Origin of the sequence: Embleya sp. NPDC020886 (assembly GCF_044333915.1) — a bacterium.
Classification (GTDB): Bacteria; Actinomycetota; Actinomycetes; order Streptomycetales; family Streptomycetaceae; genus Embleya.
Window position 1 is genome coordinate 113,101 of the sequence record NZ_JBIRRX010000009.1, and the last position, 113,537, is coordinate 226,637.

The window sequence follows — 113,537 nt, forward strand, 5'->3', positions numbered from 1 at the left end:
GCCTTGGCGGCGAAGGTGTGCAGCACGGGCGTGTCGCCGAAGGCCGCGGTCAGCGCGGCGACCGAGGCCCGGATGCCGTCCACGTCCAGCAGGCCCACCAGGGGCTGCCCGGGGCCCAGCAGGCCCTGCTCGACGACTCGGGCCAGGGCCGCCTGTCGAGCCGATCGACGCCGTCGGGCCACTGCGGAAGTCACGTGCACCACACCTCGAAGTTCTCAAGTGTTCGCGACCCGTTCGAGTCGCATGCACAGCTTGGATCCGGGCGAGAGCGGGCGTCAGCGTCGTGGGCGACCAAAGGCCGAGACATCGATTGTGTGTCGTGACAAGAAAATGATCATGGAATGCGCCGGTCGGGCCCCGAGCCTCATTCGTGCGCACGGTGGGCCAGGCGCAGCCCGATGTCGGCGAGCAGGCGGCCCGTGGGGTCGTCCAGGTCCACCCCGAAGAGCTCCCGGGCCCGGCGCAGCCGGTAGCGCAGAGTGTTCGGGTGCACGCTCAGCCCGCGCGCGGCGGCCGGGGTGTCGCCGAAGGCGGCCAGGTAGGCGCCGACCGAGGCGGAGTACTCCGATCCGTGCAGCCGGTCGTGTTCGACCATCGCGTGCACCGGTCCGGCCATCGGCCACAGCGGCTCGACCCGGTCCAACAGGCGCACCAGGGCCGCCTCCGACACCACGTCGACCGACAGCGCCGACGCCGACACGGACACGGACACCCCGGCCGCCGCCGCCCGCTCGCGCAGCACCCGCACCACGATCTCGGCCTCCTCGCGCGCTCCGGGCAACTCCGCCGGCCGATGGGCGAGCGGGCCGACCCCGGCGAAGACCACCGTGCCCGGCACCGACCGGGCCGTGGCGACCAGGTCGCGCGCCGGGTCGGCGGGCGCCTCGCCCGCCGGCGTCAGCACGAACAACCGTCGACCGGCCCGCGCGGTCACACACCCCGGACGAAGCGCCGCCGCCTGCAACGCGAGCACGTCGAGCACCCGCTGCTCGGCGGGCGTGGGCGCATCGGCCGCGGCCCGCGTCGGGTGGCGCTCGTACGCCTCGACCACGATCACCGCGTACGGCCGATCCGGGTGCACCCCCAGCGTCCGGGCCGCCCGTTCCGCACCCGCGCCCCCGGTCAACAACGTGTGCACCGCCTCCTCCCGACGACGCGCCTCCTCGCGACCGCGGGTCTCGTGGTGGACCAGGTGCGGCCGGGCCGCCCGGGCGGCGGTACGCAACGCCGCCACCGCGTCCGGCGCGAGCGGGTGCCCGTCGGCCGCGGCCCAGATCGACCCGAGCACCTCGCCCCCGTCCCGGACCGCGATCGCCAGCCGTTCCGCGTAGCGGTCGTCGGCGGGCAGCCGGACCACGTCGTCGGTGGCCCACAGGGTGCGGAAGAAGCCGCTCTCGCGCAGTTCGGCGACGCGCCAGCGCGGCACCTCCTGGTTCAGGATGGTCGCCCGGCGCATCGGATCCGGCTCGTGGTCCATCCGGGAGTAGGCCAGCACCCGCGACTGCGGATCCTCGATCGTGATCGCCCCGCCGACCAGATCGGCGAGCGTGTTGGCCAGGCCGGACAGGTCGCCCGGGCGCAGGCTGTCGACCGCGGCGAGTTCGGACGGGCTGCTCTGCGCGCAGGCGTTGCGCAGCAGGCCCAGCACGTCGGTCCACCCGCGTCCGGGCCGCCGGGTGAGCACGGCGATTCCGCCGGCTGCGGCGGCCGCGGGCACGGCGGGGTCCACGGGCCCGGCGGGGTCCGGGCCGGCCGCGCCGCGTCGGAGCACCAGCGCGCTCGCCCCCGCGCGCCGGGCCGCCCGCACCGCCTCCACCGCGCCGGGCCCGTGCGGGTCCACGCCGACCGCGAGCAGGATCGCCCCGGCGAGCGCCGTGCCGTCGGCGGGCTCGTCGCCGAGGTCGTACAGGGCGACCCCGCTCACCGGCACCTCGGTTCCGCGCGGCGCGACCACGACGTCGAGGATGCCGGGCTCGATCAGGTCCAGGACCCCGGCCAACGTCGCCGCGGCGGGACGACGGGAGGACGCACGCTTGGTCATGACTCCATGATCGCGTGCACACCACCGCGTCGGGAGGCACCGCGCAGCCGCACCTCCCCGCGCCCCACCCCACTCCCGGAACCGGGCGAATCGGGCGGTAGGCTGCGCCGATGTCCATCGCAGGGTCGGATCGGGACCGGGACGGGACGGCCGCGCGCATCGCGGCGCGTGCCGTCGTGCTGCCGCCGTCGGTGGGTCGGACCCGGCTGGTCGCGGTGGACGGCATCGGCGGTTCGGGCAAGAGCACGCTGGCCGACGCCATCGCCGCGCGATCCGGTGGCGCGCCCGTGGTGCGGCTGGACGACTTCGCCCGACCCGGGGACTTCTTCGGCTGGCTGCCGCGCCTGCGCGCGCAACTGCTCGAACCGCTCGCCCGGGGTGCGGCGGCCCGCTGCGACACCTACGACTGGGCCGCCTATCGGGTCAGCGGCTACAGCGAGGTGCCGGCCGCGCCGGTGTTGATCCTGGAGGGGGTCGGCGCGGCTCGGCGCGAACTCGGCCCGGTGACGGCGCTGCGGATCCGGGTCGACACACCCGCCGCGCTCGCCGCCGCGCGCACCCTCGATCGGGACGGCCCCGAACTGGCCTGGTTCTGGCGGCTGTGGCGCGCGGCCGAGGCCGCACACCTGGCCGACGACCGTCCCTGGACCCGCCCACACCTGCGCGTCGACGGAACCGGCGGGCGTCGTGCGGCCGTTGCCGAGCGGCGGGTGCTCGCCGGCGGGGGCGCTCGGTAGCCGACGGCGCCCGGTCGACCGGGCGCCGTCGCCGCCGTACCCGTCCCGCGCGGGTGCACCCCACGCGGGACGGGCCCGTTCGGCCTACTTGCGCCCGAGCCGGCGCGGTGCGACGTCCATCGCGTTGGACCGACGGTCCTCGGCGAGGTCGGCGATCTCCTCCGGGCTGGCGTTGTTCGCCCGCGCGTACTCCTCCGCCATCGCCTTCGAACTCGACCAGCCGCTCCAGTAGTTCTCGGTGCGACTGAGCCCCGAACCGTGTTCGAGCCCGGCGGTGTCCGCGGCCAGCGCGTGCGCGGTGTACCAGTCCATCATCCGACCGGCGGGGATGCCGACGTGCGGGATGTAGCTGAGGATCTGCGCACTCGTGAGGTACTGGAACTTGCGGTTCCAGGTCGCCTCGGTGACCCCCGCCTCGCGCGCCGCGACGATCGACTCGTCGCGCAGCCCGTCCATGGTCCCCAGCGCGTTGAACGCCTGCCGGGCCTCGACGTCCATGGCCGGCAGCGCACCCGGCACCTTGACCACCGGGTGCTGGGCCAGCACGTCGGCGGCGTGGTTGACGGTCGCGCCGTGCATCACCGCGAACGCCTCGGGGTCGGTGCCGGCGGCGGTGATCACCCGCATCAGGTCCTGGTCGTGGAACATCGACCCGTTCTGGCCGTCCTTGGCCACGAGTTGGTCGTACACCCCGTCGCCCATGTACGACGCGACCATGTTGCCCACGCTGTCGCGCATGATCGCCGGGAACTTGCCCTGTTTCCCGTCCTCTCCGCCCAGCACCGAGACGGTGTCGCGCATGATCTGCTTCATCGTCTCGTCGTGCACGGGGTGGGCGCCGCCGGGCAGACCGTAACCGCCGGTGGGCACCTGGCCGGTGGCCGCGGCCTCCAACGCGCGCCCCAACTCGTCGTAGCCGGGCGGGTTGTAGCCCTTGGGAATCGGTCCGGCGCCGTCCCAGTCCATCAGCCAGTGCCGGTCCTTGAGCATGTAGGCGACCTCGCCCGGGTGCTTGGCCGGATCGAAGAACTCCTTCGCGGCCTCCGGGTTGTTGCCGAACGCGGCCATCAGGCCGGTCATCGGGTCGAGCCCCGCGCCGTGCCCGTCGGTGATGTCGAGCCGGAACCCGTTGTACATCGCACCCGACGGGGTGTTCTTGAGCCATACCGCAGGATCGTCCCGCTCCATGGCACGCATGTCCTGCCCGATCTGGCGCAGGAAATCGGTGTCCTGATGACCGGTGTCCAGCAGCGTGCCCAGGAGTTGGTATCCGTAGGGCTGAAACGAATACAGCCCGATGTCGGTCTTCTCCCGGCCGGCCCGCTTGAGTTCGTCGATCCAATTCTGATCGACGTGCGGCCCGGGCCCCTTGCCGGTCCCGGCGGCCAACACCCGGCCCAGATCGGCCTGGATGGCCTTGAGATCCTCCTGCTGATCCTTGGGCACGTCGCTGCCCGCGCCCAACTTGGCGATCATGCCCGCCAACCACAGGGTGCCGCGCGGGCCCTGCTGGTTCAGGAACGGTGTGCTGAACGCCGGGTCGTCGGCATTGGCGGCAAGCAGGTTGCGCAGTTCGCCACGCTCGGCCGGACTGAGCATCATCAGCCGGTTGGCCAGATCGGTCGCCCGGCGGGCGTCCTGGGCCGGACCCGCGCCGACCGCGTTGCCGTTGAACTTCTTCGGGTCCGCGCCCCGGGTGTCCGCGTTCAACGCGAACGCGGCCCGCTGGTCGGCGGCGGTGGCCTCGGTCAGCGCCTTGCCGATCCGGTCCGAGATGCCCTGCGCCGCCTCCTTGAGCGGTTTGACCGCCGCGTCGTAGTCGTCCGGCGGCAGGTTGCGGGCGTACGGCGGCGCCGTCCAGTGCACGCCGCCGCTGTCGTCCACGGTCAGCTTCTGGTCGACCGCGTCGGCGATCGCCTTGGTCAGGTGTTCCTTCGCGGTCTTGAGGTCGCTCGCGGCGTCCAGCAGCACCGTGCGCAGCGCCGCCGCCTCGGTGTGCGCGTCCTCGATCTGGCCGGACATGGTGCGCAGTTCACCGATCCCGGTGTTCGCCTCGGAGCCCTTCCAGGCGCCGCCCGCGAGCGGGGAGATCACCTCGCGGTCCACGTCGCCGTGCTGGGTGTGCATGCGGTCGGGCAGCGTCGCCCAGACCTCGGCGGCGGTGGTCAGCGTGCCCAGGTCGACATCGCGCAGATGGATGAAGTCGACCACGGGTCAGCCTCCGAACGTCGTGCAGACGGTTTTCTCGGTGGCGCGCCAGTTGCTCGCCGTGCTGTTCAGATTGCCCGCCCGGCCGGCGAGCGTGTCGGCCACCGCGATGGTGCGGTCGTGCCAGGCGGTGTGGGCACCGTCCAGCGCCTTGGCCAGATCGAAGCCGGCCAGTGCCTTGGACACCGGCTCCAGCGCGGTGACGCCCTTGAGGCCGGTCGTACGGAAGTCGCCCGCGATCTCCCGCAGTCGGCCGGCGGCGGAGTCGAGCGTGCCGGGCTCGACGTGCACGTCCGGCGCCTGCGGCGCGCAACCCGGGCGCGGGTTGGGCGTGTTCGTCGCGGCGTAGGGACTTCTGGTCAGCCGGGGCATCCCCGGGTTGATTATCGAGTCGAAGTCGGTCGTCATGGTGTAACCCCCGAGTCACCAGTGCGATACGCGTCATACACCTGTGTTACCCGGCCATCCAAGACCACCGGGCCGGCTTGATCAACCGGCGCGCGCAGATCCGGGCGGAAGATGCCGGATCGGGATCTCGGCCGGCGGCGACTCGGGGCGGATGTACCGGCGATCGCGGCGCGGCCGGGAGACGCTGTCCCGGTACCCATCGACGGACACCCCCGGGAGCCTCGGATGACCGACAACGGACCACCGCCCGCCCGCTACGACGACCTGCGGGCGCTGTTCGTCAACTGCACGCTCAAGCGCTCACCCGAGGTCAGCAACACCCAGGGACTCGTGGACCTCAGCCGCGGCATCATGACCCGACACGGCATCGTGGTCGATCAGATCCGCGCGGTCGACCACGAGATCGCCACCGGCGTGTGGCCGGACATGAGCGACCGGGGCTGGCCCGGCGACGAGTGGCCCGCGCTGTACGAGCGGGTGCTGGCCGCGGACATCCTGGTGCTGGCCGGGCCGATCTGGCTGGGCGACAACAGCTCGGTGCTCAAGCGGGTGGTGGAGCGGCTGTACGCGTGCTCCAGCCTGCTCAACGACGCCGGGCAGTACGCGTACTACGGGCGGGTCGGCGGTTGCCTGATCACCGGCAACGAGGACGGCGTCAAGCACTGTGCGATGAACGTGCTGTACAGCCTCCAGCACCTGGGCTACGTCGTCCCGCCGCAGGCGGACGCCGGCTGGATCGGCGAGGTCGGGCCGGGGGCGTCCTACCTGGACCCCGGCTCGGGCGGCCCGGAGAACGACTTCACCAACCGCAACACCACGTTCATGACCTGGAACCTGATGCACCTGGCCCGAATGCTCAAGGACGCGGGCGGGATGCCGGCCTACGGCAACCAGCGCGCGGGCTGGGACGCCGGGTGTCGCTACGACTTCGAGAACCCGGACTACCGCTGACCGGAGCCGACCCCGACCCCGCGCCCTGCGGGCCGCCGACGCTACGCCGTCGGCGGCCCCGGCAGCGCCGGCAGCGCGGCGATCGCCTCGGCGGTCCAGGTGCCGGCCGCACCCGGGCAGTTGGCCAGGTAGCGCGCCGCGCGCCGCCCGGACCAGCCGTGTGCCTCGGCGAGTCCGGCCCGCAGGTGTCGCAGGTAGGCGGCGGCCGGTGCGTTCCACGGCGCGTCGGCACTGCGCCACGGCGCGGTCAGGGCCAGGATCGGGTGCCCGTCGGAGCTGCCCACCCGGACCACCGTCTCGTAGCGACCCGGACCCAGCGTGGCCCGGCCGATGGTCGCCAGTGTGCTCAGGTCCGGGTCGACTCCGGGTGCGCGGTACATCTCCTGCGCGGCCAGGTCGGCGAACTGCGCCCGGGTCAACAGATAGGCCCGAGCGGGGGTGCGGCCCGGGTCCAGGGGGTCGTACAGGGCGAGTCCGCCGGTCCAGTTCTTCGATTCGAAGGCGAAGTACATCCGGCCCGGCAGCACCATCGGGCGCGTGGCCCGCGGCGGGGACGGGTCCCGGCAGCCCGGATAGGTGCGCAGACCGCCGGGCGGCCGGCCGCCGCGCAGGTAACAGTCCAGGCGGGAGGCGTGCATGTTGGACCCGTACGCGGCATACCAGACCAGTTCCGAACCCATCTGCGCCAGCCTAGGGCGTGGCCGGCCGAAGGGCGGCTCGCCCGTGCGTGGCCGGCGTGCGCCGAACGGGCGGCGTGGGGGAACGCACGGATGGGCGGCGGGTTTCGGGGCAACCATGAGTACGCGCCGAGTCCGGCCGGTCGCCGGGTCGACCCGAGGCCGGCCGAGGCCGTCGTCGAAATCCCGTGTGTGCGAGGGCCGTGGCCGATCGCCGGCGCGACCGCGCAGGTACCGCGAAGGAGTCCGGGATGCCCGATCCGCTGCCGCCGCCCACCGTCGACCACGCCGTCGCGGACGTCCTCGATGCCCGGCACGTCCCGCTGGAGGCGACCGTCCGGGTGGCCCCGTATCCCGACATGGCCGTGGGCGACCTGCTGACCCTGTCCTGGCACGGCCCGGACACCGCGGCCTTCACCGTGTCCGTGCCGATCACCGGGCACGCGCTCGGTCGACCGGTCGTGTTCAAGGTCCCGGCCGCCGAGATCCTGCCGCACGCGGGCGGCGACGTGACGTTGAGCTACCGGCTGGAGCGTCCCGGCGCGGAGCTCGCCGGCGACTCGGCCGAACGGGTGCTCAGGATCGAACTGGCCGAGGCGGCGACCGCCACCGAGGTCCGCTGACGCCCCGGCGGCACCGGTCGCCCACGCGTGCCATCGGTCCCACGGGCGACCGCGGTCCGGGCCTTCGGGCGACCTCTACCGCGCCGCCGCCCCGTCCACGTTTCGCACGTCCCACACCTGTACGTCCGCCACCTGCCGACCCGGGCCCAGCAGCGCGGTGAGCGTGTCCGCGAGTTCGGCCCGGTGCCGGTGCGCGGGCAACACCACCACGTCGGCCCGCCAGCGGGCCAGGTCCGCCCGGGCCTCGCGGCGCCGGTCCTCGGTGATCTCCGGGACCGTGCCCTCCGCGGCGACCCGGCCGAGCAGCGCCGAGGTCGGGCTGTAGTCCGCCCCGTAGACGCCGATGCGATCGGGCCCCCACGGGCCGACGAAGTAGCCCTCCGCGAGCGGAAAGCCCAGCTCGGCCACGCTCTGCCAGTGCAGCGCGGCGGCGTCGCCGACGCTGGGCAGCGGCACCACCACGACGGATCCGTCGTCCACGTAGGGCCGCCACCCGCCGTCGGCGAAGAACTTCGGCACCGGCGGCCGGTCCCGGACGTCCAGCGGCGTGGGCAGGATCGGCAGCAGCGCCATGGTCAGCGCCGCCGCCCAGACCAGCCGGACCGGGACCCCGCGTCCCGGGTGCCCCTCGGGCACGGCCCGCACCGACCGGGCCGAGTCGAGGACCCGGTCGGTGGCCAGCGCGAGCAGCACCGCGACGGCCGGCACACAGACCAGCGCGAAGCGCGATTCCAGGATCGACTCGAACAGCGGCAGTTCGTTCAGCACCCGCCACGGGCCCGGCAGGCCGGTGTCGTCGTGGTCGACCACGATGTCCAGGCCCAGCGACAGCAGCGCCGCCACCGCCGCGGTGACCGCGGCGGCGCGCACGACGGCGAGCCGGCGCAGCCAGGCGACCAGGAACACGGCGAGGATCACCAGGGGCCAGCCGAAGAACGCGTTCTCCTCGGTGGTCCCCTCGGACAGCACCGCCGCGCCCGCCCGGTCGCCGCCGAGCGAGTCGCTCGCGTACGCGGTGAACGCGGCCAGGTCGTTGCCCGACTCGTGGTCGAGCGTGGAGTAGTGCTGCGGCCCGAAGAACTGCACCCACAGCGGGTAGGCGACCAGCACCAGCGACACCGCCGCGCCGATCACCAGCCCGGTGCCCAGCGGCCGGGCCGCCGCCCGCGCCGCGCCCGGTGCGTTGAGCGCGTACACGATCCCGAACACCACCAGGCCCACCGCCGCGAACAACAGCGGCTCCTCGCCGATGAAGATCTGGAAGGCGATCGACAACCCGAGCAACACGCCGTTGCGGATCGGCCGCTCGCCCTGCCACAGCCGGATCAGCAGCTCGATGATCGGCGGGATCATGAACAACACCACGAAGTTCGGATGCGCGTTGGCATGCGAGACGATCGGCGGCGCGAAGCCGCACAGCGCGCCGCCCACCGCCGCGGCCGGCTTGGCGCGCACCAGTCGGCGGGCCAGCAACCGGTACCAGGCGAACGCGGTGCCGGCCAGGCCACCGGTGAGCACCAGGGCCCAGGTGGTGGTGGGGCCGAAGAGCAGGGTGACCGGGGTCAGTGGGATGCCGAGGCCGAGCATGGCCGTGTTGGCCATCATGTTCACGCCCAGCGGATGGTTCTGCAGATCCGAGACCAGCGGGTCGCGGAAGTTGCGGACCGCGTCGGCGGTGGCGTCGAAGAACCACTCCCACATGTTCTGGTCCTGGCCGCCGTTGACCAGATAGGCGCGGTCCAGGTCGGCCCACAGATCCTTGTACAACCAGAACGCCAGGCCCAGGAACAGGGCGCCGACCCACCAGTCCACCGCCCGGCCGCCGCGCAGTCCGCGAAGGGAGATCCCGCGCACGAGGGCTCGGGGATCGATGCGTTGCCGCTCGGCGACGGGCATGGGTGTCGGGTCCTTCCGGGGGTGCTGCCCGTCACGGGCGTGGGCGCGGTCCCGGCGCGGTGCCGGTCCCGGGCGAACGCGCTGCGGCACCCGGTCGGGAGAGGCGACGAGGCGCATCTCGACCGATGGGGGTGATCCCCGCGGCGCGTACCGGGACCGAAGCACCCGGCGGGGCGCGCTACGGCGGTCGATCGCCGGCCATGCTACGAGGACCGGCCGGTCGTCCGGACGGCGGGGTGCGGGCGGGGCGGGCCCGGGGGAAATTCGCCGGCTCGACCGGGCACGGTCGGTGAGGATGGCCGGATGTCGATTTTCCTGGAGACGCCGCGGCTGGAACTGCGCCCGTTCACCGCGGCCGACCTGCCGCACCTGATCGAGCTGGGCCGCGATCCGGAAGTGATGCGCTACCTCACCGGCGGCCGGCCGACCGCGCCCGAGACCGTTCGCGATCGGGTCCTGCCGCTGGTCATGCGGGACTACCCGGCCTGGGGCAATCGCGGCTTCTGGGCCGCGCGGGAACGGACCGGCGGGCGCTTCGTCGGTTGGTTCGAACTGCGGCCGGTCGCCGAGGACGGCGCGGACGTGGTCGAACTGGGCTACCGGCTGTGTCGCGCCGCGTGGGGGCTGGGCTACGCCACCGAGGGCGCGCGGGCGTTGGTCGACAAGGGCTTCGCCGAACTCGGCGTGCGGGTGGTGACCGCCAACACGATGACGGTGAACACGCGCTCCCGACGGGTGCTGGAAAAGACCGGGCTGACCTTCGTCCGCACCTGGTTCGGCGACTGGGCCGAGCCGATCGAGGGCGCCGAGCAGGGAGAGGTGGAGTACACCCTGACCCGGGCCGGGTGGAGCGCGGCCGCCCCCGGCCGGACCACCGACTGAGCCCCGAACCGCACCGCGTCGTTCGCCCCGACCCGGTTCGTTCGTGCAGGTGGGGCGCGTGGGAGGCTGGCGGGTGTGACTGTTTTTGGCGGGGTGCCGCTGTTCGTCGGACGCGAGCCCGAGATCGGGCGACTGGTCGAGGTGCTGCGTGAGGTCGATCGCGGTGAGCCCCGGGTGGTGCTGACCACCGGCGAGGCCGGGGTCGGCAAGACCCGGTTGCTGGAGGAGTTCCTGGCCCAGGCGACGGGGCGTCCCGAGCCGACCTCGGTCGCGGTCGGCGCGTGTCTCGAATTGGGCGCCGAGGGACTGCCCTTCGCGCCGTTCTCGGCGATCCTGCGCGCCCTCGCCGACGCGCTCGGCGCCGACTTCGAGGAGGCGATGGGCGACCGGCGCCGCGAACTGGCCTGGATCTCGCCGACCCTGGCCGCCGAACCCGGCCCCGGCCCGGCGCCCGAGCGGGCCCGGCTGTACGAGTCGGCGCTGCGTCTGCTGGAGCGGATCGGCGAGGACCGCACCCTGATCGTCGCCTTCGAGGACCTGCACTGGGCCGACTCGGCGACCCGCGAACTGCTCGCGTTCCTGGTCCGCTCGCTGCGCCGGGGCCGGATCCTGGTGGTCGGCACGCTGCGTGCGGACGCGATGGACCGCAGCCACCCGATGCGCCGCCTGGTCGCCGAACTGGAGCGCACCCGCACGGTGACCCGGCTCGAACTCGGCCGACTGACCATGCCCCAGGTCGAGGAGCACCTGAGCGGCCTGCTCGGCGGCACCCCCTCGCGGGCCCTGGTCCAGCAGGTGTTCGAGCGTTCCGAGGGCAACGCGTTCTTCGTCGAGGAACTCGCCGCCGGGGTCCGCGACGGCCGACTCGCCGGTCTCTCGGACACGCTGCGCGACCTGCTGCTGATCCGGATCGAGCAACTGCCCGAGACGGCCCGCCGGGTGGTGCGACTGGCCGCCGTGGGGGGTATCGGGGTCGAGCACCGACTGCTTGCCGAGGTGGCCGGTCTGGACCCGGACACCTTGGAGACGGCACTGCGCGCGGCGGTCTCCGGACACGTCCTGGTGGCCGAACCGGACGGCGAGGGCTACTCGTTCCGGCACGCGCTGGTGCGCGAGGCGGCCCTGGGCGATCTGCTCCCGGGCGAACGCACCCGGATGTACGCGGCGTTCGCCCAGGCCCTGGACACCCTGGTCGAGGGCGGCGAGCTGCCGTGGCGCCGCGACCACGTGGACCGGCGGGCCCGCTACTGGATCGCCGCCGCCCGCCCGGCCCGGGCACTGCCGGCGAGCGTGGTCGCCGCGGCGGCCGCCGCCGACCGATACGCGTTCGGCGAGGCGTGGGCGCTGTACGAGAGCGCGATCACCATGTGGGACCAGGTCCCCGATCCCGAGCAGTCCACCGGCAGCACGCTGGCCCGGGTGCTGGACGGCGCCATCGTCGCGGCCCGCTACGACAACTCCGGCGACCGCGAACTGGCCCTGCTGCGCCAGGCGTTGGACCTGGTCGACGAGGAGCGCGAGCCGGTTCGGGCGGCGGCGCTGTGGACCCAGCGGGCGAAGACGCTGAGCCGCCTGGGGCGCGGCCCCGGCATGGTGGAACTGGAGCACGCCGAGCGGCTGTTGCAGGATCGGCGGGAGTCGGTCGAGTACGCGAACGTGGTGATCCGGATCGCCCGCGCGCACTTCCTGGAGGGAGACGCGGCGGAGGCGGTACGGATGACCCGCCAGGTCCTGGAGATCGCCCGGCGGCTGGACGACCAGGATCTGATCGCCAACATCCTCCAGACCCTGTCCTGGCTTCTCACCGGCAGCGGCGAACTCGACGAGACACAGGCGCTCGCCCACGGCCGCGAGGCGGTCCGGGTCGCCGAGGCGGCGCGGGGCGGCAAGCCGGACACGCTCGTCTACGTGCTCGGCAACTGGGCCTCGGTCCTCGAAGGCGTCGGCCGACACGAGGAGTCGGTGCAGGCCGCCCGCCGCGCGCTCGACCTGTCCCGAGAGCGCGGCGTGATCCGCAACACCGGCGCGTTCGTCCTGGGCAACCTCGCGGAGAGCCTGTTCTCGCTCGGCCGCTGGGACGAGGTGGCCAAGACGATGGAGGAGATCCGGGAGCACGACGCGGACGGTTGCGCCACCGGCAACGCCGAACGGGTGCTGGCCATGGCCCACCTGGTCCGCGGCAAGGTGACCGAGGCCGCCGACCACCTGCGGAACGCCCGGGAGAGCGCCCGCGGCATGTACCAGGAGGCACAACATCGCATCCCGCAGTCCGGCGCCGAGATCGCGCTGGCCCGGGCCCGGGGCCGACGGGCCGAACTCGGCGAGATCCTGGACGCCGAACTGCGGGCCGGCTTCGGCGTCGGCAACCAGCGGTTCGCCTTCCCGCTGCTGATCGAGGCGGCGCGCGCATACGCCGGAGTCGAGCCCACCGAGTCGACCCGAGCCGAGTTGCACCGGATCCGGGCGGCCGGCGCCGCGCTGGACGTGCACTGCGAGCTGGACCGCACCCAGGCAAAGACGTTGGTCGCGCACCTGGACCTGGCCGAGGGCAGCGACACCCTCGCGCAGTGGCGGGAACTGGTCGCGGCCTGGGAGGCGACCGCCCAGCCGTATCCCACCGCCCGGGCGCACGCCGACCTGGGCGCCGCGCTGGTGGCCGCCGGCGATCGGGTCGCGGCCGGCGCCGCGTTGGCCCGGGCACACGCCGCAGCCGGGCGACTGGGCACGACGCCGCTGCGCGAACAGGTCGAACTGCTGGCCCGCCGGGCCCGGATCGACCTGCCGGGCCGGCCCGGGACCGGTGCGGCCCGCGCGGCGCACCAGGCCGGCGACCTGACGCCCCGCGAGCGGGAGGTGCTGCGCCTGCTGATCGAGGGACGCAGCAACCGGCAGATCGCCGAGACCCTGTTCATCAGCGTCAAGACGGCCAGCGTGCATGTGTCGAACATCCTGGCCAAGCTCGAAGTGGCCACCCGCGGCGAAGCCGCCGCCCTGGCCCACCGCATGCACCTGGTCGACGACCAACCCCCGGTCGGATAGCCCCGAGCGGGGTGCCCTTGCGCGTGCGAACGGGCTATACATGGTCCGTTCGGTATTTCGGGGGCATGCCGTCGGGGGTGGGCGTGGGGGAGCACGGAGTACGCGTGGCGGCCTGCGGGGTGAGCCGAACGCTCGGGGGACGCACCGTACTTCGGGATGTCTCGCTGGTCGCCGAGGCCGGTGAGGTCTCGGCCGTCGCCGGTGGCAGCGGATCGGGCAAGACCACGCTGTTGCACACGCTGGCCGGAATCCGACCACCCAGCGCGGGCCGGGTACGGCACGACGGCGGCCGACCGGACGCGCGCGGCCTGGGCTACGTCCCGCAGGACGACATCCTGCACCGGGCGTTGCCGCTGGCCCACAGCCTGCGCTACGCCGCGGCGCTGCGCGGGCCGATCGACGGGGGCGTGGAGGCCGCGGTGGCCCGCACGTTGGCCGCCCTGGGCCTGACCGGGTGCGCGGATCGGCGGGTGGGCGCGCTCAGCGGCGGCGAGCGCAAACGCGCGAGCATCGCGGTCGAACTGCTGACCCGGCCACGGGTGTTGTTCCTGGACGAACCGACGTCCGGCCTGGATCCGGCGGCTGCGGCGGAACTGATGGCGGTATTACGCGAGTTGGCCCGAGCCGGCACCACCGTCGTGCTGACCACGCACGCCCCCACCGATCTGCTCCGGTGCGACCGGGTGGTGTTCCTGGCCCCGGACGGGCGGCTCGCGTACGTGGGGGACCCCAGGGGGCTGCGCGCGCACTTCGGCGTCGAGACCGAGGCCGACGTATACGCCGCGGTGGCCGCACGCGGTGCGAGCGCGGACGCGGAACGCGAGCCGGAACTCGAACTGGAACCGGAACTGGCCGCCCTGGAAGCCGAGTCGGCACCGGCACCGAAGCCCGCCTCGGCGGTCGACCGCCCGGCGCCGCAGGTCGACCGGGCGTTGCGGCAGTGGTCCATCCTGGCCCGCCGCGACCTGGAGCTGATCGCCCGAGACCGGTTGGCCGCCGCGATGCTGGTCGGCTCGCCGCTGGTGATCGTGGCGATGTTCGCGATGCTCTTTCGGCCCGGCGCGTTCGACCCGGCCGACCCGAGTCCGTCCGGCGCCGCGATGATCCTGTTCTGGATCGCCTTCGGCGGCTTCTTCTTCGGGTTGACCTACGGCCTGTTGCAGATCTGCGTGGAGTTGCCGATCGTGCGCCGGGAACGGCTGACCGTGCTGCGGATCGGACCCTACGTCGCGGCCAAGTTCACCGTGCTGCTGCCGATCCTGGCGTTCGCCGACGTGCTGCTGCTCGCCGTGCTGCGCGCCCTGGACCGGCTGCCCGGCGCGTCGTGGGGGGTCTACGGGTCGCTGCTGACGACGCTGCTGCTGGCCTCCGCCGCGGCGCTGGCGCTCGGGCTGTTGACGTCCGCGGCGGTCACCGAAGTGGGCCAGGCCACGCTGATGTTGCCGCTGCTGTGCTTTCCCCAGGTGCTCTTCTCCGGCGCGTTCGTGCCGGTGCCCCGAATGCCGGTGATCGGACACACGCTCAGCTACGCGATGACCAACCGATGGGCGTTCGAGGCGCTGGGCAACGATCTGGACCTCCCGGGGCGCTGGGCGCACGGCCGGTCCGCGCTCGGCCCGCCGCTGCTGGCCTCCTACGGCGACAGCTTCGACCACCCGCCCGCGCTCGGCTGGGCCGTACTCACCGGCTGCGCCGTGCTGTTCGTCGCCGCCACCTGCGCGGTGCTGGCCCGCCGCTGCCCACGCGCCGGCGGCTGAGCACACCCGCGCGAGCGGGCGCCGTACGCGGTGGAAGTGCCGCCGGGCGCGCGCCCCGGCGGGTCAGCAGCGCAGCCGAGGGGCCAGTCCCCGGGCGTCGGCCGGCCGGTCGCGGTAGGTGCGTGCGACGAAGTCGAGGAACGCGTCCACGTCGGCGATCGTGGACGGCAGGCCCAGCGACACGCGCACCGCACCGCCGGAGGGCAGGCCCAGGCGGGTCAGGTAGTCGTCGAGCGTCCCGCCGGAGGCGGCCGTCCGCAACACCGCGCCGCGCAGGGCCCGGCGCCCGATCGCGAACGCCGCCTCGCCCGCGCCCGGATTGCAGAAACAGCCGGTGCGTACGCAGATCCCGGCGGCGGCGGTGTCCCGGGCCACGATCCGCTCGTCGATCACGGTGCCGGCGGCGTCCAGGATGTTCAGCGCGACCGTGCCACCCCGGGCATGCACCGTGTCCGGCCCGTACACCCGGATCAGCGGCGCGCCGTCGTGATGGCGCAACCCGGCCAACCCGGCGAGCAGGTGCGCGGTCAGGGCCGTGACCCGGTCGTGGATGGCGGGCATGCCCAGCGAGTCGACCCAGGCCAGGCCGTGCGCGACATCGGGGATGGCGAGGAAGTTGAGGGTGCCGTCCTCGTACGCGGACTCGTCGTCGGCCATCCGATGCCAATTGCCCTGCGCGCTGACCGCCTCGATCGTGCCGCCCGCGAACCACGGCCGGCGCAGCCGCGCGAGCGCGTCCCGGCGGGCGAGCAGGCAACCTACGCCGGTCGGATATCCGAATACCTTGTACCAGCTCACCGCGACGAACTCCGGTTGCACCACCCCCAGATCGAGCACGTTGGTGGGCGCGTACGCGGCCGCGTCGACCAGCACGTCGTAGCCGTGCCGCTGGGCGACGCCGATCCAGTCCAGGGGGTGCCGGACCCCGGTGAAGTTGCTCTGCGCGGGATAGGCGAACAAGCCGCGGCGGTGCGCGAGCGCGGCCCGCAACGCGTCGTCGTCCAGGCGCAGTTCGGTGCCGGACAGGCCGATGTAGTGGGTCCGGGCGCCGCCCGCGCGGGCGTATTCGCGGATCCCGTTCACCGAGTTGTGGTTGTCGATCGGCAACACCAGGCGGGTACCGCGACGGAACGGGTACGCCTCGCCGACCAGTCGACACGCGCCGGTGGCGTTCGCGGTGAACACGGCCGCGTACCGGTCCGGGTCGGCGTTGAAGTGGTCGAGGATCGCCCGACGGGTGTTCTGCACCCACGTCGTGGAGGCGACCGAGGCCGGGTGTTCGGAGTGCGGGTTGCCGTAGGTGGCCCCGGACAGCCGTTCCGCGTGCGCCCGCCGCTGGCCGCGCGCGGCCAACCCCGCTCCGGTGTGATCGAGGTAGACCAGACCCTCGTCGTCCAGGTAGCCGTACTCCTCCCGCCGGATCGCGTCGAAGTCCGGACCGCGCACGTCGGCGACCACCACCGGCACCACCTCCCCCGGTCTGCCGAGTCTCGCGCCGCACCCGCGACCGCGTCAACGGATCCGCCGGCGCCGCGCCCGCCCATCCGGGCCGGTCCGGACCGTCGGCGATGCCCGTTCTCACCCCTGAAGGCTGATCCGCGACAAGGATCCCCTAGGGTGAGGAAAGGTAAGGCTTGCCTCAGCGGATCGGCCTGCCTCACATCGTGTTGCCCAGAACCGCCCTGCCTGAAATCGCCCCGCCTCAGCAGTGCGGGCCGAGCGTCCCGGCGCCCGGCCCGTGTCCCCCCCCACGCGCCAAGGAACCAGGACCCATGCCGATATCCCGCCGCCGGATCGCCGCCGTCGCCGTGACCGTGTCCGCCGCCCTGCTCACCGGAGCCTGCGGCTCGGACTCGTCCGACGGGAACAAGGGCGGCGGCAAGCCCGCCGTCGCAGCCGGCGGCAAGGACTTCGGCAGCGCCGGCCAGGTGAGCACGGGCCTGGGCACCGACGCCGCGCCCGGTCAGTACCCGCGCACGATCCGCACCGCGATGGGCGACGTGACGCTCAAGGCGCAGCCCAAGCGGGTCGTCGTGCTGGACACCGGCGAGCTGGACAACGTCGCGGCACTGGGCGTACAGCCGGTCGGTGTCGCGTTCACCGACGGCTCCCAGGAACTCCCGGCCTACCTGGACGGCAAGGCGGGCAAGCCGGCCAAGGTCGGCACGATCAACAGCCTCAACCTGGAGGCGATCGAGAACCTCAAGCCGGACCTGATCCTGGGCAGCAAGCTGCGCGCGGAACAGCAGTACGCGGTGCTGAGCAAGATCGCGCCGACCGTGTTCTCGGTGCGCCCCGGCTACACCTGGAAGGAGAACTTCCTGCTCAACGCCGCGGCCTTGGACAAGTCCGCCGAGGCCAAGCAGCAGCTGGATGCCTACCAGGCACGGGCCAAGGCCCTGGGCGACAAGCTGGGCGCGAACAAGCCGACCATCTCGATGGTGCGCTTCATGCCGGGCAAGATCCGCCTGTACGCGAACAAGTCGCTGATCGGCACCGTGCTCCAGGACGTGGGCCTGCCGCGCCCGGCCAACCAGAACATCGACGACCTGGCGGTGGAACTGTCCGAGGAGCGGATCACCGAGGCCGACGCGGACAGGATCTTCGTCGGCACCTACGGCCCGACGGACAAGACCGCGCAGGCCCGGGTGACCGACAACCCGCTGTGGAAGAAGCTCGGCGCGGTGGAGAAGGGCAAGGCCGTCACGGTTCCCGACGAGACCTGGTACCTGGGCCTGGGCGTGGTCGCGGCGAACTCCATCCTGGGCGACCTGGAGAAGAACCTGATCGGCTGAGCCGAACCGATCCGGTCAGGCATCCGGCGCGGCCTCCGGGCCCCGCGCCGGGCTGCCGCCGGCGGCCGGTCCCAGGGGTTCCCGCGCCGCGTACGCGAGCAGCGCGGCGACCCCGGCGGCCGGCCCCTCGGCTCGGCGCCAGTGTTCGTCGCGCTCGGTCAGCGCGCCGAACAGGCGCTGCCAGGACCGGTCCTCGGTGCCGAGCAGCGCCGCGGTCAACGCGGCGACCTCGGTGTACGCGGCGTGCACCGCCACCCGTACCGGCTCGGACGGGTCGATCCGCGCCCGGGCGTCGGCCAGATAGCGCAGCACACGGTCGGCATGACCCACCTCGTGCACCAGGTCGTGGCCGGTGAGCAGGCCCGCCTCCAGCAACCGCTCGACCTCCAGGTGCCATTCGGCGGTGCCGCCGTCCGGCAACACCCACGCGGCGACGGTCCGAGCCGCCCGGGGACTGCGCCGGGCCGCCGCGAACGCCTCGGTGGGCCGCAGGTCGGTCGGCATCGCCAGGATGACCTCGTCGGGCGCGTCCGGTCGGTTCACCAGCGCCTGTCGCACCCCGGCGGGCCACGGTTCGCGGGCGTGCTCGCCCACCAGCAAGGCCCAGTCGCGTCGGTAGGGGCGATCCAGGACCCGTTCGGCATCGGCGAGCCGCTCGCACGCACGCAGTCTGGCGACCAGCCGGGTCGGCGCCAGTTCTCGGTCGATCCGCGCGGTCAGCACCGCGAGGCCGGCTTCGATCGGGTCGTCGACGCCGTCGGCCGTCGCCTTCGCGGCGACCCGGGCGGCGCCGCTGCCGAGCAGGCCGCGCTCGATCAGCGCGCGTAGTCGGTGCGGGCCGCCGAAGCGCAACACGTTGCGGGCGGCGAGCAGTTGGTCGAGCAGCGACAACTTCCCGGCCATGCCGGCCAGCGCGACCTCGACCACGTCGGGGCAGGCCGCCTCCACGCCCACCCGCAACGAGTCGGCCCAGTACTTCGAGAACACTCCGGGTTCGAGCAGGCGCCGGCGCAGCACGGGCGACAACGGTCGGGAGTCGTCGGCCGCGCGGGCCAGGATCCGACGCCGCTCGGCCACGTCGCCGCGCCGCTTCACGTCGCCGTACAGCCGGTCGTCCAGTACCGGATCACCCCGGTCCAGCAGCCGGTCCCGGACCCGTCGGGTGTGCGGCGAGCGCGGATCACCCTCGGCCAGGATCAGCGCGGGACCCGTGTCGGGCAGACCGAGCACGTACGCGACCAGGTCGTCGGTGACGCGCCGGGTCTGCTCGGCCTCGCGGGCCAGCGTGACCGCCGCGTCCGGGCCCAGCAGCGGGAGCACGGCGCGGAGCACGTGCACGTCGGCGTAGCCGAGCAGGACCGAGCCCGCGCCCGACAGCGGGCCGGGCGCGGGCCGGGGGTCGGCTCCGGCGGCCACCCGATCGAGCAGGGCGGGCAGCGGCAGTTCGCCCGCGTCCGTGTCCATCGCGGCCAACGCGGCCAGCCAGTGGTCGCGTTCGTGGCCGAGTCGGTCGGCGAGCAGCGCGCGCACGGCCCGGGTGAGCGGGCGCCGGGCCGCCCCGAACCAGTAGCGCTGATCGCGGGTCGCGCCGAGCGCGCGGGCCGGTGTCGTGGCGATCAACTCGGCCGGCCCGACCAGGCCCGCGCGGTAGCGCACGGAGGCGGGGGCGGTGTCCCGGAAGGCGGCCGGATCCCGCCGGGCCAGGCGCTCGCGCGGCAGTTCGCCCGGCGCGTTCGCACACGCGGTGAGCAGCCAGTCCGGGTGGCGCAGGCCGGGCAGGTCCGCTTCGAGGGTCTCCGCGAACACCGCGAGTACGGCCGGGTCGGCGGGTATCGGCGCGTCCGGCACGATCTCCCGCAACACCTGCACCGCCGCGAGCGCGCAGCCGCGATCCGGGGTGTTGCGCCGACCGCGTCGGGTCGGCAGGGTCGGTCCGGCCGGCTCGCGGGTGCGCACGGGTGGCGCGTGCCGGGCGAGGGTGTGCGCGTACGCGGCGATCTCCGCGTCGGCCAGGGCCCGTTGCCCGGCCCCTGGCGGTGGGCCGGCCGCCGTCGCGGCGACGCCGATCAGTTCGGCGACGGTGCCGGTGAACGAGCCGAGCAGGCCGAGCCCGATCACCGTGGCCTCGACGTGGCCGGCCAGGTGGGTGTGCACCAGTTCGGCGAGCCGCGCGTGGATGGGCGCGGCGACCGTCTCCGGCGTCAGCTTGGGCAACGCGCGCAACACCTCGGCGGCCGGCCACGCGGTGTCCACCAGGCGGATCGGATCCAGCAGGTCGTGATCGACGCAGTCGTTCACCCACTCGGCGTCGGCGCGGGCGAACGCGACGGCGCCCAGCCGGTCGACCGGTTCACGATTGAGTTCCTCGGCGCCGGAACCGCACGCGCGGTTGACCAGGGCGAGCCGGAGCAGCCGGCCGAGCTCGCCGTCGGCGTGCTCGTGGCGCAGCAGTTCCTCGATCGGCTCGGGTGGATACGGCGTTTCGCGATGTCGGGCGACCAGGCGCGGCAGGTCGTACACGTACGGCTCGTGCACGAGGGTGGCCAGCAGCCGGCGGGTCGCGTTGCGTCCCCTGGCGGTGGCGAATACGCGTGGCAGCGCGTCGGGATCCTCGTACGGCACGCGCAACGTGCCGGGTCGGGTCGGCCCGCCGGGGGCTTCGAGCGTCTCCAGGATGCCGGCGATCCGGCTCGAATGGCTCGGGCCGCCCAGCAGTTCCACCAGGCGTCGGACCGCGTCCGGGCCGCCGCGCTGCCACACCCGCAAAAACGCGAAGCATCGGGTGTCGGCGGACGGGAAGGTGTGCAGCGCGGCGTGCACGAGCTCCGGATCGCCGCTGACCGCCAGCGGGGTCAGCCGGCGCTGGTCCCGACAGTCGAGCAGGTCGACGCGCAACCTCGGGTCCAGCGGCACGGGTTCGGTGCGACCCGGGGTGCGCGGCACGCCGGAAGCGATGGTGCGGCGCAGGGTCAGCGGGGTGTGATGATTGCGGTACACGGCCGCATCGACGCTCGGTTCGTCCAGTGCGACCAGCCGGCCCAGTTCGCGCGGATCCAGCCCGGCGTTGCCCGCGACGGCGGCGCAGACCCGCGGATCGCGGGTGGCCAGCGCGATGTCGAGCGCGTGCGCCGGCAGCGGGCCCTTGCCGAGCAGGTCGCGCAACAACTCGTCGGGCGCCTGCGGCAACAGCGCGCGCAGGTCCTCGGGTTCGGCGGCGAAGAGCAGAAACCGACAGAACCGGGACAGGGCCGGCGGGGTGGTCGCACCGACGTCGGGCACGGATCCGTCGGCGATTCGGGCCAGCAACTCGGCCAGCGTGCCCCGGTGGCGCGAGAGGGTGACCCGCAGGGTGGCCCAACGGCTTGCCGAGCCGCCCAGATGACGGTGGATCAGGTCGGCGAGCGGGCGCGTGCGGGGGAGTTCGGCCAGCGTCGCGACCGCGATCCGGGCGGGCGCGATCGTGGTCAGGACGAGGGTGGTGTGTCGTTCGTCGGTGAGCCCGGCGGCGGCGGCCGAGGCGGCGATCCGGGCCGCTTCGGGGTGGCCCGGGCAGTGTGCGGCGGCTTCGAGCAGGGCGGCCGAGGGGCGGGCGGCCCGGGCCACGGACTCCGGGTGGGCCCGGTAGAGCTCGGCGAGCAGGGCATCGGGGCAGTCGGCCCGCCCGGCCAGTGCGGCGCCGGCCGCCTCGGGCAGCGGCTCGGCCCGGTGGGCGGCCAGGAGTTCGGCCCAGTCCAGGTCCCGACGCCAGTTCGGCTCCGGCTCGCCGGCGCGCAGCCCCGCGATCAGGCCGCCGGTGCCCTCGGCGGCCGATACCGCGGCCCGCAGCTCGTGTACTCGGCCGGTGGCCAGGGCGCGGGCGGCCGGCGCGGCGACCTCGGGCGCGACCGGCGGATCGGCACCGCCCCGGTCGGCCTCGATCGGCGGACCGACGCCGCCGCCGTCGGTCTCGAACGGTGATCCTGGTCCGGGGCTGCCCGGATCCGCTGCGACTTCCGCGAGTAACCCACCCAGTCGCGGTGGGTCGACGAACAGGCCCAACATGCCCCGGAGTTGCTCGGCCGTGGTCAGCCGCCGGCCACCGGTGCGCAGCGCGTGCTCGACCAGCGCCGGTACGTCCGAGACCACGGCTGCGCCGACGAAGTGCGGGTGGTCCGGCGGGTCTTCGGCGCACGCACGGATCTCCTCCAACAACACGGTCAGCGCGCCCGGATCCGGATGTCGGCCCGGGGCGAGCACCGTGCGCCGCATCCACGGCAACGCGGTGGCATGCCGGTACACCAGCCGATCCACCACCGGGTCCGGCCGGTCCAGCAGTGCGGCCAGGTCGGCGGCGGTGGCCCGGGGGTTGCGCGCCACGGCCCGTCGTACCAGCACGTCGGGATCACGAACCGCCTTGATTCGCGCGGTGATCGGCAACAACGCGTCGGCCAGGTAGCCGGGGTCGGTCTCGCCCAGTCGATGGCGCAACCGGCCCGCGTCCCCGGGTTCGCCGCTCGCCACCGCCAGCCCGAGCAGCACCTCGGCGGCCGGGTCGTACCGCCGCGCGGCTCCGTGCGTCACTGTTCGATGTCCCCTCGTCGGGCCGACCTGGCCACCGCCGTTCCCCCGTTTCGGGCGGGCTCACGACGACACCCCACCACAACTCACCGACGGTTGGGCTTCCGGGGCCGTCGGTAGGGGGCCGGATAGGGGTGTCCGAAGGGGATCGATCGCAACGTCGGGGGTGTTCCCTGCTCGGGCGGGACACACCCGAACACGCCGAGAAGGGGCGGGATTTCGCCGCCCCCGTGACGGTGAAACCCCACCCCTCGGACCACCCGACCGTCCGCCGCCCGCACCGCCGCCCCGTGTCGGCGGTTCCGTGCCACCCGGGCCCGCTGCCCGCACACCACATCCTGGCGGGCCGCACCGACGCCGAGCATCCGCCGGACTACTCGGCCGCGAACCTGAGTACCGAACGGCTGTCCTGAGTATCGACGGGTCCCCGGGTCGGTGCGGGGATCGGCGCGGAGCGCGTCCTCACGCGCCGGCGAGGGCCTCGCGCCACACCGGACTGTCGACGTAGTGGTTGTCGAATCGCTCGGAGGTGGCGCGCAGTTCGGCGACGTCCGCCTCGCCGCGGTGCACCCGCTCCAGGAGCCGGTAGTAGTCGAAGCGGTCCATCCCGGGGGTGAACACGACCAGCATCTTCGCCTCGGTGTCCGGCGCCGGCGCGAAGGCGTGCGGCATGTGCGGCGGCACCAGCAGGAAGTCGCCGGTTTCCAGGGTGACGATCTCCTCACCGAGCAGGATGCGCATCGTGCCCTCGGTGACGTGGAACATCTCACTGGCCCGGGTGTGGAAGTGGGCGGGCGCGCCGGGGGAGCCCTTGTCGAAGGTCGCCAGGTTGGCGGTCATCCCCGGGGTGTCGGCGAGGAGGGTGATCAGGCTGGTGGGACCGTCCTGGACGATCTCCGCCTCCTGGGTGCGGACCAGGATCGGGGCGGCGGTGGTGTTCGAGGCGGGCGTGGACATGGTGGCTCCCGTGGGGTGTGACGAGGTGGGTCGGACGGTGGGCGCCGCTTGTCGTTCGGCTCCGTTCCGCGTTCGTTGGTACCAATCTACGGTGGCTTTCGACCCATGAAGGGGTGCATTTCCCACACAAAATGATGGGTCAATTTCGAAGGCACCAAGCGCGGTGGTGCGGACACGCCGGCACGTGCCGAGACGCCGGACGGGAGGGGTTTCGCCGCCCCGTGACGGCGAAACCCCTCCCTCGCGCGCATCGGGGCCGCACCATGGCCCGACGGCGCTCCCCGCAGTCGGATCCCGGCGGCCCGGGTGGGTCGAACGGACCTCGGCGGTCGCCGCCGAGGCCGGGTCGGGTGGGTCGGTGGTTGCTCGGTGGTCGCTCGGTCGTCGTCCCTCGCCGGTGGCCGCGCGCCCTCGCTGACCAAGTGTCCGCTGTGGGCCGAAGGTCACGCGACCGGTTTCTGCCGGTTTCCGGCCCGGCCCGGACCTCGGCGCACGGTTCTTTCCGCGTCTTGTTCCGCGGCTCGTCGCGCCGGGACCGGGTCCGGCGGTCGATCACTTGCCGTCGATCCGCTCCGCGAGTGCGACGAGCAACTCCCCGACCAGGTTGATGGTCATCCCGTCGATCAGGTTGCCGGCGTCGTCGAAGCGCTCGTGCGACCGGAAGGCGATCACCTCGGGCTTGCCGATCACATCGGTGTGCGTCCAGACGAACACCTGGCGCAAGGCCAGTTGCGCCCGCACCGATCCGAAGTTGGTGGGGGCCGCCCCCATGATGGCGGTCGGCTTGCGCAGCAGCGGCAGGCCCTCGGTTTTGGTCCAGTCGGTGCTCACCCAGTCGATCGCGTTCTTCAGCACACCGGGGATCGAGTAGTTGAACTCCGGGGTGGCGATCAGCAGACCGTCCGCCTCGGTGATCCGCCGGCGCAGGTCGGCGACGACGGCGGGACGATCATCCGGATTGTCCTGATCCATGTCGTAGGGCGGTATCTCCCGCAATCCTTCGTATATCTCGATGTCCATGCCGCCCGGGGCGAACTTCTGCGCGGCGCGCAGCAGCAGGGTGTTGTGCGACTCGGCCCGCAGGCTGCCGGAAATGCCGAGGATCCTGACGTCACTCATCGCGGGTTCTCCTTCGCAGGGGTGGGTGTCCGGGCGGGCGCGCCTCGTCGAGGTCGCGGCGGAGCGACCGGCGACCCGATCGATCGGCGGCGTCGTGCCCGTTCCGGGTTACAGGAGAAACGTATGACCCGGATGGGGCCGACACCGATGTCCCGACATGCCACACAGGGGACCGATCGCGACACGCGTGCGTCGGTCCGTCGTTCCCGGTCGGCTCGGGTTCGACGCGGAGCGACCCGGCTCAGCGTGCCGCGGCGGCGGCCAGGTGCTCGAACTCGACGCCGAGGGCCCGGGCCGGCCGGTCGGCCAGTTCGCGATGGGCACGGTCGGTGGTGACGCCGGCCGTGAAGGTGTCGCCGTGGCCGGTGAAGCCGAAGACCACGTTCTGCGCGCCCATCAGCGGTGGTGCCGCGACCAGTTCGACCGCCGGGCGGCCGAGCAGGACCAACGGGGTGCGCGGGCCGGGGATGTTGGTGCAACTGGTGTTCGCATAACCCGCGGACATGGTGATCAGGCCGGCGAGCCGGCTCGCGGGCAGCGGTGATCGGGCGGCGACCTCGATGGCGGTTCGGGCGATGGCGGCCTGCCCGATCGACTTGGCCCGCACGGTCTCGGCGTGGACCCGGGCCAACCGGGCCGGCGGATCCGACTCGTCGAGCGGCAGCGGGATCCGGAAGAAGGACACCACGTTGCCGATCCGGGACGCCTCGTCCGCCGTGCGCATGTTCACCGGAACCAGCGCGGCGACGCGGGGACGGGAGGGGGTCGCCCGGCCCGCCGGGACGGTGCGCAGTGCCCCGGCAACCGCCGCCAGGTAGACGTCGTTGACGGTCGGGCGCACGCTGCCCGGAGCCGCGTGCCGGGCGGCTCGTACCGTTGCGGCGAGCACCGTCACCCAGGCCGCGTGCCGCCCGGCGCCCGGGCGCCCGTTGAACGGCAGGCGTGTGTTCCGCCGCAACACCCCGGCGGCCGTGGCCAATACACCGCGCACCGAGGCCGGGCGCGGCGGCACCCGGCGCACCGCACCGCCGGGCCACGCTGTCCCCGTTTCGGCGTCCCCGCCCATCAGTCGCTCCAGCAGCCGGATCACCGAGACTCCGTCGGCCACCGCGTGGTGCACCCGCAACAGCACGGCGAACCCGTCGACTTCGGGGCCGGACAGCAGGTACATCCGCCACGTGTCCACCGTCGACCGCAGTGGTTCGCCGAGCAGTTCGCCGACCCGCTCGCGCAGCGCGTCCGGGCCGGGCGCGAGCGGCGCGGCGACCACCTGCCGCTCCGGGTCGAGCTCGTCGGCTACGACCCAGTGCGGACGCCCGCGTCGGTGTCCGGTCGGTGTCGGGCCCGCCCGCAGCCGCAGCCGCGGCACCGACTCCCAGCGCGACCGCACCAGTTCGCGCAGGTCGGCCGACTCCGGCGCGTGGCCCCGAAAGCGCACCAGTACGAAGAACCAGGGATCGCCGGGATGCCCGAACCACTCGTGCGCGACGAACGGCAGATCGCCGGGTGCCGGCAGGTGCGGAATCGGCGCGTCGGGTGGCACGTTCCGAACCTCCGGGGTGGGTTCGCGGCGAATCGTGCAGGTCCGGCCGGCCGTCGGTGCGGCGGGCCACCGGGTCCTTCCTGCCTGTGACGCAGACCACATGCATCCTACCGGGTCGTCGGATGCGTATTGATCAGGGACGGAAGCGGCAGGAAGGGAGGACGGGATGGGCCCACAGGGCCGCGAGGGGTTCACCGAGTTCGCCCGGACCTCGGCGCACCGCCTCTGTCAGACGGCGTATCTGCTGTGCGGCGACTGGCATCTCGCCGAGGACCTCACCCAGATCGCGCTGGAGAAGCTGTACGTGGCCTGGCGTCGGATCGAACACACCGATCAACCACACGCGTACGCCAGGCGGGTGCTCCTGAACGCGTACCTGGACGGCAGACGCCGTCGCAGTTCCACCGAACTGCCCGGTATCGACGCGTCGGCGCTGGAGCGTCGACCCGACCCGTCGGCCGACCCGGATCTCCCGGACGTGCGGATGACGCTGATCGACGCACTGATGCGGCTGTCACCGCGCGATCGGGCGGTGGTGGTCCTGCGCTATTGGGAGGACCACAGCGTGGAGGCAGTCGCCGAGATGCTCGGCATGTCCGGCTCGGCGGTCAAGAGCGCCGGGCCGCGCGCACTGGCCCGACTGCGCGGCACGCTCGAGGTCAACCCGCTGGTGGGCTGAGTCGGCCGACGGGCGCGACCGCGCCCGGGGCATCCATAGGTATCGACATGCATTGATATGAACGAGAGAGGGGGTGACCATGGCACGTGACAAGGCAATCCCCGACCCCGATGTCGGCCCCGACGGCGACGTCGAAACCGACGCCGAGAGCGACCGCGACGTCGAACTCGAACAAGCCTTCCGACGTCGGCTCGACGACGAAATGGCCCACCACGGCAGCCGCCCGATGGCCGACGTGGTGGCCCGCGCGGCGTCCCGAGGGCGCCGGCGCGTCCTGATCCGGGCCGGGAGCATCGTGGCGTCGGTGGTCGCGGTGGTGGCCGTGGGCGGGGCGGCCACGCTCGCCCTGCAACCCGGCGACACGGATCCCGAGCGGGCGGCGATCCCGGTACCGACGGTGGCCCGACGCACCGTGCCGGCGGCGGACGGCGGGACCGAGGTCGCCCGGGCGGCGCTCGCCCGCGACCTCGGCACGGTGCTCTCCGGCCTGCTGCCGGCGGGCAACTGGTCGGCGGCGCGCACCGGATACGCCCCGGAGACGGGCATCTCGGCCGAGGTGACCCGGGACGACGGCCTCGGCCCGGTCGGGGTGGTGTCCGTGTCGTTGCGGCCCGGCGACCTGGCGGACTGTCGAGGCGCCCTGCGGACCGCGGGCGAGCGTACGGACGAATTCGGGCTCAAGCACAACATCAAGTGCCTGGCGCCGGAACGGGAGGGCCAGGCGGTGGCGATGGAGGGTGTACAGGGTCCGGACGGCATCTTCCGGGCCCAGGCGCTGTACATGTCGGTCGGTTCGGGCCTGCTGCGGGTGCTCTGGGCCAACGGACCGCTGGACGGGAAGTTCCCGCAGACCGGCAAGCCGAGACCGGCGCTGACCGACCAGCAGGGCGCGGAGATCGCCCGGAGCCCACGTTGGGAACCGGTCGCCCGGCGGCTCCCGGCGACCTTCGTGGGGACCGGGTGAGCGGGCGCGGCACGGGCCGTCGGGCCAAGCCGCGGGCCGGCGACACCCGAACCGGCGCCCACGCCCGCTCCGCCGGCCGTCCGCGCGCCGTGCGTCGCCTGCTGCTCGGGGTGGGCGTGGCGGCCGTCGCGTGCTGCCTCCTGGCGGTGGTGCCCAGGATCTCCGACGGCGGTGCCCCGACCGTCGACATCGGCGCGACGCCGCTGCCGAGTGCGCGACCGCCCGAGTCGATACCGCTGCCCGAGCAGCCGTCGGCCCAGCGGGACCTGCCGGTTCGGGCATCCGCGTCGCAGGACCCCGACACCCTGGCGGGTCTGCGCTTCCCGTTGGAGCCCACGCTCAAGCTCGGCGGGCGGTTCGTCACGGTGGCGGGCGGCGACACCGGGCCGGGGACCGGCAAGCACCTCGCCTATCGGGTGGAGATCGAGGAGGGCCTCGCGCTGGATGGCACGTTGTTCGCCGCGATGGTGCAGCAGACGCTCAACGATTCGCGCAGTTGGGCCCGGGACGGCCTGACCTTCGATCGCATCGACGACGCGGGCGCGTCCTTCGTGGTGCGGCTGTCCAGTCCCGGCACGCTGCACCGGATCTGCTCTCCCATCGTGGGCGACACCAGCGTGTCCAACGTGTCCTGCAACGCCAACGGAACGCCGTGGGTGATGATCAACGGCTGGCGCTGGGCCCAGGGTTCGACCGCGTACGGCGACGACATCCGCACCTATCGGCAGATGTTGATCAACCACGAGGTGGGCCATCGACTCGGCCGGCAGCACAGCACCCGATGCGGGCCGGGCGGCGTGGCGCCGGTGATGATGCAGCAGACCAAGAGCCGCCGGGCGGACAACGGCAAGGTGTGCGACGCGAATCCGTGGCCGTACCCGACCGGCTGACCGGCCGGCACGGGTCGGATTCCGGCCGGGTTCGATGCGTCGGACTCGGCCGGGTCCGGGGTCAGACGTGTTCGCTGACCAGGATCGCCGAGGTGTCCGGGGCCAGCGCCTCGAAGATGTGCGGGGCATCGCCGGGGTAGGTGATGTAGTCGCCGGGCGCGAGTTCGACCGGGTCCTCGATCGGGCCGACCAGGGCGCGGCCGGTGGCGAGCACCACGTGCTCGACGGTGCCGGGCGGGTGCGGCTCGGAGCTGCGTGGCTCGCCGGGCTGGGCGACGACGCGGTACAGGTCGCGGCGGGCGTGGGGCGGGCAGGTGGCGAGCAGCGTGGCGGCGTAGTCGGCCTGCTCCGAGTGGGCGACCGGACCGTCACCGGCGCGGATCACCCGGACGTTGGAGTGCGGCGGGTCCACCAGCCGGCTCAGCGGTACCCCGAGCGCGACGGCCAGGGCCCACAACGTCTCCACGCTGGGATTGCCGAGGCCGGCTTCGAGCTGGGACAGCGTGGACTTGGCGATTCGGGCGCGTTTGGCCAGTTCGGTCAGCGACAACCTCGCGCGCTCGCGTTCGCGCCGGGCCGACACCGCGATCAGCGCGATCGGGCCGGTGGGTGGTGCGGGGGAGTCGGGTGCGGGCGTGGGTTCGGGCAGGACGGGACCGGCCAAGTGTTCGCTCCAGAAGTTGTTTCGTTCGGCTTGACGAACGACTGCCACTTCGTTCACTGTACCGGACATGCGTTCGTCATACCGAACACTCGATCGCGGCACCCTCCGCGACATCCTCCTGGTCTGCGTGGCCGACGCCGTGGTCGGTGCGTCCTTCGGCGCCATCGCCGTCACCGGCGGCCTCGATCCGTGGGTACCGATCGTCATGTCGGTGTTCGTGTTCGCCGGCGGCGCCCAGTTCGCCGCCGTCGGGGTGGTCCTCGCCGGTGGCAGCCCGGTGGCGGCCGTCCTGGCCGCACTGGTCCTCAACGCCCGGCTGGTGCCGTTCGGGTTCACCGTCGCGGACGTGCTCGACGACCGGCGCCGGCGGTGGACCCGACTGGCGGGCGCCCACCTGATCACCGACGAGACGGTGGCGTTCGCACTGCGGCACACCGACCCGGCGCGGCGTCGGGCGGTCTTCCGGCTGTGCGGGACGGCCCTGTTCGTCACCTGGAACCTGGCCGTCGCGGGCGGCGCGCTGGCCGGCACCGGCCTCGGCGACCCGACCGCGCTGGGCCTGGACGCGGCCTTCCCCGCCGTACTCCTGGCCCTCGTGCTCCCCACGCTCCGCGACCGCGCGACCCGCAACGCGGCACTGCTCGGCGCCGCCGTCACGCTCGCCGCAACCCCCTACCTGCCGGCCGGAGTACCGGTACTCCTGGCCCTGCTCGGGCTGATCCCCCACCTGCTCCCACCCCGCCGACCCCCGCTCACCCCGCCCCGGGAGCCGTCCTGATGCCGCTGCTCGCCATCGCCTTCATCGCCGCAGGGACCTACGCCTTCCGCCTGGTCGGTCCCCTCTCCCGAGACCGCATCCACCTGCCCGAGCAGGCGCGGCGACTGCTCGGGATCGCCGCCGCCGTGCTCCTGGTCGCGCTGATCGGCGTCGGCACCCTCACCGAGGGCCACGACTTCGCCGGCTGGTCCAGGCCCGCGGGCGTACTCGCCGCCGCCGTCCTGGCGATTCGCCGCGCACCGTTCCCGGTGGTGGTGCTCACCGCGATCGCCACCACCGCGCTCCTGCGCCTGGCCGGCATGCCCTGACTACCGCCCCGCCGCCGGGAGTTCGGCCCGGCCTCGCGCCGCCGCGCCGCTGTGCGCGGGCGCGGCGGACCGGACCGGTGGCGGGAGCATGGTGGCCGGCGCCCGCCGCCGGTCCGGCCCGGCCCGGTCAGTGCGAGAGGCCGCTGACCAGCGAGTTCATCGTGCTTCCGAGGGCATCGGAGGTCTGGGAGCCCTGGCCCGCCGGGGCCTTGCGGTCCGAGGTGTTCAGCGCGATGTCCTGGCCGGTGCCGGCGTTGGCGACCGGTGCGGTGAGGGCGGCGGTGCCCGCGGTGAGCAGGAGGGCGGCCAGCATGCGTCGAGTGTGCGTCATGTCCCCTTCAACGGCGGGACCGCCACACCGGCTACGCCCTGTCACCCGGCCGGACCATTCACCCGGCCCCACCCGCTTCCCCGGCCGCCGGTGGCCGCGCCCGCCGCGCCTCGATCAGGAATCGGGTCGAGTGCGCGACGAACGGTCCGTCGCGCCGGATGAGTTCGTGCAGCTCGTGGAGCCGGTCCCGGTAGGCCGGCACGGTGAAGCCGGGCACCATCCAGATCACCTTGCGCAGGAAGTAGACGACCGCGCCGATGTCGAAGAACTCCATCCGCAATCGCTCCGGGCGCAGATCGACGATCTCCAGGCCGGCCGCCCGGGCGTCGGCGCTCTCGATGTCGGGGTGTCGGCTCTTGCGGGCCTCGGGCTGCGGTCCGAGGAAGTATTCGACCAGTTCGAACACCGAGGCGGGCCCGACGTGCTGCGCGAAGTAGGTGCCGCCGGGGCGCAGTACGCGGGCGATCTCGGCCCACCACACCGACGCCGGATGCCGGCTGGTGACCAGATCGAAGGCGGCGTCGGCGAACGGCAGCGGCGGCTCGTCCGGGTCGGCGACCACGACCGCGCCGAGCGGGTGCAGCAGCCGGGTCGCCTTGGCCACGTTCGGCGGCCAGGACTCGGTGGCGACCATCGTGGCCGGCAACTTCGGTGCGCCGGCCAGCACCTCGCCACCACCGGTCTGGATGTCCAGCGCGGCCGACACACCGGCCAGCCGTTCGCCCATCAGGCGCTGATAGCCCCACGAGGGGCGTGCCTCGGTGGCCCGCCCGGCCAGCCAGGAGAAGTCCCAGCCGTCCACGGAGGCCGCCTCGGCCTCGGCCAACAGATCTTCGAAGGTACGTGACATACCCGAATCGATACCGCGAAGCGGCAGCCGTGCCAAGCGCATATCCGACCGGCCCGTCGGCCCGGCCGAATGCGTCGCGACGCCGGGCGCACCCTTCCGGACGCCGGGCTCACCCCTCCAGCAGGGCCTGCCCGAGATACTCGCCCGGTAGACAACCGCTCGGCGCGACATACAGACCGGACGCCTCGTGGACGGTGTAGCGGGACAGCGCGTCGCCGCGCGCGAGCCGCTGTTGTACGGGTACGAACGCGCGGTGCGGGTCGCGTTGCCAGGCCAGGAAGAGCAGGCCCGCGTCCGGCGTGCCGTCGGCGCGCGGGCCGTCGTCGTAGGACCAGCCCCGGCGCAACATCGTGGCCCCCGCGTTGAATCGGGGCGCGCCGAGCCGCACATGCGCGTTGGCCGCGATCGCCGGTGCACCGCCGGGGCCCGCGGCGTCGAAGTCGGCGGGCGTGTGCTCGGTGCCGCCGGTCAGCGGCGCGCCGTCGGACAACCGGCGGCCGATCACCTGTTCGCGGTGCTCGCGCGGCAGCGTCTCCCAGTGATCCAGCAACATCCGGATCCGGCGCAGCACCAGGTACGACCCGCCCACCAGCCACGCGGGCGCGCCGGCCCCGGGCACGAGCACGTCCGCGACCGCGTCCGGGTTGGCCGTACCGTCGATCTGGCCCATCAGGTTGCGCCGGCTGTCCGGCGACGCGAAGCCGCGCATCCGCCACCGCTCGCGGGCCGCACCGGCGGCCGACCGGCGCAGCGCCCGCAGCGCCGCGGTGACCACGATCGGGTCGTCGGCGGCGAGTTGGAGCACGAGGTCGCCGTCGCCGTGCGCGGGGTCGAGCTCGTCGCCGGGAAAGGCTGGGATCGCGCGCAGTTCGGCCGGCGGGGGCGAGCCCACACCCGCGAACAGGCCCGCCCCGAAGGCGAAGGTGACGGTGAGCGCCGCCGGCCCCGCGCCGCGCAGGACGTCGGCGTCGATGCCCGCGCCGGTCGCCGCCCCGGCATCGAGCGGCGCGCCCCGGGTCAGCCGGGCCGTCGCATCGGTCCACCGACGCAGCAACTCCCGCACGCCCGCCCGGTCGACGGTGGGCCGCAGGTCGAACGAGGCCAGCACCGCGTAGGGCTGACGGCGGGTCAGGATGCCCGCCTGGGTCGGCCCGTGAAAGGGGATCACCGTGTCCGCGCCGGATGTTCGTGCCCGGCCCGGCACCGCCGCGCCGGCCGGCTCGCCGGCGACGAAGGCACCGGTGCCGGCCGCGAGCAGACCGCGCCGACTCAGCGGGTGCTCAACGGCCACTGTCGACCGGTTCGTCCACGCTGCCCACGTACAACCCGTTCAACTCGGAGACGTAGCGTCCGCCCCGGGTGTCCTGCGGCACCACCAGGTGCGGCCCGGCCGCGTCCTCGTACGGGACGCCGTCCTCGCCGACCGCGAGCAGGATTTGGCTCCGGGCGAAGCCGGGGTCGAGTTCGGCCCACGCGAACGCGGCCCGGTAGTTGCCGCCGCCGGTCGCCGCGACGAACAACCGCAGATTGCCGTTCTTGACGGCCGGGTCGACGGTCGGGCCGGTGGCGTTCAGCACGTCGTACAGCGGGACGCCCTCGTAGGTGTGCTTCTGGGCGCCCTTGGCACTGCCGTACTCCACGGTCGCGCTCACCTGAGGCAGCTTGCGCAGGTCGGCCAGGGTGAGCGTGCCGGGTCGGGCGACCTTGCCCCGGATCACCACCTCTCCGGGCTTGGCGGGCGCGAGGGGCGCGGCCGGGGCGGTGGCCGCGGGCGGCGGCGCGGTCGCGGATTTCCCCGCCGGGGCGGAATCGTCCTTCGAATCGCCGCACCCGGCGACGAGCACGGCCAGCACCGAGCCGGCGACGGCGATGCGGACGGATCGGTGTCTGGGCATGGCGAAGTCCCCCACGGCAGCGACTGGGTCGAGCTCGCAGGTGCGAGCGACAAGGCGCAACAATATGTTGAACTGCCAGGCAAAGGGAAGATATGCCTTGCAGATGCGACTACCGGAAGCCCGATCCGGGTCGCATCTGCGGCCCCTCGCATGTGGTGTCTCGGAGCGTGCCTAGCCGACGAACTCGCGGTCTCCGTAGTGGATCGTGGCCTTGGACCAGTCGCCGCCCAGGGTGCCGACGAAGCGCTGGACCAGGGCCAGGTCCGCCCGGTCGGCGACCAGGATCAGCTTGCCGCCCCGGACGGTGACCGAGCCGCCGAACAGCCGGTCGCGTGCCTCGGGATCGGCGACCAGGCCGTCGTGCAGCCGCCGTACGTCCACGCCCGGCACCTCGACCTCGATCGCGTCCGCGCGCGGCGAGTCGACGCGCAGGTATTCGAAGGTCAGTACCGACTCCTGGGCGAAGCGCTTGCGCAGAATCTCCGCCACGTGGGCGAGTTGCGCGGCGTCGATGTCGTCGACGTCGAACTCGCGCGAGCGTTCATACGTGGTGTTCTGCAACTCGCCGGACCAGAACACACCGTCGAGCAGTGAGGACTTCTCCGGATCGGCGCCGTGGGCGCGGATGATCGCGCGCACCTCGCAGGCGAACCCGTTCAATCGGGTGTTCAGTCGCGGGTCGTTCGGGTCGCTGATCACGGCGGTGTTGTTCGTCACGAAGATCTCCGCCTCCGGCAGGTGCCGGCGGGTGTGCCCGGGCGACGCGTCGGCCGCGCACGACGGACCGTGCGAGCCGGCGGCGACCGCGGTCTTGGCACCGCCGGCGCCGATGGTGATACCGAAGGCGAGAACGAGGGCGGCAGGCCAACGCTTCATCGAGGTTCCCCCTGAGGTCGGGTGCTGCGAACACCGGTGCTGCCGAACGGCAGTGGTGTGCGGGAAAACCTACAAAAAGGGACGGTGGCCGCACGAGCCGGGGCACCCGCCGGGACGTCGGTCCCGGGGGTGCCCCGGTCGTCATGCGAGCGGGTCGCGACGCGTCAGCCCGTGCTGACGGTGACGTTCTCCGCCTGCGGGCCCTTGGGGCCCTGGACGACGTCGAACTCGACCTTGTCGTTCTCCTCCAGTTGCCGGAAGCCCGTGCTCTGGATGGCCGAGAAGTGCACGAACACGTCCGGGCCCTTGTCGTCTTGTTCGATGAAGCCGTAGCCCTTGTCCGGGTTGAACCACTTCACCTTGCCTGTAGCCATCGTTCCATTCCTTCACCTGATGCCACGACGTGTCGTCGAGAACGCGCCGACCGGAGCCTTGTCGCGACTTCGGCCCCCGAGATTTCCCGGCCCGCCACCGGCGAAACACCCGCTCGGCCGGCGGCCGGGAGCGGGATTCGCGGTCCGGATCGAGGCGTCGGCGGACCGGGCAGGGGTGGCCCGGTCCGCCGGATTCACTCGTTCGCCCCGCTCCCGGAACCGGCCCACGGACGGCGGCCCGCCGAGCGGTGGCCGGCGGCCTCGTCGAGCAGGTAGGCGGGGCTTTGCGTGCTCTCGTCGTGGTCGTCGTAGTAGCGGTGGTAGACCGGGGTCAGGCCGCCGGAGACCGGTGGCACGATCCAACTCCAGTCCGCCGGGCACGTGCGGCCCGCCTCCGTCTCGCGTTCGACGTGCCGAAGGAAGCGGTCGGATTCGGTGTGGTGGTCGGTGATGGTCGCGCCGGCCGCGTCGAAGGAGTGCAGCACGGCGCGGTTGAGTTCGATCGAGGCCCGGTCCCGCCACAACGTGCGCTCGCTGGAGGTGTCCAGGCCGAACAGCGCGGCGATCGCCGGGAGCATGTCGTAGCGGTCCGCGTCGACCAGGTTGCGGGCACCGATCTCGGTGCCCATGTACCAGCCGTTGAACGGCGCCGCGCTGTAGGAGACGCCGCCGATCTCCAGGCGCATGTTGGAAATCGCCGGGATCGCGTGCCAGCGCAGGCCCAGGGCGGCGAATCCGGGGTGTTCGGGCTGGGTGAGCGGGATTTCGCGGACCGCGTCCGGGGGCAGTGCGTACGAGCGCAGGCGACCGTCCGCGCCCTCGACGATCAGGGGCAACGGGTCGAAGTCGGTGCCTGCGCCGCGCCAACCGAGGGTGTGCGCGAGTTCGGTGATGCCCTGATTGCGCCCGTCGCCCACGAGCGCGCCGTCCGCCCGGCGGTAGCCGGCGTAGCGGATCAACTGCTCGTTCCAGATCCGCACTCTGGGCCCGGTGGGGGCGTCGGGCGCGAACACGGTGATCGTCGGCCGGATCCGGCCGCCGCGCCAGGTCTCCCGCAGGTGTCCCGCACACTGGGCGGCCACCTCCTCCGGTCGGCTCACGTGCCGGCGGTCCCGGACGACCAGGCTGTTCCAGTACAACCGGCCGATGCAGCGGGCCGAGTTGCGCCAGGCGACCCGGGCGCCCCAGACGAGTTCGGCCGAGGTGTGGATGTAGGTGCCGGTGGTTCGGATCTGTTCGACGATCTCGCGTCGTCGGGTGTCCCGATCCACCGGCGACCCGGTCTCCCGGTGGAAGCGGTCCAGGAACGCCAGGGCCCGGGCCGGGTCCACGGCGCCCGGGACGCCGGCGTCGGGCACCGCGGACGGGGGCTGCGGGGTTGGGGTTTGGGGGTGGGGTGGCACGGGACACGACGGCTGGTCGCCGCGGATCCGGGTGATGCTGTGCTCGGTCAACGCTCTCCTGGGTACCGGCTCGGCGCTGCGACCGCGGGTCGCGGGAGCCTGTTTCGAGTCTGGTGGGGGGTACGGGCCGGCGGCGGCCCGCCGGCTCAGCCCGGGGCATCCGCGGGCACCGGGGTGGGCGGCTGGGCCGCGTCGTCGGCGGTGTACGCGCCGACGACCGGGTCGTGGTGGATCTGTCGTTTGCTCAGGCCGAGTCGGCGCAGCACGCGGGCACTGTCCAGCACCATCGCGGGCGGACCGCTCAGATACGCGTCGCAGTCGTAGCGGGGCCCGTACTCCCGGACCACGTCGGAGACCCCGCCGCTGATGCCGGCCAGGGTCAGGTCGTCGAGCGCCGGCCGTACGCGCAGCCAGGACACCCGCTGGGACAGCCGCAGCAGGTCCTCCAGGCCGTACAGCCCGCTGTGCGCGCTGGCGCCGTAGAACAGGTCGACGAAGCGATCGGTGCCGTAGTAGGCCAGTTCCTCGACCATCGCCTTCAGCGGCGCCAGTCCGGTACCGCCCGCCACGCACAACACCGGATTGGGCGCCAGGTGGTCCACGACCATCTCGCCCATCGCGGCGCCCAGTTTGACGCGATCGCCCGGCTTGGCCTTGTGCACCAGCGCGTTGCTGACCCAGCCCGCGGGCACCGAGCGCACGTGGAAGGTGAGCAGGCCGTTCGGGTCGGGCGCGTTGGCGATCGAGTACGCCCGCCACACCCGCGGCCACCACGGGGTCTCCAGGAACGTGTACTGGCCCGCCCGGTAGGGGAACGCCAGGTCGGGGCGCACGGTGACCACGGCGATGTCGTCGGCGGGCTTCTCGTGCGAGACGATTTCCGCGGTCCAGTGTGGGGGGTTGGTCAGCGCGTCCTCGTCGGCCGCGCCGACCATGATGCCCGCGGCGGCGCCGTACGCGCGCACCCAGGCGTTGTGGACCGCGTCGCTCCAGGTGTCGCCGCTGAATCGGGCGAGCGCGGCGACCAGGCACTCGCCGACCAGGTCGTAGTGTTCGGCGACGACATCGAACTTGCGATGGTCACGGCCGAGTTGGCCGAGGAAGCCGCTGAGCGCCGGAGCATTCTCCAGGTCGCCCACGATACGGATCAGCGCGTGCAGCAGACGGTCGCGCTGGACGTCCATCGCCGGGGGGAACAGGTCGCGCAGGTCGGGGCGGCGCAGGAACAGCAGTGCGTAGAAGTGGGACGTGACATCCGCGGCCCGGGGGGCGACGACCGCGAGATTTCGTCGGATGATTTCTGCGTCTTGAGATTCCAAAATCGGCCCATCGGTAGCCCTTCCGCATGAGGGTTGTCCGGCCGGTTCCGTCGAGAGTTCTTCGTGGAACACCGGCGGCCGGAACACGATCATGGGGTTGTCGTACCGGCGTCAAGTCGAAGGCCCGGTTCCGGTTACGGATCGACAGAAGTCCCCTTTGTGGATGAAGGTGACGTTTGTACGGACACTTTGCGTATCCATACGCTCACGTATGGCTGTGGTGAAGTGCCTGGTGGGAGGGCGAATTCCAGCCTGCGAGGGAGGGGCGCGGGACGGACGCGAGGATGCCGCGACGGGCCGGGATGCGGCTGCGGAGGTTCATCAAGCTGAGCCCCGACGCACGAGGCGCCGTCGGGCGCAGCGCTCGGCTCGGGTCGACCCGGATCGACGATGCGGACGGTGGCCGGGACCTCGCCCGCGGGGGTCGGCTTTCGGGATGGGCATACTGGCGGGATGGTCGATGCGCAGGGGTTGGCGGGGATGGGGGCCGAGCGACTTCGGGGCATGTGTCTCGGGTTCAACGGGGCGGTGGAGGAGTTTCCGTTCGGGCGGAATCCGGACCTGTCGACGTTCAAGGTGGGCGGGAAGATCTTCGCCTTCTCGACGCTGACCGATGCGCCGCCGTTGCGGGTGAGCCTGAAGTGCGACCCGGAACTCGCGATCCGGCTGCGCGCCGAGCACCCGGCGATCGTCCCCGGCTACCACCTGAGCAAGCGGCACTGGAACACGGTGACCCTGGACGGCTCGCTGCCGGAGACGATGGTGCGGGACCTGATCGAGGACTCCTACGACCTCGTGGTCGCCCGGTTGCCGAAGCTGCAACAGCTCAAGCTGGATTGGCCCGGCGGCCGACCGGACGAGACGTAGCCGACGGCGGACGCCGGGCGGCTGGTTGCCCGCTGCTCCGCGCCGATCGAACGAACGCGCACGCCGCGCCTCCGGGTTGCCGTCGGGCCGGCTTCGTGCGTCCCGCGCCGGCGCGGCAACAGGCGCGCACCTTCGCCGAGTTCTCCACCGGCCGTCGGGCGGCCACGAAGCCGGCCGGCCGGGCGTGCGGATCGTTCGGGTCGCGACCATTCGGGTGATTTCGGAACCGCTCGGCGATCTCGTCGATTCGGCGGCGCCGAGAGCCGGAAAATCCGGCGAGCAGTTCATCACGCTGCGCAACCGAATCGGCGGGCGTGGGTCGGCTCGTGGCCGGCACGCGGTGGCCGGATTCGCCCGGGGCGCGGGGCGGATCCGGGTCACGAAAACCCGCGAAGAGCGCCCCGAGTCCGCGCGCGGCCCGGCCGCCGGCGGCGGAACCGCCGGTCGGCTTCGGGGGCGTTCGTGCACGTCAACGGCCCGGTGGGGGCGTTGTGCCGGCGGGGATCGAGGTGCCGAGCCCGGTTCGGGCGGCGCCGCCGTGCCGCCCTGCGGGCCGGGGGTGGTCGGGGCGCCGGACGGGCGGGCGATTGTGGGTCGGATGCGATGAGTTGCCGGCCGCCCGGGGCGCGGATCACGTCCATGAACGGACGTTGCCACGCCGAAGGTTCGAAATCCGTTCGGCGGAAGCCGGCGTCGGCGAGTATTTCCCGATTACCGCACCCGCGGCGGCCCCCGGCGGCCCCGGCCGGGTCGCGGCGGCGGACCCGCTCCGAGCGCCTCGGGCCTTGCGCCACAAGGGGAAACCGCCCTTCGGTCGGTCAACGTCGGGACCGGACAGGAGGATTTGTCGCGTGTTTCGCGGATCCCCGCGTGGGCTCTCGTCGTTGATCCAAGGGGGTGTTTCGGGCGCGTCTTTCTCGCGGTTCGAAATGCCCCCCGTGTGACGGAGAGTTACAGTCATGGAAATGGGTACTGGCGCAACGGCGTTCGACCCGATCGGTCGGATGGTCCGGCCGGTCGAAAGCGATCGGTACCCCCGCACCACGAAAGGCATCTCATGAACAAGGCACAACTCGTCGAAGCCATCGCCGACAAGCTCGGCGGTCGGGCCGCGGCCGAGGAAGCGGTCGACGCGGTTCTGGACACGATCATCCGCTCGGTCGTCGCCGGGGACCGGGTCTCGGTCACCGGCTTCGGCTCGTTCGAGAAGGTCGAGCGTGCCGCTCGGTACGCCCGTAACCCTCAGACGGGCGAACGGGTTCGGGTCAAGAAGACCTCGGTGCCGCGTTTCCGCCCCGGCCAGGGCTTCAAGGACCTCACCGGCGGCGCCAAGAAGCTGACCCGTGGCGAGACCGCGATCAAGAAGGCTTCGCCGGGCACGGTGACCGGTGGCGGCACCGTCGCGGGCAAGAAGGCCGCGGCCAAGAAGACCACCGCGAAGAAGGCGGCGACCAAGAAGGCCACCGCGAAGAAGGCGACGACCCGGGCCACGGCGGCCAAGACGGCTGCCCCGGCCCGCAAGACCACGGCGAAGAAGGCCGTCGCGAAGACCACCGCCGCGAAGAAGACCACCGCCGCCAAGTCGACGGCGGCCAAGAAGACCACCGCGAAGAAGACCACGGCGAAGACGACCGCGGCCAAGACCACCGCCAAGAAGGCCGCCTCCAAGACGCCCACCACCCGCAGCACGCCCGGTCGCAAGACGGCCGCCAAGCGCACGACGAGCGCTCGCACCACCAAGCGCGCCTGAGGACCAACCCGGTCGGATGCGATGGTCGGACCGCCCGTGCGGGGCGGTCCGACCGGGGTGCCGGATCGGAACGCCCCGCGGGTCCCACGGAGCGTTCCGACGGCGGACCGACCGGCCCGGAGCCCCCGCCCGGAGCTCCTGCTCCGAGCCCCTGCCCCGGGCCGCCGCACCGCGCCCCGCCCGTCAGCCCCCGTTCAACTCCGCCACGATCGACGCCGGGCTGTGCCCGCTCCCGTCGGATTGCCGGTGGAAGTCCACCGCGACGAAGTTCGGGTTCCGTCCCGCCGCCGTCGCGCACTGTTGTGCGATGCGATTGCGCAGCTTGCTCCCGTTGTCCAGGGCGGCGGTGCCGATCGTCGGCACATTGCGGAAGTGGCTCATCGCGAACAACCGGCGAAAACCGGGTTCGGTCCGGTTCAGCGGGACGTCGGACCACCGGCTGGTGCAGGCCAGGTCATTGCCCAGGTCGCCCAGGCTCCAGTAGTTCTGCACGGTCCAGTCCCGGTCGTACATCACGCCCAGGCCCTCCTTGCCGGGCTTGTCGGAGAACAGCAGCAGGCGCTTGTTCGCGGTGACCATGTCCGCCACCCGAGGCCAGCCGTTGTCCCGCACGCCGGCGGTGTCCGGGCGAAACAGCAGCTCGGGCAGTCCGCGCACCCGATCGAGCGAGCGTTGGAGCTGTGCGGTATCGACGTAGTCCTCCAGGAACACGGTCACCACCTCCAGCGGATTCGCGTTCAGGAAGTCGACCACGGTCTGCATCGTCCCGGCGAAGCTCTGCCGAGGCAGGGCGTAGGTCACCCCGGCGAACCCCTTGCAGTCCCCGTGACACAGATACACGTCACTGGGGTAGCAGTCGCTGCCGAAGCTGATGATGCACAGACCGGTGCTGTGCTCGTACCAGTGCGTGTCGAGCATCAGCCCGCGTACACCCCGGTCCAACTGCCCGCGCACCGACTCGGACTGGTTGACCGAGGACCACCGCGAGTCCTCGTAGTTGGTGAACGAGTTGTGCGTGGTCAACGAAGTGACCTGGTCGAGCCGGTCGTTGCCCCAACGTTGCGCCGCGGCGGTGAGGGGTGCCGCGGTTGCCGTGCCGGAGGCGGTCGAGGGGACGAGGGCGGCCAGGAGCGCGAGCAGCACGATCAGGAGCCCGGGTCCGGGCCGGCGGACGGAGGGCAACGCACTGCGGGAGTGCGGGCGTTGCCCGGATTCGGGGGAGGCGGCCGGTCTGCCGCCGGAAGAGTTCATGGCAGGGGAACGTACTCGGAACCGGCCGCGTTTTGACCCCCGTCGACCGAACGGGCCGGGATCACGCCACCAGCAGCGCCAGATCCCAACCCGCCGTCGCGCGACCCTCGGCGTACGCGTCCAGGGCCAGTGCGATGCCCGCCGCGCCCTCCAGGAAGGCCGGTACGTCCGTGCCCTGCGGCAGGTCGGTCATCGTGGTGCGGAAGCCGAAGCGGTACGCGTCGTGATGCTGGTCCAGCACCAGCGCGGCCAACTCGTCCCGGACGAGCGGGAGTCGGGCGTCGTCCAGGTGTTCGCCCAGCAGGCCGAGCAGGTGCAGCATCCCGCCCCAGCCGTGGCACAGCGCCGCGTCGTCGATGCCCCAGTCGGCGATCGGGGTGTCGAGCAGGCCGGTCAACGAACGACGGGTCAACTCGTGCCAGTCCGGCCGATCGAGCGCGAGCGCGGCCGACTGGATCGCCCGGGACACGCCGGGGACGCCGTAGCACCAGGACGGGCGGGGCGTCTGGGCATCCGGATCGGGGCCGGCCGCCCATTCGTCGAGCGTGCGCACGGGCGGCCACCACAGCGCGTCCCCGTCGGGAACGGCGCACTCGGCGAGCAACGCGACCAGACTCTCGATCGCCGCGCGCTGCCCCGGCACCCGGACGCCCGCGCGCCAGGCCAGTGCGAGCAGCGCCAGTGGTCCGGCGACGCCGTGCGACAGGCCCAGGTTGAGGTGGCCGTCCGGCAACTCGGCCTCCTGGCCCAGTTTGGGCGCGGCCAGGGTCCACCAGCGCGGCACCTTGCGCCCGCGGTGGGTGATCTCGCCGTCGGCCAGCGCGGTCAGGTGGGACAACACCGTCCGCAATTCGTCGGCGCAGGCCGCGCCGCCGGTGTCGTCCTCGACGCGTGCCAGCAGATACCGGCCGATGCCGCTCAGCCCGCGCACGGTCTCGAACTCGCCGTTCGTGGGCAGCGGCTCGTCGATCCGCGGCCGGGGCAGGGTGGCCTGCACCACCCGGCGCTGATGCTCGTCCAGCCGGGCCAGGGCGGACACGTACCCGCCGGTGGCGTGGTGCGCGACCAGCGTGGCGACCGCGACCGCGCCGGGGCCGTCGAAGACGCCGCCGGCCGGAAACCGCTCGCGGGCCAGTGCCGCCATCGCCCGGGCCAGGTAGGCGTGGGCGCGGACGGGGTGTTCGGGGCCGCGCGGGGCGGTGCCGCTGAACGCCAGGGAGACCCCCGGGTAGCCGCCGGACAGCGACAGGTCGGCCCAGACCGGGGTCCCCGCGTCGGCCCCGGCCGCCACCGCCGCCGCGTTGGTGTCGGCGACGACGCCCGCCGGGTCGGCCAGTCGATCCAGCACGCGGGCCACGATCGTGCGGGCCCGATCCGCGTGGCGCGGTACGACGGTGTCGGTCGCCTGCTCAGCCGTGTCGGCCATGCCCATCCCCGTCCTCGTCGTGGAGTTGCGGTTTCGGCGCGTGTGCCAGTCGGCCCAGATGGTCGCTCGCGATGCCGCGCAGGATGTCGTAGCCGCGCTGTTCGCTCGCCCGGTCGATGCCGAGCAGCCGGTTGTGCTGCATGTGCAGCAGTGCGAGCACGGCGTTCTCGTGCGCGCTGCCCGCGGGTCGACGGCCCGCGTCGGACAACACGATCGTGCCGTAGGCGCGCGTCTCCGGTGCGTGCGACCACAATTCGGCCAGGGCCGGCATGCCCAGCCGGTCACCGGCCGCCGCCGCCGTGTGTCCGGGGCGGATCAGCTCCCGCACCAGCGCGCGGTGTCGGCGGAACCCGGTCCCGGTCGGGCGCTTGGCGAACGCGTACTCGACCCAGGAGCACCAGTCCCAGTCGCCCAGGCTCTCCAGCAGCAGCGCGTGGTCGACCGCGATCAGCACCTCGTTCGGCACGTCGAGCCCGCCACGCGCCCGCAGGCCCAGTTGGGCGATCGCCGACCTGCTGTCCAGCGCGAACACCCGCTCGGCGGCGGCCAGCGCGTCCGGCCCGCCGTACCGCTCGGTTTCCGGCTCGTAGACGTCCAGCGCCATCGTGCGGATCGTGCCCGCCTCGCGCATCGCCCGCACGTGTCGGACCAGTTCGGGCAGCACCCGTTCGCGCAGCGCGGCCGGGTCGCCGTGCAGGCGGACCCGCAGATGCGGCTCGGGGTCCCGGTAGCGCATGAAGAACCAGCGGTCGACGTGCTCGCCGATGTCGGCGAGCAGCGCGGGCAGGCGGACCCGGAGCAGCTCGTCGTGCGTGTCGGGCGTCGCGTACAACTTCGCGAACAGCCAGTCCTCGCCCGGCAGATGGTAGGTCGCCGGACCGGGCGCCGGGGCGGCGGTGCGCGCCGCTGCCGCCGGCGCGGGCGCGGGGGTGGCCCGGGCCCGGGGGCGCCGGGTCATCGGGAAGACCAGCTCCGTGCTGTAGCCGCCGGCCCAGCCGAAGCCGCGCCCGTGCTCGGTCAGGTCCTCGAACAGGGCCACCCGGCCCTTGCGCACCTCGTGGCGCAGCAGGGTGCGGTGCCACGGTGTGTCCAGGTCGAGGCAGTACGCGCGGTCCCAGTGCACCAGTTGCACCCGGTCCGGCACGTCGAAGCGATCGCTCCACTCGCGCAGCGCGCGGTCGAACTCCCGCGGTTCCGCCGCGGCGGTGCGCATCGCGTGGTCCGGGGCCCAGCGTCGGGGCGCGGCGACCACCCGGCCGAAGGTCACCCGCGGCAGTTGCGGGAGGGCCTCCAGCCCGGCCCAGTCCCAGCCGGTCCAGGTGCGAGCCCGCCCGAAGACGATGTCCACCATCAGCCGGACCACCTTGGGCGCCTCGCGATCGAGGGCCACCATGTGCGGGACCACCGGCAACACCCGCTGCCCGGTCCCGGGCAGCGTCAGTTTCAGACCGGCCGGATCGACCCGCACGAGCAGTTCGCGCCAGTCCAGGCAGGACGGATCGCGCCGGTCGGCGTACACCCCGATCGGGATTTCGTACGGCAGCAGGCGCGGCACCTGGGCCATGTTCAACGCGCGTGCGGCGTATGGTGCGAAGGAGACCTGGGCGGCCACCGCGTCGGGATCCGCCGCGGCTGCGACGAGTGTGGCCAACTCCTGTGTGCTGTCCGTCAGTTCGGCGAAGCGGCCGGTCATCGCGCCGGCCGACCAGGAGCCGGCGTGTGGGGTGCCGGCCAGGCGGAAGCGGCCCTGATCGAGGGCGGCGGCATCGTCGGCCAGGAGTTGGAAGCACAGTTCGAGCGAGTTCGGCGGCTCGGCGGGCTCGTCGCCCTCGGGCTGCGCGGTGCCGGCCAGCCGGTCGATCAGCTCCGGGGTGAGCCGCAGTTCGCGATCGTCGCGCAGCAGCGCGTCCTGGACCAGTTCCGCGGTCAGCGTGCGCCGGTCGCGGCCGGGCCGATATTCGGTCACCGGTTGTTCGCCCGCGGTCAGGCGTTCGTCGTACCCGGCGGGGAAGCCCAGGCCCCGGTGCGCGTCCACGAGTTCGGCCAGTGGGACCGCCCCCGCGGTGCCGTACCGCTCGATGAACCGGTTCCGGTAGTCGCGCATGTGCGCGTGGGTGACCCACGCGTCGGACAGCGCCCACATCGCGCCGGCGTAGGCGCTCACCTCGTCGCCCACCGCCTGCGGCAGCACGATGTCGGCGGCCATCCGAAGATCCACCTGGACCGGCGGATGGGCGGCGTCGGCCCGTGGATCGACCAGCTTCATCAACCGGTGCCAGGACTGGGCACCCTCGCCGGGGCGGGCCTTCTCGTACTCGCGCACGGCGGCCCTGGTCGACCGGAACTCCTCTGTCGCGCCGGGGAGTTCCTCGATCGCGTCGTCGATCCGGTCGAGCAGCCCGTCGTCCAGTCGGTGCGGGGTGATCGAACTGAGCAGGAAGCCGTGCCGGAGCAGTTGGGCGACCAGGGCGTCGAGCCGATCCCGAGGTGCCTCGGGGAACGCCTCGGCGGCGCGATCGAGCACACTTTCGTACGGGAGCGGGTGGGTCACGGCGGCGCAGACGTGCGCGACCGGTGCGCTGTACCGTACCGAGATCTCCTGCTCGGGCCCGGACAGCACCAGTCGGCCGTCCCGGACCCGGCACAGGTCGTTGAGCACCACGTCGACACGCCGGCGCACCTCCGGCGCGGCGAGCCAGGCCCGGACCTGTTCGTGCAGCCGACCGCCGTCCAGTCGCACGGCCTTGGCATCGGGGCCCTGCACGCGCACCCGCGCGGTCGGTCCCAGGTGGGCCGTGGTCACGCCCGCGAACAGGCCGAACGGGGTCGGGCGGCCGGTCATCCGCAGCGCGTACCGGGTCACCGACAGGGCGGTGCCGGTCAGCCGTTTCGGGCCGAGGTCCACGCCCGTGTCGAGGCGGTCCAGCGCCGCGGCCAGGCTGCCGCTGGCGACCTGCACGGCCTCGCGGAACAGCGGGTCGGCGGCGATCCGGCGCAGCCCTGCGGGGGTGTCCGCGTCGGCCGTGCCCGGATCCGGCTCGGCGTGATCGGGGCCGGCGTCGTGCCCGGCGTGCCGCCGGCTCGCCATCCGCACCAGGATCGGGCCGGCCGGTTCGTAGTCGTCGTCGCGCGCGCCGTTCCGTCCGCCCTGCGGATCGTTGTCGCGCGCAGCATCCCGCTCGGAGTGTCGCACCGTCTCTCGCACCGACCCCATACCCGTGTGACCGGCTCGCGCCGGGAGCCGACAAGCCGACCGGGGGCGGGCAGACCCGCCCGCCCCCGGAGACCACTACCTGCAGCAGGTCCAGCAGCGGGACTGAACGCCCCAGGTGTTCGGGGACACGGTGTAGGGGGCGGCCGCGTTGAAGTCGGCAGCGCCGACCTCGCCTTCCGCGATGCGGACGTCGAGGTCCAGGTCGGCGAAGTCGCGGGTTTCGGTGGTTTCTTCGAGCAGAATCTTGTCGTTCATGACAACTCCCTCGATATCGATCGCAGCGCTTTGTTGGGTGCTGCGAATCCGGGAGATCTGTTTGATCTCGGGGAGGACGCTAAGCGTTCGACAGGCGGCCGATCAAGAACGATTACCGGCCATCCGGGCCGGCTGGAAATCTCCCTGTGGAAGCCGCGATCAGGCTCCTACGCTGCATAGATGCCGAGCAGGGGTCGATCTGCCCGGCGTGTTCACGAGGGGGTCGTCTGCGACACGTCGGGGCCGACCGGTAAATACCGGTTAACCGATTTCGTTGGCATCTACTGTATCGGGGAAATTCCGCACGGCAATTGTCGGCGGCGCTATATTCCCGGGCCATTCATGCGGGTAATCCGCCGGGTTCGATCTCATCCGCCGACGGGCGGGTGGTTCATCGGCGCGCCGTCCCCGACCGGGGGCAGATCGCCGCGCTCGATCGGGGTGCTCGCGGTGGTCGGCTCCGGGTGGGGCGTGGTGGTGCCGGCCCCGGGGGCGGTCGCCGGCTGCGCGGCCGACATCGCCGCACGCAGGGTGGCCCGATCGACCTCTTTCGGATCGGCCCACACCCACACGACCAGGCCGTCCCCGGCGCGCGCGTAGGTGTGTTCGGCCGATGTGCTGCGATACCACGTGTCGCCGTCGGCCTCACAGGTCCCGCTCGCCGGCGGCGTCGACGGGCAGGCCGCGGTGCTCGGCCCGCCCGTGTCCGCGGCAAGGTGGATCCGCCGGCCCTGCGCCGAGACGTAGACCGACTGGAAGCCGGTGTCCCCGTACACCGCGACCGACTGCGCCGCGAGTTCGTAGCCGGGCACGGTGGTGACATACCGGAACCGGGGTTCGACGCCCGGCGGGGGTGTGGGGCCGGTCGGCAGGGGGGCCTCGGACCGACCGGTGGCCGGCGGGGAGGCGCCCGGGGAGTGGAGGCCTCCCGAGCCCACCGCCCGACCCGGCCGGCCCTCGGTGCTTCCGCACCCGACGAGTAACAACATCCCGGCCAACCCGAACCCGGCGGCGATCACACGAGCATTCATGCGGCGCACCCTAACCGACGGGTCGGACCGGGCCGGGGTGGTCGCCGGGCCGGGCGACCGGATCGGGCCGGCAGCGGGCCGGCGTCAGGCCAGGGTCACCGTCACCGGGAGTTCCTTGATGCCGTTGACGAAGTTGGAGCGGACCCGGCGGACCTCGCCCGCGAGCCGGATGTCGGCGATCCGGGGCAGGAGTTCCTCGAACATGATCCGCATCTCCAGGCGGGCCAGTGCGTTGCCGAGGCAGAAGTGCGGGCCGCCCTTGCCGAAGGTGACGTGGTCCACGCCGCGCCGGGTGACGTCGAAGTCGTACGGGTTCTCGAACACGGCCTCGTCCCGGTTGCCCGAGGCGAACCACAACACCACCTTGTCGCCCTCGCGGATCGACCGGCCGGCCAACTCGGTGTCGCGGGTCGCGGTGCGGCGGAAGTGGTAGACGGGAGAGGCCCAGCGCAGGAACTCCTCGACCGCGCCCGGCATCAGCGCGAGGTCGTCGCGCAACCGCGCCAACTGCTCCGGGTTGCGCAGCAGCGCCAGCATCGAGTGCGAAATGGCGTGCCGGGTGGTCTCGTTGCCCGCCACCACCAGCAGCAGGAAGTAGTTGTCGAAGTCGTGTTGCGACAGCGGGACGCCGTCCGAGGGTGTCTGGTTGACCAGTCGGCTGACCAGGTCGGTGCCGGCGCCGCCGCGCCGCCGGGCGGCCAACTCCCGTCCGTACTCGAAGACCTCCAGCGAGGCGGGACTGCGGAACGGCAACTCGCGGTAGCGCTCGCTCTCCTCGCTCTCCAGGAGCACGTCGGCGTAGTCCGGGTCGGTGTTGCCGATGATCCGGTTGCCCCAGTCGATCAGTTTGCCGGTGTCCTCGCCGGGCACGTCGAGCATCTTGGCCAGCACGTTGATCGGGAAGTCGGCGCTGACCTCGTGCACGAAGTCGAAGGTGCCCTTGGCGAGTGCGTGGTCCAGGGTCTTCGCGGTCAGCCCGCGCAGGAACGTGCCGTAGTCGGCGATCGCGCGCGGGGTGAACTGCTTTTGGAGCAGCTTGCGCAGCGCGGTGTGCCGCAGCCCGTCGGTCTCCAGGAGCGAGCGGCGGATGGCGATCTGCGAGTCGTCGACCTCCTCCAGGTTGGTGAACCGCGAGGAGGTGAAGGTCTGTGGGTCGCGGTCGACCGCGACGATGTCCGCGTGCCGGGTCAGCGCCCAGAAGCCGCTGTTGGGGGCCGCCTCGGGCTGCCAGTGCACGGGGTCCTCGCGGCGCAGCGTGTGGAACATCCGCCAGGGTGTCTCGCCGTCCAGGAAGCGGTCGTTGTCGGCGAGGTCGACCTCGTCGAGCGGCATCGGCTCGGGGATCGTGGAGGCGGTGGTGGTGCGGCTCACGAAGACTCCTCGCGGGGGATCGGCAGGGTGCCCGGACGGGCCGGCGCGAGTGCGCTCACAGGTGGTAGGCGTACTCGGTGAACTCCCAGTCGGTGACGTGCCGGTGGAAGCGGGCGACCTCGTCGCGCTTGTAGGTGATGAACGCGTCGGTGAACCGGGCGCCGAGCAGCGCGGTGAGTTCCTCGTCGGCCTCGAACGCGTCCAGCGCCTCGGTCAGCGTCGCGGGCAGGATCCGCGCCTTGGCCGTGTCGTAGCCGTAACCCTCCAGCGGGGGCGGTGGGTTCGCCTTGTCGCGCAGCCCCAGGTGCACCGCGGCGAGCACGCCGGCGACGGCCAGATACGGATTGGCGCTCGCGTCGCCGAGCCGGATCTCCAGCCGCGCGCCGGCGCCGCGCTCGGGCGGGATGCGGACCATCGCGCTGCGGTTGTCCAGGCCCCAGTCGATCAGCCAGGGCGCCAGCGTGTCCGGGCCGAATCGTTTGTACGAGTTGACCGTCGGGTTCGACAGCGCGGCCAGTGCGGGGGCGTGCGCCAGGACGCCGGCGATCGCGTGATGTGCGGCGGGGGACAGGCCGTGCGGGCCGGTCGGGTCGTCGAAGGCGTTGCCGCCGTCCGCGTCCAGGCAGCTCAGGTGCAGATGGAAGCCGGAACCGCCCTCGTCGTTGAAGGGTTTGGCCATGAAGGTGGCCAACCGGCCCTCCAGCCGCGCGAGTTCCTTGATCGAAGCCTTGAAGCGGAAGGCCCGGTCGGCGGCGTCCAGCGCGTCGGAGTGGTCGAGGTTGATCTCGAACTGGCCGGAGCAGTACTCGTGGTTGCCGGTGGTGACGCCGATGCCCAGCGGGCCGAGATGACGCAGGGTGCGCAGCAGGTGTGCGTCCGGGTCACCGCGGCGCCCGGCCACGTAGACGTTGCCCGGTGCGTCGCCGTAGCGCCGCCAACCGCCCGGGCGTTGCGGGTCCGGCTCGCACAGGAAGTACTCCAACTCCGGTCCGACCACCGGTCGCAGGCCCACCTCGGCGGCCATCCGGGCCAGCACGTCGCGCAGCAGCGAGCGCGGTGCCTCCGGGGCGGGGCGTCCGGTGGCCGGGTCCACGGTCTCGCCCAGACACCACGCGACGCCGGGCTCCCACGGGATGGCGACGAGGGTGTCCAGGTCGGGGTATACGCAGATGTCCGGCAGTCCGACGTCCATGCCGCCGGCCACCGGGACGGTCTCGCCGCGCGGGGTGGTGTGGAAGACCGCCCGGCAGAACGCCAGACCGTGTGCGCAGACCGAGGGCAGGTGGTCCACCAGCACGTCGCGTCCGCGATCGGTGCCGATCAGGTCCGGGTAGGCGATCCGGACCACGTCGATGCCCCGCGCCTTCAGGTCGGCGACGACGTGGTGGGCCCGGTCCACTTCGGATGCATTCACGGATTCTCCTCGCACACCACGGCACGGCACGGGCGCCGGCAGGACGGCCGATTCGTTTGAGCCCAAACCATATGGACGCGGCCGGCCTCGCACAAGGGGTTGGCCGAGGCTTTACGGGGCTCGATCCGGTGGGTGGGTGCGAGTGTCGGGTGTGGTGGCGAAGACGGCGTCCGGGGCGTGACAACGGACTGCGGGAGGCATATCGTACGGACCCAAACGATCTATCGGTCTCGACCCGCGTCGAGCCGCACCGTGCCCCGAGGGAGGCGCCATGACCGGCGTACACGGTTTCTTCCACCCCAAGACCGGCACGGGCCGGTCGTCGCTGATCCCCGCTCCGCCGTGGTCGTACTCGGGTGACCTGCTCACCATCGAGTACCGCACCGATCCCGCGCGGGTCGCCGAACTGTTGCCCCCGCAGTTGGAGCTCGCCGACGAGGATCCGGGCGCGGTCGCGCTGATCTGGGCCGACTGGCAGTCCTGTTCGTCCGATCGCGCGGAACTGCTCGACCCGGTGCGCGCGCAGTACAAGGAGTGCTTCGCGGTGGTGCGCTGCCGGTACGCGGGGGTGACCTACTCGCGCTGCGTGTACATCTGGGTGGACAAGGACTTCGCCATCGCGCGCGGCCTGCACCAGGGGTATCCGAAGAAGCTCGGCTCGATCCACCAGACCCGGCCGCACCCCTTCGGCCCGGCGCCGCGGATCGAGGCGGGCGCCCGGTTCGGCGCGACCCTGGCCGCCGCCGACCGCAGGTTGGCCGAGGCCGTAATGACGCTGCGCGAACCGTCGCCGACCAACGGTTTCGTCAACGGGCATCCGATGGCCCACCACCGCTGGTTGCCCTCGATCGAACCCGGCCGGGGCCCGGCCCTGGACGAACTGGTGGCCACCGGCGCCGAGTCCGCCGAGGGCGGCGGGGCCTGGGTCGGCGACGCGGAGCTGACCCTGTTCGAGGCGCCCACCGAGGAACTGGCCCGACTGGAGGTGGACGAGATCATCGGCGCGTACTACCGGCAGGTCGGCGTGGTCTGGAACGGCGGCACGCTGCTGGCGCGCGGCGGTTCGGGCGCTGCGTAGACCCTCGCGAGAGGGCCCCATCACCCGACGGTGATGGGGCCCTCGCGCGGTTGCGGGTCGGTCAGCTCCGGCCGCGTCCGATGCCCGCGTACACACCCGGCCGGGTCGCCCGCAGGAACAGCGCGAACAGCGCGCCCACCACGCCCGCGCCCAGCACCAGCGTGGGCAACACCCAGCGCAACGCGGAGCCGGAGTCCACGCCGAGCAACACGCCGAAGTTGTCCAGGGCGGCGACGAACACGGCCGCGAGCAGTACCGCCGACGCGGCCGGCGCGATCAGCCGGCTCCAGGCGTTCTCGCCGTCCGCGCCGCGCCGGAGGAAGAACACCACCACCGCGAGCGAGGTCAGCACGAGCAACAGCAACACGCCCAGCGCGCCCAGGTTGGTGAACCAGTTGAACAGGGTCGCCATCGGGTCGCGATCGAGCGCCGCGAAGGCGATCACCACGGCCGCGGCGAGCGCGGTCTGGGTGGCCGAACCGAGGTGCGGCGAGTCGGTGCGCGGGTGGGTGCGACCCAGCGCGGTGGGCAACACACCCTCGCGGCCGAGAGCGAAGAAGTAGCGCGCGACCGCGTTGTGGAAGGACAGCAGCGCCGCGAACAGGCTGGTGATCAGGAACACCTGGGCCAGGTCGGCGAAGCCGGAGCCGATCTGGTCGCCGCCCAGCACGAAGATCAGGTTCGGCCCGTGCTCGGTCGCCGCCTCGACCGCCCGGTCGGTACCGGCACCGCTCATCAGCGCCCACGCGGTGACGGCGTACAACACGCCGATCACGCCGACCGAGACGTAGGTCGCGCGGGCCACGGTGCGCTTGGGGTCCGCGCACTCCTCGCCGTAGATCGCGGCCGACTCGAAGCCGGTGAAAGAGGCCATCACGAAACAGAACGCCGCGCCCATCGAGCCCGAGGTCAGCGCGTCCCAGGAGAACGGGTGCAACGAAATGCCGTCGGGGGCCTGGCTGAACGCGCCGATGTCGAAGATCAGTACGGTCACCGTCTCGGCGATCAGCAGCGCGGCCAACACCCGCGCGTTGAGGTCGATCCGCAGATAGCCCAGCACGCCCACGAGCACGATGCCGACCAGGACCACCACCCACCAGTCCACCCGCAGGCCGAGCTTGGCGTCCAGGAAGTCGGCGGTGGTGAAGCCGAACAGTCCGTAGATGCCGATCTGCATCGCGTTGTAGGAGATCAGCGCGACGAACGCGGCGCCCAGGCCGGCCACTCGGCCCAGGCCCTGGGCGACGTAGGCGTAGAACGCGCCCGCGCCGGTGATCCGCCTGCTCATCGCGGCATAGCCGACGCTGAACACCGCGAGCAGTGCGGCCAGGACGAGGTAGAGCGCGGGGATGCCGGAGGTGCCGGTGACCGCGAGGCTCTGCGGGATGCCGCCCGCGGCGACGGTGAGCGGGGCCGAGGCCGCCACCACGAAGAAGACGATGTGCGCGACGCCGAGCGAACCGCGCGAGGGGGCGGTTTCGGGGCCGGTGGTGCCGTTCGTCGACGCTTGTCTGGTTGCCATTCCCGGCGCCTCCGAGGGACGGGACCCATTCGTTTGGGTCCGTACGATCTGCGGGTGCCGCTGATCGTACGGATGCAAACAGGTCGCCACAAGGGCTAGATTTCGGGGTGCGCAAGGCGTATCGGGCCACCGCTCGGACGCGAACGACGAAGAAGGCGGAGCACGTGGTCGGCAAGCGGTCCATCACCGAAACGGAGAAGGCCGTCCAGGCACGACTGGGCGACATCCCGCTGCGGCGCGAGCAGATGGCCGCGGTGTCGAACATCTACCGCGCCGCCGCGGCGGTGCGCCAGCACCTGGAGAACTCGGTGCTGCGCGACGCCGAACTCACCTGGACCGCGTTCACCGTGTTGTGGGAGGTGTGGATCTGGGGCGAGAGCGAGACTCGGCACGTCGCCGAGGAGGCGGGCATCTCCAAGGGCACCCTCACCGGTGTGGCCCGCACCCTGGAGTCGCGCGGCCTGCTCACCCGCACCGCGCACGCCACCGACGGCCGGCTCGTGCTGCTCTCGTTGACGCCGGCCGGCATGGAACTGATGGACCGGGTCTTCCCGGCGTTCAACGCCGAGGAGGCGTTCGTCACCGACGACCTGAGCGCCGACGAATGCCTCACGCTGGCCGACTCGTTGCGCCGCATCGTCGCCCGGCTGGAGGCCAAGGGCGAGGAACGCCGCCAGGACCTGCTGGCCGGCGGCGCGCCGAAGCCCCGGCGCGGCGGGCGGCGCGCGAAGGGGTGAGCCCCGGGCGGGGCCGATCGCTGTCGTTCGCCGGTGCTGCACGGTGTCGTTCGGCGTTGTTCGGCGCTATGGGGTTCGCACGAGTGGGGTGTGTGCGTGCCGGCGGGCCTGGTCGGTGAGAGTGTCGAAGAGGGCCTGCTGCGCGGGGTCGGTGTGCGCGGTGTCCTCGGGGTGCCATTGGACCGCGACGAACCAGCCGGTGGCGGCGACCGGTTCGAGGGCCTCGACGGTGCCGTCGGAGGCGGTGCCGGTGATCCGCAGGCCGGGGGCCGGCCGGTCGACGCACTGGTGGTGGTAGCAGGACGCGTCGAGTTCGGTGGCACCGGCGGCGCGGGCGACGGCCGAGTCGGGGGCCAGCGTCACCCGGTGCACCACGTGGCGATGGTGGGCCGGCATGTCCTGGGTGAGGGTGCCGCCGAGCGCGACGTTGACCACCTGGAGGCCGCGGCAGACGGCCAGGGTCGGCAGCCCGACCGCGAGCGCGTGTCGGGCGGCGGCCAGGTCGAAGGCGTCCTGCGCGATGTCGACGTCGTACACCCGCTCGTGCACCGTGTCCGCGCCGTAGCTGCTCGGTGCCAGATCGCCGCCGCCGGGCAACAACAGGGCGTCCGCGCGGGCGAGTCGGGACGCGGCGCCGGCGGGCTCGGCCGGGTGCATCATGAACGGCTCGCCGCCCGCCGCGTAGACCGCTTCGGCCAGGGCCAGGGCGGTCACCTCGGCGGCGTAGCGCAGTGCGGACGTGGTGGCCGCGAACCGGCACGGCAGGGCGATCAGCGGACGGGTCACTGCGGTCTCCGCGGGTCTCGTGAGGCGGGCCTGGTGAGGCGGGTCGTGCGGCGTGTCGAGCGGCCGGCCGGTGCGGCCCGCCCGGAAAACGGGGCGGGCAGGCGGGAGCTTCGGCTCACAGTCGTATCCAGACGGTCTTCGGGTCGGTGTACTTCTCCAACGCGTGCAGCGACTTGTCCCGCCCGTGGCCGGACTGCTTCATCCCGCCGAAGGGCACGTTCAGGCCGCCCTCCTCGTAGCAGTTGACCCAGACCGTGCCCGCCCGCACCGCTCGGGAGATCCGGTGCGCGGCGGACAGGTTCGTGGTCCACACGCCCGCCGCGAGGCCGTACTCGGTGGCGTTCGCGAGTCGGATCGCCTCGTCCTCGGTGTCGAAGGTCAGTACCGCGAGCACCGGGCCGAAGACCTCCTCGCGCGCCAGCGCCATCTCCGGGGTCACCCGGTCGAACACCGTCGGCTCCAGGAAGTGGCCGAGCCGATCCACCCGTTCCCCGCCGGTGCGCAGCCGGGCGCCGGCCGCGTGCGCCCGGGCGATGTGCTCGCGCACCCGGGCCAGGTGCGCCGCGCTCACCAGCGCGCCCATCGTGGTGGCCGGGTCGAGCGGGTCGCCGATCCGCAGCGCGCGGGCCCGCTCGACCACCGCGTCGGTCACCCGGTCCGCGATCGAGGAGTGCACGAGCAACCGGGAGGGCGCGGTGCACATCTCGCCCTGGTTGAAGAACACGCCCCAAGCCGCACTTGCCGCCGCGGCGATCGGGTCGGCGTCGGGGAGCACGATGTTGGGCGACTTGCCGCCCAGTTCGAGCCAGACCCGCTTGAGGTTGGAGTCGGCCGCATAGCGCAGGAAGTGTCGGCCGACCGCGGTCGAGCCGGTGAACGCGAGCACGTCGACGTCCGGATGTAGGCCGAGCGCGCGCCCCGTGGTGGGGCCCTCGCCGGCGACCACGTTGAACACGCCCGGCGGCAGACCGGACTCGGCGCCGAGCCGGCCCAGTCGCAGTGCGGACAGCGGCGACTGCTCGGCCGGTTTGAGGACCACGGTGCAACCGGCCGCGAGCGCCGGGGCGACCTTCCAGGCGGCCATGGTGAGCGGGAAGTTCCACGGGACGACCGCGGCGACGACGCCCACCGGCTCGCGGGTGACCAGCGCGAGCGCGTCCGCGGCGGTCTGCGGTGCCTCGTCGATCAACTTGTCGGCGACCTCGCCGTACCAGCGGAAGCACGCGGCGACCGCTCGCAGTTCGATGTCGTACGCCTCGGTGACCGGCTTGCCCATCTCCAGGGCGATGGTCAGCGCGAGTTCCTCGCGGTGCGCCTCGATCGTGTCCGCGAACCGGATCAGCGCGCGACCGCGTTCGGCGGGGGCGAGTCGGGGCCAGGCCCCGGTGTCGAAGGCGCGGCGGGCGGCGGCCACGGCCAGGTCCACCTCGCGTGGTCCGGCCCGGGCGGGCTCGGCGAGCGGTGTCCCGTCGCGCGGTGCGATCACGGTGAACGTGTCGCCGTCGCCGGCGTGGTCCGCGCCGTCGATGTGATGCACGGTCACCGGACGCAGCTTCGCCGCCCGGTCCAGCCAGTCCTGATGGGAGAGCCGCGCCATGGTGCCCGCTTTCGCCGACGAGATTGTTTGGGGGCAAACGATACAACGGAAGTCAGCCGTCGGGAATGCGGAGCGGGTGTGGGGGCGGCCCTTGGCCCGTCTCGGCACCCCGGCCGTCCCGATGCCCCTTGACCGTCCCGATCGTGGCTCGCTAAATTGTTTGGGGTCAAACGACTTGGAGGCTTTTCCATGACCGAGGTCACCGTTGCGGGCGTCACCGTCGACACCCGGCACTGGATCGGTGGCGAGCGCGTCGGGTCCGCGGACACCTTCACCGACATCTCGCCCATCGACGGCAGTACCCTCGGCGAGATCGCCCGGGGCCGCCGCGCCGAGGCGGACGCGGCGGTTGCCGCCGCGCGGGCCGCGTTCCCCGCCTGGGCCGCCACAGCGCCCGCCGAGCGGGCCCGCCTCCTGCACGCCGTCGCCGACGGGGTCGAGGCCCGGCTCGCCGACCTGGCGATCGTGGAGACCACCGACAACGGCGCGCTGCTGCGCTCGCACCTGCGCGGGGTGATGCCGCGAGTCGCCCACAACTTCCGCTTCTTCGCGGACTGGCTCACCGAACACCTGGGCCACGACGACTTCGACACCCGGGGCCACGGCAACCACGTCTCGTGGGACGCCGCCGGGCCCTGCGTGCTGATCACGCCGTGGAACGCACCGCTGATGCTGGCCACCTGGAAGGTCGCCCCGGCGCTCGCGGCCGGCAACACGGTCGTGCTCAAGGCCGCCGAATGGACGCCGTTGACCGCGTCGTTGCTCGCCGACATCACCGCCGAGGCGGGCCTGCCGGCCGGCGTGTTCAACGTGGTCCAGGGCTACGGCGACGAGGTCGGCGCCGCACTGACCGCCCACCCGGACGTACGCCGGATCAGCTTCACCGGATCGGTGCCCACCGCCCGCCGGATCGGCGCCTCGGCCGCCGCCAACCTGACTCCGGTCAGCCTTGAACTCGGCGGCAAATCACCGCTGTTGGTTTTCGCGGACGCCGACCTGGAGTTGGCCGTCGAGCTCGCGGTCGAGCAGTACGACAACGCCGGTCAGGTCTGCCTGGCCGCGACCCGGCTGCTCGTGGACGCCTCGATCGCCGACGAGTTCACCGCCCGCTTCCTGGCCCGGGCGGGCACCCTGGTCCAGGGCGACCCGCGCGAGACGGCCACCGACGTGGGCCCCAACATCCACACCGACCACGTGGAGCGGGTGGACGGCTTCGTGCGCCGCGCCCTCGACGCCGGTGCCAAGGCGCTGCTCGGCGGCGGGCGCAACACCGACCTGGGCGGCCGGTACTACCGCCCCACACTGCTCACCGACGTCGCGCAGGACAGCGAGATCGTCCAGGAGGAGGTCTTCGGCCCGGTCCTGACGCTGCAGACCTTCGGCACCGAGGCGGAGGCGATCGAACTCGCCAACGACACCCGATTCGGGCTGGCCGCGACCCTGGTGACGGGGGATCGGGAACGGGCCCGGCGGGTCGGCGGGCAACTCGTGGCCGGCACCTTGTGGGTCAACTGCTTCTTCGTTCGCGACCTGCGCGCGCCGTTCGGCGGTTCGCGGGAGTCCGGCATCGGCCGCGAGGGCGGCTCGTGGAGCTTCGACTTCTACTGCGACCTCAAGAACACCGTGACCGCGCCGAACGGATGGCACTGACCATGGGCGAGATCGTCGGCGCCGGCATCCTGGCCCATTCGCCCACCATCATGCTGCCGCGCGAGGTCCGGCACGAACTCAACGAGGGCAAGGAGATCAGCCTGGTCCCGGCGCTGGCCCGACTGCGCGCCGAGGTGTTCGAACGGCTCGACTACGACACCGTGGTGGTCTTCGACTCGCACTGGGCGACCACCGTCGAGTACGTGATCGCCGCGCAGCCGCACCGCAGTGGGCTGTACACCTCCGAGGAACTGCCGCGCGGGATGCGGCAGATCCCCTACGACTTCCCCGGCGATCCGGAACTTGCCCGGGCCACCGCGAACTTCGCGCAGCGACACGGCACCTGGATCACCCCGATCGAGGATCCGTACCTGCCGATCCACTACGCCACCGTCAACCTGTGGCACCACCTCGGCGTGCCCGGCAAACGCTGGCTGGGCATCGGCTGTTGCCAGACCGCGGACGTCGAGGACAACCTGCGGCTGGGCCGCGCACTCGCCGACGGCATCGCGGCCACCGACCGCAGGGTGCTGCTGGTGGCGTCCGGCGCCTTCTCGCACACCTTCTGGAACCTGCGCGAACTGCGCGCCCACGAAGCGTCCGACCCGGTGCACGTGCGCACCCCGCAGGCCCGCGCCGCCGACGAACAGCGGATCGCCTGGATGCAACGCGGCGATCACGCGAGCGTGCTCGCCGGCATGCCGGACTTCCTGCGGTACAAGCCCGAGGCGCGCTTCGGGCACTACCTGATGATGCTCGGCGCGCTCGGCGAGGAACGGTGCACCGCACCCGGCCGGCTGCTGGGCGACTACGAGAACGCCACCGGCACCGGTCAGGCCCACGTCTGGTTCGACCGACCCGCCGGCGGCTGGACCGCCTCCGATGCCCGAACCACCACCGGCCAAGGACACCTCGCATGAGCAGCAGCACCGAGTATCGCCGCATCCTGCTCGACGGCACGACCGTCGAAGTCGTGCGCAGCGGAGCCGAGTTGATCGCCGCCGACGGCAGACGCACCAGCGTCGCCGAGGCCCGGCACCTGCCGCCGGTGCAACCCGGCAAGATCATCGCGGTACATCTCAACCACCGCAGCCGGGTCGACGAGTTCGGCACCACGCTGCCGCCCGCGCCGACCTACTTCCACAAGCCCACCTCGTCGCTGAACGCGCACGGCGGTGCGATCGTGCGTCCGGCGGGCTGCAAGTACCTCAACTACGAGGGCGAGATCGCCATCGTGATCGGCCGCACCTGCCGCAACATCGCCCCGGCCGACGCGGGCGCCTTCATCCGCGGCTACACCGTGGCCAACGACTACGGCCTGCACGACTTCCGGGACACCGACGCGGGTTCGATGCTCCGGGTCAAGGGCTCGGACACGCTGTGCCCGCTGGGCCCCGGCCTGGTCGAGGGCTGGGACTTCCGCGGCAAGACGCTGCGCACCTACGTCAACGGCCTGGTGGTGCAGGAGGGTTCGACCGACGAGATGGAATGGGACATGCACTACCTCGTCGCCGACATCGCCCGCACGATCACGTTGGACCCGGGCGATGTGCTGCTCTCCGGCACGCCCGCGGGCTCGCGTCCGGTGCAGCCGGGCGACGTGGTGGAGGTCGAGGTCGAGGGACTGGGTCGACTCGCCAACCACATCGTGGAGGGCCCGACCCCGATCCGCGCCGACTGCGGCGCGCAGCCCACCGAGTCCGAGGAGGTGCGCTCCACCGCACTGGGCGGCGACTGGGAGTTGCGCGGCGTCCGGGCACCGCGGCGCTGACCGTCCTCGCCGCCACTTCCTTCCCCACTCCAGTCACCTCACCGATCGGAAAGGACCACCACCCATGAAGGTCGTCGTCGACATGGACCGGTGCCAGGACCACGGACAGTGCGTGTTCTCGGCACCCGAGGTCTTTCGGATCGACTCCGCCGGCCGGCTGGAATTCGTCGCCGACCCGGACGACGCGCTGCGCGAGTCGGTCGAGGAGGCCGCCGACGTGTGCCCGCTCCAGGCCATCACGATCGAGGACTGAACCATGACCGCTCCCCGAGTCGTCGTGGTGGGCGCGTCGATGGGCGGCCTGCGGGCCGCCGAACAACTGCGCGCGGCGGGCTGGCACGGCGCCCTCACCGTGATCGGCGACGAGCCGCACATGCCGTACAACCGGCCGCCGTTGTCCAAGGACGCCCTCGCGGGCGGACTCGCGCACGCCGAGGTCGCCTTCCGGCTGCGGGCGAGTTGTGCGGACGTGGACTGGCGGCTGGGCCGCCGGGCCGTCGGCGTGGACCTGGGGCGGCGGCGGATCCGGCTCGCGGACGGCGAGTCGTTGTCCTACGCGGGCCTGGTGGTGGCCACCGGCCTGCGTCCGCGCCGGCTGACCTGCCCGGGACCGCGCACGGGGCGACACGTCGTGCGCACCCTCGACGACGCCCGACACCTGCGCGCCGCACTGGGCCCGGGCCGCCGGGTGGTGGTCGTGGGCGCCGGCTTCATCGGCTGCGAAGTGGCCGCGACCGCGCGGTCGCTCGGCGCCGAGGTGACCGTGGTGGCGCCCGAACCGGAACCGATGCACCGCCCGCTCGGCGCCGACCTCGGCGCGGCGCTGCGCCGGCGGCATCTCGCCCGCGGCGTGCGCTTCGAACTCGGGCGCACCGTGCGGCACACGACCGGCGAGCGACACGTGCGCGGCGTGGTGCTGGACGACGGCCGGGAACTGCCCGCCGACGCCGTGGTCGAGGCGATCGGCTCGATCCCGAACACCGAATGGCTGGCCGGCAACGGCCTCGACCTCACCGACGGGGTGCGCTGCGACGCCCTGCTGCGGGTCGAGTCGCGCCCGGACGTGGTCGCGGTGGGCGACGTGGCCCGGTTCGCCAATCCGCGCTACGACGACGTACCGCGCCGGGTCGAACACTGGAGCATCCCCACCGACAGCGCCAAACACGCGGCCCGCACGCTCGCCGCCCACCTGGCCGGCACGGACTGCGCGTCGACGCCGTTCGCGCCGCTGCCCACCTTCTGGTCGGACCAGTACGACCAGCGCCTCCAGTCGTACGGCGCGCCCGGGCTGGGCGGCGCGGACATCCGCCTGCTCGAAGGCGACTGGGACGGCGACTGCGCGGTCGGCTACCACCGCGCCGGCGCACTGGTGGGCGTGGTGGCGCTGGGTGGGCGGGCGATCGCCCTGGCCGCGAAGTACCGCCGGGAGCTGGTCGCCTGACCGCCCCCGGCGGGCTCAGCCGCCGGTGAGCGGCTCCACCTCGGGCGTGGCCTGCGGGCGTGGCTCGACCGCTGCGCCCTCGGCCCGCGCGGGCGGGTGGGCGTCGTCCGGGCCGGTCCAGCGGATCCGGCCGGCGCACACCGACACCAGCATCGCCGACCCGGCCACCGCGCCCATGCCCCACACCAGGCTGCTGCCGCTCGCGATGAAGCCGATCACCGCCGGCCCGGCGAGCAGGCCGGTGGTGCCCATCGCGGCGACCAGGGCCAGCGCGTCCGAACCCGCCCGGGCCGCCGCGACGTAGACGCACGGCGTCACGGCGGCGATGCCCAACCCGACACACGCGAAGCCGATCAGCGCCGGCACCACGCCGCCCACCAGCAACGCGACCGCCAGCCCGACGCCGGCCAACGCGCTGCCGACCCGGACGATCCGGCCGTCGCCCCACCGACTGCGCCACCCGTCGGCGAAGACCCGGGCCAGTACCATCATCACCGAGACCACCGCGATGCCCAGCGGCGCGACCTCCGAGGCCGCGTGCGCGACATCCTTCATGTACAGGGCCGACCAGTCGTTCATCGCTCCCTCGGTGACCGTGCCGAACGCCATCGCGGTGCCCATCCAGACGGTGACCAGGGACGGCAGAGCCCACCCGCGCCGGCCCGGCCGCGTGGACTGCTCGGCCTCGGCGGGCTCGGCCGCCGCTCGATCGGCCGGCAGCAGGGCAGGCCGGGCGTAGGCCAGGAGCAGCAGCAACAACCCGGCGGCGACCGCGAAGTGCGCGGCCAGGTTCGAGGTCAGCGCGTTCATCCCGGAGGCGAGCAACGCGGCGCACAACGAACCGGCGCTGAACGTGGCGTGCAGTTGCGACATCGCGGTGCGCCGGTACCGGACCTCCAGCGCGGCGCCCTGCGCGTTCATCGCCACGTTGAGACAGCCGACCGCGACCCCGTCGCAGCAGATGATCACCAGCGCGACCGGGTAGTTCGGTGCGCCGGCCAAGGCGAGCAACAGGAGGCCGAGGGCCAGGGCGGAGGACAGCGCCAACCGGCGTGATCCCAGCCGTTCGGTCAGCACCGCGACGAGCGGGAAGGAGGCCGCCGCGCCCGCGCCGCAGGCCATCAACAACAGGCCCACCTCCGCCTCGCTCAGGCCCAGTTCCGCCTTGATCGCGGGCAACCGCGAGGCCCAGGTGGCGTATTGCAGCCCGAGAAAACAAAACAGTGCCGCGATCGCCAGTTGTGCCCGGCGAAAATCGTCGCGAACGCGAAACATGTGCATCGGCCTACTTCGCCTTCCGGGGATACACCGGTTCGGATCTGCGCACCGGCGTGGACATGTACACCGCGCCCGCGCCGTAGCCCGGCGCGAGCGCCACCTCGGGTACGGCGTCGAACGCGTTCGCCGACCAGAAGCCCTCGCTGCCGCCGACGGCGATCAGCGAGATGCGTTCGTACTTCTTCGCCCGGGCCGTCGCGGTCAGCCGGTGCAGGAGTTCACGGGCCAGGCCGTTGCCCCGCACGTGCCGGGCGACGACCAGGTCGTGCAGGTGCAGATTGCGCGAGTGGTGCACGACCTGCTCCGGCCGGGACAGGTCCGGATAGCGGAACATCGGGTAGGGCAGCGCCAGCAGGTAGCCCGCCGGTCGTTGCTCGTAGTGCAATACGAAGCAGGTGGCCGGCGAGGAACGGGCCCGGGATCGCAACGCGTCCCGTCCCTCGGACAACGCGCCGGCGGAATAGGTGGCCGCCTCCAGCGCGACGATGGCGTCCCAGTCGCCCTCGGCGATGCGCCGGATGTGCACGTCATGTCCCATCCACACCACCCCCCTCCGGCCATACGTCGAGGTCGGACGAGGGATCCCACGCCGGGTCGGGCCCGCCGCCGACCCAGGAGTAGGGAAGCGGGGCGAATCCGTTGAACCCCCGGGTCGTGTAACTGGTGACGTAGGCGCCGCAGGAGACGATCCACACCGGATCCCCCGAGGCGACTCCCCGGGGCACCGGCACCAGGTCCTCCTCGTACGGGTAGGTGTCGTCGCTGTCGCAGGTCGGTCCGGCGACGACGGCCGGCACGTACTCCGTGTCGGGGTGCGTGGGGAAGACCAGCCGATACTGCAATTCGTCCATCTCGTACAGGCCGTTGAACTTGCCGCAGCTCAGGTAGAGCCAGAACTCGCGTTCACCGTCGAGTTGTTCGCGGGCCGACAAGCGGGAGACCCGGGCCCGGATGGCGCCGTTGTCGGCGACGAACCAGCGGCCCGGCTCCATCAGGAAGTCCAGCGGCGATGCGGAGAGTTCGCGGAGTCGTTGGATGCCCTCGCGGATCACCACGAAGATCTTGTCCAGCGGCGGATCCAGCGGCCGGCCGTGCCGGTCCAGGTAGCCCAGGGCGGGCAACCCTCCGCCGAGGTTGATGTGGTCCGGGGCCGTCCCGCGCCGATTCAGCTCCGCGAGCACGTCCGCCAGTCGGTCGAAGGCGTCCTGCCAGGCCCCGGCGGTCATCTGTTGCGAGCCGACGTGGACGGACAGGCCGGCCGGAGCCAGCCCCAGCGCCCGGGCCTCCTCCAGGACCAGCACGGCATCGGTTCCCGAGCAGCCGAACTTGCGGCTCAGGCCCCACAGGGCACCCTCGCCGCCGGTGGCCAGCCGGCAGAACACCCGGGCGCCCGGGGCGTGCTGCGCGACGGCGCGCACGTCCTCGATGCTGTCGGTGGCGAAATCCCGGATCCCGAGCCGGTATGCGTCCCGGATGTCCCGGTCCGACTTGATGGTGTTGCCGTAGTGGATGCGGTCGATCGGTACGCCGGTGGCGATCGCCTGCTCGATCTCGCGCGGACTCGCCGCGTCGAAGCCGGCGCCCTTGCGGGCCAGGCAGGAGAGCACCTCGTCGACGGGGCATGCCTTCATCGCGAATCTGACCGAGATGTCGGGCAACTCGGCGAGCAGCGTCTCGTATCGCTCCTCGATGCCGGTGAGATCGAAGACGATGCGATCGTCGGTGGAAGCCGTCAGGGCGGTATGCATACGTGCGTTTACGTGCATGATGGGTCCGGGTCCCACTATCCGTGCGGTTCGTGGACGCTCGTGGCCTTGCTCGCGTGGATCAGTGCCGCCCACGCCTCGATCAGCAGCGCGAAGTCTTCGATGTCCGCCCGGGCCTCGTCGAGCAGTCGCGGGCCGAGGGCGGACAGCGTGTCGGCGAACTCGGCATATCTGCCGCCCAGGCTGCGGTAGGAGCGGTCGAGACTGTGCAACCGGCGTACGTTCTCGGCCCGATCGGATCGGGCGCTGTCCCGGGCGAGTGCGGCGACGGCGGCGGGCCGCAGGCGTTGTTCGGCGTCGAGCAGCGCACCGCCGGCCGTCGCCATTTCGGCGTAGACGGCGTTGAAGTAGAGCATCGACAGGAAGAACTTGGTCAGCCGCAGGTGATAGGCGGCGAAGCCCGCGTCGGTGCGCCGTTCCTCGGTGTGGAAGTTGACGATGTTGCGGTTGTGCAGCACACCCGGCAACTGGGCGTCGTGCACCAGGTGCATGAGGAAGTAGTCGCTGCCGATGGTGTCGGTCGCAGGCGGCAGCGGTACCCGCTCGTACACCTCGTGGCGGAAGGCGATGTTGCACATGTCCAGCCGCATCGGGTCGACGATGGTCAGGGTCGAGTGGTCCCGGGCGAAGGGGTCGGTGCCCGCTCCGGTGAAGGATTCCTCGACCAGTCGCCGCTTTTGTTCGGCCGACCATTCGGGCGGGGCCCACAGGCTGACGATGTCGAAATAGGCCGCCGGGTCCAGGCGTTGGATCTCCCCGATGTCCACGGACATTTCGCCGACGAAGGAACTGCCGGCCAGCATCACGGGTTTGTCGGCGTGGACCGGATCCAGGACGGTCTCGCTCACGCCGGACGCCGCGTCCCGGGCGCGTTTTCCGAGCGAGGTCAGCTCGGGCCGGATGGGGAAGATCGGTTCGCCGTCCAGCGTCTGATAGTTGCTGTCCGAATCCCGGCGGTGCATCGATGCGCACCCGAGTGCGGCGGCGATCAGGAAGGCACGATTGGTGCAGGCGCCGTAGGAAACGGCGGCGGGCAACATCAGGTCGAGATACCGGTCCGGCGGGTCGATACCGGCGCGGTCGAGGACCCTGCGCAGGAAGTCCCGCTGGGCGGCCTCGTCGAGATGGTGCACGATCACGTGCGGCGACGCGGGCAGCGCGACGACGGTCTTGGCGTGGATCGCGAACGTGGCCCGTTCGCAGGAGTCGAGGATCAGCAGGTGCACCTCGACGTCGAAGTGCCGTGCCGCGTAGGCGGCTTCCTCGCCGATGGCGGATATCGTTGCGGTGCAGGCGCGGTTCGTGGGCAGGGTCAGGCAGATTTTGTGCATGCCGGCTCTCCGGTGAACTGTTCGGTGTCGTGCCCGTTCCAGGATTCGAGCCCCAGGAGTTTCCTGCCGAGGTCGTTCAGCGTGGCGGTGCCGTAGCGCAGCGACTCGTGCCTGGTGGCATCGCCGACGAGGGTCTTGTTCCAGTCCGGTGTGCTCAGCCGACGCCAGGACTCGATCCGGGATCGGCGTTGTTCGTGGTGGGATTCCAGCGCCGGCATCATGGAGAGGTACTGGACCGCGCGGACGCCGTTCGCCGAGCCGTTGCGGGCCACCCCGTGGGCGAGCAGGCCGTTCCAGATCAGCAGATCGCCGGCTTGGAGTTCCGGTCGGATCACCGGGAATTCGGTGCGGTCGACGGCGGGCCGGATGGCATCCCGATTCGCGGGTTGACCGGCCTTCCACTCGCCGAACCGGCGGAACAGCTCGGGTGAGCACTGGAATCCGCCGTGCTCCGGCCGGGTCGCGTCGAGCGCGATGATGCCCTGGACCCGTTGCGGCGGCACTTCGAGGGTGGTGTCCACGTCCCAGTGCAACTCGATGTCGAATCCCTGGTCCGTGGGCGCGATGTGCGCACGATCGCGGTCCCGGATGTTGGGCGGGTTCAGGTTGAGGCGATCCAGGGTCACCCACAACTGTTCGCAGTCCCAGACGTCGACGAACGCGTCGTAGACGCGTTGTGTCTGGCGGCTGTCCCAGATGAGCTGATGGTGGTACGCCTCGACGAATCCGTAGATGTGCAGTTCCCGGTCGAGATCGGAGCGGAACTCCCGATCGTCGGAGTACCAACCCTGCGGCTGTTGCGGATCCAGTCCTTGGAAGTCCCAGGCGAATTCGAGCAGGCGGGCCGCGGCGGCGGCCGGGATGGCCTCGCGCACCACGATGTACCCGAAGGTCTGCCAGAAGTCGAAGTCCGCCTCGGACAACACGCGAAGAGGTCTGGACTTCTTGAGATCACGCAGTGGTGTCGGGGCCAGATACGTCTCGCCGTCCGCACTGAAGTAGGGGATGTCGGAGGCTGCTCGATACGGATAGGGGTCGGGCGTCGGCATGGGTTCACTCCAAGGCTCGAATTTTCCGTGGCTGAGCGCACATCGACCGCACTCTCGGCGGTTGATCGATCGGGTGTCGGAGGTCGGGTTCGGGCGCCGCGACCGATGTCGGGAACGGTCTCGATGTGGTCGCCGGCGAAGTCGCCGTGGTCGTCCGGGATCGGCCGGTCGAGCCGGTGGCATGGCGAAGCAGCCTTCCGGAAAAGGCGGTTCGCATACGCGGCGGGTGTTGGGGACACGCCCTGGGGCTGCCGTCCCGGCCGGCGGCGTCGTGCCGCGGACCGATCAGGGACGGTCGCCGGTGCATCCTCGGCGGAGCGCCGCGCCGCACGCCGGCGCGGTTGCGCCGACGGTGGACGGTGGCGTCGCGTGAGGTTGTCCGGGAACTGCGGAGGCTCGTCTGTACAGCGGTGGCTGTGATGGTCCGCAGACGCCCGGTGGGCGACCGATGGTGGCGGGTGGACCCTTCGTCGACCCCGGGTCACCCGACCCACGGCGCAGCTTTGCGCAGGGCCGAACGGGTCCGACGGCAGGCGGACTCGGTCGGCGAGTGCGCTACCGCGCCCGGTCGGTCAGGCGGCGGAGGTTGTGGTTCTTCGTGATGACATGGCTTGGTTTGCCACCTTCTCGTACGCGGTGCCCGCACGGGTCGTGGAGTGCTCGTGACGGATCCGCGGTGCGGGCCGGCCGGTCCGCTCGATCAGCCGACGGCCATGCCGGAACACACCTCTCCGATCCCCGTTCCACTAGGTTGGTCTAGACCAACTTTCAGTGTCAACCCCCGCGTTGATCCTTTTTGCAACCGCCCGTGGGCGCACGGTGACGGATTCGGCGGTTGTGTCGGGGCACCCGAAGAGCCGACGCGGAAGACGGGATGGTAGGGCAACTTGTTTATGGGGATGGTGAGTTCGTGCTGAACCCTGGATGAACACGGCGGCTTCCGGAGTGTCCCGACCATGGACGCCCACCGGGGGCTTTCGGGTGCCGCTGCCGCGTGCCGCTCCCGCGTGCCGCTCAGATCTCGGCCACGTCCGCCAGGAACGCGTCCACCAGCGCCGCGGCCCGCTCCCGAGCCCCCGGCTCCACCCGCCGCAACGCCTCGACGTCCAGGCCGAGGTCGCGGACCTGGGCGTCGCCGCCACCGGCCAGCCACGCGGCCACGATCCCCGGGGTGACCTCGGGATGGAACTGCACACCGAGCGAGCGACCCACGACGTACGCCTGCGGCCCGGCCGCGGACCGGGCGATCGCCCGCCCACCCGGCGGGACGACGAATCGGTCGAAGTGCCACTGATACCAGGGGCCCGTCGGGATCAGCGTCGGCTCGTCCGACTCGACCGTGTGCCACCCCAGTTCGAACGCCGGTGCCCGCTCCACGCGCCCACCGAGCGCCGCGGCCAGCGCCTGCGCACCGAAGCAGATCCCCAGGACGGGTACGTCCGCCCGGACCGCCTCGGCCAGCAACGCGAGTTCCCCGCCGATCCAGCTCCCTATCGTCGCGCTGTCATAGACCGACCACGGCGCTCCGAGCGACACCACAACGTCGAAATCGCCGGCACTCGGAAAGTCGAACCGCACATCGGGCGCGTGAAATCGCTCCTCGGGCACCACCGTCACCTCGTGCAACGCGAACCCGCGCTCGACCAGCCGCGCCCCGACATACCCGGCATGCGACTGATGCTCATGGCGAATGATCAGGGCGCGCACCAAGGGCCTCCGAAGGTAATTTGATCCCAAACGATAAGCCGATCCGCCGCCGAACCACAAGGTCGGGTGTCGACCGTGTATCCGGAACCTCTGCACGATGACGATGGGTTGCGTCACAATGACTGACCGGTCGCCTGCTCGAACGGAGTCGGGCGGATGGCGGGAAAATGCCGAAACACGGGAGTGGTGTGGCAGGGTCGACCGAGCATGCGACAACCGCCGGCGAAGACGCGACCGCCGCCGGGGTCGTCGATGGACCCGGGTGGAGTCGCCCGGGTCTGGACATCGCCGCAGGCCGGTTCCCGCTCTCGGTGGAACGGCACGTGATGCACATGGTCGGCGAACTGGTGCCGGGCGTGACCACGGGAACGCCGCACGCGCGCTACTACGCACTGCACGGGCTGGTCGCGGAGCACGCCGACGCGAAGGGGCTGACCGTCGAGGCCGCCCAAACGCTGCTGCGCCGTGCGGAAGTGGCGCTGGCCGCCGTGTCGTTCGCGCATCATCCGCAGGGCCTGGAGTGGCTCCCGCGTGCCCATGGCGTCGACGCCATGGCCCGACGGTTACAGGGCGGGACGGTCACCATGGCCGAGGCGGAAGTCCCCGGCAAGGACGGCTACGTGCGCAACGCGTGGGGATTCTGGGGACCATACGCCGGATCCGAGACCGCGCTGGGTATTCTCGCCCCCGGTCCGATGCCGGTGCCCGGAGCACTGCTCGACCGGAAGGCGGTGCGTCACGGATTGGGTGAGGTGCTCGAACTCGCCGCCGAGGACGAGCTGCACGTGGACGAACTCGGCGGATTCGGCGAACGGTTGTGCGTGTGCGCCGACGGTGACCGTCCCGACGGGGCGTGGTTGGCGAAGCTGATGTGCGGCCCGGGCGGATCGACCGACGGGGGTGCCCGCTCGCGGACGCGGCGAGAGACGATTCGACTGTTGGCCCGGGTGGTCGCCACCCACCACGTCACCTCCTTCACCCGGGACGTCGGTCCGGTCCTCGCCTTCGGCGACTTCCTGACCCGTGATGTCGTGACCCGCGAGATGAACGTCGCCGCCGCCTGGCGTGGGGTGGTGTTGCGGAACTACTCGGTCGGTGCGTGGCGCCGCCTGTGGTCCTGGTTGGTCGAACAGGTCGACGGATTGTTGCCCGTCGAGGAACTGGCCGATCGTTTCGCGGCCGAGTTGCCCGACATCGCGCTGACCGCCTTCCTGTCCGACCTCCCGGCGACGCAGAGCACGACGGGGGTGTCGTTGACCGCCGAGCACGATCTGCGGTCGGCGGATGATCCGTTGCCCCTGGCCGAGTTGCGCGTCCTCGCCGCCGGCGCTCGCCGGGTGGACGAACTCGCCGGCCCGGCCCGGGAGGCGTTTCTCGGCCGGCGCGGCGTCGAACTCGGCCCGGAGTGGGTGCAGTGGCGACTCGACGAGGCCCGGCCCGGGGGGTTGCGCGATCTCGCCCGTCGACTCACCCACGATCTGGTGGCGCGCTCGCAACGCATCGCCTTGGCCAAAGCCCGCCCGCGTACCGACGGTTCGCTGTGGTTGCCGACCCGACTGCACGAGCGCGACGGCCTGTTGTACCGGACCAGCCAGGAGGGGCGCGGCGACGTCGGTCTGCGACTGGACCAACTCGGCACCGTGCTCGCCACTTGCGGCGTACTGCACTACCGAGACGAGCGCTGGTCGGTGACCGGACGCGGAAAGGTGCTCGTTGGCTGAGACCGCGTCGGAGCCGGGAGTGCCGGCGCCGGGCACGTTCGCCTCGCCGTTGACCCTCATCCTCGACGAGGCGCGCAACGGCGGAGCCGGGATGGAAGAGGCACTCTTCCTCGGCTTCACCACCGACCTCGGCTTCTTCGAGGAGATCGTCCTCGGCGCCACCCAGGCCACCGGAGCACGTGTCACGGTCGTCGGTGACGTCACCATGGCACGCAACGATCCCAGATCGGTACGGCTGGCCGGCCGCAGCTACCTCGCCGGACTGGCCTACGCCGACGGTGCGGCGTTCCACCCCAAGTTGATGGTCCTGGCCGGTCCGGAGCGCGCCACCATCGCCCTCGGCTCCGGCAACACCACCCTGGCCGGCTGGCAGGGCAACGCGGAACTGTGGACCGTACTGCGGGTGGACGGCGAACAAAGCCCCGCCGCACTACCGGACCTGGTGGCATGGCTGCGCGACCTCCCGGAAACGGTGCGGTTCTCCGCCGGGGTGCCGCAGGCACTGGGTCGGGTCGCCGCCCTGCTCGACCGGCTCCACCACGATCGGACCCCGACCGCATCGCAGGTCCGGGTCGTCGGCAACCTGCGCTCGCCCATCATCGACCGGCTGCCGCACGGACCGGTCGACGAGTTGGCCGTGTTCGCGCCCTTCCACGACCGGCGCTCGTCGGCTTTGCGGCGATTGTTGCAACGTTTGCGTCCGGGCCGGTTCACCCTCGCCTACCAGCCGGGACTCAGCGATCTGGACGGCCCGTCGGTCGCCGCCCTGGTGCAGGAGTACGACGGCCGAGTCGTCGCGGACCACGACGAGCGGTACCGGCACGGGAAGCTCGTCGAGTGGGTGTCCGGGGGCCGACGGTGGACGCTGACCGGCAGCCCGAACATCTCCTCGGCGGCTTTGCTGCTCGCCCGGGACAGCGGCGGCAACTGCGAACTGGGCATCATCACTCCCGTCTCCGCCACGCTCCTGCCGCCCGGTACCGCCGAGCCCGTCGCCCGACTGCGTACGGTCGTTCCGCCGACCCGCACGCCCGCCCGGGGCGGGCCGTTGTTGCTCGGCGCCATCCGCGTGCCGGACGGCCTGGAGATCAGTACCGCCCGGCCCCTCCCCGACATCGCCCACCTGGAGTTGTCCCCGGCGATCGCCCCGCCGGAGACGTGGGAGCGGATCGCCGACATACCGGCCGGCGAGGTCGCGTGGACCGTGACGGCCTCGGCGGACGCGGGCAGCCGGGTGCGTCTGGTCGTTGTCGACGCCGACGGCGTGCCGACCTTCGGCAACCTCGTGTTCGTGGTCGACCCCGACCGCGCACTGCGCCGGGTCGCGCCGTCCGGGTTCCAGGCCCCCACGACCCGGCCGCCGGACCTGTTCGCGGACTTTCGACTGGCCGAACGTTTCCTGAGCGACCTGGAAGCCCTCCGCGCCGGGCTGCCCTCGGCGGTCGGGGGCGCCTCCGTCGGCAACGCCGGGGGTGCTTCGGGCACGAGGGCAACCCCGGGCGCCGACGAGGGTGGTTGGGAGCGCTATCTGGACGAGTGCGCCGGGCGAGTCGGGCGGCCGCTGGTGCTCTTCGCGCTCGGGCTTCCGGTGGCTCCCGGCCCGAGTGCGCCCGTCCAGGACCTGCTGCCGGTGTCCTGGGACGAGCGCGAGGAGGTCGAGTCGGCTTTTGACGAGGACGATGCCGAGGCGGCCGGGATCGGCGGCGACGCTCCCGCCCTGCCCGACCTTCGGGAGAGCGATCCGGCGGTGCGCCGGCGCTATCGGCGCTGGGTGGAACGTCTCGTTGCCCTCGCCCCCGGTCTGAATCCGCCCGAACGCATGCTCGTCGTGCGGCTGACCCTGTGGACCGCGGCGGCCGGCGCCTGGCCGCAGGCACGCACGGACGAGTGGCTGCCGCTGCTCTCCCGGGCCGTCTGCGCCCTGGATCACCCGGATCACCCGGGACACCCGGACCACCCGGATCTTCGGGATCTTCCGGAGCGAGTGCAGTCCCAGGTCGGCAGCCTCGCGGCGGTCGCCCTCGCGGTGCTTCGCAGCCACGCCCCGCGCTACGAAATCACCCCGGAGACCCTCGCCTTCAACGCGGCGGCCACGGCGGCCGGCCGGCTGCTGCCCGCAGCGGATCCCGTCTACATCGCGGAGTACACGTCGCTGCTCGGCGCGGCCTTCGGGCCGGCCGTCGGCCCGGCGGCGGTGCTCGATGTCGCGGCCGACGTGACGCGGAGCGACCCGCTCGCCGACGCCGTGCGGACCCTTGCCGAGCGGGGCCGCGAAGTACACCGCCACGCTCCGTGGTTGCTCCACGTCGAAGGCCGCTTCGGCAACCCCGCACTGGTGGCGCTCGAAGCAGTCGGCGCGGCCGAGGAGGCATCCCTGGTCGGTGCCTGGGCCGGCTCGGGGTCGAACGGCGAACCCTGGGCGCTGGTCGTCTGGCGCCGCCCCGATCTCATTGTCGTCGACGCCCCTCGGTCGAACCCGCTCTGGCGGCACTTCCGACTCGCCGGACTGGTCGGCCCCCGGGCCCTCGCCGCACAGCGGAGCTTCGAATCGGCCCCCTCCGTGTCGCACGGCCCCCGGAACAAGCCCTTCGACCTGGCTTGCCGACTCCTGGGCGAGATGGACCTGGTCGACCCCCGGCCGCCTCGCTGCCGGTCGTAGCCCGGCCGATTCCCGGCGCCCGGAACCCGCCCATGGACGTTCGAAGAATCGTCGTGAGGTCTTGTGGTCGGCCGGGGCGATCTTTATCGTTTGGGGTCAAATAATATCGGGTGTGGTGTCCCCGGTGTGTTGTCGCTACGCAAGGAGACCCGGATGCCGGTCTGCGCCGATCTTGTCCTGACCAACGGTCGCGTACTCACCGTGGACGCCGCGTTCACCGTCGCCGAGGCGCTCGCGGTGCATGCCGGCCGGATCGTCGCGGTCGGCTCGGACGCCGAGATCCGGCCACTGATCGGCCCGGGGACCGAGGTGATCGACCTGGCCGGCCGGACCGCGTTGCCGGGGATCAACGACTCGCATCTGCACGCATGCGCCTTCGGCGCCACCCGCCCGCCGCTCGCCGTCGACGTGTCGTACCCCGCCGTCGAGTCGATCGCCGACATCGCCGCCGCCGTCGCCCGGCACGCCGAGACGCTGCCGCCGGACGCCTGGGTGATCGGCAACGGTTGGGACGTCGGTTACCTGGCCGAGTGCCGATCGACGTCGTCGGCCGGGGCCGACGCGCGCCTGCCGCATCGCCGGGACCTGGACGCGGTGGTCACGGATCGGCCCGTCCTGCTCTACGAGTTCAGTGGGCACACCGCGTGGTTGAACAGCCATGCCCTGCGGGCCGCCGGGATCGACCGGGATACGGTCGCCCCACCCGGCGGCATCATCGAGGTCGACGCCGCCGGCGAGCCCACCGGCCTGCTTCGCGAAGGCGCGCAGAACCTGGTCAACGCGGCCGTACCGCCGATGACTCGGGCCGATCGCGAACGGGCGGTACGCGCGGCGGTGGCCATCTGCCACGCCGAGGGCATCACCAGCTTCACCGAACCCGGCCTGGGCCCGGGCGGTGGCTCGTTGTTCCTCGGCGCGGCCGGCGCGGACACCCTGGCGGTCTACGCGGACCTGGCCCGCTCGGGCGAACTCGCGGCCCGGGTGAACGTGTTGTTGCTGCCGCTGGCCATGGGCGAGGCCGCTGACGTGTTGCCCGAACGACTGGCCGCGCCGCTCCCGGACGGCATCGCCGACCTCGATCCGCGCCTGTTGCGAATCCTGGGCGTCAAGGTCTTCGCGGACGGCATCCCGCCGAGCCGCACCGCGTGGATGCGGGAGGAGTACGTCGGCGGCGGCAACGGCTGCCTGTGCATGCACGGCGACTCGGACGTCCTGCGGGTGGACGAACTGCGCACCATCGTTCGGCACGCGCATGCCGCCGGACACCAGATCGGCGTACACGTCACCGGCGACCGGGCGATCGACGCGCTGGTCGAGGCGTTCGAGGAGGCCGCGGCGGCGTGCCCGCGCGAGGACGAACGGCACTACGTCATCCACGGCGACTTCTGCACACCGCGCAGCCTGCGCACGCTCGCCGAACACGGCTGGGGCGTGAACATGAACCCGGCGATCAAGTGGACCATCGCCGACCTGATGGACGACGTGGTCGGCCCCGAGCGCTCCGCCTACCAGTGGCCGGTGCGCAGCGCCGTGCAGGCGGGCATCGCGGTGACGGCGAGTTCGGACGCGCCGATCACGCATCCCGATTGGCGCCGCGGGGTGTCCGCGATGATGTTGCGCGAGTCCAAGGCCACCGGCCGGCCCAGCGGCCCGGAGCAGTGCGTGGACCTGGCCACGGCGGTGCGCGCGTACACGATCAACGCCGCGCGCCAGGACTTCGCCGAGGACTGGAAGGGCTCGCTGGAGGTGGGCAAGGTCGCCGACGTGTGCGTCCTGGACGGCGACCTGACCACCGCCGACCCGCACGAGATCGCCGACCTGCCGGTCGCGTTGACCATCTTCGACGGCCGGATCGTGTACACGGCCGGATAGCCCTGCCCTGCCCACCGACGGCACCACCCACCGCGCCGCAAGGCCCTGGCGGGGCCCGAGCCGCTGCCTGCGGCGACCGGCGGCGGTCGGCCTGCCCCACCGGTCCCGCATCCCACCGAAAGGACCCGCATGCCCGCTCCACGCCTGATCCTGGTGCTCAGCGAGAACTGGACCCTCACCGACCCGCGCGACCTGCCGGCCCTGGTGCGGATCGCGGTCGAGGCCGAGGACGCCGGGTTCGACGGCGTCATGGTCAGCGAGCACATCGTGCTCGGCCTCGGATCGGACGCGAACGGCCTGATGGCCAACCCGCGCGAATACGCGCTGCCCGGCAACCAGGACCCGGCGACGCCGTGGCCGAACTCGCTGCTCCTGCTCGCCGCGATCGCCGCACGGACCACCCGGCTGCGGTTGATCGCGGCCGGCGTGATCGCGCCGCTGCGCCATCCGCTCGCGCTGGCCCAGCAATTGGCCACGCTCGATCTGCTCGCCGAGGGACGACTGGTCGCCCAGCCGATCGTGAGCCGGCACCGGCCCGAATACGCCGCGCTCGGCGTGCCGTTCGAACGACGCGGGCGGCTCCTGGACGAACACCTGGCCGCCTGGGAGGTGTTGTGGCGGGACACCCCGGCCTCGTTCGCCGGCGAGCACTACCGCTTCGAGGACGCCCACCTGATGCCCAAGCCGTACCGCGAGGCCGGCCCGCGCCTGTGGATGGGCGGTAGTTCGGTGCACGACGCGATGTTGCGCCGGCTGGTCCGGCACGGCCACGGTTTCCACCCGCTCGGGCAGCCCACGGACGCGGAACTGGTCCGGCTGCGTGCGGCGTTGCGCGAGGCCGGGCGTGATCCCGACACGTTGGAGATGGTCGGCGGCATCCGACCGACCTTCCCGGACGCGCACAGCCCGGCGCCGATCGCACCGGCTCTGGAGTCCATCCCCGGGCAACTGGCCCGAGGCTTCGGCACGATCTGCGTCAAGCCGTCGCAATACACCGACGACGCGGCCGAAGTGGGTTCGCTGTGTCGGGAGATCGTCCGTCGGGTCGCCGCCATGTGAGGCCGATCCCGGATGCCGGTCCCCGATCCCGATCGAGACCGGGGACCGGCATCCCACCCCACCGGCACCGCACCCCACCGCGCCCCACCGCACCGGCACCGGTTCGCAGCGGGACCGCGCTGCCGGAGTGATGGCCTCTGACGCACCATCAGTCATGGCATCCGGGATTCGTGCATCCCGCATCGATTTTCGAGCCGTCGAATCGTGTGCCGACGGCCTTCCATGATCCTTAAAATTTCTTTTTCGGGCGGCCGGCGGGCCGAGGTGAACGGAATCGATCCGACTGCGCCTCGATCTGTCGTATTTTGCGCGTGTTCTTTTCTTCGCATCGACGGAAGCGATGAAAATCGAGCAGTCATCAAAATCAAAAACGAATGATCTACGGCCCAAAATCCCGGGTCGTTTGTTCTCCGTCGTGAACCGTCGTACGCTCCATTCAAGAGGTCATCCTAAAGCTCCGAACGGCCAATTGATCATTCACCTGTTCGGTCCCTCGTCACCGTCGCCTGTCTTTCGGCGCTTTGCCGCATCCATTGCGGTGCTCCGGCTGTCCGAGATATGTGCTGTCGAGGAGGAAAGTCCTATGCGTAAGGCCGGGACCGGGCCCCAGGACCCGAATGAGGAGCGGTGGCGGGCGATGCACGCCTTCACCGCCGTCGAGTTCGTCTCCGCCATGTGTGAGCACGCCGCTTCGCTCGACCACTACGGCGTATCGGCCGAGATCGCCTGGTCGGCCGGCTGGGTGCTCGTGATGGTCGCGATTCTGTACTCCCTGCGCGCGACGCCGCGCGACTGACCAGGTGATCGATCCGTGGGGTCGGGCGACGCGTGTCGCCCGACCCCACCCGATCCGATCGGCTCCGCCCGTTCGCGGGCACGAACTCCGGATTGACGCAGGAATAGGGGACCCCGATGCGCAAGGGGAAGAACGAACGTGACCGAGAACGTACGGCGGCGAGGGCTCGCGAGGCCATCGAGAGGTATCGCGGGATCGCGGACGAATACGACTCGGACCTGCGGTTGGGATCGGATTTCGGCAAGGATCTCGAACTCCTGGCCGGATTCAACGATCTCCACTACACCGCGCTGTACGCCGTCGTCGGGGAAAAGCCCGAAGCGCTCTGGATCGCGGCGGCCAACCCGAGCGGGAGCAATGTCTTCGTCCCGATGCCCAGACCCTCCACCCTGGTGCTCGGCCTCCCTTCCTGCACCTTCCACGTCGTGCTCTACCTCAATGGACATCACGAGCAATACGCGCAACACCTGCACCACCGCCTGGAGCCGTGGAGCCTGCAGCCACGCCGGTACACCGGACGCGTCAACCTGCTACCGCACAAGGAGAAGCGGGGCGAGGTCTGGTACTCCGGCGGTGGAAAGCAGCACCACAACGGATTGTTGCCCCGCGATCGCGACGGGCTCGAGGTGGGCGATCACGTCGAGTTCAGCCTGGCCTGGGACGACCGGCGAAGGTCGCCGGTCGCGGTCCTGCTCACCCCGCCCGGACAACACGGTCACCGGCTCGGCGCCACTCCCATGCAGCGCGCGTTCCACGTGTCGGCGGCAACTGCCGCCTGAGAGAGAACGGATGTGTCGGCCGTGCCCGTCAGCGATCAGGGAATTCCCGTCGAAGTCATGCTCCGCCAAGCGAGTCTGCGCAAGCGACGCGGTGAACTGGTGTCCCTTCAACTCCAGGCGCAACAGCGCAACTGGGAACGCATCTTCGACACCATCGTCCGTGTCGACGGGCCGTTGGCGAAGGACATCGCCGAGATCACGGGTCTGGGTGGCAGCACGGTGACCGGGGTGTTGCAGCGGATGGAGGAGAAGAACCTGATCACCCGCACGCCCCTCGTCTCCGACGGGTCCAGGCGGGTCGGGCGGTCCGCCCCGGTCCGCGTCGTCGCGGGCAGGCACTACCTCGCCGGGGTGGAGATCCGCCGGGACGGCCTGACCGGTCTGATCGTCGACCTGCGCGGCGAGCCGGTCGGCGAACCGCGGGAACTCGCGCTGGCGCCGGTTCGCGGGCCGATGGACGTCGACGTCCTGGTCGACGGCGTGCGCGACCTCGTCGACGAACTGACCGCGAACCTGCGCGAACTGCGGGACGACGCGCAGGCACCACTGCTGGGCCTGGGTGTCGAACTGGGCGGCCACATCGACGGTCGCAGCGGCGAGGTGGTCCGTTCCCCCGACCTCCAGTGGGGGGAGCACTGGGCCATCCCTCGGGTGCCCCTGCGCCGACTGCTGCGGGCGGCGACCCGGCTGCACACCGTCGTCGACAACGACGCGAACGCCCTCGGCACGGCCCAGAGATGGTTCGGTGCCGCCCGCAACGACGACTCGTTCCTCACGGTGCTCGTCACCAGGGACGGGGTCGGCGCATCCGAATTCCGCGACGGCGAGCCCCATCGGGGGGCGACCGGCAAGGCCGGCGAACTCGGCCACATAGTCGCCGTCCCGGGTGGTGAGCCGTGTCGGTGCGGAAATCGGGGGTGCGTGGAGGCCATGGCCACGGCGTCGGCGATCGTGCAGGCGGCGGAGGCCGCGGACCTGGCCGAGGCCAGAGCACGCGCCGCCGACAACGACTCCCGCGCCCGCAGGGCCTTCGCCGAGGCCGGCACCGCCCTCGGGCGCGGACTGGCCTCGATGATCACCTGTTCCGACCCGGCGAAGATCATCTTCACCGGCGACGCCGTCACCGCGTCGGAGTCGGACGCACACCGGCTCGTGCTGTACAGCGACGATTATCACGAGGCGATGCTCCGCGCCGTCGACGAGTACACCGTGTTCTCCGGCCCACCGCCGGATGCCTTCCTGGTCATCCAGGACCGGGAACACTGGAACGGCCCCCGCGGCGCGGCAACCATGATCATCCGCGACGTCATCGTGGGCGCCGTGAACGTCGGGCCGAACCGGGCCTAGACCTGCCGGGATCCACCGGATCGGGCCCAAGCCCGGCTCGGGATTCCCCGGATCGGGCCCAAGCACCGGCCCGGATCCCCCGGAGCGGGTCCGGGTCCGGGCGCGAATGCGTCCCGACTCGAACCGCAAAAACGCGCACGGCGTCGGGCGCCGCGTCGACACGCGGGTCCGGCCCGGCGCGTCCACCCCTTCCCGCACCACCCCAACATCACCGGTCGGAGCCTGCGCCCATGTCTGAACACACCCTTTCGGTTCCCGTGCAGAGCGCGGCACCGCCCACTCCCGGTCTCGCGATCGGCCTCGACATCGGCGGCACCAAGATCGCCGGCGGTGTCGTGACCCGGTCGGGGGAGATCCTGCGGCACCTGCGCATCCCCACACCCCCCGGGCGGGACGGGACGCCCCTGGCCCTGCTGGACCTCATCACCCGCCTTCGGGCCGAGTACCCGGCGATCGAAGCGATCGGGGTGGGCGCCGCAGGAATGGTCGAGTGGCCCGCCGGACTGCTGCGCTGGGCGCCGAACAACGACTACCAGGAACTCCCGTTGCGGGCCCTGCTGGTCGAACGCACCGGCCTTCCGGTCGTCGTGGAGAACGACGCCAACGCCGCAGCGTGGGCCGAAGCGCGCCTCGGCCGCGGTGCCGGGCACGACAACGTGGTCGTCCTCACCGTGGGCACCGGCATCGGTGGCGGGCTGATTCTCGACGGGGCCCTCTATCGCGGACACACCGGCATCGGCTCCGAGGTCGGTCACATCATCGTCAACCCGGCAGGCGGCGACGTCTGCGGCTGTGGGGCGACCGGTTGCCTGGAGGCTCAGGCTTCGGGAACGGCACTCGGACGGATGGCCCGCGAAGCCGTCGCCGCCGACCCCGAGGGTGCGCTGGCGGGCTACGCCACCGGCCCCGACCGGGTGACCGGCGAGACGGTCTTCGCCGCCGCCGAACAGGGCGACCCCACGGCGCGGGCCCTGTTCGACCGGCTCGGCTTCTGGCTCGGCACCGGCATCGCCTCGCTCGTCAACATCTTCGACCCCGAGATCGTCGTCATCGGGGGAAGCCTGGGAGCCACGGGGGAGCACCTGTTCCGTCCCACCCGGGCCGGCTTCGAACGTTTCGTCGTCGCCCGGGAACACCGAAAGGTGCCCCCGATCGTGCCCGCCAGTCTCGGCACCGAGGCGGGCATCGTCGGCGCCGCCCTCCTTGCCCTGGACCAACTCCCGCTGGACCGGGCCGACTTCGCGAACAGCGGGGCAACCGTCGGCTGACCCCCGCCGCCGAACCCGATGCGGCCGTGAGCGCGGGCGCCGGGCGATGGGCAGGCGACTGCGGGTGGCCGCCGGAAACGTGCCGCCACCCGCAAGTCCCCCTTCGGCCCCGAGACAGCGGAGGCGATCCGGCTCGGCCGTGCGGAATCGGAGGCGGCACCCGCCGCCGGCCTCCCGGTCGGTTCCGGTGGCCGACCCGGTCCGACGTCGGTTCGGGTGGGCGATCCGTGCCGAAGCCCGTTCCGGTGTCGGGCCGGGTCCGCACCCGTTCCGGTGGGCGACCCGCCCGACGGCGGTTACGGCGCGATCGCTTGTCCCGCGATCGGTTCCGGGCCGTCGGTTCGGGCGCCGGACAGGATGGCGTCGAGCAGGCCGGGATAGCGCGCGTCCAGGTCGTCGCGGCGCAGCGAGAGCAGGTTCTCCCGGCCGGACGGGTGTTGCCAGATGACGCCGCTGTCCCGGAGTACGCGCCAGTGGTGCGTCATGGTCGACTTCGAGGTCACGCCCAGCACGGCCAGCACGCTGCCGCAGTTGTGCTCGCCGCCGGCGTCGAGCACCCGTACGGCGCCCAGGCGGAGCGGATTGCCGAGCGCCGAAAGCACGTTCTCGATCCGGATCCGATCACGGTCCGGGTGGCGAAAGCTCATTCTCCCACTGTACAGCGACATTCGAACAATCGCTTGGCGCGGGCCACTTCACCTGCGCGAATACCGTCTTGGCGCGCCCTGAAACGGTCCCGGTCGAGGGGATCGGCCTTGCCGGACCGTCCGACTGTACGCAATCATTCGTACGGTCGCGATCGGCCGGGCGTCCCTGCCCGTCGGTCGCCGGAACCACGACCGAGACCCGATCACGTGACCCGCGAAGGGGCGTACTCGCATGTCCACTTCATCCGCACCGGCGTCGCCGGGGGCGACCTCCGGCACCGCCGGACGACACCTCGGCTGGACGCTGGCGCTGTTGGCCCTGGCACAACTGATCTACGCCCTCGACCTGAACATCGTCTTCGTCGCACTTCCCGAGATCGGCGCGGACCTGGGCTTCCCCGGTCAGACCCAGCAACTGGTGGTCAGCGCATACGTCGTCTTCGCGGGCGGCTTTCTGCTCGTCGGCGGCCGGGCGGCGGACCTGCTCGGGCGCCGGCGGACCTTCGTCGTCGCCCTGCTCGTCTACGCGCTGTCCTCGCTGGCGGGCGGCCTGGCCGCCGACTCGGGCACGATCATCGCCGCGCGCGCCGTGCAGGGCATCGGCGGCGCGCTGTTGCTGCCGGCCACCCTGTCGCTGATCAACACGCTCTTCGAGGAGGGACCCAAGCGCAATCGGGCGCTCGCGGTCTGGGGCGGCGCCGGAGCCAGTGGGCTGACCATCGGTGCACTGCTCGGCGGCGTACTCACCGAGAACTTCGGCTGGCCGGCCGTGTTCTTCGTCAACGTCCCGCTTGCCGGATTGGCCGCGCTGGCCGCGCTGTTCGTGATCCCGCGCGATCCGGCCCGAGGGGCGCGGCGTCGGTTCGACCTCCCCGGTGCGTGCAGCGTGACGGCGGGCTCCACTCTGCTGGTGGCCGCGCTGGTCGAGGGGCCGGAACTGGGTTGGGGCAGCCCGCCGGTGGTCGGCGCGTTCGTGCTCGCCGCCCTGCTGCTCGGGCTGTTCGCCGCCGTCGAGGCGCGCACGGCCGACCCGTTGATGCCCTTCCGGTTGTTCCGCAACCGCAGTCTCACCGTCGGGATGAGCATCACGTTCATCTACATGGCCACCTTCGGCGTGTTGCCGTACTTCCTCACCGTGTTGATGCAAAGCGTGCACGGCTACAGCGCGTTGGAGACCGGACTCGCGTTCCTGATTCCCTCGGTCGCGATCGCTGCCGGCACCCAACTCGGCGAGCGGTCGGCCACCGGGATCGGCACCCGCCGCACGTTGCTGATCGGCTTCGTGATCGGCGCGGTGGGCACGGCCGGGCTCGCCGCGGGGTTCGATGCGGACGCCGGCTACGGCCTGCTCGTACCCGGGCTGGTGGTCTCCGGCATCGGTCAGGGCATCGTGTGGACCGCGATGTGGATCGCCGCCGCCACCGGCACCTCGGCGCAGGAGCAGGGCGTCGCCAACGGGATCGCCTCCACCGCGCTCAATCTCGGCAACGCGATCGGCCTCGCCGTGTTCACCGCGATTGCCGACATCGGCACCGGCGGCAGGACCGGTGACGCCCTGCGCACCGCCACCGCCGACGGCGAGCTCCTGGTGGTCCTGCTCACCGCCGCGGGCATGATCGGCGGCCTGCTCGTCACATTGGCCCTGCGCCGGCAACGCGACGGCGCGGGCGACTCGACGACGGCCGTCGGGACACCCGCGGACGGCGAGGCACTCGCCACCCGCTGACCGGCCCGAGTCCGGTGACCGTGCGCACCCGGTGGAACTTCGCCATCCGGTCCGGCGACGCCGCGGACGGCCGACGCGCCGAGCGTCGACCGTCCGCGCCGGCTCCGGGCGCAAGCGACGGCCGGACGGCCCGGACGGCGCGGCGCTCGACTTGGACGCGGAAGAACGGACCGGGGCGGGTGCGCATCGCTCACATGTCGAACAGGGCGCTGACGCTTTCGCCGTTGTGGATGCGGCGGACGGCCTCGGCGAGGGCCGGGGCGATGGACAGGACCCGGAGCTTGTCGGTGTGTTCACCGGCGGGGATCGGGACCGTGTTGGTGCAGACGATCTCCAGCACATCGGGCTGGTCGGACAGGCGCTTGAGCGCACCGGCCGCGAACAGGCCGTGCGTACACGCGACGCGGATCGAGCGGGCACCCAACTCGCGCAGCCGATCCAGCAGTTCCAGTACGGTGCTGCCCTTGGCGATCTCGTCGTCCAGGACGATCACGTCCCGCCCGGCGACCTCGCCGATCACCGCGCTGATCGCCACCCGGTCGTCGGCGAAGCGCTGCTTGGCGCCGGCGGCGACCTGGGCGCCGAGCATCCGGGCGAAGGCGGCGGCCTCCTTGGCGTTGCCCAGGTCGGGCGAGACCACGGTGGTGTTGGACAGGTCGTAGCGCCGGAAGTGGTCGGCCAACTCGCGCAGCGCGTGCAGGTGGTCGACCGGAACCGAGAAGAACCCGTGCACCTGCGGCGAGTGCAGCGTCATCGCCAGCACCCGGCTCGCACCCGAGGCGACCATCAGGTCGGCGACCAACCGGCCGCCGATCGAGATGCGCGGCGCGTCCTTCTTGTCCGAGCGGGCGTAGGCGTAGTGCGGCATCACCACGGTGATCCGGCCCGCCGAGGCGCCGCGCGCGGCGTCGCACATCAGCAACAACTCGACCAGGTTCTCCTGGACCGGCGCGACCAGTGGCTGGATCAGGAAGACGTCGTGTTCGCGGCAGTTGGCCTGAAGTTGCACCTCCAGGCAGTCGTTCGCGAATCTGTTCACCCGGGTCGGACTGAGCGGGACACCCAGGTGCGCACAAACCTGGGCGGCCAGTTGAGGATGTGCGCTTCCGCTGAACACGGCGATCTCTCGCACGAACGCTCCTTGTTCCGGTCGAATCGCTGTCGCCATCGAGTCGCAGTCGTCGGCCCGCCGCCAAGAACGATCACCATCGCGGCACCGGCCCGCCGCCACATGCTACGGGCCGACCCCCGAGCCCCCGAAACCCCGAACGCCACGGCCCACACCTCACAACGGCGCTGCACGATAATGCGCCGCGTGAAGACATTACGAACAGTGGTCGTGGGTACGGCGATGATCGTCGTCGTCATCGAAGCCGTCTGGGCCTTCGGGTTCGTGCTGTTCCTGGGCGACGCGATGATTTTCGGCCTGGGCCCGGAGGACGGTGCCGCGCCGCCGAGCGAGCGCGAGGTCCTGCCGACGCGCATCCTGATGTGGACCGTGGTCGCGGGTGCCCTGGTGCAGGCCGCGTGGGTGTGGAGGTCGCTCGGTCGCCGGTTGGAGGTGCGCGGCAGCGCGCCGTGGGGCATCGGGTGCGCGATCGTCGCGCACATCGTGGTGAGCGTGCTGTCGGTGGTGGACGGCTCCGGGTGGGCAGCGTGGGTGTTGTGGTTGCCACTGTGTCTGCTGCTGCTCGCGGGAGCACTCACGCGCGACGACGGGGCTCGGACGACCGGGATCGTCACCGCGGCCTGAGGCCGCTCGGCTGCCGGCCGGGTCCGCTTCGCCTTCGTGCCGCGCGATCCGCGCGAACGGATCCGGCCGGCGGGCTGCTCGGCCGGGGATCGACGACCCGCCCTACGGCAGTCGGGCGCCGATCCGCAGCAGTACGTCGCCCGAGCCGTCGGGCGACCGGTGCACCGACCACACTCGTTCGGAGATGGTGGTGCCGCGTTCGGTGCCGTATTCGGCCACCCACAACGTCACGTGTTCGTCCGTGTCGACCAGCACCTGGGCCGTCGTCCGCGAGCCGTCCGCGAACAGCAGGTCGCCCGGCGTCGTCCCGACCCGGTGCGGATCGGTGGTCCCCGGCGCGTGCACCCGCACCAGGCTGCCCGGATACAGGTGTGAACCCGCGGCCCGCAGGACGGGTCGCTCGACGGCGTCGCTCACGCGTGCCGCTCCTTCCCTCGGGTACGCAGCTCGCGCACCGTGACCATCGGACCCCAGCGGCCCATGCGGTCGCGTACCAGTGGATAGCAGGCCAGGCCCGGCAGCACCGAGGTGAAGTGCCCGACGTCGGGGAACGTCCGGCCTCGGGTGCTGCGGGCGTGCGACACGGCCGGCTCCTCGTCGGACCCGCCGGGTGGACCCGGTGGCCGTCCGCTGCTCGATGGGCGGGGTGGGCCCGGCGTTCGTGCCGAATCCCCGGCCCATCCAACGCCATCGAGCCCCCCGGCGCTCCCGGTGCTGCGCCCAACGGGTGACCCGCGATTCGGCCGACCGGGCACCCGCGCGGCCGAACTCCCCGGCGGTCAGGCCCAGTCCCAGCCGATGCCCACGAGCCCGGGGCCGACGTCCTGTTCGGCCAGGTGGACCACGCAGTGGCTGCCGTTGAGGGTCAGGTCGCGCCGGTCGGTGCGGGGGGCGCCCGCCGTGCTTCGGGTGAAGCGTCGGCAGTGGACCGGCAGGGCGGCGGGATCGAAGCGCACCTGGAGCACGTATTGCCCGCACGGGAAGGTGAAGCCGCGGACATACTCGTCACTGGGCCCGCCGGTGCCGTCCTCGAAGCCGTAGCCGAAGACGTAGGTGTCGCCGGACCGCAACCGTGCGTCGAACAACAATTCGGCCACCAACACCGCCGCGTCCCGATTCCAACGCACCCGCCCCACCCGGCAGTTCTCCGTCGCCCGAACCCGGACCTGCTCGGGTGCGCAGCCTCGGTCGCCGATGTGGATGGCGAGGTAGCGGTCCACCCCGTCGCGATGCGCGCGGACCACGTGTTGCGAAGCGCGGTCCAGGAGTTCGCGGCGGGCCCCGACCCGGACCTGTTCGAGCTGACACACCGTGTGCAGGCCGCCGTCCGCCGGTGACTCCAGGTCGGTCAACAACCGGCCCAGCGTGCCGGGCTGTTCCATCACCACCCGGTAGGAGCGCGACGCGGGGCGCGGGGTGACCTCCGGCTCCAACAACCTGGTCAGTGCGTGCGGCGGCAGGTCGAGCACCTCCTCCAACGCCCGTACCGCGCGCAACGATTCGGCGCGCTGCGGCCGGCGCGCGCCCTGTTGCCAGTAGCTGAGGCTGGTCACCCCGACCTGCACGCCCCGCTGGGCCAGCCGGTGCTGCACCCGGTGCAGGGCTAGGCCGCGGGCGGCCAGCGCCGCGCGCAAGGCCAGATGGAACGGACCCGCGCGCAGGGCCCGCGCCAACTCCGCCTCGACCGGCTCGCCCCGGGTATCGGTCCGCGACATCGCTCGCCTCCCTTGTGAACGTTCACCGCGGACCGGTCGGGATCGGCGCTCGCGACCGAGGTGTTCCAGCGGACCGGTCACGCCTCGTTCACACACCGGTCCAGGCGTTCACACCACCGCTTCACCCCGCATTGAAGCGTCTTGAACACACCGCGACAACACCCGATGCTCCACCTTGCAGCGTCCGGACGCGCACCACGCCCCACCCCGTCCCTCCAGCACGGAAGGAACGCCATGACTCGAACGTCCCCACGCACGGGCCGCATATCCGGCCGTCGAACCTCGGCCCTGACCCTCGCGGTGGTCGCCCTGCTCTCGGCGCTGCTCGCGGTGCCCTCCGCCGCTTCCGCCTCGACCGCGGGCAACTCCGCGCCGCTTGCCTCGGCACCGACCTCGACGGAGCAGGCGCAACCGCTCGCGCTCGCCGCCAAGAGGCTGAACATCACCATGCAGGCCCAGCAGAAGAGCAACTGGTGCTGGGCGGGTTCGGGCAACACCATCGCGACCTGGTACGGGCGCAACTACAGCCAGAACCAGTTCTGCAACGCGGCATTCGGCCGTTCGCAGAGCACCGAGTGTCCCAACTCCCAGGCCACGCTGGGCAACGTGCAGAGCGGGCTGCGCTGGGCCGGGATCAACTCCGGTTCCTACGTGACCGGTTGGCTGCAATACAGCACGGTGCAGACCGAGATCAACGCGGACCGGCCGATCGAGACCCGGATCCAGTGGTCCTCCGGCGGCGGGCACATGCACGTGATCTACGGCTACGACACCGCGCAGAGCTGGGTCTACTGGGGCGACCCGTGGCCGAGCAGCACCCGCTACAACTGGGCCTCGCACAACTGGTACGTGAACAACAACGAGTTCTCCTGGACCCACTCGCTCTACCGGATCGGAGCGTGACGCCATGACCGGAGGCGGCATCAAGCGCCTGTTCGCGGCGGGCACCCTCGCGGCGGCGCTCACCCTGACGCTCACCCCGCAGGCCGCGCACGCCGCGCCCGTACCCGCGCCGCCGGCGCCGGACGCGATCAGCATGGGCAGCGCGCGCGACGTGATCGCGGCGCCCGGCACGCTCGACACGTTGTCCAGGTTCTTCGCCCGCGACGGCGCGCTCGCCGCGGCGGACGCGGCGCCCCGGATCGAGGGCGACGTGGTCGCCGTGTACACGTTGGCCCCGGAGTTCGTCGCGGCCCGGCCGGGGGCTCGGCCGGTGCCGATCGCCCGGCAGGAGTTCCTGGCCGCCACGGTGGTGGCCGCGGACGGTCGCCGGGCGTCGGTGTGGACGGCCGACACCCCGGCCGGCCGGCAGGTGGTCAACATCGCGGATGGTGACGACGAGGCCCGATACGCCGCGGCGGGCGCGAGCCTGTCGTCCGGTGGCATGGTCTTCCGCGAGCCGCAGATCAACGCCTGGTTCGTGCAGAGCGGCGACCGGGTGTTGCCGCTGAACGCCGACGCGAAGCGTGTGGTCGGCGCCGGCGGGACGAGTGTCTCGGCCTACCACGACCGGGTACACCGGGCCTACGCGGACAAGTTGCCCGGCTCCGGTTACGACGCCAAGGGCCTGGCCGGCGGCTTCGGGCCGAACGACACCGGTTCGGGCACCGCACGCCCGGCCGACGACCCGTTCGGCGTCGGACCGACCGCGCTCGCCGGGGTGGGCCTGCTGGGCGTCGCCGGCGTGGGCGGCGTGCTGGTCACGGTTCGGCGGCGCCGCGGCTGATCCGCCGCTCGGTGCCTTCCGGCCGGGCGGGGTCGACGCTCCCCACGTCGACCCCGTTCGGCCGGCCCCGCCACGACCGCACCCGCGTCCGCCGAGCATGCGGGCGTGGGCGCGGTCGTTCCGCCGGACGGGCCTACATGCGCTCGGGCGTCTCGATGCCCAGCAGGTCCAGGCCGCGCGCCAGAGTGCGGGCGGTCAGGTCGCACAGGATCAACCGCGAGCGTCGGACCTCGCCCTCCGAGCGCAACACCGGACACTCCTCGAAGAACCCGGTGAACGTGGTGGCCAAGGCGAACAGGTGGTGGGCGAGGCGGTGGAAGTCCGACGACTCGCCGACCTCCTCGACCACGTCCGGGAAGGCCAGGAGCCTTAGGGCCAGCGCCCGTTCGGCCGGCTCCCGGATCACCAGGGGCCCGGCCGCCGAAGGTGCCTCGCCACCGGCCTTCCGCAGGATCGAACGGGTCCGGGCATGCGCGTATTGAAGATACGGCGCGGTGTTGCCGTCGAAGGACAACATCCGGTCGTAGTCGAAGCGATAGTCCTTGCGTCGATCCCCGGACAGATCCGCGTACTTCACCGCACCGATGCCGACCGCCCGGGCCACCGCCGCACGTTCGTCCGGGTCCAGGTCCGGGTTCTTCTCGGCGATCGTGGCGGCGGCCCGGGTCACCGCCTCGTCGAGCAGGTCCATCAGCTTGATCGAGGCCCCGGCCCGGGTGCGCAGGATCTTCCCGTCGGAGCCCAGGACGTAGCCGAAGTCGACGTGCTCGACCCGCGGGCCTGCGGCGCCCCGGCCCACGGCCCGCGCGGGGGTCGCATCGTCCCGGTCCGCATCCCGCGCCCGCGCACCATGCCAGCCCGCGTCCCGCGCCGTCGCGAAGACCATCTCCAGATGCCCGCTCTGCGGTGTGCCCACCACATACAACAGCCGGTCCGCCGCCAGGTCCCGCAACCGATGCCGCAGGGTGGCCAGATCGGTGGCGGCGTATCCGAAGCCGCCGTCGCCCTTGCGCACGATCAGCGGCAGCGGTTCGCCGTCGCGATTGACGAACCCCGCCGGGAAGACGCACTGCGCGCCGGCGCTCTCCCGGAGCAACCCCAGCTCGGCCAACTCCTCGACCAGCGGCGGCAGTCGATCGTTGTAGCTGCTCTCCCCGCAGAAGTCGTCCGCGGTGAGCCGCACACCGAGGCGGGCATAGACGGCCATGAAGTACTTCTTCGATTCGGTCACCAGGATCCGCCACAACCGCAGCGTGGTCGGATCGCCCGCCTGCAACGCGACCACCCGCTCGCGGGACCGGACCCGGAACGCCTCGTCCGCGTCGAACGCCCGCCGCGCGGCCTGGTAGAACCCGGTCAGATCGCCGACCGAGAGTTCGTGCGCGGCCTCGGACTCACCGACGTCCAGGAGGTGTTCGATCAGCATGCCGAACGGCGTGCCCCAGTCGCCGAGATGGTTGCGGCGCAGCACCGTGTGGCCCTGCCATTCCAGCACCCGCACGGCCGCGTCGCCGATGATCGTCGAGCGCAGGTGGCCGACGTGCATCTCCTTGGCGGTGTTCGGGCCCGAGTAGTCGACGACGATCGTCTCGGGCCGGGCGGTACGCGGCACGCCCAAGCGTTCGTCGGCCGCGATCGCGGCGAGCAGCCGGCCGAGGGCGGTCGGCGCGAGGGTGAGCTCGACGAAGCCGGGTCCGTTGATCCGCACCGCCGAACACAGGTCGTCCAGCTCGGCGTACCGGAGCACCTCGGCCGCGATCTCACGCGCGTCGCGGCCCAGGCGTCGGCCCAGGGCCAGGGCCCCGTCGCACTGGAAGTCCGCGTGCCGGCCGCGACGCAGCACGGGATCGGCGGGCATGCCCGCGACCCGTGCGAACGCCGGGGCCAGCCGCTCGATGAGCAGCTTCTCCGGAGTGACCATGCGGGGAAGCTAGCCCACCGGGCCCGCCGGATTCATGTCATTTTCCCGAGTCGGCGGGGGAGCGGGGTGGGTCAACGGGTCCCGGGTGTCCGGTCGGAGCGGGTGATCCGGTCGAGTTCCGCGTCGAGCGTGCGGGTCGCGGCGGTGGCGTTCAGCCGCTCGGGGTAGAGCAGGACGTGCAGGCTCAGGCCGTCGATCATGGCCAGCAACTCGGCCGTGGTCCGGTCCACGTCGACGTCGTCGATCAGTTCGCCGTTGTCCCGGGCGTCGCGCAGGACACCGCGGACGATCACGCTCAGGTCCTCGCGTTCGCGGCGGTTGCTTTCGGCGACCTTCGGGGCGACCAGGCTGCGATGCCACACGGCCGCTTCGAGCACGCTCTCCCGGTGGCGTTCCTCGTCCAGGGGCAGCAGGTCGGCCAGGCCGGCGCGCAGCGCGTCCAGGCCGAAGCGGCCGGCGGTGAGGTCGAAGAAGCGGCGGGCGATCCGGCGATGGGACCAGTGCACGGCGGCGAGCAACACGTCGTCGGCATCGGCGAGGTCGAGCTCCGCCGGCGGGCACTCCAGGGCCGCGGCCACCTCCTCGGGTTCGACCGCACCACCACCCTTGGCCGACACGAGTCGGAACGCGGCGGCGCGCACTCGGTCCTGGTCATGGGCAGCATCCTTGGGACCCGGCATGCCGGCAGCTTAGAGCCTGCCCCACCGATATCGGCGGACCCGACACCCTCCGCGCCCCGCGTGCCCGCCACCACCGCGGTCCCGGGGACGGGGGCTACAACACCAGGGACAGCAGGAGCACGAAGCCGCCCCCGACCACCGAGATGATGGTTTCCATCAGCGACCAGGTCTTCACGGTCTGGCCCACGCTCATCCCGAAGTATTCCTTGACCAGCCAGAATCCCGCGTCGTTGAGGTGGCTGAAGAACAGCGAGCCCGAGCCCACGGCCAGCACGAGCAGGGCGGTGTGGGTGCTGCTCATGTCCGCGGCCAGGGGCGCCACCAGGCCCGCGGCCGAAATGGTGGCCACCGTCGCCGAGCCGGTGGCCAGCCGGATCGCCACCGCGATCAACCACGCCAGCAGCAGCGGCGAGACGGCCCAGTCCTGGGATATGTCCAGGATCATCCGGCCGACGCCCACGTCGACCAGGGTTTGCTTGAAGCCGCCGCCCGCGCCGACGATCAGCAGGATGCCGGCGATCGGCAGCAGCGCCTTCTCCACCGTGCCGGACAACCGGTCCTTGGTGAATCCGGCGGCCCGGCCGAGCGTGAACATCGCCACGATCACCGCCGAGAGCAGCGCGATCAGCGGCGAGCCGGCCACGTCGGCGACCCGCTGGACCCGGTTCGCGGGGTCGTCGACGACGATGTCGACCAGCGCCTTGCCGAGCATCAGCACCACCGGGAGCAGCACCGTGCCCACCGTGACGGCGAAGCTCGGCCGCCGCCCCGGGTCCACCGAGGGGCGTTCCGGGACCAGGTCCTGCGGCGGCTCGATATCCACCCAGCGCGCCGCGTACCGGCCGAACAGCGGACCGGCGACGGCCAGCGTCGGGATCGCCACGAGCACGCCCAGCGCGAGCACCACGCCCAGGTCGGCGTCGATCGCGTCGATGGCCGCGAGCGGTCCGGGATGCGGCGGGACCAGGCCGTGCATCACGGACAGGCCGGCCAGCGCCGGGATGCCCACCCGCATCAGCGAGTGGTTGCCGCGCTTGGCCACCAGGAGCACGACCGGGATCAGCAGCACCACGCCGACCTCGAAGAACAGCGGCAGGCCGATGATGCCCGCGATCAGCGCCATCGCCCAGGGCATGGTGCGATCGCTCGCCTTGGCCAGGATGGTGTCCACGATCTGGTCGGCGCCGCCGGAGTCGGCCAGCAACTTGCCCAGGATCGCGCCGAGCGCGATCAGTACACCCACACCCGCGACGGTGGAGCCCAGACCGGAGGTGAAACTGGCGATCGCCTTGTCCAGCGGCGCCGCCGCGACCGCGCCGAGCACCAGCGACCCGATGGTCAGCGCGAGGAAGGCGTGCAGCTTGAACCGGCCGATGAGCAGCACGATCACGCCGATGCCGACCAGGACCGCGAGGCCCAGTTGGGCGTGTCCGGCGGAGGTGATCGGTTCGGCCGGCGCCCCCGCCGCCAACGCCGGCAGGTCGATGGTGCTCACGAAATTCCCTGGTTCGTTTCGAGGCCGCGCAACGCGGCGACGGCCTGCTCGGTGATGGCGTCGGGGCCGGGCGCGACGTCGAGCGCGAGGCCCCGCTCGTCCGGCTCCAGTGCCTGCAGATCGGCGAACTGCGAGTCGAGCAGCGTCTCCGGCATGAAGTGGCCGGTCCGCTCGTGCAGCCGCGCGGCGATCAGCGCGCGGTCGCCGACCAGGTGGAGGGTGACCACCTCGGGCGCCACCCGGCGCAGCCGGTCGCGGTAGGCGCGTTTGAGCGCGGAGCAGCCGACCACGCCGCCGGAGCGCGCGTGTGCGGCGAGCCACTCGCCGATGGAGTCCAGCCACGGCGCGCGGTCCACGTCGTCCAACGGGATCCCGGCCGACATCTTGGCGATGTTGGCGGGCGGGTGGAAGTCGTCCGCGTCCGCGTAGGGCACCCGCAGTTCGGCGGCCAGCAGTCGGCCGACCGTGGACTTGCCCGTGCCGGACACACCCATGACCACCACGACCTGGGGGGCGTTCATCGATACCTCGCTGTCCTTGCCCGGCTCGTGTTCGGGCGCCGTCCCATACCCAAACGCATAGGTACTACTTAATCAAGCTCTTGAAGCAATTAAGTCATACATAATCCGGGGCGTCCGTCGCACCCCGCCCAGTAGGCTGACGCCATGGAGAACGAGGGCCGGGGCTTGCATATGAAGGTGCTGGAGTCCCTCGGGCCGGCCATCGCGGCCGGCGCCTACCCCGCCGGCACGGTTTTGCGCACGGACGAGCTGGAACATCGTTTCGAGGTCTCGCGCACCGTGGTTCGCGAGGCGGTACGGGTGCTGGAGTCGATGCAACTCGTCGAGTCGCGCCGCCGGGTCGGGGTCACCGTGCGCCCACCCGAGCAGTGGAACGTCTTCGACCCGTACGTGATCCGCTGGCGCCTGGCCGGCGCCGATCGTCCGCGCCAGCTCCGCTCGTTGACCGCGCTGCGCTCGGCGATCGAACCCGCGGCGGCGGCGCTGGCCGCCGAGTCCGCGACCCCGGCCCAGTGCGCCGCGCTGACCGAGCACGCGCTGGGCATGGTCTCCACCTCGCGCGGCCGGCAGTTGACGGCGTACCTCGTGCACGACATCGCCTTCCACCGGGTGATCCTGGCCGCGTCGGGCAACGAGATGTTCGCCCGCCTGGGCGACGTGGTGGCCGAGGTGCTGACCGGCCGCACCCGCCACCACGTGATGTTTCCGGACCCGGATCCGAGCGCGGTCACCCTGCACGTACGCGTCGCCGAGGCGGTCCGCGAGGGCGACGCGGCCGGCGCGGAGCGGCTGACCCGCGAGATCACCGTCGGTGCGATGGCCGAACTGGAAGTACTGGCACCGGAGTTCGACTCCGAAGCCGAGCACGCCTGAGCCGCGGCCCGTTTCTCGGAGCCGTCGGCAAAAACCGGCAAGATCATCAACATCCCTGTCCGGAAAGGGACTTCACCTCCGTAGACGTGGTTCCGACCATTGACCGAGTGGTCTGGACCACTTAACTTGAAGAACGCACTACGGATGTGAACAACCGGTGAAACAAGACGTACGACGCGGACCCGGACCGTTCGAACGTCCTTCGCATTCACTCGTCCCCTAGGAGAGTTCCATGCGTAAAAGGACCATCCTGACGGCGCTGACCATCCCCGCCGTCTCGTTTCCCCTGATGATGGCCGGTACGGCGGGCGCGCACGGCTGGGTCACCAGCCCGCCCAGCCGGGCCGCCTACTGCGCTCAGGGCACTGTCGGCAACTGTGGTGAGATCCAGTGGGAGCCGCAGAGCGTCGAGGGCCCCAAGGGCTTCCCGGCGCGCGGACCGGCCGACGGCGCGCTCTGCGCGGGCGGCAACAGCCGATTCGCCGAACTCGACGACCCGCGTGGCGGCGCGTGGCCGAGCACCCCGGTGACCTCGGGGTCGAGCAAGACGTTCACCTGGAAGCTCACCGCGCGGCACGCCACCACGACGTTCCGCTACTTCATCACCAAGGCGAGCTGGAGTCCCGGTCAGGCGATCACCCGGGGGCAGTTGGAGAGCACCCCGTTCCTGTCCGTCCCCTACGGCGGAGTGCAGCCGGGCTCGACCGTCTCGCACACCGGCACGCTCCCGGCCGGTCGTAGCGGCAAGGCGGTGATCTTCGCGGTGTGGGACATCGCGGACACCGGCAACGCCTTCTACCAGTGCACCGACGTCACCTTCTGATCGGCCGCTCCCGCTGATCGACCCCGGCCGCCGATGGATCTCTCCCGTCGATCGGCGTCCCTTCCGATCGACCCGTCCCGCCCATCCCACGCCGGGCAGGACGGGAAGGGCCGGTGGGCCGCCGTGCCGCGGCGGCCCACCGGCTCATCGGCCCACCGGCACGCGCGGACCGCACGTCACCCGCCGCCGGGCCGGGCCCGTACGTGCATGCGCTCGCCCTGCTTGCCGTACAGGCTGAGGAACTCCACCGGCTCCGGCCCCGCGCAGATGAAGGCGTGCGGGGTACGGGTGTCGAACTCGGCGGCCTCGCCCGCGCCGAGCACGAGGTCGTGCGCGCCCAGGAACAACCGCAGCCGACCGGACAGGATGTACATCCACTCGTAGCCCTCGTGCGTCTGCAACTCCGGCTCGGTCCCGCCGAGTCCGGGCGGCAGGATCTGTTTGAACGCGTGCAGTCCGCCGCTGTACCGGGTCAACGGAATGATGGTCATCCCGTAGCGCTGGATCGGGCGCGCGTGCACCCGCGGATCGCCGGTCTCCGGCGCGTCCACCAACTCGTCCAGTTGCACGCCGAACGCCTTCGCCAGCGGCAGCAGCAGTTCCAGGGTGGGCTTGCGCTGCCCGGACTCCAGCCGGGACAACGTGCTCGCGGAGATCCCGGTCGTCGCGCTCAACTCGGTCAGCGTGGTGCCCCGCTCCTGGCGCAGGGCTCGCAGTCGCGGGCCGACGGCGGTCAGGACGGAGGTGAGTTCGCCATCGTTCATGGGCACTATTTGCCGACTCGGCAACAAGGTTTGTCAACCGGAGCGGGCCGGGCGGACCATGTCGATCGGGCGCCGAACCACATGTCGCCCGGCCCGGCCGGCCCGGCCGGCGCGCACCCGCCATCGCCACGGAGGACCCCACGATGACCGACGACCGGCACGCCGAGCACACCGAACAGCCCTCGGCGGCGGAGATCTGGGACGCCCGCTACGCGGAGAGCACCCGGATCTGGAGCGGCAAGCCCAACGTCACCCTGGTCCGGGAGACCTCGGACCTGCCGCCCGGCCGCGCCCTGGACGTGGGCTGCGGCGAGGGCGGCGACGCGATCTGGCTCGCCAAGCGCGGCTGGCGGGTGACGGCCATCGACGTCTCCCGGATCGCGCTGGAGCGGGCCGCCGAGCACGCGAAGGAGGAGCAGGTCGCCGACCTGATCGACTGGCAGTGGCACGACCTGGGCGCGACCTTCCCGGCCGGCAGCTTCGACCTGGTCTCGGCGCACTTCCTGCACTCGCACGGCGAATTGGACCGCGACGCGATCCTGCGCACCGCGGCCACCCGGGTCGCGCCCGGCGGCGTGCTCCTGATCGTCGGCCATTCGGGGGTCGCGCCGTGGGAGAAGGACAAGCACCCCGGCGTGGTCCTGCCGACCCCCGCCGAGGTCCTCGCCGCGCTCGAACTCCCGGTGGCGCAGTGGGCGGTGCTGCGCAACGAGGAGCACGAGCGGATCCAGAACGACCCCGAGGGCCGCCCGACCACCCGCACGGACAACACGCTGATGGTGCGCCGACTGGCCGACTAGACCCCGGTCGGCGCGTGCGGTCGGCCGGCCTCGTGGGTGACCGAGCAGCGCTCCGTCGCCTCGTACCGGATCCGGCTCAGGCCGCCGTCGGCCCACCGCACGTCCACCCCCGACGCCGTCGCGCTCACCTGCGGCGCCGGGGTGGGCGTCGCATCCGCCCAGGTCAGCGCCAGCACGGACACCAGCGGCTCGGTCGCCACCGTGCCCTCCAGCACGGCCAGTTCGGCCCGCTCGCCGAACGCGGTCCCGTGCGGTGCCGAGCCGACGGCCGCCCGCTCCCACCCGTGCGCGCCGGTGAGTGTGCCGTGCACCGACGTGGTGCGGACCCACGCGTCGAGACCCGCGGCCGAGGAGCACAGTTCCTCGCCCGCCGCGGGCGCCGGCGCCCATCCGCTCTCCCGCACCGCGGTGCCCGCCGGCGCCCGGACGCGGTGCACGCGCACCTCGTACGGGCCGCGCACCACGCTGACCGACACGATCCGGGTGCCCGGGACCGGCTGCCCGTCGAGCGTGGGCGAGTGCGCCGAGGCCGCCCACCCGGGACCCGCGCCCAGCGGCTCGATCCGGCCACGCTCGGTGACCCGGCCGGCCACTACCAGCCCGATGTGGTTGTCCGCCGGATCGCCGCCGCGGGTGGGGCCGGTCATCGTCGAATAGGCGAGCCGCGCGTACAGCGGATCGTCGGCGTCGAGCGCGGCGGTCGGCCCGACCGGCTGGTGGTCGGCGCCGTGGTTGACCAACCGGGCCACCCCGTGCCCGGAGTGTACGAGCAGCCCCGGCCCCGGCAGGCCGAGTACCGGCTCCGGGTCCGCGTGCTCGGCCGGCCCGGCGCTCTCGTACGCGGTCCACACCTCGTGCTGCTCGGGCAACAGCAGGCCGACGAAGCCCTTGGCCGCCCAGTACGGCGACGCCGAACCCGAGTAGGGCTGCACGGTCGCGGCGTCCGGGCCGTACCAGCCCAGCGAGAGCAGGCCGTCGCGGGCCGCGCCCCGGTCCAGGAAGTGTCGCAACACGCCACTGGCCAGGCGGCGGGTGGTGCCCGGCGGGTACGGCGTGGCGTCGACGAGCGCGCCCAGCCACAGCGGGGCCGCCGCCGCGAACCGGTAGGTGAGCGATCGCCCCTGGTGCAGCGGCGCGCCGGTGCGGTCGAAGAGCCGGCCGTAGCCGATCAGGAACTCGCGCAGCCGCTCGCGCCGGACCGGATCGGCGGGCGCGCCCGCGACCGCCGCGCACAACAGCGGATACAGGTGCATGGCCCAGCCGTTGTAGTGGTCGAAGTAGCGCCCGGCGCCGTCGGTGTACCACCCGTCGCCGACGTACCACTGCTCGATCCGGGCCAGACCCCGATCGATCGCGGCCCGGGCCTGCTCGGTGTGCCGGTCGGCCGCCTCCAGGAAGGTGCCCACCGCGACCGGGAAGAGCCACCAGTTGTTGTCCACCGGTTCGTGCCGCAGCGCCCCGGCCAGCCAGTCGGCCGCCCGCTCCCGGGTGCCCTCGTCGAGCCGGTCCCACAACTGATCCTTCGTCAGGTGCAGCGCCAGGGCCACCGACGCGGCCTCGACCATCGCCTGGCCACGATCGACCACGGCCGGCCAGGACTGCGGATCCGCCGTACCCGGCGCGGCCGTTCCGGTGCGCAGCCCGTCCGCGTACGGCTCCAGCAGGTCCGCCGGGACGGGCCGGCCGGAGGCGGCGGTGCCGGCCGCGCGCAGCGCCGCGAGCAGGAACGTCCGGGCGTAGCCCTCCAGGCCGTCCGAGCGCTCGCCGGACCAACTGGTGCGCCCGGGCAGGGTGATCAGCGCGCCGCCCGGCGAGCGGTACGGGCGCACCGCGGCGAGCAGACCGTCGGCCACCGCCTCCCAGTGCGCGCGGGTCCAGCCGGTGTACGGGCTCAGCACGCGGTCCTCCGGCGGCAGCACGAAGGGGTGCGGTGTGTTCACGGATCTCCTCGACTGGACGCGCCCGGGCGTCGACACGCTAGGCGGGGTCGATCGATCAGGTCAAGAGTCGGTTTGATCGAACGATCCTTTTCAATCAAAATCGAATGGCGATGCCCTAGGCTGAGCCGGTGGCCGGACAGCAGCCGGGCGCAGGGGGGCACGGCCCGGTCCGGGCGTGCGCTGATCGGAAGGACGACGTCCACGGTGTTGGCGGAACAGCGGCAGGAACTCATTCTCAGGACGGCCCGCGAGCAGGGCAGCGTCAAGGTGGTCGAGATCGCCGAGGAACTGGGCGTGTCCCTGGTCACCGTGCGGCGCGACGTGACCGCCCTGGTGGCGAGCGGCCTGCTGGCCCGGGTGCACGGCGGGGCCACCCTGCCGCACGCGCGCCCGGCCGCGGCCGAGCCCGGCCGGCCGGTCGCGAACGGCCACGACGGCCCGACCGTGGGCATGCTCGTCCCGTCCGCCACCTACTACTTCCCGGAGGTGGTGCGCGGCGCCCGGGACGCGGTCGAGGCGATCGGCGGCCGGCTGGTGCTCGGTATCTCGCGCTATCTGCCCAGCGAGGACCGGGACCAGGTGGACCAGCTCCTGCGCGGCGGCGTGGACGGGTTGCTGCTGACCCCCTCGCGCGCGCCGGGACCGGGCGGTGAGGACGCGTGGATGGGCGAACTCCCGGTGCCCGTCGTCCTGGTGGAGCGCCGGGCCGAGATCGGCTCGGGGCTCGAACACCTGGACCGGGTGGCCTCCGACCACGCGCTCGGCGCGGCGCAGGCGGTCCGCCGACTGGGCGCACTGGGCCACGAGCGCATCCTGCTCGTGGCCCGGCTGGGCAGTCCGACCACGCCGGCCGTACACGCCGGCTACACCGCCGCGATGGCCGCGCTGGGGCTGACCCCGCCGGATCCGGCCGGGGTGGAGACGCCGCATCCGGGCGAGGACGCGGACGGCTTCGACCGGGCGGTCACCCGGGTGATCGAGGCGGCCCGTTCGGGGGCGGCCACCGCCGCGCTCGTGCACAACGACCAGGACGCCCTGCTCCTGGTGTCCCGGCTGCGCGCGGCGGGCCTGGAGGTGCCCGGTGACCTGGCGCTGATCGCCTACGACGACGAGGTGGCCGCACTGGCCGATCCGCCGCTGAGCGCGATCGCGCCGGCCAAGCACGAGGTCGGCCGGATCGCGGTCGAGTTGCTCGCCGCGCGGCTGGCCGACGGGGACGACGGGCGCGCGCCGCGGCACATCTCGCTGGTGCCCAGGCTGCGGCTGCGGGCCACCACCGAGCCGGCGGCGATGGAGGATCCGACCGAGTCGAACCACCCGATCGGGTTGACTCGAACAAACGAAAGCAACCAAGCCACTCTGTGATCGAACGATCATAGCGAGTTTCGTTTTTCATCGATTGTTCATTTGCTCTTGACGCTGTTCGCTCCTGACCGAATGATGCTCGCTATCGCCTTCGATACACGTTCGACCCAGGAGCGTCCATGCAGCGCACATCCATCAGACTCGGCACGGCTCTCGTCGGCATAGTCACCGCCCTGAGCCTCGTCACCGGTTGTGGCGGCGGCGGCGACAAGAAGAAGGACGCCGGGGCCGCCCCCGCCGCGTCCGGCGGCGGCCCTGGCCAGAAGCAGGAACTCACCTTCTGGTCCTGGACCAAGGGCACCCAGGAAGTCGTGGACGCGTTCAACAAGTCGCACCCCGACATCCAGGTCAAGTACGAACAGATCCCGTCCGGAAACGCCGGCGGCTACGCGAAGATGGCCAACGCGGTCAAGGCCGGCAACGCGCCCGACGTGCTGACCATCGAGTACCCGCAACTGCCGGACTTCGTCAGCCAGGGGGCCGTGCAGGACCTCACGTCGAAGGTGTCCGGTCTCAAGTCGAAGTTCCCCGCGTCGGTCAACAAGCTGACCGAGCTCGGCGGCAAGACCTGGGCGGTGCCGCTGGACGCCGCGCCGATGGCGCTGTACTACCGCAAGGACTTCTTCACCGACCACAACATCCCGGTCCCCAAGACCTGGGACGAGTACCGGGCCGCCGCCGAGCAGGTCAAGAAGGCCGACCCGAACGCCCGGATCGGCACCTTCTACCCGGACGACCCCAGCACCATGGCCGGGCTGACCTGGCAGGCCGGCGGCGCCTGGTTCGGCACCGAGGGCGACGCGTGGAAGGTCTCGCTGACCGACCCGAACTCGCGCAAGGTCGGCGAGTACTGGAACAAGCTGGTCTCCGACGACCTGGTGCGCGTGCAGCCCTCGTTCAGCCAGCAGTGGAACGCCGACCTCAAGAGCGGCGGCACCGTCGGCATCGTCGGCGCCTCGTGGAGCGCGGGCGTGCTCAAGAGCAGCCAGCCCGACCTGGCCGGCAAGTGGGCGGTCGCGCCGCTGCCGGACTGGGGCACCCCGTCCAACGGCATGCTCGGCGGCTCGACCTTCGCGGTGAGCAAGGACAGCAAGAAGGGCAAGGCCGCGCTCACCTTCATCGAGTGGATGACCACCACCAAGGAGGGCATCTCCGCGCGGATCGCCAGCGGCACCTCCAGCGCGTACCCGGCCGCCACCGAACTGGTGCCCACCGCGGCGCAGTACTTCGACACCGGCTACTTCGGCAAGCAGGACATCTACCCGCTGTTCACCGAGGCGACCGGGAAGATCGGCGCCAACTGGACCTGGGGACCGTCGATGACCCAGACCAACACCATCCTCAAGGACCAGTTCGGCAAGCTCTCCAGCGGCGGCAGCATCGTCGGCGCCCTGGAGGAGGCCCAGCGCACCACCGTCGAGGACCTGAAGAAGCGCGGCATCTCGGTCAAGAGCTGACCGCTCGCCCCTGCGCGGCCGGCCCGTCGGCCCGACCCGTGATCCGCAGGCCCCCGGTGCGCCGCGCGCCGTCCCGCACCGGGGGACCGCCACGAGGAAGCAGTTCCATGAACACATCCCTGCGCGCCGGACGCCGGCGCCGGAAGACCACCGCCGCGCTGTTCCTGACCCCGTTCTACGTGCTGTTCATCGCCACCATGGTCGTGCCGATCGGTTACGCGATCTGGCTCAGCCTGTTCACCGAGAAGACCTCGGGCCTGGGTTTCGGCGGCACCAGACGGGTGTTCAGCGGCTTCGGCAACTACGCCGACGCGCTCGGCGACGAGAAGTTCCGCGACGGTTTCGTCGCGATCGGGCTCTACTGCCTCCTCTACATCCCGGTGATGGTCGGCACCGCCCTGGCCCTGGCCCTGCTGTTGGACTCGGCGCTGGCCCGGGCCCGCCGGTTCTTCCAGCTCGCGCTGTTCCTGCCGCACGCGGTCCCGGGCATCATCGCCGCGTTGATCTGGGTCTACCTCTACACCCCGGGCCTGAGCCCGGTCGTGGAACTGCTCGAATCCGGCGGACTGCACTGGGACTTCCTGGCCTCGGACACCGCGCTGTTCTCGATCGTCAACATCGCCACGTGGGAGTGGATCGGCTACAACATGATCATCTTCTACGCCGCGCTCCAGGCGATCCCGCGCGAGGTGGTCGAGGCGGCCACCGTCGACGGCGCCGGGCCGGTGCGCATCGCGGTCTCGGTGAAGATCCCGATGATCCGCGCCGCCGTCGCGATGACGATGTTGTTCACCATCATCGGCTCGCTGCAACTGTTCACCGAGCCGTCCATCCTCAGCGACGCCAACCCGGCCGTCGGCAGCTCCTGGACACCCAACATGTACGCCTACTCGGCCGCCTTCCGCGCCAACGACTTCGGCCTCGCGGCGGCCGCCTCGGTGCTGCTCGCGGTATTCGCCGCGGCGCTGTCGTTCGGCGTCACCCGCCTGTCGTCCGGACGGAGGACCGCATGAGCACCACCGTGCAGCAGCCGGACGGGGCCGCGGCCCCCGCGCCCGCACCGAGCCGTACCCCCGTGGGCAAGCCCGCCCGTCGGCCGCGCCCCAAGGGCCGCGCCACCGAGGCGCTGATGGGCAAGGTCGCCGTCAACGGCGCCCTGGTGTTGGTCACGCTCTACATGATGTTGCCGCTGGCCTGGTTGCTGATCGCCGCGACCAAGGACATGGGCGGCCTGTTCGGCGGCGACGGCTTCGCGTTCGAGGGCTTCCACTTCACCGAGAACGTCAAGGCCGTCAGCACCGAGGGCGACGGCGTCTACTGGCGCTGGTACCTCAACAGCCTGCTCTACGCCGGCGTCGGTGCGGCACTCGGCTCGTTCATCAGCGTGCTGGCCGGATACGCCTTCGACAAGTTCGACTTCCCCGGGAAGGAGAAGTTGTTCGGCGGCGTGCTGCTGGGCGTGCTCGTGCCCACCACCGCCGTCGCGCTGCCGCTGTACCTGCTGGCGTCCAAGGTGGGCCTGGTCAACACCTTCTGGGCGGTGTTCATCCCGGTCATCGTCAACCCGTTCGGGGTCTACCTGGCCCGGGTGTTCAGCGCCGGCTACATCCCCGGCGAGGTGCTCGAAGCCGCCCGGATGGACGGCGCCGGCGAGATTCGCACCTTCTTCTCGGTCGCCATGCCGATGATGATGCCGGGCTTCGTGACCATCTTCCTGTTCCAGTTCACCGCGATCTGGAACAACTTCTTCCTGCCCCTGGTGATGCTCTCCGACCAGAAGTTGTACCCGGTCAGCCTGGGTCTGTACTCGTGGAACACCAACGCGCACGCCTACCCCGAGTTCTATCCGCTGGTCATCACCGGATCGTTGATGGCCGTGGTACCGCTGGTCGTCGCCTTCGTCTCGCTCCAGCGCCACTGGCGTGCGGGCCTGTCCGCGGGGAGCGTCAAGTGAGCAACGGCACCACCCGATTCGAGCCCCCCGCCGGCACCTCCGTGCCGGTACGACACCGGCCCCGACTCCTGCTCGCGATGGAACCCTCGGTGGCCGGTCGCATCCTCGACGCCGAGGCGCGCGAGCGGCTGAGTGCGCTGGCCGAGGTCGATCTCGACCTGATCGCGGGCGACTTCGACAACCCCGCGGCCGCCGCCGCGCTCGCCGAGGCGGAAGTGCTGTTCACCTGCTGGGGCAGCGCCCCGCTGGACGCCGCGGTGCTGGCTCGGGCACCACGATTGCGCGCGGTCGTGCACGCGGCGGGTTCGGTCAAGCACCACCTGACCGACGCCGCGTGGGAGCGCGGTCTGATCGTCTCCTCCGGCGCGGCGGCCAACGCGCTGCCGGTGGCCGAGTACACCGTCGCCGCCGTGCTGTTCGCCAACAAGCGGGTGTTGCGGATCCGGGACGCCTACCGCGCGGAACGGCGCCTGGTGGACTGGGACGCGCGCTTCCCGGGGTTCGGCAACTACCGGCGCACCATCGGCATCGTCGGCGCTTCCCGGATCGGCCGGCGCGTGCTCGAACTGTTGCGCCCGTTCGACTTCGAACTGCTGCTGCACGACCCGTATGTGACTCCCGATCAGGCCGAGGCACTGGGCGCGCGTGGGGTGGACCTGGACGAACTGGTCCGGCACTCGGACGTGGTCAGCGTGCACGCCCCCGAACTGGAGTCCACCCGACACCTGCTGGACCGCCGCCGGCTGGCGCTGATGCGCGACGGTGCGACGCTGATCAACACCGCCCGAGGCTCCCTCGTGGACCAGGACGCACTCACCGAGGAACTGGTCACCGGCCGCCTCGACGCGGTCATCGACGTCACCGAACCGGACGTCCTCCCGCCCGCCTCACCCCTGTACGACCTGCCCAACGTCCTCCTGACCCCGCACATTGCCGGCTCCCTGGGCGGCGAACTGCGTCGCATGGTCGCCCACGCCCTCGACGAACTCGACCGCTACACCCGGGGCCTCCCCTTCACCCACGCCGTCGAGGCCGCCACCCTCACCCACTCCGCCTGACTCCCCGCCGCCGGCCGAGCCACCCCCGCTCGGCCGGCGCCCGAGGCCATCTCGGGGCGCGCCACGCTCGGGGTCGGCCGAATCTCTTCAGCTTGGCCGGCGTTCGAGGCCATCTCGGGGCGCGCCACGCTCGGGGTCGGCCGAATCCCTCCAGTCTGGCCGGCGCTTGAGGCCAACGCACGGCGACCGGACGCACGAGTTCGGCCGGATCCAACCAGCCCGGCCGGCGCTTGAGGTCACTGCGGTCCACAACATGCGTACAACGGCCCGGCGGTACCGGTGCCGCGATATCCCTCGATCGCCGCCGCGTACAACAACGTCGGAGTCGGCGACGACGCCAACCCGAACACCGGCGGCTTCGGGCTGTCCGGACGCAGCTACCATCCGGAAGCGGGACGCCGGCCCCCGGCGACGGTCCGGCTGCGCGATCGGTGGCCGTCGATCCGACCGCCGTGGTTGCGATGGTGGATGAAGTACCGCTCACAGCAAGCGAGTTGCGCCGGGCTGCGGTGCGGCTGCGGGCCGAGGTGCTCGCCGAGTCGCCGATCACCGGGACGCGCGTCGACTACTGGCGGACGCCGATCGCGGGCCGGACGCCGCACGAGGTGCTGACCGAACGGGCGTTGCGCGCGGCGAGCACGGATTCGGTACTGCGGCACTGGGCGCAGCAGGCCGGCGTGTTGGCCGACCCGACCGAGGCGGGCTTCCGGGCCCGCTTCGACGCCGAGAACGCGCGCCGGGCGGCGGCCCGGTCGGCCGGGCAACCGGTGCCGGGCGTGCCGCGCTACGATGAGGACGGCTTCGCGCGCAACGAGACGGCCGAACTCTCGCGTGCACCACGCGAGTCGCCGTCGGTCGGGCAGGCGGAACCGGCCGAGTCGCGGCTGCGCGATCGTTATGCCGAACTGGCCCGTGCCGCCGGTCCGTCGGCCCGGGTGCCGCCGTTCGAGCAGGCCCGCGACCGGATCCGGCTCGACCTCCTGGCGACCGCGTCCGACGGGGAGTTGGCGCGACGGGTCGCCGCCACGCACACGATCGCCCTTCCGGGGGCGGACGCGGTGATCGCCCAAGCCGAATAGCCCGGAGCGGAGACGGCGCAGGCACCGCCGCCTCCGCCGCTCGCGCAGCGCCGTGCGGGGTGCGCTATGCCGAGTCTCGGGCGTCCTCGACCGACCCGGCGACGGGTTTCGCGTCGGTGAAGGTCACCTCCTCGGCGTGCGCGACGATCTCGACCTCGTCGCCCAGCGCCCATTCGGCCACCCGGGAGACCATCGGCGCCGGTACCGCCTCGCTGATGCCGGGCGCGGCCGGGATGTCGTACGTCGCGTGCGCGTCGTGCGGCAGCACCACCCGATAACCACGCTCCAGCGCCGCCCGCGCGGTCGCGCCCACGCACATCTCGGACATCACCCCGCAGACGGCCACCCCCGTCACGCCGGCCCGGGTCAGCAGGTCGCCCAGCGGCGTACCGTCGAAGCCGTCGTCCTCGGTCTTGCGGATCACCACCTCACTCGGACCGGCCTCCACCGGCAACCGCAACTCCCAGCCGGGCGTGCCGATTTCGTCGTCCGCGCCGACCGGCCCGTCGTTCTGGAGGTGCACCACGAGCGCCCCGCCCGCCCGGGCCCGGCCGATCAACGCGGCGACCCGTTCCACCACGCGTTCGGCCGCCGGTACCGCACCGGCGCCGGTGACGAAGGCCACCTGTACGTCGACGACGAGCAGGGCGGAAACGGGTTCGATCTTTGTTGTCATGGCATCCCATCCTGCCTGCCGAGCCCTCCCGCGTGCTCAGCGCCCGGTCGTCCCGTCGACCAGTTCGCGGATGATGTCCGCGTGACCCGCGTGCCGACCGGTCTCCTCGATCAGGTGGGTGAGTGCCCAGCGCACGCTCGGCGACCGGCCCGAACGCCCCGGCCGGGGCAGTGGCGCGCCGAGATCGGTGCAGGCGTCGAGAACCTCGTTCGCGCGCTCCACGGTTGCCCGGTAGCGGGCGACGACGTCGGCGACACCGTCCTGCGGGGCCGGCCGGAACGTCGCCTGCCAGTCGGTGACCCGTGCCCCGAGGAACGTCACGCTCTCCACCGCGACCAGATGGTCGAGCAGGCCGAGCAGGCTCGTGCCCGAGGGCACCGCCGCCGTGCGGACCGCCGGCTCGGGGGCTCCGTCGATCTTCGTGACGATCGAGGTACGCAGGTAGTCGAGGAATCCGCGCAGGACGTCGGCTTCGTTGTTCGCCGTGCGCGGCGGTGGGGTGTCCTTGCGGCGGGCGGCGGTGGGTACGGGATTCTCCATGCCGCCACTGTCGGCCGACGGGTCACCGAGTGGCGAGGATCCTTGCCGTTTCGGCAAGCTGGTCCCATGGATCAGGCAATGGAGAACGTGCTCGACGCGGTCGGCCCGAGGTTGCGTGCCGTGCGGCGGGCGCGCGGCATCACCCTCGCCGAACTGTCCGCGACCACCGGAGTGTCCGAAAGCACCCTGTCCCGCCTGGAGAGCGGTCGGCGACGGGCGACCCTGGAGTTGTTGCTGCATCTGTCCCACGCCTACGACGTCCCGCTGGACGATCTCGTGGGGGCGCCGCGCGCCGGCGATTCCCGGGTCCACCTGAAGCCGATCCGGCGGTTCGGGATGACGTTCGTACCCCTGTCCCGGCGGCCGGGTGGAACACAAGCCTTCAAGATGATCATTCCCGCGGTGCCGAAGCCCCTCGAACCGACACCGCAGACCCACGAGGGCTTCGAGTGGCTGTACGTCCTCAACGGCACTCTGCGACTGGTGGTCGGAGAGCGTGACACGACGGTGCAGGCCGACGAAGTCGCCGAATTCGACACCTCGTTGCCGCATTGGCTGGGCAGCGCGGACGGCGGCGCGGTGGAGTTGCTCATCCTGTTCGACCTGCAGGGTGTGCGGGCTCACATACCGGCCGAGCGCCCTACGTCGCCGGGTCGGCCGTCTTCTTCGTCAGGTGGTCCGCGTCGACGAGAGCGGTGATCAGCCGGTCCAGCACGGCCAGGTCCGCCGGGGGCAGGTCGCGGAGGAAATCCGGGGGGTCGTCCAGGATGCCGCGGGCGATCTGCGCGATGTGTTCGCCCTGCGGGGTCACCGCCACCATGCGCTGTCTGCGGTCGGTGGGGTGCACGGTGCGTTCGATCAGGCCGCGGCGTTCGAGGTCGTCGACGACCAACGTCGTGTACGGCTTGTCGGTGGCCAGCCGGGTGGCCAGTTCGCGCATGGACATCGGGCCGGCGGCGATCCGGCGCAGCGCCTTGACCCGGACGAAGCTCAGCCCGGTCGCCTCGGTGACCGCGCGGCGGCGGTCGTGGCGTTCCAGGACCAGGGTGTGCATGCCCTTCCAGACCCGTCCCGCGGCATCCGAGGGGGCGTCGCTCGCCGCGTCGTGTGCGGGGGAACCGGTCATGGCCTCACGTCCGTCGTCTCGGGCGCCCCGACGGGCACCGCCGCGGGCATCAGTTCCGCCCCTGTGCGCTCGGCCGTGCGCAGGGCTCGGCGACCCGTGGTGAGCATACCGAGGAGCGCGACGGCGCCGGCGCAGCCCAGCACGATCCACCATCCGGTGTGCGTCGCGGCGGCGAGACCGGCGCCGCCGGGCGCGGAGGCGACGGAGGTCACCGTGGTGCCGACCACCGCGACCCCGAAGGACTGGCCGACCTGGCGACTCGTCGACGCGATCGCCGCGGCCACGCCCGCCTGGGCACGTGGCATGCCGGACACGGCGGTGTTCGTGATCGGCGCGTTGACCAGCCCGAAGCCGACGCCGAACACGCAGTACGCGGCGACCAACCGCACCGTGGAGGTGTGCTCGGTAAGCCCGACGAGCAACGCCGCGCTCGCGGCCATGGCGAGGCCGGCCACCACCAGCGGTACACGTGGACCCACCCGGGCCACCAACCGACCGGAGATCGGCGCGAACACGATGGTCAGGAGCGCCATCGGAAGCGTGAGCAGGCCCGCCTCGGTCGGCGAGTAGCCGCGCGCGTCCTGGAGATAGAGCGTGTTCAGGAAGAGGAATCCGGACATCGACGCGAACGTGCACACCGCGATCACGGTCGCGCCCGTGAACGGCACGCTGCGGAAGAAGCGCAGATCGAGCAACGGTTCCGCGCGCCGCGGCGACCAGTACAACAGCCCCGCCAGGCTCCCCGCGGCGACGATGAACAGCGTGACGATCAGCGGCGAGGACCACCCGGCCGCGCGGCCCTCGATGATCGTGTAGGTCAGCGACAACAGGAACACGAAGACGAGTACCTGGGAGACCGGATCCGCCCGCCTGGGCCGCGCGGCCTTGGACTCGGGCACGTACAACGCGGTGAGCACGATGGCGACCAGTGCGACCGGCAGATTGATCCAGAACACCGACCGCCAACCGGCCGCGTCGACCAACGCGCCGCCCACGATCGGCCCGAGCGCCATCGCGACGCCGATCACCGCGCTCCACGCGCCGATCGCCCGGGCGCGTTCGCGGGGTTCGGTGAAGGTGTTGGTGATGATCGACATCGCGACCGGGTTGAGCATCGATCCGCCGACGGCCTGGACCACCCGGAACGCGATCAACCACTCCAGCCCCGGCGCCAGGCCGCACAACAGCGAGCCCGCGGCGAACAACACGAGTCCGGTCTGGAAGACCCGACGCCGACCGATGCGATCGGCCGTGGACCCGGCCGCCATGAGCAGTGCGGCCAGCACCAACGTGTAGGCGTCGATGGTCCATTGGAGCTGCGACACCGAGGCGTCCAGATCGCTGCGGATGGCGGGCAGGGCCACGTTCAGGATGGTGTTGTCGAGTCCGACGATGAACAGGCTCAGGCAACAGGTCGACAGGACGACGAGCTTTTCGCGTCGGCTGGTCTCGGTGAGCGCCACGTACCACCTCAATCGTTACTGTTGTACAATCATTATGTTTGTACAACCAAACGCGAGTGGACGTCAACCGATGTCGTGCGGCCCGTGCCGCCCGATGCCTGCGGTCGTCGGGGCGATCCGTCGTCCCGGGCGTTGACAGGGGGCTCGCAACGGAGGTGAATGGGGGTGGAACCTTCGTGCTTGCGAACGGTGTTCCGCTGGTTCCGGTTGCCCTCGTGCGCGCCGGGCCGTCCGCGCACGGGGCGCTCCCCGGGTTCCGACGTCCGGGGATCCGCACGCCTTCGCAGCGTCAGGAAGGGCTCCGATGTACTCGTGCCCGAGCTTCACCGTCACCACCGTCCTGGCCGCCTCGTCAGCCGTGATCACCGTGTCCGGGGAAATCGACGTGGACGCGGTACCCGAACTCGAATTCGCCCTGGACCGCTGCCTCGACCAACGGTCCGGCGTGATCCGCCTGGACCTGGGTGCGGTGCGATTCTGCGACTGCGCCGGCCTGAGCGCGCTGTTGCGGGCCCGGCTGCGGGCGTACGGCCTGGGCTCGACGCTGCTCCTGCACGACGTCCCGCCGGCGGTGGCCCGCCTGCTGACCCTGACCGAGACCGACGAACTCTTCGAACGACGGGTCGCGGCAGCCTGACCCGCCTCGCAGCCCGCCCGAACGCGGACCGTGGGCATGGGACTTCGAGGCCGGCGTGGGTCGGGTGGTGCCGTCGGTGTCGGTGTTGTGACCGCGAGCAGGACCTCGCCGAGCCGCGCCGGGTCGAGTCGAGTCGAGCCCGAGGCGGCCACCGGGTCCGCGTCCGAGAGGTGAGCGAACCCGCCGCCCGCGACGCTTTCGCAAACGGCACCCCCCGGCCTCTCCCGACTCGCGACATGCACCACCTCGCCTACCGCGACCGGCTCGCGACCAGGGCGTGGGCGGATCTCGGCGCGGCGGGCGAGGCTCGGCGGTGCGTGGTTCGGCTCAGGTGGTCGGGGTCCGGCGGGTGGTCCAGATGTGGCGTTCGGGGGACAGGGGGTCGGGGGTGACTCGGGGGGTGGTGTCCCAGGTCATCGTGTTGCGGTCGTCCCGGGTGTAGCGGGGCCACCGGGGGCCCGGGTCGAGGTCGCGGACGAAGGCGACCCAGGCGCCGTGCATCGCGTCGGCCAGGGCTTGGGGTGCGTCGGGGCCGGTTGCGTTCTCCGCGCCCTCGGCGGCCAGCAGGTCGAAGGCGAAGGGCAGGTCGAGGCAGTGGAAGGCGTGGCCGCCGAACATCGGTGCGGAGGAGAGCCATTCGAAGGCGTACAACCAGGTCGGCCGGTCCTGGCTCGCGCGGGCCTCGGCGATGGCGACGGCGGTGGCGCGGAACAGGGTGTCGGTGAGCGCCTGGCCGATCACCTGGGCGGGGGTCGCGCCCTCGTGCAGGGCGAGGTAGGCCGTGATGCCCTCGGGGGGCAGGCCGAGCGAGTCGAGCATGGCGACGGCGGCCTCGACCGGGGCGTCCGACATGCCGAATTCGGCGGCGGCGTTGAACTCGTGATGGGTGGCGCCGAGCATCATCGGCGCGGGTGTGGCCGAGCCGTCCCGGAACGCGACGTGCACGTCCTCGGGGATCAACTCGCCGTCGGTGAACGGCGCCAGCAGCAGGCCGGGCAGTGCGGCGGAGCCCTCCTCGGGCGCGGTGAGCAGGTCCTGGAGGTCCTGTAGGTCGTCGTGCGAGAGGTCGCGCAGCGCGGCGGCCGTCGCGGGCAGGCCGGTGCGGGCGGTGAAGAGTTCGGCGACGGCGAGGCCGGCCGCGCGGCTCTGCGGTTCCATCACCGCGCCGGAGACCGAAATGCCGGCCCGGAAGAGTTCGTACGCGGACGGCGTGGCCATCAGCGTCTGCACCGCGCCGCCGCCCGCCGACTGGCCGGCGATGGTGACCTTGGCCGGATCGCCGCCGAAGGCCGCGATGTTGTCCCGGACCCAGCGCAGCGCGGCGATCCAGTCCAGCACGCCCCGGTTGTCGGGGGCGCCCTCCAGGTGCAGGAAGCCCTCGATGCCCAGGCGGTAGCCGAGCGAGACCAGGACCACGCCGTCCCGGTTGAACGCGGCCCCGTCGTACCACGGGCTGGCGGCGGAGCCGGCCACGAAGCCGCCGCCGTGGATCCAGACCAGCACCGGCAGCGCGGCGTCCGCGCTCGGATTCGGGGTGAACACGTTGACCCCGAGTACGTCGTCGCCGGGGATGGACGGCTCCGGGATGATCGTCGGCCCGTCGCCGAACGCGCGGCGCTGTGCGGTGGGGCCGTACGCGGTGGCGGCCAGCGGCTCGATCCACGCCTCGGGCGCCTCGGGCGCGGCGAAGCGCAGGTTGCCGACGGGGGGCTTGGCATAGGGAATGCCGAGGAAGCGGGCGGACGCACCCTGCCAGAAGCCCTGTACGGGGCCCAGGGTGGTGGTGACGAGCGGCTGCTGGGACACGGGGTAATCCTTTGTGCGAACCGGAAACGGAGCCGACTGGACCGGGGAGGTTCCAGGGGGTGGGTATCGACCTCGTCCGATAAATATTACAAGAGTTGAAAAAATTATGCCGCCGCCCTCGCACCCCTGGGGGAGAATCGAGCCGTGAACACCCCCACCGACACCGCCGCGGTACGCCGCCACAACCTGGCCCTCGTGCTGCGCGAGATCGCCGCGCACGGCCCGTGCGCGCGCACCGAGGTCGCGGCGGCGACCGGTCTGGTGCCCGCGTCGGTCACCGCGTTGGCCGCCGACCTGATCGGGCGCGGCCTGGTGGCCGAGGTCGGCTCGGCCTCCTCCGGCGGGCGGGGTCGGCCGCGGCGGTTGTTGCGCCTGGTGCCGGGGCGGGTGCTGGCGATCGCGCTCCAGGTGACGCTGGAGCGGGTCGAGGTGATGGCCGCGGATCTGGCCGGCACGGTGGCGCATCGCGCGTCCGTGCCGCATCACGCGCCGTTCGGCGACCCCGAGCCGTTGGCCGCGGTGCTGGCGGGCGAGATCGCGCGGGCCGAGGCCGTGCTGCGGGCGCGGCGCGATGCGCATCTGGCCCGGGTGGTGATCGCGATGGCGGGGCCGGTGACCGGGCCCGGGCATACCGTCGCCGCCGCGATCGACTTCGGCTGGTCGCGGACCGACCTGCGCGCGCTGGTACGGGCACATCTGCCCGATCTCGCCTGCCCGCTGGACGTGGTCAACGACGCGAACGTCGCGGCCCTGGCCGAATACCACGCCCGTGCCGAGCCGAACGGCGAACTCCCCGACGCGGTCGCGTACATCAAGGCCGACACCGGCGTCGGCGGCGGCCTGGTGGTCGACGGCCGGATCCACACCGGTACGCATGGCATGGCCGGCGAAGTCGGCCACATCCCGCTCGCGTTCGACGGCCCCCGGTGCCCGTGCGGCGCGCGCGGATGCCTGGCCATGTACGTCGGGCCCGAGCCGCTGACCGCCGCCGCCGGCCTCGTCGACGTCGTCGCACGGGCCGGCGTCGACGCCGCCCTGACCGAACTCGACCGCCGACTGCGCGCCGGCGAGCCGCGGGCGACCGAGGCGCTCGCGGTCGCGGGCCGCTCGGTGGGCGCCGCCGTACTGGCCATCTCGGGGCTGGTGGACCCGGGCGAGGTGATCCTCGGCGGCTACCTGGCGACCTGGGCCGAGTGGCTCAGGCCCGGCATCGAAGCCACCCTCGCGGGCCGCCGCGCGCTCGCCCCCCACCTCGAACCGACCATCGTGCAGGGCCTCCTGGGCCCGGACGCCACCCTGCACGGAGCCCTGCGCAGCAGCCGCGAGGCCACCCTCGCCGACGCCGCCGGCGTCCCGTCACCCGACCACCCGTCCCCACCGCCCGGCGACCTCCCCGCTCCGGACGGCTGAACTCGGATCGAGTCGGGATACGACCTCGAACGGAACGTGTCCCCACCCCGCCGAGACGACGAGCCCGGATCGCTCCCGACCCGCACCGGGTCTCGGCGGCCCAGTGGTGGTGTGCCGGGTGATGCACGGGCTCGGCGAGCACATGCAGCATCGCGGTCAGCTCGGCGAGCGGCGACACCGCGAACAGCAGGCGCTCGGGCGGCAGCCCCATGATGTCGATGGTCAGGCTCACGACGGGATCATCGCAGCCGGCGCGTGGTGGGCCGGTACCGATTGACGACAACGGTCGATCGAGGTGACCGGGCCGGGGTGGGCCGAGGACGGTTTCGCCCATGACGACGACTCCGCCGCAACCGCCTTCGACCCCGCTCGTGGCCCCGTCCGCCGGTCGGCCGGAGCGGCCCTCCCCGGGGGAGCCGGTGCGTGCCTCGGGCGGCCCGCGCTACGCCGTCGCGATCGGGGTGGACGCGCTCGGGTCCGGGATGTTGCGGCCGTTCCTGCTGTTGTACGGGGTCCGGGTGCTGGGGCTCGGCGTGGCGCAGGCCGGTGCGGCGATGTCGATCGGCATGCTGCTCGGGCTCACCATGATGCCGTTCCTCGGTCGGTGGATCGACCGGGGCGCCCGGAGTGCGGCGGTCGCCGGCGCGATGGCGATCCGGGTCCTGGGCGTGGCGGCGCTGCTCGTCTTCGGCGGGCTCGCGGCTCCGGCGTGTGGGGGGTTCGCCGTCGCCGCGCTGTTCCTGGGGATCGGCGACCAGTGCCGGCCGCCCGCGCACGCCGCGCTGGTCGGCACGGTGGCCGACGAGCGGTACCGGGACGCGGCGCCGGCCGCCGGGCGCTCGCTGCGCAACGCGGGGATGGGCACCGGTGCGTTGATCGCGACCCTGGCGACGGCCGGCGGTACCGGCGCCATGCGGGTACTGGCGGCGGTGACCGGACTCGGCTACGCCGTCGCCGCGCTGCCGGCGCGCTCGTTGCGGGTGACCGGCACCGGCAGGCCCGGTACGCGGGACCGGGTCGAACCGGCGGGCGAGCGACGGGCCGGCGGCCGGATCGGCGTGCTCGATGTGGCCAATCTGCCCTACGCGTTCTGTTTCAACGTGCTGGAGGTGGCGCTGCCCGCCGTACTGGTCACCCGAATGCACGCGTCCCCGGCCTGGTCCGCCGGCATCTTCGTGGCCAACACGCTCATCGTCGTCACCAGCCGGATCGCCGTCGTGGTGTGACTCTCCCGCCGCCCCCGTCGTTCCGCGCCGGCCGGCGCGGGTCTCGTACTCGGCGTGTCCTATCCGGGCTTCTGGGCGGCCGGCGGCCTGGGCGGCCAGGCCGGCGCGGCGGCCATCGCCCTGGTGTCCGTGCTCTACACGGCCGGCGAGATCATCTACACCGGCAGCGCCACCGCCCTCGTCGTGGCGACCACGCCCGCCCACCGCCTGGGCCGGGCCCTGGCCCGATTCCAGCTCGGCCACGGCATCGGCGTGGCGGCGTCCCCGGCGGCGCTGATGGGGCTCCTGGCCTGGGGCCCGGGCGTGTTGTGGGCCTCGTTGACCGCAGCGACCGTGACGGCGGCGGTCGCCATCCACCGGTGGGGTCCCGACGATCGAGTCCGCGACGAGCGAGCCCCCGACGAGCGAACTCCCGACGACCGAGTCCCCGACGACCGAGTCCCCGACGACCGTGCCCCGGTGGCTTCGTCCTCGACCGGGGGCGGGAACTCCGCTGCCCCCGTGAGCGGTTGACCCGGTGGCAGGCAGCCGGCGTCGGTCGCCGCCCGGGAACGAGAGGGCAACGCATGGATGCATCGGCGATCGTCGACCGGCTCACCACCCCACAGACCCGGGTCGATCCCTACCCGCTGTACGAACAGGCCCACGCGCTCGGCCCCGTGGTGCGGGTGGACGACACGTTTGTGCTGGTCACCGGCCATGCGGCGGCCGATCGGGTGCTGCGCGAGCGAGGCTTCGGCGTGCTGGACCGCCAGGCGAGCGCGGCGATGTTCGGCGGCGAGTCGGAAGCCCCGTCGCAGGAACTGTTCGGCCGCTCGATCCTGCAGAGCAATCCGCCGGTGCACACCCGGCTGCGCGGGCCGATCGCGGCCGTGTTCACCCCGCGTCGAATCGCCGCGCTGGAACCGGCCATCGCGCGGGCGGTGGACCGACTCCTGGCCGGGATGGCCGAGTCGGGCCGGGCGGGCGCCCCCGTCGACTTCATGGATCGGTTCGCCTTCCCGCTGCCGGTCGGGGTGATCTGCGAACTGCTCGGCGTCCC

At 72.1% G+C, this 113,537-nt stretch carries 100 protein-coding genes and 2 pseudogenes (2 of these 102 only partly in view); 49 read left to right on the forward strand and 53 right to left on the reverse strand.

Features of this window, described 5'->3' with window-relative positions; genetic code table 11:
- Nucleotides 1-194: the 5' portion of a diaminopimelate decarboxylase gene (locus tag ACH4U8_RS28845; protein ID WP_395781153.1), read on the reverse strand. Its footprint begins 1,201 nt before the window's first position; 194 of the gene's 1,395 nt are visible here — the first part of the coding sequence; the start codon lies at nt 192-194; the stop codon falls past the left edge of the window.
- 170 nt (nt 195-364) lie between these two features.
- Entirely contained in the window at nt 365-2,041 is a 1,677-nt protein-coding gene (locus tag ACH4U8_RS28850; RefSeq protein WP_395781155.1) for a PucR family transcriptional regulator, read from the reverse strand.
- 110 nt (nt 2,042-2,151) lie between these two features.
- Between ACH4U8_RS28850 and ACH4U8_RS28855 the strand changes: the two genes are divergently transcribed.
- Complete coding sequence (locus ACH4U8_RS28855; protein ID WP_395781157.1) at nt 2,152-2,778, forward strand: uridine kinase; 627 nt, start codon at nt 2,152-2,154, stop codon at nt 2,776-2,778.
- An 84-nt stretch (nt 2,779-2,862) separates the two neighbouring features.
- On the opposite strand, the gene ACH4U8_RS28860 is transcribed toward ACH4U8_RS28855, so the two are convergent.
- Both ACH4U8_RS28860 and ACH4U8_RS28865 read right to left on the reverse strand, forming a co-directional pair.
- Nucleotides 2,863-4,989, reverse strand: coding sequence for a DUF6571 family protein (locus tag ACH4U8_RS28860; RefSeq protein WP_379990405.1), 2,127 nt, complete (start codon nt 4,987-4,989; stop codon nt 2,863-2,865).
- 3 nt (nt 4,990-4,992) lie between these two features.
- Entirely contained in the window at nt 4,993-5,394 is a 402-nt protein-coding gene (locus tag ACH4U8_RS28865) for a hypothetical protein (RefSeq protein ID WP_360311051.1), read from the reverse strand.
- Between the two features lie 225 nt (nt 5,395-5,619).
- Between ACH4U8_RS28865 and ACH4U8_RS28870 the strand changes: the two genes are divergently transcribed.
- Nucleotides 5,620-6,345, forward strand: a complete 726-nt coding sequence (locus ACH4U8_RS28870) for a flavodoxin family protein (protein ID WP_360311053.1) — start codon at nt 5,620-5,622, stop codon at nt 6,343-6,345.
- Nucleotides 6,346-6,386: 41 nt separating this feature from the next.
- Here ACH4U8_RS28870 and ACH4U8_RS28875 read toward each other — a convergent pair whose 3' ends face one another.
- Nucleotides 6,387-7,025 (reverse strand): histone deacetylase, encoded by a 639-nt coding sequence (locus ACH4U8_RS28875; RefSeq protein ID WP_395781159.1) that lies wholly within the window; start codon nt 7,023-7,025, stop codon nt 6,387-6,389.
- 248 nt (nt 7,026-7,273) lie between these two features.
- Here ACH4U8_RS28875 and ACH4U8_RS28880 point away from each other — a divergent pair, with 248 nt between their 5' ends.
- Nucleotides 7,274-7,645, forward strand: a complete 372-nt coding sequence (locus tag ACH4U8_RS28880; protein ID WP_395781161.1) for a hypothetical protein — start codon at nt 7,274-7,276, stop codon at nt 7,643-7,645.
- 75 nt (nt 7,646-7,720) lie between these two features.
- Here the strand turns inward: ACH4U8_RS28880 and ACH4U8_RS28885 are convergent, their stop codons facing one another.
- Nucleotides 7,721-9,541, reverse strand: coding sequence for a glycosyl transferase (locus tag ACH4U8_RS28885; protein ID WP_395781163.1), 1,821 nt, complete (start codon nt 9,539-9,541; stop codon nt 7,721-7,723).
- 303 nt (nt 9,542-9,844) lie between these two features.
- Here ACH4U8_RS28885 and ACH4U8_RS28890 point away from each other — a divergent pair, with 303 nt between their 5' ends.
- From ACH4U8_RS28890 to ACH4U8_RS28900, 3 genes are all read left to right on the forward strand, one after another.
- Nucleotides 9,845-10,423, forward strand: coding sequence for a GNAT family N-acetyltransferase (locus ACH4U8_RS28890; RefSeq protein WP_360319484.1), 579 nt, complete (start codon nt 9,845-9,847; stop codon nt 10,421-10,423).
- Between the two features lie 75 nt (nt 10,424-10,498).
- Nucleotides 10,499-13,462 carry an AAA family ATPase gene (locus ACH4U8_RS28895; protein ID WP_395781165.1) on the forward strand — a complete coding sequence of 988 codons (2,964 nt, stop codon included), beginning with the start codon at nt 10,499-10,501 and terminating at the stop codon, nt 13,460-13,462.
- A 65-nt stretch (nt 13,463-13,527) separates the two neighbouring features.
- On the forward strand, nt 13,528-15,219 hold the full coding sequence (locus ACH4U8_RS28900) for an ATP-binding cassette domain-containing protein (RefSeq protein WP_395781167.1): 1,692 nt from the start codon (nt 13,528-13,530) through the stop codon (nt 15,217-15,219).
- 63 nt (nt 15,220-15,282) lie between these two features.
- On the opposite strand, the gene ACH4U8_RS28905 is transcribed toward ACH4U8_RS28900, so the two are convergent.
- On the reverse strand, nt 15,283-16,680 hold the full coding sequence (locus tag ACH4U8_RS28905; protein WP_395781169.1) for an aminotransferase class V-fold PLP-dependent enzyme: 1,398 nt from the start codon (nt 16,678-16,680) through the stop codon (nt 15,283-15,285).
- Between the two features lie 311 nt (nt 16,681-16,991).
- Between ACH4U8_RS28905 and ACH4U8_RS28910 the strand changes: the two genes are divergently transcribed.
- On the forward strand, nt 16,992-18,014 hold the full coding sequence (locus ACH4U8_RS28910; RefSeq protein ID WP_395781171.1) for an ABC transporter substrate-binding protein: 1,023 nt from the start codon (nt 16,992-16,994) through the stop codon (nt 18,012-18,014).
- Nucleotides 18,015-18,029: 15 nt separating this feature from the next.
- On the opposite strand, the gene ACH4U8_RS28915 is transcribed toward ACH4U8_RS28910, so the two are convergent.
- Nucleotides 18,030-22,574, reverse strand: a complete 4,545-nt coding sequence (locus tag ACH4U8_RS28915; RefSeq protein ID WP_395781173.1) for a hypothetical protein — start codon at nt 22,572-22,574, stop codon at nt 18,030-18,032.
- A 287-nt stretch (nt 22,575-22,861) separates the two neighbouring features.
- On the opposite strand from ACH4U8_RS28915, the gene ACH4U8_RS28920 reads away from it, so the two are divergent.
- Nucleotides 22,862-22,984: a hypothetical protein gene (locus tag ACH4U8_RS28920; protein WP_360319496.1), complete on the forward strand. Its 123-nt coding sequence runs from the start codon at nt 22,862-22,864 to the stop codon at nt 22,982-22,984.
- A 49-nt stretch (nt 22,985-23,033) separates the two neighbouring features.
- Here the strand turns inward: ACH4U8_RS28920 and ACH4U8_RS28925 are convergent, their stop codons facing one another.
- From ACH4U8_RS28925 to ACH4U8_RS28935, 3 genes are all read right to left on the reverse strand, one after another.
- Entirely contained in the window at nt 23,034-23,528 is a 495-nt protein-coding gene (locus ACH4U8_RS28925; protein WP_360319498.1) for a cupin domain-containing protein, read from the reverse strand.
- A 552-nt stretch (nt 23,529-24,080) separates the two neighbouring features.
- Nucleotides 24,081-24,647, reverse strand: a complete 567-nt coding sequence (locus ACH4U8_RS28930) for an NADPH-dependent FMN reductase (protein WP_360319499.1) — start codon at nt 24,645-24,647, stop codon at nt 24,081-24,083.
- A gap of 241 nt (nt 24,648-24,888) precedes the next feature.
- Entirely contained in the window at nt 24,889-26,190 is a 1,302-nt protein-coding gene (locus ACH4U8_RS28935) for a WS/DGAT domain-containing protein (RefSeq protein WP_395781175.1), read from the reverse strand.
- A gap of 166 nt (nt 26,191-26,356) precedes the next feature.
- Here ACH4U8_RS28935 and ACH4U8_RS28940 point away from each other — a divergent pair, with 166 nt between their 5' ends.
- The 3 genes from ACH4U8_RS28940 to ACH4U8_RS28950 all read left to right on the forward strand — a co-directional run bounded on the left by ACH4U8_RS28940 (nt 26,357) and on the right by ACH4U8_RS28950 (nt 28,723).
- Nucleotides 26,357-26,869 carry a SigE family RNA polymerase sigma factor gene (locus ACH4U8_RS28940; RefSeq protein ID WP_379992379.1) on the forward strand — a complete coding sequence of 171 codons (513 nt, stop codon included), beginning with the start codon at nt 26,357-26,359 and terminating at the stop codon, nt 26,867-26,869.
- A 79-nt stretch (nt 26,870-26,948) separates the two neighbouring features.
- The gene (locus tag ACH4U8_RS28945) at nt 26,949-27,833 is read left to right on the forward strand and encodes a hypothetical protein (protein WP_395781177.1); all 885 of its coding nucleotides are present in this window, start codon (nt 26,949-26,951) and stop codon (nt 27,831-27,833) included.
- On the forward strand, nt 27,830-28,723 hold the full coding sequence (locus tag ACH4U8_RS28950; protein WP_395781179.1) for a DUF3152 domain-containing protein: 894 nt from the start codon (nt 27,830-27,832) through the stop codon (nt 28,721-28,723). Before ACH4U8_RS28945 ends, ACH4U8_RS28950 begins: the two co-directional genes overlap by 4 nt.
- Before the next feature lie 61 nt (nt 28,724-28,784).
- On the opposite strand, the gene ACH4U8_RS28955 is transcribed toward ACH4U8_RS28950, so the two are convergent.
- Nucleotides 28,785-29,372 (reverse strand): helix-turn-helix domain-containing protein, encoded by a 588-nt coding sequence (locus ACH4U8_RS28955; RefSeq protein WP_379992385.1) that lies wholly within the window; start codon nt 29,370-29,372, stop codon nt 28,785-28,787.
- A gap of 82 nt (nt 29,373-29,454) precedes the next feature.
- Here ACH4U8_RS28955 and ACH4U8_RS28960 point away from each other — a divergent pair, with 82 nt between their 5' ends.
- The gene (locus ACH4U8_RS28960) at nt 29,455-30,165 is read left to right on the forward strand and encodes an AzlC family ABC transporter permease (protein WP_360319509.1); all 711 of its coding nucleotides are present in this window, start codon (nt 29,455-29,457) and stop codon (nt 30,163-30,165) included.
- A complete protein-coding gene (locus tag ACH4U8_RS28965; protein ID WP_360319510.1) occupies nt 30,165-30,473 on the forward strand; it encodes an AzlD domain-containing protein in 309 nt (102 codons plus the stop codon). Before ACH4U8_RS28960 ends, ACH4U8_RS28965 begins: the two co-directional genes overlap by 1 nt.
- A gap of 127 nt (nt 30,474-30,600) precedes the next feature.
- Here ACH4U8_RS28965 and ACH4U8_RS28970 read toward each other — a convergent pair whose 3' ends face one another.
- The 8 genes from ACH4U8_RS28970 to ACH4U8_RS29005 form a co-directional block, all read right to left on the reverse strand.
- Nucleotides 30,601-30,804 carry a hypothetical protein gene (locus ACH4U8_RS28970; protein WP_360319512.1) on the reverse strand — a complete coding sequence of 68 codons (204 nt, stop codon included), beginning with the start codon at nt 30,802-30,804 and terminating at the stop codon, nt 30,601-30,603.
- Nucleotides 30,805-30,862: 58 nt separating this feature from the next.
- Entirely contained in the window at nt 30,863-31,654 is a 792-nt protein-coding gene (locus tag ACH4U8_RS28975) for a class I SAM-dependent methyltransferase (RefSeq protein ID WP_379992025.1), read from the reverse strand.
- 109 nt (nt 31,655-31,763) lie between these two features.
- Nucleotides 31,764-32,945 carry a Dyp-type peroxidase gene (locus ACH4U8_RS28980; RefSeq protein WP_395781181.1) on the reverse strand — a complete coding sequence of 394 codons (1,182 nt, stop codon included), beginning with the start codon at nt 32,943-32,945 and terminating at the stop codon, nt 31,764-31,766.
- The gene (locus ACH4U8_RS28985) at nt 32,935-33,549 is read right to left on the reverse strand and encodes a molybdopterin-dependent oxidoreductase (RefSeq protein WP_395781183.1); all 615 of its coding nucleotides are present in this window, start codon (nt 33,547-33,549) and stop codon (nt 32,935-32,937) included. The genes ACH4U8_RS28980 and ACH4U8_RS28985 overlap by 11 nt, the downstream gene beginning before the upstream one ends.
- 171 nt (nt 33,550-33,720) lie before the next feature.
- Nucleotides 33,721-34,425 carry a hypothetical protein gene (locus ACH4U8_RS28990; protein ID WP_395781185.1) on the reverse strand — a complete coding sequence of 235 codons (705 nt, stop codon included), beginning with the start codon at nt 34,423-34,425 and terminating at the stop codon, nt 33,721-33,723.
- A gap of 164 nt (nt 34,426-34,589) precedes the next feature.
- Nucleotides 34,590-34,799, reverse strand: a complete 210-nt coding sequence (locus ACH4U8_RS28995) for a cold-shock protein (RefSeq protein WP_360319522.1) — start codon at nt 34,797-34,799, stop codon at nt 34,590-34,592.
- A gap of 194 nt (nt 34,800-34,993) precedes the next feature.
- A complete protein-coding gene (locus ACH4U8_RS29000) occupies nt 34,994-36,130 on the reverse strand; it encodes a nitric oxide synthase oxygenase (RefSeq protein ID WP_395781496.1) in 1,137 nt (378 codons plus the stop codon).
- 218 nt (nt 36,131-36,348) lie between these two features.
- Nucleotides 36,349-37,521, reverse strand: a complete 1,173-nt coding sequence (locus ACH4U8_RS29005) for a globin domain-containing protein (RefSeq protein WP_395781187.1) — start codon at nt 37,519-37,521, stop codon at nt 36,349-36,351.
- A 480-nt stretch (nt 37,522-38,001) separates the two neighbouring features.
- On the opposite strand from ACH4U8_RS29005, the gene ACH4U8_RS29010 reads away from it, so the two are divergent.
- Nucleotides 38,002-38,388, forward strand: coding sequence for an MmcQ/YjbR family DNA-binding protein (locus ACH4U8_RS29010; protein WP_360319584.1), 387 nt, complete (start codon nt 38,002-38,004; stop codon nt 38,386-38,388).
- Nucleotides 38,389-39,445: 1,057 nt separating this feature from the next.
- Entirely contained in the window at nt 39,446-40,138 is a 693-nt protein-coding gene (locus tag ACH4U8_RS29015; protein ID WP_395781189.1) for an HU family DNA-binding protein, read from the forward strand.
- 183 nt (nt 40,139-40,321) lie between these two features.
- On the opposite strand, the gene ACH4U8_RS29020 is transcribed toward ACH4U8_RS29015, so the two are convergent.
- The 7 genes from ACH4U8_RS29020 to ACH4U8_RS29050 all read right to left on the reverse strand — a co-directional run bounded on the left by ACH4U8_RS29020 (nt 40,322) and on the right by ACH4U8_RS29050 (nt 50,100).
- Nucleotides 40,322-41,389 (reverse strand): PI-PLC domain-containing protein, encoded by a 1,068-nt coding sequence (locus ACH4U8_RS29020; RefSeq protein WP_395781191.1) that lies wholly within the window; start codon nt 41,387-41,389, stop codon nt 40,322-40,324.
- Nucleotides 41,390-41,450: 61 nt separating this feature from the next.
- Nucleotides 41,451-42,815, reverse strand: a complete 1,365-nt coding sequence (locus tag ACH4U8_RS29025; protein ID WP_395781193.1) for a lanthionine synthetase C family protein — start codon at nt 42,813-42,815, stop codon at nt 41,451-41,453.
- Nucleotides 42,799-46,008, reverse strand: a complete 3,210-nt coding sequence (locus tag ACH4U8_RS29030; RefSeq protein WP_395781195.1) for a lantibiotic dehydratase — start codon at nt 46,006-46,008, stop codon at nt 42,799-42,801. The genes ACH4U8_RS29025 and ACH4U8_RS29030 overlap by 17 nt, the downstream gene beginning before the upstream one ends.
- A gap of 96 nt (nt 46,009-46,104) precedes the next feature.
- Nucleotides 46,105-46,284, reverse strand: a complete 180-nt coding sequence (locus ACH4U8_RS29035) for a hypothetical protein (protein ID WP_360319534.1) — start codon at nt 46,282-46,284, stop codon at nt 46,105-46,107.
- Between the two features lie 368 nt (nt 46,285-46,652).
- Nucleotides 46,653-47,315, reverse strand: a complete 663-nt coding sequence (locus ACH4U8_RS29040; protein WP_395781197.1) for a hypothetical protein — start codon at nt 47,313-47,315, stop codon at nt 46,653-46,655.
- An 84-nt stretch (nt 47,316-47,399) separates the two neighbouring features.
- Nucleotides 47,400-48,647 (reverse strand): cytochrome P450, encoded by a 1,248-nt coding sequence (locus ACH4U8_RS29045; protein ID WP_395781498.1) that lies wholly within the window; start codon nt 48,645-48,647, stop codon nt 47,400-47,402.
- Nucleotides 48,648-48,741: 94 nt separating this feature from the next.
- Nucleotides 48,742-50,100 carry a glutamine synthetase family protein gene (locus ACH4U8_RS29050; RefSeq protein ID WP_360319538.1) on the reverse strand — a complete coding sequence of 453 codons (1,359 nt, stop codon included), beginning with the start codon at nt 50,098-50,100 and terminating at the stop codon, nt 48,742-48,744.
- Nucleotides 50,101-50,371: 271 nt separating this feature from the next.
- Between ACH4U8_RS29050 and ACH4U8_RS29055 the strand changes: the two genes are divergently transcribed.
- Nucleotides 50,372-51,178, forward strand: coding sequence for an acetoacetate decarboxylase family protein (locus tag ACH4U8_RS29055; protein WP_395781199.1), 807 nt, complete (start codon nt 50,372-50,374; stop codon nt 51,176-51,178).
- A 61-nt stretch (nt 51,179-51,239) separates the two neighbouring features.
- Here ACH4U8_RS29055 and ACH4U8_RS29060 read toward each other — a convergent pair whose 3' ends face one another.
- A complete protein-coding gene (locus tag ACH4U8_RS29060) occupies nt 51,240-52,700 on the reverse strand; it encodes an APC family permease (protein ID WP_395781201.1) in 1,461 nt (486 codons plus the stop codon).
- Nucleotides 52,701-52,864: 164 nt separating this feature from the next.
- On the opposite strand from ACH4U8_RS29060, the gene ACH4U8_RS29065 reads away from it, so the two are divergent.
- Entirely contained in the window at nt 52,865-53,437 is a 573-nt protein-coding gene (locus ACH4U8_RS29065) for a MarR family winged helix-turn-helix transcriptional regulator (protein WP_395781203.1), read from the forward strand.
- A gap of 66 nt (nt 53,438-53,503) precedes the next feature.
- Here the strand turns inward: ACH4U8_RS29065 and ACH4U8_RS29070 are convergent, their stop codons facing one another.
- The gene (locus ACH4U8_RS29070) at nt 53,504-54,223 is read right to left on the reverse strand and encodes a gamma-glutamyl-gamma-aminobutyrate hydrolase family protein (RefSeq protein WP_395781205.1); all 720 of its coding nucleotides are present in this window, start codon (nt 54,221-54,223) and stop codon (nt 53,504-53,506) included.
- 115 nt (nt 54,224-54,338) lie between these two features.
- Nucleotides 54,339-55,820, reverse strand: coding sequence for an aldehyde dehydrogenase (locus ACH4U8_RS29075; RefSeq protein ID WP_360319548.1), 1,482 nt, complete (start codon nt 55,818-55,820; stop codon nt 54,339-54,341).
- A 189-nt stretch (nt 55,821-56,009) separates the two neighbouring features.
- Between ACH4U8_RS29075 and ACH4U8_RS29080 the strand changes: the two are divergent.
- The 5 genes and pseudogenes from ACH4U8_RS29080 to ACH4U8_RS29100 all read left to right on the forward strand — a co-directional run.
- Nucleotides 56,010-57,477: pseudogene (locus ACH4U8_RS29080) on the forward strand (aldehyde dehydrogenase); the annotation flags it as partial.
- Complete coding sequence (locus tag ACH4U8_RS29085) at nt 57,473-58,390, forward strand: catechol 1,2-dioxygenase (protein ID WP_395781500.1); 918 nt, start codon at nt 57,473-57,475, stop codon at nt 58,388-58,390. The pseudogene ACH4U8_RS29080 and the gene ACH4U8_RS29085, both read left to right, overlap by 5 nt.
- Nucleotides 58,387-59,241 (forward strand): fumarylacetoacetate hydrolase family protein, encoded by an 855-nt coding sequence (locus ACH4U8_RS29090; protein WP_395781502.1) that lies wholly within the window; start codon nt 58,387-58,389, stop codon nt 59,239-59,241. Before ACH4U8_RS29085 ends, ACH4U8_RS29090 begins: the two co-directional genes overlap by 4 nt.
- 64 nt (nt 59,242-59,305) lie before the next feature.
- A complete protein-coding gene (locus tag ACH4U8_RS29095; RefSeq protein ID WP_360319556.1) occupies nt 59,306-59,494 on the forward strand; it encodes a ferredoxin in 189 nt (62 codons plus the stop codon).
- Nucleotides 59,495-59,497: 3 nt separating this feature from the next.
- Complete coding sequence (locus ACH4U8_RS29100; protein WP_360319558.1) at nt 59,498-60,682, forward strand: FAD-dependent oxidoreductase; 1,185 nt, start codon at nt 59,498-59,500, stop codon at nt 60,680-60,682.
- 15 nt (nt 60,683-60,697) lie between these two features.
- Here ACH4U8_RS29100 and ACH4U8_RS29105 read toward each other — a convergent pair whose 3' ends face one another.
- The 6 genes from ACH4U8_RS29105 to ACH4U8_RS29130 all read right to left on the reverse strand — a co-directional run bounded on the left by ACH4U8_RS29105 (nt 60,698) and on the right by ACH4U8_RS29130 (nt 67,813).
- A complete protein-coding gene (locus tag ACH4U8_RS29105) occupies nt 60,698-61,957 on the reverse strand; it encodes an MFS transporter (protein ID WP_395781207.1) in 1,260 nt (419 codons plus the stop codon).
- Nucleotides 61,958-61,967: 10 nt separating this feature from the next.
- Complete coding sequence (locus ACH4U8_RS29110; protein ID WP_379990047.1) at nt 61,968-62,498, reverse strand: GNAT family N-acetyltransferase; 531 nt, start codon at nt 62,496-62,498, stop codon at nt 61,968-61,970.
- The gene (locus tag ACH4U8_RS29115) at nt 62,488-63,708 is read right to left on the reverse strand and encodes a type III PLP-dependent enzyme (protein WP_395781209.1); all 1,221 of its coding nucleotides are present in this window, start codon (nt 63,706-63,708) and stop codon (nt 62,488-62,490) included. Before ACH4U8_RS29115 ends, ACH4U8_RS29110 begins: the two co-directional genes overlap by 11 nt.
- A gap of 35 nt (nt 63,709-63,743) precedes the next feature.
- The gene (locus ACH4U8_RS29120) at nt 63,744-65,057 is read right to left on the reverse strand and encodes a DUF6271 family protein (protein ID WP_395781211.1); all 1,314 of its coding nucleotides are present in this window, start codon (nt 65,055-65,057) and stop codon (nt 63,744-63,746) included.
- Nucleotides 65,039-66,106 (reverse strand): phytanoyl-CoA dioxygenase family protein, encoded by a 1,068-nt coding sequence (locus tag ACH4U8_RS29125; RefSeq protein WP_395781213.1) that lies wholly within the window; start codon nt 66,104-66,106, stop codon nt 65,039-65,041. The genes ACH4U8_RS29120 and ACH4U8_RS29125 overlap by 19 nt, the downstream gene beginning before the upstream one ends.
- A 1,014-nt stretch (nt 66,107-67,120) precedes the next feature.
- Nucleotides 67,121-67,813: a type 1 glutamine amidotransferase gene (locus ACH4U8_RS29130; RefSeq protein WP_395781215.1), complete on the reverse strand. Its 693-nt coding sequence runs from the start codon at nt 67,811-67,813 to the stop codon at nt 67,121-67,123.
- 188 nt (nt 67,814-68,001) lie between these two features.
- Between ACH4U8_RS29130 and ACH4U8_RS29135 the strand changes: the two genes are divergently transcribed.
- The 8 genes from ACH4U8_RS29135 (at nt 68,002) to ACH4U8_RS29170 (ending at nt 79,314) form a co-directional block, all read left to right on the forward strand.
- Complete coding sequence (locus ACH4U8_RS29135) at nt 68,002-69,534, forward strand: hypothetical protein (protein WP_395781217.1); 1,533 nt, start codon at nt 68,002-68,004, stop codon at nt 69,532-69,534.
- Complete coding sequence (locus ACH4U8_RS29140; protein WP_395781219.1) at nt 69,527-72,193, forward strand: hypothetical protein; 2,667 nt, start codon at nt 69,527-69,529, stop codon at nt 72,191-72,193. The genes ACH4U8_RS29135 and ACH4U8_RS29140 overlap by 8 nt, the downstream gene beginning before the upstream one ends.
- 153 nt (nt 72,194-72,346) lie before the next feature.
- The gene (locus ACH4U8_RS29145; protein ID WP_395781504.1) at nt 72,347-74,065 is read left to right on the forward strand and encodes an amidohydrolase; all 1,719 of its coding nucleotides are present in this window, start codon (nt 72,347-72,349) and stop codon (nt 74,063-74,065) included.
- A 129-nt stretch (nt 74,066-74,194) separates the two neighbouring features.
- Complete coding sequence (locus tag ACH4U8_RS29150; RefSeq protein WP_395781221.1) at nt 74,195-75,124, forward strand: TIGR03619 family F420-dependent LLM class oxidoreductase; 930 nt, start codon at nt 74,195-74,197, stop codon at nt 75,122-75,124.
- 583 nt (nt 75,125-75,707) lie between these two features.
- Nucleotides 75,708-75,920: a hypothetical protein gene (locus tag ACH4U8_RS29155; protein WP_360319578.1), complete on the forward strand. Its 213-nt coding sequence runs from the start codon at nt 75,708-75,710 to the stop codon at nt 75,918-75,920.
- A 116-nt stretch (nt 75,921-76,036) separates the two neighbouring features.
- On the forward strand, nt 76,037-76,699 hold the full coding sequence (locus tag ACH4U8_RS29160) for a hypothetical protein (protein ID WP_395781223.1): 663 nt from the start codon (nt 76,037-76,039) through the stop codon (nt 76,697-76,699).
- A 57-nt stretch (nt 76,700-76,756) separates the two neighbouring features.
- Nucleotides 76,757-78,046 (forward strand): ROK family transcriptional regulator, encoded by a 1,290-nt coding sequence (locus ACH4U8_RS29165; protein WP_360317039.1) that lies wholly within the window; start codon nt 76,757-76,759, stop codon nt 78,044-78,046.
- Between the two features lie 230 nt (nt 78,047-78,276).
- Nucleotides 78,277-79,314: an ROK family glucokinase gene (locus ACH4U8_RS29170; protein ID WP_395781225.1), complete on the forward strand. Its 1,038-nt coding sequence runs from the start codon at nt 78,277-78,279 to the stop codon at nt 79,312-79,314.
- Nucleotides 79,315-79,610: 296 nt separating this feature from the next.
- Here the strand turns inward: ACH4U8_RS29170 and ACH4U8_RS29175 are convergent, their stop codons facing one another.
- Nucleotides 79,611-79,961 carry a helix-turn-helix transcriptional regulator gene (locus ACH4U8_RS29175; protein WP_360317045.1) on the reverse strand — a complete coding sequence of 117 codons (351 nt, stop codon included), beginning with the start codon at nt 79,959-79,961 and terminating at the stop codon, nt 79,611-79,613.
- Between the two features lie 232 nt (nt 79,962-80,193).
- Between ACH4U8_RS29175 and ACH4U8_RS29180 the strand changes: the two genes are divergently transcribed.
- Entirely contained in the window at nt 80,194-81,687 is a 1,494-nt protein-coding gene (locus ACH4U8_RS29180) for an MFS transporter (RefSeq protein ID WP_395781227.1), read from the forward strand.
- A 190-nt stretch (nt 81,688-81,877) separates the two neighbouring features.
- Here ACH4U8_RS29180 and ACH4U8_RS29185 read toward each other — a convergent pair whose 3' ends face one another.
- On the reverse strand, nt 81,878-82,819 hold the full coding sequence (locus ACH4U8_RS29185; protein ID WP_360317050.1) for a ribose-phosphate pyrophosphokinase: 942 nt from the start codon (nt 82,817-82,819) through the stop codon (nt 81,878-81,880).
- 183 nt (nt 82,820-83,002) lie between these two features.
- Here ACH4U8_RS29185 and ACH4U8_RS29190 point away from each other — a divergent pair, with 183 nt between their 5' ends.
- Nucleotides 83,003-83,440 carry a hypothetical protein gene (locus ACH4U8_RS29190; protein ID WP_395781229.1) on the forward strand — a complete coding sequence of 146 codons (438 nt, stop codon included), beginning with the start codon at nt 83,003-83,005 and terminating at the stop codon, nt 83,438-83,440.
- A 102-nt stretch (nt 83,441-83,542) separates the two neighbouring features.
- Here the strand turns inward: ACH4U8_RS29190 and ACH4U8_RS29195 are convergent, their stop codons facing one another.
- The 3 genes from ACH4U8_RS29195 to ACH4U8_RS29205 form a co-directional block, all read right to left on the reverse strand.
- Nucleotides 83,543-83,857: a hypothetical protein gene (locus tag ACH4U8_RS29195; protein WP_360317055.1), complete on the reverse strand. Its 315-nt coding sequence runs from the start codon at nt 83,855-83,857 to the stop codon at nt 83,543-83,545.
- Complete coding sequence (locus ACH4U8_RS29200; RefSeq protein ID WP_395781231.1) at nt 83,854-84,024, reverse strand: rhomboid-like protein; 171 nt, start codon at nt 84,022-84,024, stop codon at nt 83,854-83,856. The genes ACH4U8_RS29195 and ACH4U8_RS29200 overlap by 4 nt, the downstream gene beginning before the upstream one ends.
- Before the next feature lie 195 nt (nt 84,025-84,219).
- Entirely contained in the window at nt 84,220-85,155 is a 936-nt protein-coding gene (locus tag ACH4U8_RS29205; RefSeq protein WP_395781233.1) for a hypothetical protein, read from the reverse strand.
- Between the two features lie 234 nt (nt 85,156-85,389).
- Here ACH4U8_RS29205 and ACH4U8_RS29210 point away from each other — a divergent pair, with 234 nt between their 5' ends.
- Complete coding sequence (locus ACH4U8_RS29210) at nt 85,390-86,058, forward strand: papain-like cysteine protease family protein (RefSeq protein WP_360317062.1); 669 nt, start codon at nt 85,390-85,392, stop codon at nt 86,056-86,058.
- A 4-nt stretch (nt 86,059-86,062) separates the two neighbouring features.
- Nucleotides 86,063-86,881, forward strand: a complete 819-nt coding sequence (locus ACH4U8_RS29215) for a hypothetical protein (protein WP_395781235.1) — start codon at nt 86,063-86,065, stop codon at nt 86,879-86,881.
- A 133-nt stretch (nt 86,882-87,014) separates the two neighbouring features.
- Here the strand turns inward: ACH4U8_RS29215 and ACH4U8_RS29220 are convergent, their stop codons facing one another.
- The 4 genes from ACH4U8_RS29220 to ACH4U8_RS29235 form a co-directional block, all read right to left on the reverse strand.
- Nucleotides 87,015-88,802, reverse strand: a complete 1,788-nt coding sequence (locus ACH4U8_RS29220) for an arginine--tRNA ligase (protein ID WP_395781237.1) — start codon at nt 88,800-88,802, stop codon at nt 87,015-87,017.
- A 71-nt stretch (nt 88,803-88,873) separates the two neighbouring features.
- Entirely contained in the window at nt 88,874-89,482 is a 609-nt protein-coding gene (locus tag ACH4U8_RS29225) for a TetR family transcriptional regulator C-terminal domain-containing protein (RefSeq protein ID WP_395781239.1), read from the reverse strand.
- Between the two features lie 94 nt (nt 89,483-89,576).
- Nucleotides 89,577-90,977, reverse strand: coding sequence for a gluconate:H+ symporter (locus ACH4U8_RS29230; protein ID WP_395781241.1), 1,401 nt, complete (start codon nt 90,975-90,977; stop codon nt 89,577-89,579).
- Nucleotides 90,974-91,498 carry a gluconokinase gene (locus ACH4U8_RS29235; protein ID WP_360317077.1) on the reverse strand — a complete coding sequence of 175 codons (525 nt, stop codon included), beginning with the start codon at nt 91,496-91,498 and terminating at the stop codon, nt 90,974-90,976. Before ACH4U8_RS29235 ends, ACH4U8_RS29230 begins: the two co-directional genes overlap by 4 nt.
- A 144-nt stretch (nt 91,499-91,642) precedes the next feature.
- Here ACH4U8_RS29235 and ACH4U8_RS29240 point away from each other — a divergent pair, with 144 nt between their 5' ends.
- The gene (locus ACH4U8_RS29240) at nt 91,643-92,371 is read left to right on the forward strand and encodes an FCD domain-containing protein (protein ID WP_360317080.1); all 729 of its coding nucleotides are present in this window, start codon (nt 91,643-91,645) and stop codon (nt 92,369-92,371) included.
- Between the two features lie 232 nt (nt 92,372-92,603).
- Entirely contained in the window at nt 92,604-93,194 is a 591-nt protein-coding gene (locus ACH4U8_RS29245) for a lytic polysaccharide monooxygenase (protein WP_395781243.1), read from the forward strand.
- A gap of 176 nt (nt 93,195-93,370) precedes the next feature.
- Here ACH4U8_RS29245 and ACH4U8_RS29250 read toward each other — a convergent pair whose 3' ends face one another.
- Entirely contained in the window at nt 93,371-93,958 is a 588-nt protein-coding gene (locus ACH4U8_RS29250; RefSeq protein WP_360317085.1) for an XRE family transcriptional regulator, read from the reverse strand.
- A 143-nt stretch (nt 93,959-94,101) separates the two neighbouring features.
- On the opposite strand from ACH4U8_RS29250, the gene ACH4U8_RS29255 reads away from it, so the two are divergent.
- Nucleotides 94,102-94,758, forward strand: coding sequence for a class I SAM-dependent methyltransferase (locus ACH4U8_RS29255; RefSeq protein WP_360317087.1), 657 nt, complete (start codon nt 94,102-94,104; stop codon nt 94,756-94,758).
- On the opposite strand, the gene ACH4U8_RS29260 is transcribed toward ACH4U8_RS29255, so the two are convergent.
- Complete coding sequence (locus ACH4U8_RS29260; protein WP_395781245.1) at nt 94,755-96,698, reverse strand: DUF2264 domain-containing protein; 1,944 nt, start codon at nt 96,696-96,698, stop codon at nt 94,755-94,757. The two genes, ACH4U8_RS29255 and ACH4U8_RS29260, sit on opposite strands and share 4 nt — an antisense overlap.
- Nucleotides 96,699-96,902: 204 nt before the next feature.
- Between ACH4U8_RS29260 and ACH4U8_RS29265 the strand changes: the two genes are divergently transcribed.
- The 6 genes from ACH4U8_RS29265 to ACH4U8_RS29290 all read left to right on the forward strand — a co-directional run bounded on the left by ACH4U8_RS29265 (nt 96,903) and on the right by ACH4U8_RS29290 (nt 103,611).
- Nucleotides 96,903-98,063: a LacI family DNA-binding transcriptional regulator gene (locus tag ACH4U8_RS29265; protein ID WP_395781247.1), complete on the forward strand. Its 1,161-nt coding sequence runs from the start codon at nt 96,903-96,905 to the stop codon at nt 98,061-98,063.
- 119 nt (nt 98,064-98,182) lie between these two features.
- Nucleotides 98,183-99,520 carry a sugar ABC transporter substrate-binding protein gene (locus tag ACH4U8_RS29270; RefSeq protein ID WP_360317095.1) on the forward strand — a complete coding sequence of 446 codons (1,338 nt, stop codon included), beginning with the start codon at nt 98,183-98,185 and terminating at the stop codon, nt 99,518-99,520.
- A 107-nt stretch (nt 99,521-99,627) separates the two neighbouring features.
- A complete protein-coding gene (locus ACH4U8_RS29275) occupies nt 99,628-100,533 on the forward strand; it encodes a sugar ABC transporter permease (RefSeq protein WP_360317097.1) in 906 nt (301 codons plus the stop codon).
- Nucleotides 100,530-101,474 carry a carbohydrate ABC transporter permease gene (locus tag ACH4U8_RS29280; RefSeq protein ID WP_395781249.1) on the forward strand — a complete coding sequence of 315 codons (945 nt, stop codon included), beginning with the start codon at nt 100,530-100,532 and terminating at the stop codon, nt 101,472-101,474. The genes ACH4U8_RS29275 and ACH4U8_RS29280 overlap by 4 nt, the downstream gene beginning before the upstream one ends.
- A gap of 77 nt (nt 101,475-101,551) precedes the next feature.
- Nucleotides 101,552-102,532 carry a hydroxyacid dehydrogenase gene (locus ACH4U8_RS29285; protein WP_395781506.1) on the forward strand — a complete coding sequence of 327 codons (981 nt, stop codon included), beginning with the start codon at nt 101,552-101,554 and terminating at the stop codon, nt 102,530-102,532.
- Between the two features lie 461 nt (nt 102,533-102,993).
- Nucleotides 102,994-103,611: a hypothetical protein gene (locus ACH4U8_RS29290; protein ID WP_395781251.1), complete on the forward strand. Its 618-nt coding sequence runs from the start codon at nt 102,994-102,996 to the stop codon at nt 103,609-103,611.
- Between the two features lie 64 nt (nt 103,612-103,675).
- Here ACH4U8_RS29290 and ACH4U8_RS29295 read toward each other — a convergent pair whose 3' ends face one another.
- Nucleotides 103,676-104,287 (reverse strand): isochorismatase family protein, encoded by a 612-nt coding sequence (locus ACH4U8_RS29295; protein WP_395781253.1) that lies wholly within the window; start codon nt 104,285-104,287, stop codon nt 103,676-103,678.
- A gap of 36 nt (nt 104,288-104,323) precedes the next feature.
- A complete protein-coding gene (locus ACH4U8_RS29300; RefSeq protein WP_360317104.1) occupies nt 104,324-104,827 on the reverse strand; it encodes a DinB family protein in 504 nt (167 codons plus the stop codon).
- A gap of 66 nt (nt 104,828-104,893) precedes the next feature.
- Here ACH4U8_RS29300 and ACH4U8_RS29305 point away from each other — a divergent pair, with 66 nt between their 5' ends.
- Nucleotides 104,894-105,526, forward strand: a complete 633-nt coding sequence (locus ACH4U8_RS29305; RefSeq protein WP_395781255.1) for a helix-turn-helix domain-containing protein — start codon at nt 104,894-104,896, stop codon at nt 105,524-105,526.
- Here the strand turns inward: ACH4U8_RS29305 and ACH4U8_RS29310 are convergent.
- Together ACH4U8_RS29310 and ACH4U8_RS29315 are read right to left on the reverse strand one after the other, a co-directional pair.
- Nucleotides 105,468-105,953, reverse strand: a complete 486-nt coding sequence (locus ACH4U8_RS29310; protein WP_395781257.1) for a MarR family winged helix-turn-helix transcriptional regulator — start codon at nt 105,951-105,953, stop codon at nt 105,468-105,470. The two genes, ACH4U8_RS29305 and ACH4U8_RS29310, sit on opposite strands and share 59 nt — an antisense overlap.
- Nucleotides 105,950-107,416, reverse strand: coding sequence for an MFS transporter (locus tag ACH4U8_RS29315; RefSeq protein WP_360317111.1), 1,467 nt, complete (start codon nt 107,414-107,416; stop codon nt 105,950-105,952). Before ACH4U8_RS29315 ends, ACH4U8_RS29310 begins: the two co-directional genes overlap by 4 nt.
- Before the next feature lie 304 nt (nt 107,417-107,720).
- Here ACH4U8_RS29315 and ACH4U8_RS29320 point away from each other — a divergent pair, with 304 nt between their 5' ends.
- The gene (locus ACH4U8_RS29320) at nt 107,721-108,053 is read left to right on the forward strand and encodes an STAS domain-containing protein (RefSeq protein WP_360317114.1); all 333 of its coding nucleotides are present in this window, start codon (nt 107,721-107,723) and stop codon (nt 108,051-108,053) included.
- 327 nt (nt 108,054-108,380) lie between these two features.
- On the opposite strand, the gene ACH4U8_RS29325 is transcribed toward ACH4U8_RS29320, so the two are convergent.
- Nucleotides 108,381-109,859, reverse strand: coding sequence for a carboxylesterase/lipase family protein (locus ACH4U8_RS29325; RefSeq protein ID WP_395781258.1), 1,479 nt, complete (start codon nt 109,857-109,859; stop codon nt 108,381-108,383).
- Nucleotides 109,860-110,003: 144 nt separating this feature from the next.
- Between ACH4U8_RS29325 and ACH4U8_RS29330 the strand changes: the two genes are divergently transcribed.
- Nucleotides 110,004-111,269, forward strand: coding sequence for an ROK family transcriptional regulator (locus tag ACH4U8_RS29330; RefSeq protein WP_360317120.1), 1,266 nt, complete (start codon nt 110,004-110,006; stop codon nt 111,267-111,269).
- A 142-nt stretch (nt 111,270-111,411) separates the two neighbouring features.
- Here ACH4U8_RS29330 and ACH4U8_RS29335 read toward each other — a convergent pair.
- Nucleotides 111,412-111,603: pseudogene (locus ACH4U8_RS29335) on the reverse strand (DUF5937 family protein); the annotation flags it as partial.
- Between ACH4U8_RS29335 and ACH4U8_RS29340 the strand changes: the two are divergent.
- The 3 genes in view from ACH4U8_RS29340 to ACH4U8_RS29350 are tightly spaced (at most 54 nt apart) and all read left to right on the forward strand, a layout consistent with a single transcriptional unit that may run on beyond the window.
- A complete protein-coding gene (locus tag ACH4U8_RS29340) occupies nt 111,602-112,495 on the forward strand; it encodes an MFS transporter (protein WP_395781260.1) in 894 nt (297 codons plus the stop codon). The pseudogene ACH4U8_RS29335 and the gene ACH4U8_RS29340 overlap by 2 nt on opposite strands.
- A 54-nt stretch (nt 112,496-112,549) precedes the next feature.
- The gene (locus ACH4U8_RS29345) at nt 112,550-113,008 is read left to right on the forward strand and encodes a hypothetical protein (RefSeq protein WP_395781262.1); all 459 of its coding nucleotides are present in this window, start codon (nt 112,550-112,552) and stop codon (nt 113,006-113,008) included.
- Nucleotides 113,009-113,061: 53 nt separating this feature from the next.
- On the forward strand, nt 113,062-113,537 hold the start of the coding sequence (locus tag ACH4U8_RS29350; protein WP_395781264.1) for a cytochrome P450. Its footprint extends 832 nt past the window's final position; only the first 476 of its 1,308 coding nucleotides appear in the window; the start codon lies at nt 113,062-113,064; its stop codon lies off the right edge, out of view.

What these genes read in the sequence shown, in the direction of transcription:
- ACH4U8_RS28850 (WP_395781155.1), bottom strand. Translation starts at nt 2,041, where the DNA reads ATGACCAAGCGTGCGTCCTCCCGTCGTCCCGCCGCGGCGACGTTGGCC.
- ACH4U8_RS28855 (WP_395781157.1), top strand. Translation starts at nt 2,152, where the DNA reads ATGTCCATCGCAGGGTCGGATCGGGACCGGGACGGGACGGCCGCGCGC.
- ACH4U8_RS28865 (WP_360311051.1), bottom strand. Translation starts at nt 5,394, where the DNA reads ATGACGACCGACTTCGACTCGATAATCAACCCGGGGATGCCCCGGCTG.
- ACH4U8_RS28870 (WP_360311053.1), top strand. Translation starts at nt 5,620, where the DNA reads ATGACCGACAACGGACCACCGCCCGCCCGCTACGACGACCTGCGGGCG.
- ACH4U8_RS28875 (WP_395781159.1), bottom strand. Translation starts at nt 7,025, where the DNA reads ATGGGTTCGGAACTGGTCTGGTATGCCGCGTACGGGTCCAACATGCAC.
- ACH4U8_RS28880 (WP_395781161.1), top strand. Translation starts at nt 7,274, where the DNA reads ATGCCCGATCCGCTGCCGCCGCCCACCGTCGACCACGCCGTCGCGGAC.
- ACH4U8_RS28885 (WP_395781163.1), bottom strand. Translation starts at nt 9,541, where the DNA reads ATGCCCGTCGCCGAGCGGCAACGCATCGATCCCCGAGCCCTCGTGCGC.
- ACH4U8_RS28890 (WP_360319484.1), top strand. Translation starts at nt 9,845, where the DNA reads ATGTCGATTTTCCTGGAGACGCCGCGGCTGGAACTGCGCCCGTTCACC.
- ACH4U8_RS28900 (WP_395781167.1), top strand. Translation starts at nt 13,528, where the DNA reads ATGCCGTCGGGGGTGGGCGTGGGGGAGCACGGAGTACGCGTGGCGGCC.
- ACH4U8_RS28910 (WP_395781171.1), top strand. Translation starts at nt 16,992, where the DNA reads ATGCCGATATCCCGCCGCCGGATCGCCGCCGTCGCCGTGACCGTGTCC.
- ACH4U8_RS28925 (WP_360319498.1), bottom strand. Translation starts at nt 23,528, where the DNA reads ATGTCCACGCCCGCCTCGAACACCACCGCCGCCCCGATCCTGGTCCGC.
- ACH4U8_RS28930 (WP_360319499.1), bottom strand. Translation starts at nt 24,647, where the DNA reads ATGAGTGACGTCAGGATCCTCGGCATTTCCGGCAGCCTGCGGGCCGAG.
- ACH4U8_RS28940 (WP_379992379.1), top strand. Translation starts at nt 26,357, where the DNA reads ATGGGCCCACAGGGCCGCGAGGGGTTCACCGAGTTCGCCCGGACCTCG.
- ACH4U8_RS28945 (WP_395781177.1), top strand. Translation starts at nt 26,949, where the DNA reads ATGGCACGTGACAAGGCAATCCCCGACCCCGATGTCGGCCCCGACGGC.
- ACH4U8_RS28960 (WP_360319509.1), top strand. Translation starts at nt 29,455, where the DNA reads ATGCGTTCGTCATACCGAACACTCGATCGCGGCACCCTCCGCGACATC.
- ACH4U8_RS28965 (WP_360319510.1), top strand. Translation starts at nt 30,165, where the DNA reads ATGCCGCTGCTCGCCATCGCCTTCATCGCCGCAGGGACCTACGCCTTC.
- ACH4U8_RS28970 (WP_360319512.1), bottom strand. Translation starts at nt 30,804, where the DNA reads ATGACGCACACTCGACGCATGCTGGCCGCCCTCCTGCTCACCGCGGGC.
- ACH4U8_RS28975 (WP_379992025.1), bottom strand. Translation starts at nt 31,654, where the DNA reads ATGTCACGTACCTTCGAAGATCTGTTGGCCGAGGCCGAGGCGGCCTCC.
- ACH4U8_RS28985 (WP_395781183.1), bottom strand. Translation starts at nt 33,549, where the DNA reads ATGCCCAGACACCGATCCGTCCGCATCGCCGTCGCCGGCTCGGTGCTG.
- ACH4U8_RS28990 (WP_395781185.1), bottom strand. Translation starts at nt 34,425, where the DNA reads ATGAAGCGTTGGCCTGCCGCCCTCGTTCTCGCCTTCGGTATCACCATC.
- ACH4U8_RS28995 (WP_360319522.1), bottom strand. Translation starts at nt 34,799, where the DNA reads ATGGCTACAGGCAAGGTGAAGTGGTTCAACCCGGACAAGGGCTACGGC.
- ACH4U8_RS29010 (WP_360319584.1), top strand. Translation starts at nt 38,002, where the DNA reads ATGGGGGCCGAGCGACTTCGGGGCATGTGTCTCGGGTTCAACGGGGCG.
- ACH4U8_RS29015 (WP_395781189.1), top strand. Translation starts at nt 39,446, where the DNA reads ATGAACAAGGCACAACTCGTCGAAGCCATCGCCGACAAGCTCGGCGGT.
- ACH4U8_RS29020 (WP_395781191.1), bottom strand. Translation starts at nt 41,389, where the DNA reads ATGAACTCTTCCGGCGGCAGACCGGCCGCCTCCCCCGAATCCGGGCAA.
- ACH4U8_RS29025 (WP_395781193.1), bottom strand. Translation starts at nt 42,815, where the DNA reads ATGGCCGACACGGCTGAGCAGGCGACCGACACCGTCGTACCGCGCCAC.
- ACH4U8_RS29035 (WP_360319534.1), bottom strand. Translation starts at nt 46,284, where the DNA reads ATGAACGACAAGATTCTGCTCGAAGAAACCACCGAAACCCGCGACTTC.
- ACH4U8_RS29040 (WP_395781197.1), bottom strand. Translation starts at nt 47,315, where the DNA reads ATGAATGCTCGTGTGATCGCCGCCGGGTTCGGGTTGGCCGGGATGTTG.
- ACH4U8_RS29045 (WP_395781498.1), bottom strand. Translation starts at nt 48,647, where the DNA reads ATGCCGCTCGACGAGGTCGACCTCGCCGACAACGACCGCTTCCTGGAC.
- ACH4U8_RS29055 (WP_395781199.1), top strand. Translation starts at nt 50,372, where the DNA reads ATGACCGGCGTACACGGTTTCTTCCACCCCAAGACCGGCACGGGCCGG.
- ACH4U8_RS29060 (WP_395781201.1), bottom strand. Translation starts at nt 52,700, where the DNA reads ATGGCAACCAGACAAGCGTCGACGAACGGCACCACCGGCCCCGAAACC.
- ACH4U8_RS29075 (WP_360319548.1), bottom strand. Translation starts at nt 55,820, where the DNA reads ATGGCGCGGCTCTCCCATCAGGACTGGCTGGACCGGGCGGCGAAGCTG.
- ACH4U8_RS29085 (WP_395781500.1), top strand. Translation starts at nt 57,473, where the DNA reads ATGGGCGAGATCGTCGGCGCCGGCATCCTGGCCCATTCGCCCACCATC.
- ACH4U8_RS29090 (WP_395781502.1), top strand. Translation starts at nt 58,387, where the DNA reads ATGAGCAGCAGCACCGAGTATCGCCGCATCCTGCTCGACGGCACGACC.
- ACH4U8_RS29095 (WP_360319556.1), top strand. Translation starts at nt 59,306, where the DNA reads ATGAAGGTCGTCGTCGACATGGACCGGTGCCAGGACCACGGACAGTGC.
- ACH4U8_RS29100 (WP_360319558.1), top strand. Translation starts at nt 59,498, where the DNA reads ATGACCGCTCCCCGAGTCGTCGTGGTGGGCGCGTCGATGGGCGGCCTG.
- ACH4U8_RS29105 (WP_395781207.1), bottom strand. Translation starts at nt 61,957, where the DNA reads ATGTTTCGCGTTCGCGACGATTTTCGCCGGGCACAACTGGCGATCGCG.
- ACH4U8_RS29110 (WP_379990047.1), bottom strand. Translation starts at nt 62,498, where the DNA reads ATGGGACATGACGTGCACATCCGGCGCATCGCCGAGGGCGACTGGGAC.
- ACH4U8_RS29115 (WP_395781209.1), bottom strand. Translation starts at nt 63,708, where the DNA reads ATGCATACCGCCCTGACGGCTTCCACCGACGATCGCATCGTCTTCGAT.
- ACH4U8_RS29120 (WP_395781211.1), bottom strand. Translation starts at nt 65,057, where the DNA reads ATGCACAAAATCTGCCTGACCCTGCCCACGAACCGCGCCTGCACCGCA.
- ACH4U8_RS29125 (WP_395781213.1), bottom strand. Translation starts at nt 66,106, where the DNA reads ATGCCGACGCCCGACCCCTATCCGTATCGAGCAGCCTCCGACATCCCC.
- ACH4U8_RS29145 (WP_395781504.1), top strand. Translation starts at nt 72,347, where the DNA reads ATGCCGGTCTGCGCCGATCTTGTCCTGACCAACGGTCGCGTACTCACC.
- ACH4U8_RS29150 (WP_395781221.1), top strand. Translation starts at nt 74,195, where the DNA reads ATGCCCGCTCCACGCCTGATCCTGGTGCTCAGCGAGAACTGGACCCTC.
- ACH4U8_RS29155 (WP_360319578.1), top strand. Translation starts at nt 75,708, where the DNA reads ATGCGTAAGGCCGGGACCGGGCCCCAGGACCCGAATGAGGAGCGGTGG.
- ACH4U8_RS29160 (WP_395781223.1), top strand. Translation starts at nt 76,037, where the DNA reads ATGCGCAAGGGGAAGAACGAACGTGACCGAGAACGTACGGCGGCGAGG.
- ACH4U8_RS29165 (WP_360317039.1), top strand. Translation starts at nt 76,757, where the DNA reads ATGCTCCGCCAAGCGAGTCTGCGCAAGCGACGCGGTGAACTGGTGTCC.
- ACH4U8_RS29170 (WP_395781225.1), top strand. Translation starts at nt 78,277, where the DNA reads ATGTCTGAACACACCCTTTCGGTTCCCGTGCAGAGCGCGGCACCGCCC.
- ACH4U8_RS29175 (WP_360317045.1), bottom strand. Translation starts at nt 79,961, where the DNA reads ATGAGCTTTCGCCACCCGGACCGTGATCGGATCCGGATCGAGAACGTG.
- ACH4U8_RS29180 (WP_395781227.1), top strand. Translation starts at nt 80,194, where the DNA reads ATGTCCACTTCATCCGCACCGGCGTCGCCGGGGGCGACCTCCGGCACC.
- ACH4U8_RS29205 (WP_395781233.1), bottom strand. Translation starts at nt 85,155, where the DNA reads ATGTCGCGGACCGATACCCGGGGCGAGCCGGTCGAGGCGGAGTTGGCG.
- ACH4U8_RS29210 (WP_360317062.1), top strand. Translation starts at nt 85,390, where the DNA reads ATGACTCGAACGTCCCCACGCACGGGCCGCATATCCGGCCGTCGAACC.
- ACH4U8_RS29215 (WP_395781235.1), top strand. Translation starts at nt 86,063, where the DNA reads ATGACCGGAGGCGGCATCAAGCGCCTGTTCGCGGCGGGCACCCTCGCG.
- ACH4U8_RS29220 (WP_395781237.1), bottom strand. Translation starts at nt 88,802, where the DNA reads ATGGTCACTCCGGAGAAGCTGCTCATCGAGCGGCTGGCCCCGGCGTTC.
- ACH4U8_RS29225 (WP_395781239.1), bottom strand. Translation starts at nt 89,482, where the DNA reads ATGCCGGGTCCCAAGGATGCTGCCCATGACCAGGACCGAGTGCGCGCC.
- ACH4U8_RS29235 (WP_360317077.1), bottom strand. Translation starts at nt 91,498, where the DNA reads ATGAACGCCCCCCAGGTCGTGGTGGTCATGGGTGTGTCCGGCACGGGC.
- ACH4U8_RS29240 (WP_360317080.1), top strand. Translation starts at nt 91,643, where the DNA reads ATGGAGAACGAGGGCCGGGGCTTGCATATGAAGGTGCTGGAGTCCCTC.
- ACH4U8_RS29245 (WP_395781243.1), top strand. Translation starts at nt 92,604, where the DNA reads ATGCGTAAAAGGACCATCCTGACGGCGCTGACCATCCCCGCCGTCTCG.
- ACH4U8_RS29250 (WP_360317085.1), bottom strand. Translation starts at nt 93,958, where the DNA reads ATGAACGATGGCGAACTCACCTCCGTCCTGACCGCCGTCGGCCCGCGA.
- ACH4U8_RS29255 (WP_360317087.1), top strand. Translation starts at nt 94,102, where the DNA reads ATGACCGACGACCGGCACGCCGAGCACACCGAACAGCCCTCGGCGGCG.
- ACH4U8_RS29270 (WP_360317095.1), top strand. Translation starts at nt 98,183, where the DNA reads ATGCAGCGCACATCCATCAGACTCGGCACGGCTCTCGTCGGCATAGTC.
- ACH4U8_RS29275 (WP_360317097.1), top strand. Translation starts at nt 99,628, where the DNA reads ATGAACACATCCCTGCGCGCCGGACGCCGGCGCCGGAAGACCACCGCC.
- ACH4U8_RS29280 (WP_395781249.1), top strand. Translation starts at nt 100,530, where the DNA reads ATGAGCACCACCGTGCAGCAGCCGGACGGGGCCGCGGCCCCCGCGCCC.
- ACH4U8_RS29285 (WP_395781506.1), top strand. Translation starts at nt 101,552, where the DNA reads ATGGAACCCTCGGTGGCCGGTCGCATCCTCGACGCCGAGGCGCGCGAG.
- ACH4U8_RS29290 (WP_395781251.1), top strand. Translation starts at nt 102,994, where the DNA reads ATGGTGGATGAAGTACCGCTCACAGCAAGCGAGTTGCGCCGGGCTGCG.
- ACH4U8_RS29295 (WP_395781253.1), bottom strand. Translation starts at nt 104,287, where the DNA reads ATGACAACAAAGATCGAACCCGTTTCCGCCCTGCTCGTCGTCGACGTA.
- ACH4U8_RS29300 (WP_360317104.1), bottom strand. Translation starts at nt 104,827, where the DNA reads ATGGAGAATCCCGTACCCACCGCCGCCCGCCGCAAGGACACCCCACCG.
- ACH4U8_RS29305 (WP_395781255.1), top strand. Translation starts at nt 104,894, where the DNA reads ATGGATCAGGCAATGGAGAACGTGCTCGACGCGGTCGGCCCGAGGTTG.
- ACH4U8_RS29310 (WP_395781257.1), bottom strand. Translation starts at nt 105,953, where the DNA reads ATGACCGGTTCCCCCGCACACGACGCGGCGAGCGACGCCCCCTCGGAT.
- ACH4U8_RS29320 (WP_360317114.1), top strand. Translation starts at nt 107,721, where the DNA reads ATGTACTCGTGCCCGAGCTTCACCGTCACCACCGTCCTGGCCGCCTCG.
- ACH4U8_RS29340 (WP_395781260.1), top strand. Translation starts at nt 111,602, where the DNA reads ATGACGACGACTCCGCCGCAACCGCCTTCGACCCCGCTCGTGGCCCCG.